Annotated in this window: 96 protein-coding genes, 5 tRNA genes and 1 pseudogene (2 of these 102 cut by a window edge); 47 read left to right on the forward strand and 55 right to left on the reverse strand. The window is 67.9% G+C overall.

Going from position 1 to position 115,343, the window contains the following annotated elements; genetic code table 11:
* Positions 1-495: the 3' portion of a hypothetical protein gene (locus LCL87_RS17035; RefSeq protein ID WP_225021710.1), read on the forward strand. It extends 117 nt beyond the left edge of the window; 495 of the gene's 612 nt are visible here — the last part of the coding sequence; the start codon falls outside the window, past its left edge; the stop codon is at positions 493-495.
* A gap of 153 nt (positions 496-648) precedes the next feature.
* Positions 649-1,095 (forward strand): Rv0361 family membrane protein, encoded by a 447-nt coding sequence (locus LCL87_RS17040; protein WP_225021712.1) that lies wholly within the window; start codon positions 649-651, stop codon positions 1,093-1,095.
* Positions 1,096-1,703: 608 nt separating this feature from the next.
* Here the strand turns inward: LCL87_RS17040 and LCL87_RS17045 are convergent.
* A complete protein-coding gene (locus tag LCL87_RS17045; RefSeq protein ID WP_225021714.1) occupies positions 1,704-2,240 on the reverse strand; it encodes a hypothetical protein in 537 nt (178 codons plus the stop codon).
* Between the two features lie 422 nt (positions 2,241-2,662).
* Here LCL87_RS17045 and LCL87_RS17050 point away from each other — a divergent pair, with 422 nt between their 5' ends.
* From LCL87_RS17050 to LCL87_RS17080, 7 genes are all read left to right on the forward strand, one after another.
* Positions 2,663-2,887 carry a hypothetical protein gene (locus LCL87_RS17050; protein WP_225021715.1) on the forward strand — a complete coding sequence of 75 codons (225 nt, stop codon included), beginning with the start codon at positions 2,663-2,665 and terminating at the stop codon, positions 2,885-2,887.
* Positions 2,888-3,952: 1,065 nt separating this feature from the next.
* Complete coding sequence (locus LCL87_RS17055; protein WP_225021718.1) at positions 3,953-4,156, forward strand: DNA-binding protein; 204 nt, start codon at positions 3,953-3,955, stop codon at positions 4,154-4,156.
* A gap of 19 nt (positions 4,157-4,175) precedes the next feature.
* Positions 4,176-4,685, forward strand: coding sequence for a hypothetical protein (locus tag LCL87_RS17060; protein WP_225021720.1), 510 nt, complete (start codon positions 4,176-4,178; stop codon positions 4,683-4,685).
* Positions 4,686-5,171: 486 nt separating this feature from the next.
* Positions 5,172-5,663, forward strand: coding sequence for a hypothetical protein (locus tag LCL87_RS17065; protein WP_225021722.1), 492 nt, complete (start codon positions 5,172-5,174; stop codon positions 5,661-5,663).
* Between the two features lies 1 nt (position 5,664).
* Positions 5,665-5,964, forward strand: a complete 300-nt coding sequence (locus LCL87_RS17070) for a hypothetical protein (protein WP_225021723.1) — start codon at positions 5,665-5,667, stop codon at positions 5,962-5,964.
* 10 nt (positions 5,965-5,974) lie between these two features.
* Complete coding sequence (locus tag LCL87_RS17075; protein ID WP_225021726.1) at positions 5,975-6,253, forward strand: hypothetical protein; 279 nt, start codon at positions 5,975-5,977, stop codon at positions 6,251-6,253.
* Between the two features lie 344 nt (positions 6,254-6,597).
* The gene (locus LCL87_RS17080) at positions 6,598-6,798 is read left to right on the forward strand and encodes a hypothetical protein (protein WP_225021729.1); all 201 of its coding nucleotides are present in this window, start codon (positions 6,598-6,600) and stop codon (positions 6,796-6,798) included.
* Here LCL87_RS17080 and LCL87_RS17085 read toward each other — a convergent pair.
* On the reverse strand, positions 6,784-7,470 hold the full coding sequence (locus LCL87_RS17085) for a recombinase family protein (RefSeq protein WP_225021730.1): 687 nt from the start codon (positions 7,468-7,470) through the stop codon (positions 6,784-6,786). The genes LCL87_RS17080 and LCL87_RS17085 overlap by 15 nt on opposite strands.
* Positions 7,471-7,689: 219 nt before the next feature.
* Here LCL87_RS17085 and LCL87_RS17090 point away from each other — a divergent pair, with 219 nt between their 5' ends.
* The 8 genes from LCL87_RS17090 (at position 7,690) to LCL87_RS17125 (ending at position 18,657) form a co-directional block, all read left to right on the forward strand.
* Positions 7,690-7,992, forward strand: coding sequence for a hypothetical protein (locus tag LCL87_RS17090; RefSeq protein WP_225021733.1), 303 nt, complete (start codon positions 7,690-7,692; stop codon positions 7,990-7,992).
* 34 nt (positions 7,993-8,026) lie between these two features.
* On the forward strand, positions 8,027-9,100 hold the full coding sequence (locus tag LCL87_RS17095) for a hypothetical protein (protein ID WP_225021735.1): 1,074 nt from the start codon (positions 8,027-8,029) through the stop codon (positions 9,098-9,100).
* 171 nt (positions 9,101-9,271) lie between these two features.
* On the forward strand, positions 9,272-15,262 hold the full coding sequence (locus LCL87_RS17100) for a hypothetical protein (protein WP_225021737.1): 5,991 nt from the start codon (positions 9,272-9,274) through the stop codon (positions 15,260-15,262).
* Positions 15,252-15,896: a hypothetical protein gene (locus tag LCL87_RS17105; RefSeq protein ID WP_225021739.1), complete on the forward strand. Its 645-nt coding sequence runs from the start codon at positions 15,252-15,254 to the stop codon at positions 15,894-15,896. Before LCL87_RS17100 ends, LCL87_RS17105 begins: the two co-directional genes overlap by 11 nt.
* A 370-nt stretch (positions 15,897-16,266) precedes the next feature.
* Positions 16,267-17,340, forward strand: coding sequence for a hypothetical protein (locus tag LCL87_RS17110; RefSeq protein WP_225021741.1), 1,074 nt, complete (start codon positions 16,267-16,269; stop codon positions 17,338-17,340).
* A 227-nt stretch (positions 17,341-17,567) separates the two neighbouring features.
* Positions 17,568-17,912 carry a hypothetical protein gene (locus LCL87_RS17115; protein WP_225021743.1) on the forward strand — a complete coding sequence of 115 codons (345 nt, stop codon included), beginning with the start codon at positions 17,568-17,570 and terminating at the stop codon, positions 17,910-17,912.
* Between the two features lie 180 nt (positions 17,913-18,092).
* Positions 18,093-18,455, forward strand: a complete 363-nt coding sequence (locus LCL87_RS17120) for a hypothetical protein (RefSeq protein ID WP_225021745.1) — start codon at positions 18,093-18,095, stop codon at positions 18,453-18,455.
* Positions 18,456-18,563: 108 nt separating this feature from the next.
* A tRNA-Ser gene (locus LCL87_RS17125) sits at positions 18,564-18,657 on the forward strand.
* Positions 18,658-18,863: 206 nt separating this feature from the next.
* On the opposite strand, the gene LCL87_RS17130 is transcribed toward LCL87_RS17125, so the two are convergent.
* Both LCL87_RS17130 and LCL87_RS17135 read right to left on the reverse strand, forming a co-directional pair.
* Entirely contained in the window at positions 18,864-19,826 is a 963-nt protein-coding gene (locus LCL87_RS17130; RefSeq protein WP_225021747.1) for an alpha/beta fold hydrolase, read from the reverse strand.
* Between the two features lie 137 nt (positions 19,827-19,963).
* Positions 19,964-21,391 carry a glycoside hydrolase family 183 protein gene (locus tag LCL87_RS17135; protein ID WP_225021749.1) on the reverse strand — a complete coding sequence of 476 codons (1,428 nt, stop codon included), beginning with the start codon at positions 21,389-21,391 and terminating at the stop codon, positions 19,964-19,966.
* A 360-nt stretch (positions 21,392-21,751) separates the two neighbouring features.
* Between LCL87_RS17135 and gdhA the strand changes: the two genes are divergently transcribed.
* Positions 21,752-23,095, forward strand: a complete 1,344-nt coding sequence (gene gdhA / locus LCL87_RS17140) for an NADP-specific glutamate dehydrogenase (protein ID WP_225022019.1) — start codon at positions 21,752-21,754, stop codon at positions 23,093-23,095.
* A 67-nt stretch (positions 23,096-23,162) separates the two neighbouring features.
* Here gdhA and LCL87_RS17145 read toward each other — a convergent pair whose 3' ends face one another.
* The 3 genes from LCL87_RS17145 to LCL87_RS17155 are packed head-to-tail and all read right to left on the reverse strand — an operon-like array spanning position 23,163 to position 25,694.
* Positions 23,163-23,375, reverse strand: coding sequence for a hypothetical protein (locus LCL87_RS17145; RefSeq protein ID WP_225022028.1), 213 nt, complete (start codon positions 23,373-23,375; stop codon positions 23,163-23,165).
* Positions 23,376-23,389: 14 nt separating this feature from the next.
* Positions 23,390-24,574: an acyl-CoA desaturase gene (locus LCL87_RS17150; RefSeq protein WP_225021751.1), complete on the reverse strand. Its 1,185-nt coding sequence runs from the start codon at positions 24,572-24,574 to the stop codon at positions 23,390-23,392.
* A 34-nt stretch (positions 24,575-24,608) separates the two neighbouring features.
* Positions 24,609-25,694: a ferredoxin reductase gene (locus LCL87_RS17155; RefSeq protein ID WP_225021754.1), complete on the reverse strand. Its 1,086-nt coding sequence runs from the start codon at positions 25,692-25,694 to the stop codon at positions 24,609-24,611.
* 150 nt (positions 25,695-25,844) lie between these two features.
* Between LCL87_RS17155 and LCL87_RS17160 the strand changes: the two genes are divergently transcribed.
* Positions 25,845-26,474: a TetR family transcriptional regulator gene (locus LCL87_RS17160; RefSeq protein ID WP_225021755.1), complete on the forward strand. Its 630-nt coding sequence runs from the start codon at positions 25,845-25,847 to the stop codon at positions 26,472-26,474.
* 21 nt (positions 26,475-26,495) lie between these two features.
* A complete protein-coding gene (locus LCL87_RS17165; protein ID WP_225021757.1) occupies positions 26,496-27,341 on the forward strand; it encodes an alpha/beta fold hydrolase in 846 nt (281 codons plus the stop codon).
* 7 nt (positions 27,342-27,348) lie between these two features.
* Here LCL87_RS17165 and LCL87_RS17170 read toward each other — a convergent pair whose 3' ends face one another.
* Positions 27,349-27,918 (reverse strand): TetR/AcrR family transcriptional regulator, encoded by a 570-nt coding sequence (locus LCL87_RS17170; RefSeq protein ID WP_225021759.1) that lies wholly within the window; start codon positions 27,916-27,918, stop codon positions 27,349-27,351.
* A 91-nt stretch (positions 27,919-28,009) separates the two neighbouring features.
* Here LCL87_RS17170 and LCL87_RS17175 point away from each other — a divergent pair, with 91 nt between their 5' ends.
* Entirely contained in the window at positions 28,010-28,837 is an 828-nt protein-coding gene (locus LCL87_RS17175; protein ID WP_225021761.1) for a thioesterase family protein, read from the forward strand.
* Positions 28,838-28,898: 61 nt separating this feature from the next.
* Here the strand turns inward: LCL87_RS17175 and LCL87_RS17180 are convergent, their stop codons facing one another.
* A complete protein-coding gene (locus LCL87_RS17180) occupies positions 28,899-30,245 on the reverse strand; it encodes an MFS transporter (protein WP_225021763.1) in 1,347 nt (448 codons plus the stop codon).
* A 578-nt stretch (positions 30,246-30,823) separates the two neighbouring features.
* Here LCL87_RS17180 and LCL87_RS17185 point away from each other — a divergent pair.
* From LCL87_RS17185 to LCL87_RS17215, 7 genes are all read left to right on the forward strand, one after another.
* Complete coding sequence (locus LCL87_RS17185; RefSeq protein WP_225021765.1) at positions 30,824-32,509, forward strand: sodium:solute symporter family protein; 1,686 nt, start codon at positions 30,824-30,826, stop codon at positions 32,507-32,509.
* A gap of 39 nt (positions 32,510-32,548) precedes the next feature.
* The gene (locus LCL87_RS17190) at positions 32,549-32,680 is read left to right on the forward strand and encodes a putative transporter small subunit (protein ID WP_225021767.1); all 132 of its coding nucleotides are present in this window, start codon (positions 32,549-32,551) and stop codon (positions 32,678-32,680) included.
* A gap of 99 nt (positions 32,681-32,779) precedes the next feature.
* Complete coding sequence (locus LCL87_RS17195; protein ID WP_225021769.1) at positions 32,780-33,337, forward strand: PadR family transcriptional regulator; 558 nt, start codon at positions 32,780-32,782, stop codon at positions 33,335-33,337.
* 19 nt (positions 33,338-33,356) lie between these two features.
* A complete protein-coding gene (locus LCL87_RS17200; protein ID WP_225021771.1) occupies positions 33,357-35,387 on the forward strand; it encodes an NADPH-dependent 2,4-dienoyl-CoA reductase in 2,031 nt (676 codons plus the stop codon).
* A 45-nt stretch (positions 35,388-35,432) separates the two neighbouring features.
* Complete coding sequence (gene cmrA / locus LCL87_RS17205; RefSeq protein ID WP_225021772.1) at positions 35,433-36,236, forward strand: mycolate reductase; 804 nt, start codon at positions 35,433-35,435, stop codon at positions 36,234-36,236.
* Positions 36,237-36,375: 139 nt separating this feature from the next.
* A complete protein-coding gene (gene lysA, locus LCL87_RS17210; protein WP_225021774.1) occupies positions 36,376-37,719 on the forward strand; it encodes a diaminopimelate decarboxylase in 1,344 nt (447 codons plus the stop codon).
* Positions 37,720-37,816: 97 nt separating this feature from the next.
* Positions 37,817-38,935 (forward strand): NDMA-dependent alcohol dehydrogenase, encoded by a 1,119-nt coding sequence (locus LCL87_RS17215; protein WP_225021776.1) that lies wholly within the window; start codon positions 37,817-37,819, stop codon positions 38,933-38,935.
* 22 nt (positions 38,936-38,957) lie between these two features.
* Here the strand turns inward: LCL87_RS17215 and LCL87_RS17220 are convergent, their stop codons facing one another.
* Entirely contained in the window at positions 38,958-40,577 is a 1,620-nt protein-coding gene (locus LCL87_RS17220) for a helicase HerA-like domain-containing protein (RefSeq protein WP_225021778.1), read from the reverse strand.
* A gap of 83 nt (positions 40,578-40,660) precedes the next feature.
* Between LCL87_RS17220 and orn the strand changes: the two genes are divergently transcribed.
* The 4 genes from orn to LCL87_RS25950 all read left to right on the forward strand — a co-directional run bounded on the left by orn (position 40,661) and on the right by LCL87_RS25950 (position 42,117).
* A complete protein-coding gene (gene orn, locus LCL87_RS17225) occupies positions 40,661-41,260 on the forward strand; it encodes an oligoribonuclease (RefSeq protein WP_225021780.1) in 600 nt (199 codons plus the stop codon).
* 83 nt (positions 41,261-41,343) lie between these two features.
* Positions 41,344-41,416, forward strand: a tRNA-His gene (locus LCL87_RS17230).
* A gap of 390 nt (positions 41,417-41,806) precedes the next feature.
* Positions 41,807-41,935: a hypothetical protein gene (locus tag LCL87_RS25945; protein WP_510850792.1), complete on the forward strand. Its 129-nt coding sequence runs from the start codon at positions 41,807-41,809 to the stop codon at positions 41,933-41,935.
* 50 nt (positions 41,936-41,985) lie between these two features.
* Positions 41,986-42,117, forward strand: a complete 132-nt coding sequence (locus tag LCL87_RS25950; RefSeq protein ID WP_510850793.1) for a hypothetical protein — start codon at positions 41,986-41,988, stop codon at positions 42,115-42,117.
* A 114-nt stretch (positions 42,118-42,231) separates the two neighbouring features.
* On the opposite strand, the gene LCL87_RS17235 is transcribed toward LCL87_RS25950, so the two are convergent.
* Both LCL87_RS17235 and LCL87_RS17240 read right to left on the reverse strand, forming a co-directional pair.
* On the reverse strand, positions 42,232-42,459 hold the full coding sequence (locus LCL87_RS17235) for a hypothetical protein (RefSeq protein ID WP_225021782.1): 228 nt from the start codon (positions 42,457-42,459) through the stop codon (positions 42,232-42,234).
* 52 nt (positions 42,460-42,511) lie between these two features.
* Positions 42,512-43,756, reverse strand: a complete 1,245-nt coding sequence (locus LCL87_RS17240) for a L,D-transpeptidase (RefSeq protein ID WP_510850794.1) — start codon at positions 43,754-43,756, stop codon at positions 42,512-42,514.
* A 273-nt stretch (positions 43,757-44,029) separates the two neighbouring features.
* Here LCL87_RS17240 and LCL87_RS17245 point away from each other — a divergent pair.
* Positions 44,030-44,102: transfer RNA gene (locus LCL87_RS17245), tRNA-Lys, on the forward strand.
* A gap of 40 nt (positions 44,103-44,142) precedes the next feature.
* Positions 44,143-44,215, forward strand: a tRNA-Lys gene (locus LCL87_RS17250).
* Between the two features lie 172 nt (positions 44,216-44,387).
* Here LCL87_RS17250 and LCL87_RS17255 read toward each other — a convergent pair.
* On the reverse strand, positions 44,388-44,609 hold the full coding sequence (locus LCL87_RS17255; protein ID WP_225021784.1) for a DUF3618 domain-containing protein: 222 nt from the start codon (positions 44,607-44,609) through the stop codon (positions 44,388-44,390).
* A 143-nt stretch (positions 44,610-44,752) separates the two neighbouring features.
* Here LCL87_RS17255 and bcp point away from each other — a divergent pair, with 143 nt between their 5' ends.
* A complete protein-coding gene (gene bcp, locus LCL87_RS17260) occupies positions 44,753-45,223 on the forward strand; it encodes a thioredoxin-dependent thiol peroxidase (protein ID WP_225021786.1) in 471 nt (156 codons plus the stop codon).
* A 12-nt stretch (positions 45,224-45,235) separates the two neighbouring features.
* On the opposite strand, the gene LCL87_RS17265 is transcribed toward bcp, so the two are convergent.
* The 3 genes from LCL87_RS17265 to LCL87_RS17275 form a co-directional block, all read right to left on the reverse strand.
* Positions 45,236-46,606, reverse strand: a complete 1,371-nt coding sequence (locus LCL87_RS17265; RefSeq protein WP_225021788.1) for a dipeptidase — start codon at positions 46,604-46,606, stop codon at positions 45,236-45,238.
* A 77-nt stretch (positions 46,607-46,683) separates the two neighbouring features.
* The gene (locus LCL87_RS17270; RefSeq protein ID WP_225021789.1) at positions 46,684-48,390 is read right to left on the reverse strand and encodes a DEAD/DEAH box helicase family protein; all 1,707 of its coding nucleotides are present in this window, start codon (positions 48,388-48,390) and stop codon (positions 46,684-46,686) included.
* Between the two features lies 1 nt (position 48,391).
* On the reverse strand, positions 48,392-49,153 hold the full coding sequence (locus LCL87_RS17275; RefSeq protein WP_225021791.1) for a TetR/AcrR family transcriptional regulator: 762 nt from the start codon (positions 49,151-49,153) through the stop codon (positions 48,392-48,394).
* Positions 49,154-49,264: 111 nt separating this feature from the next.
* On the opposite strand from LCL87_RS17275, the gene LCL87_RS17280 reads away from it, so the two are divergent.
* The 3 genes from LCL87_RS17280 (at position 49,265) to LCL87_RS17290 (ending at position 51,767) form a co-directional block, all read left to right on the forward strand.
* Positions 49,265-50,218 carry an ATP-binding cassette domain-containing protein gene (locus tag LCL87_RS17280; protein WP_225021794.1) on the forward strand — a complete coding sequence of 318 codons (954 nt, stop codon included), beginning with the start codon at positions 49,265-49,267 and terminating at the stop codon, positions 50,216-50,218.
* Positions 50,215-51,000 (forward strand): ABC transporter permease, encoded by a 786-nt coding sequence (locus LCL87_RS17285; protein WP_510850795.1) that lies wholly within the window; start codon positions 50,215-50,217, stop codon positions 50,998-51,000. The genes LCL87_RS17280 and LCL87_RS17285 overlap by 4 nt, the downstream gene beginning before the upstream one ends.
* Before the next feature lie 107 nt (positions 51,001-51,107).
* Entirely contained in the window at positions 51,108-51,767 is a 660-nt protein-coding gene (locus LCL87_RS17290; protein WP_510850799.1) for a TetR/AcrR family transcriptional regulator, read from the forward strand.
* A gap of 149 nt (positions 51,768-51,916) precedes the next feature.
* Here LCL87_RS17290 and acpS read toward each other — a convergent pair whose 3' ends face one another.
* Together acpS and LCL87_RS17300 are read right to left on the reverse strand one after the other, a co-directional pair.
* The gene (gene acpS / locus LCL87_RS17295) at positions 51,917-52,330 is read right to left on the reverse strand and encodes a holo-ACP synthase AcpS (protein ID WP_225021798.1); all 414 of its coding nucleotides are present in this window, start codon (positions 52,328-52,330) and stop codon (positions 51,917-51,919) included.
* Positions 52,330-61,638 carry a type I polyketide synthase gene (locus LCL87_RS17300; protein ID WP_225021800.1) on the reverse strand — a complete coding sequence of 3,103 codons (9,309 nt, stop codon included), beginning with the start codon at positions 61,636-61,638 and terminating at the stop codon, positions 52,330-52,332. The genes acpS and LCL87_RS17300 overlap by 1 nt, the downstream gene beginning before the upstream one ends.
* 435 nt (positions 61,639-62,073) lie before the next feature.
* Here LCL87_RS17300 and LCL87_RS17305 point away from each other — a divergent pair, with 435 nt between their 5' ends.
* Both LCL87_RS17305 and LCL87_RS17310 read left to right on the forward strand, forming a co-directional pair.
* The gene (locus LCL87_RS17305) at positions 62,074-62,736 is read left to right on the forward strand and encodes a DUF8548 family protein (RefSeq protein ID WP_225021802.1); all 663 of its coding nucleotides are present in this window, start codon (positions 62,074-62,076) and stop codon (positions 62,734-62,736) included.
* Between the two features lie 77 nt (positions 62,737-62,813).
* Positions 62,814-62,898, forward strand: a tRNA-Leu gene (locus LCL87_RS17310).
* 569 nt (positions 62,899-63,467) lie between these two features.
* On the opposite strand, the gene LCL87_RS17315 is transcribed toward LCL87_RS17310, so the two are convergent.
* Positions 63,468-63,752, reverse strand: a complete 285-nt coding sequence (locus LCL87_RS17315) for a hypothetical protein (protein WP_225021804.1) — start codon at positions 63,750-63,752, stop codon at positions 63,468-63,470.
* 73 nt (positions 63,753-63,825) lie between these two features.
* The gene (locus LCL87_RS17320; protein WP_225021806.1) at positions 63,826-64,434 is read right to left on the reverse strand and encodes a TetR family transcriptional regulator; all 609 of its coding nucleotides are present in this window, start codon (positions 64,432-64,434) and stop codon (positions 63,826-63,828) included.
* Between the two features lie 73 nt (positions 64,435-64,507).
* On the opposite strand from LCL87_RS17320, the gene LCL87_RS17325 reads away from it, so the two are divergent.
* Together LCL87_RS17325 and LCL87_RS17330 are read left to right on the forward strand one after the other, a co-directional pair.
* Positions 64,508-65,443, forward strand: a complete 936-nt coding sequence (locus tag LCL87_RS17325) for an aldo/keto reductase (RefSeq protein ID WP_225021808.1) — start codon at positions 64,508-64,510, stop codon at positions 65,441-65,443.
* A gap of 208 nt (positions 65,444-65,651) precedes the next feature.
* Entirely contained in the window at positions 65,652-67,055 is a 1,404-nt protein-coding gene (locus tag LCL87_RS17330) for a YncE family protein (RefSeq protein ID WP_225021810.1), read from the forward strand.
* A gap of 70 nt (positions 67,056-67,125) precedes the next feature.
* Here the strand turns inward: LCL87_RS17330 and LCL87_RS17335 are convergent, their stop codons facing one another.
* Complete coding sequence (locus LCL87_RS17335; RefSeq protein WP_225021812.1) at positions 67,126-67,635, reverse strand: hypothetical protein; 510 nt, start codon at positions 67,633-67,635, stop codon at positions 67,126-67,128.
* Between the two features lie 27 nt (positions 67,636-67,662).
* On the opposite strand from LCL87_RS17335, the gene LCL87_RS17340 reads away from it, so the two are divergent.
* Positions 67,663-68,370, forward strand: coding sequence for a hypothetical protein (locus LCL87_RS17340; protein WP_225021813.1), 708 nt, complete (start codon positions 67,663-67,665; stop codon positions 68,368-68,370).
* Between the two features lie 22 nt (positions 68,371-68,392).
* Here LCL87_RS17340 and yidC read toward each other — a convergent pair whose 3' ends face one another.
* From yidC to LCL87_RS17355, 3 genes are all read right to left on the reverse strand, one after another.
* Positions 68,393-69,343: a membrane protein insertase YidC gene (gene yidC, locus LCL87_RS17345; protein WP_225021815.1), complete on the reverse strand. Its 951-nt coding sequence runs from the start codon at positions 69,341-69,343 to the stop codon at positions 68,393-68,395.
* A gap of 125 nt (positions 69,344-69,468) precedes the next feature.
* The gene (locus LCL87_RS17350) at positions 69,469-69,789 is read right to left on the reverse strand and encodes a DUF6412 domain-containing protein (protein WP_225021817.1); all 321 of its coding nucleotides are present in this window, start codon (positions 69,787-69,789) and stop codon (positions 69,469-69,471) included.
* Positions 69,790-69,872: 83 nt separating this feature from the next.
* The gene (locus LCL87_RS17355) at positions 69,873-70,370 is read right to left on the reverse strand and encodes an HPP family protein (protein ID WP_225021819.1); all 498 of its coding nucleotides are present in this window, start codon (positions 70,368-70,370) and stop codon (positions 69,873-69,875) included.
* Between the two features lie 112 nt (positions 70,371-70,482).
* Here LCL87_RS17355 and LCL87_RS17360 point away from each other — a divergent pair, with 112 nt between their 5' ends.
* Both LCL87_RS17360 and LCL87_RS17365 read left to right on the forward strand, forming a co-directional pair.
* Positions 70,483-71,151, forward strand: a complete 669-nt coding sequence (locus tag LCL87_RS17360) for a TetR/AcrR family transcriptional regulator (protein WP_225021821.1) — start codon at positions 70,483-70,485, stop codon at positions 71,149-71,151.
* A 64-nt stretch (positions 71,152-71,215) separates the two neighbouring features.
* Positions 71,216-72,208, forward strand: coding sequence for an ester cyclase (locus LCL87_RS17365; protein WP_225021823.1), 993 nt, complete (start codon positions 71,216-71,218; stop codon positions 72,206-72,208).
* A 1-nt stretch (position 72,209) separates the two neighbouring features.
* Here LCL87_RS17365 and LCL87_RS17370 read toward each other — a convergent pair whose 3' ends face one another.
* From LCL87_RS17370 to LCL87_RS17425, 12 genes are all read right to left on the reverse strand, one after another.
* On the reverse strand, positions 72,210-73,436 hold the full coding sequence (locus LCL87_RS17370) for a winged helix DNA-binding domain-containing protein (RefSeq protein ID WP_225021825.1): 1,227 nt from the start codon (positions 73,434-73,436) through the stop codon (positions 72,210-72,212).
* 69 nt (positions 73,437-73,505) lie between these two features.
* Positions 73,506-75,362, reverse strand: a complete 1,857-nt coding sequence (locus LCL87_RS17375) for a hypothetical protein (RefSeq protein WP_225021827.1) — start codon at positions 75,360-75,362, stop codon at positions 73,506-73,508.
* A 313-nt stretch (positions 75,363-75,675) separates the two neighbouring features.
* Positions 75,676-76,770 carry an amidohydrolase family protein gene (locus tag LCL87_RS17380; RefSeq protein WP_225021829.1) on the reverse strand — a complete coding sequence of 365 codons (1,095 nt, stop codon included), beginning with the start codon at positions 76,768-76,770 and terminating at the stop codon, positions 75,676-75,678.
* A gap of 6 nt (positions 76,771-76,776) precedes the next feature.
* Positions 76,777-78,357 carry a signal recognition particle protein gene (gene ffh, locus LCL87_RS17385; protein WP_225021831.1) on the reverse strand — a complete coding sequence of 527 codons (1,581 nt, stop codon included), beginning with the start codon at positions 78,355-78,357 and terminating at the stop codon, positions 76,777-76,779.
* A gap of 133 nt (positions 78,358-78,490) precedes the next feature.
* Positions 78,491-81,028, reverse strand: a complete 2,538-nt coding sequence (locus LCL87_RS17390; RefSeq protein ID WP_225021833.1) for a [protein-PII] uridylyltransferase — start codon at positions 81,026-81,028, stop codon at positions 78,491-78,493.
* The gene (locus LCL87_RS17395) at positions 81,018-81,356 is read right to left on the reverse strand and encodes a P-II family nitrogen regulator (RefSeq protein WP_005512103.1); all 339 of its coding nucleotides are present in this window, start codon (positions 81,354-81,356) and stop codon (positions 81,018-81,020) included. The genes LCL87_RS17390 and LCL87_RS17395 overlap by 11 nt, the downstream gene beginning before the upstream one ends.
* Positions 81,357-81,360: 4 nt before the next feature.
* Complete coding sequence (locus LCL87_RS17400; RefSeq protein WP_237692384.1) at positions 81,361-82,686, reverse strand: ammonium transporter; 1,326 nt, start codon at positions 82,684-82,686, stop codon at positions 81,361-81,363.
* Between the two features lie 284 nt (positions 82,687-82,970).
* A complete protein-coding gene (gene ftsY / locus LCL87_RS17405; RefSeq protein WP_225021837.1) occupies positions 82,971-84,488 on the reverse strand; it encodes a signal recognition particle-docking protein FtsY in 1,518 nt (505 codons plus the stop codon).
* A 79-nt stretch (positions 84,489-84,567) separates the two neighbouring features.
* Complete coding sequence (locus LCL87_RS17410) at positions 84,568-85,101, reverse strand: glutathione peroxidase (protein ID WP_225021839.1); 534 nt, start codon at positions 85,099-85,101, stop codon at positions 84,568-84,570.
* Positions 85,102-85,164: 63 nt separating this feature from the next.
* Positions 85,165-88,767: a chromosome segregation protein SMC gene (gene smc, locus LCL87_RS17415; RefSeq protein WP_225021841.1), complete on the reverse strand. Its 3,603-nt coding sequence runs from the start codon at positions 88,765-88,767 to the stop codon at positions 85,165-85,167.
* 22 nt (positions 88,768-88,789) lie between these two features.
* Complete coding sequence (locus tag LCL87_RS17420; protein ID WP_225021843.1) at positions 88,790-89,071, reverse strand: acylphosphatase; 282 nt, start codon at positions 89,069-89,071, stop codon at positions 88,790-88,792.
* 8 nt (positions 89,072-89,079) lie between these two features.
* Positions 89,080-89,886, reverse strand: a complete 807-nt coding sequence (locus tag LCL87_RS17425; RefSeq protein WP_225021851.1) for an NHL repeat-containing protein — start codon at positions 89,884-89,886, stop codon at positions 89,080-89,082.
* 239 nt (positions 89,887-90,125) lie between these two features.
* Here LCL87_RS17425 and LCL87_RS17430 point away from each other — a divergent pair.
* Positions 90,126-91,458 (forward strand): annotated as a pseudogene (locus LCL87_RS17430) (HNH endonuclease signature motif containing protein).
* Positions 91,459-91,511: 53 nt separating this feature from the next.
* Here LCL87_RS17430 and LCL87_RS17435 read toward each other — a convergent pair.
* The 9 genes from LCL87_RS17435 to LCL87_RS17475 form a co-directional block, all read right to left on the reverse strand.
* Positions 91,512-91,946, reverse strand: a complete 435-nt coding sequence (locus LCL87_RS17435; protein WP_225021853.1) for an OsmC family protein — start codon at positions 91,944-91,946, stop codon at positions 91,512-91,514.
* On the reverse strand, positions 91,939-93,381 hold the full coding sequence (locus tag LCL87_RS17440; protein WP_225021855.1) for an alanine/glycine:cation symporter family protein: 1,443 nt from the start codon (positions 93,379-93,381) through the stop codon (positions 91,939-91,941). The genes LCL87_RS17435 and LCL87_RS17440 overlap by 8 nt, the downstream gene beginning before the upstream one ends.
* A 58-nt stretch (positions 93,382-93,439) precedes the next feature.
* A complete protein-coding gene (locus tag LCL87_RS17445) occupies positions 93,440-94,120 on the reverse strand; it encodes a response regulator (RefSeq protein WP_225021857.1) in 681 nt (226 codons plus the stop codon).
* Positions 94,117-96,690, reverse strand: a complete 2,574-nt coding sequence (locus tag LCL87_RS17450; RefSeq protein WP_225021859.1) for a sensor histidine kinase — start codon at positions 96,688-96,690, stop codon at positions 94,117-94,119. Before LCL87_RS17450 ends, LCL87_RS17445 begins: the two co-directional genes overlap by 4 nt.
* On the reverse strand, positions 96,668-97,318 hold the full coding sequence (locus LCL87_RS17455; protein WP_225021861.1) for a potassium-transporting ATPase subunit C: 651 nt from the start codon (positions 97,316-97,318) through the stop codon (positions 96,668-96,670). The genes LCL87_RS17450 and LCL87_RS17455 overlap by 23 nt, the downstream gene beginning before the upstream one ends.
* A gap of 7 nt (positions 97,319-97,325) precedes the next feature.
* Positions 97,326-99,452, reverse strand: coding sequence for a potassium-transporting ATPase subunit KdpB (kdpB, locus tag LCL87_RS17460; protein WP_225021863.1), 2,127 nt, complete (start codon positions 99,450-99,452; stop codon positions 97,326-97,328).
* A complete protein-coding gene (gene kdpA, locus LCL87_RS17465; protein WP_225021865.1) occupies positions 99,449-101,149 on the reverse strand; it encodes a potassium-transporting ATPase subunit KdpA in 1,701 nt (566 codons plus the stop codon). Before kdpA ends, kdpB begins: the two co-directional genes overlap by 4 nt.
* Before the next feature lie 19 nt (positions 101,150-101,168).
* Entirely contained in the window at positions 101,169-101,267 is a 99-nt protein-coding gene (kdpF, locus tag LCL87_RS25955; RefSeq protein WP_145272899.1) for a K(+)-transporting ATPase subunit F, read from the reverse strand.
* A 248-nt stretch (positions 101,268-101,515) separates the two neighbouring features.
* Positions 101,516-102,163: a pyridoxamine 5'-phosphate oxidase family protein gene (locus LCL87_RS17475; RefSeq protein WP_225021867.1), complete on the reverse strand. Its 648-nt coding sequence runs from the start codon at positions 102,161-102,163 to the stop codon at positions 101,516-101,518.
* 79 nt (positions 102,164-102,242) lie between these two features.
* Between LCL87_RS17475 and pdxR the strand changes: the two genes are divergently transcribed.
* Positions 102,243-103,715, forward strand: a complete 1,473-nt coding sequence (gene pdxR / locus LCL87_RS17480) for a MocR-like pyridoxine biosynthesis transcription factor PdxR (protein ID WP_225021868.1) — start codon at positions 102,243-102,245, stop codon at positions 103,713-103,715.
* On the opposite strand, the gene mutM is transcribed toward pdxR, so the two are convergent.
* The 10 genes from mutM to fakA form a co-directional block, all read right to left on the reverse strand.
* Entirely contained in the window at positions 103,651-104,517 is an 867-nt protein-coding gene (gene mutM / locus LCL87_RS17485) for a bifunctional DNA-formamidopyrimidine glycosylase/DNA-(apurinic or apyrimidinic site) lyase (RefSeq protein ID WP_225021870.1), read from the reverse strand. The genes pdxR and mutM overlap by 65 nt on opposite strands.
* Positions 104,518-104,540: 23 nt before the next feature.
* Positions 104,541-105,308 carry a ribonuclease III gene (gene rnc / locus LCL87_RS17490; RefSeq protein ID WP_225021872.1) on the reverse strand — a complete coding sequence of 256 codons (768 nt, stop codon included), beginning with the start codon at positions 105,306-105,308 and terminating at the stop codon, positions 104,541-104,543.
* Positions 105,309-105,324: 16 nt separating this feature from the next.
* Complete coding sequence (gene rpmF, locus LCL87_RS17495; RefSeq protein WP_005512081.1) at positions 105,325-105,507, reverse strand: 50S ribosomal protein L32; 183 nt, start codon at positions 105,505-105,507, stop codon at positions 105,325-105,327.
* Between the two features lie 2 nt (positions 105,508-105,509).
* Positions 105,510-106,076: a YceD family protein gene (locus tag LCL87_RS17500; RefSeq protein ID WP_225021874.1), complete on the reverse strand. Its 567-nt coding sequence runs from the start codon at positions 106,074-106,076 to the stop codon at positions 105,510-105,512.
* A 156-nt stretch (positions 106,077-106,232) separates the two neighbouring features.
* Positions 106,233-106,988 carry a DivIVA domain-containing protein gene (locus LCL87_RS17505; RefSeq protein ID WP_225021876.1) on the reverse strand — a complete coding sequence of 252 codons (756 nt, stop codon included), beginning with the start codon at positions 106,986-106,988 and terminating at the stop codon, positions 106,233-106,235.
* A gap of 139 nt (positions 106,989-107,127) precedes the next feature.
* On the reverse strand, positions 107,128-107,622 hold the full coding sequence (gene coaD / locus LCL87_RS17510) for a pantetheine-phosphate adenylyltransferase (protein ID WP_225021878.1): 495 nt from the start codon (positions 107,620-107,622) through the stop codon (positions 107,128-107,130).
* Positions 107,619-108,185, reverse strand: a complete 567-nt coding sequence (gene rsmD, locus LCL87_RS17515; RefSeq protein ID WP_225021879.1) for a 16S rRNA (guanine(966)-N(2))-methyltransferase RsmD — start codon at positions 108,183-108,185, stop codon at positions 107,619-107,621. The genes coaD and rsmD overlap by 4 nt, the downstream gene beginning before the upstream one ends.
* Before the next feature lie 27 nt (positions 108,186-108,212).
* Complete coding sequence (locus tag LCL87_RS17520; RefSeq protein ID WP_225021882.1) at positions 108,213-111,620, reverse strand: pyruvate carboxylase; 3,408 nt, start codon at positions 111,618-111,620, stop codon at positions 108,213-108,215.
* 197 nt (positions 111,621-111,817) lie between these two features.
* On the reverse strand, positions 111,818-114,073 hold the full coding sequence (recG, locus tag LCL87_RS17525) for an ATP-dependent DNA helicase RecG (protein WP_225021884.1): 2,256 nt from the start codon (positions 114,071-114,073) through the stop codon (positions 111,818-111,820).
* A 40-nt stretch (positions 114,074-114,113) separates the two neighbouring features.
* On the reverse strand, positions 114,114-115,343 hold the 3' portion of the coding sequence (gene fakA, locus LCL87_RS17530) for a fatty acid kinase ATP-binding subunit FakA (protein WP_225021886.1). It continues 420 nt past the right edge of the window; only the last 1,230 of its 1,650 coding nucleotides appear in the window; its start codon lies off the right edge, out of view — the gene reads right to left on this strand; the stop codon is at positions 114,114-114,116.

Below are 115,343 nucleotides of genomic sequence, written 5' to 3' on the forward strand. Positions count from 1 at the left end.
GCTCTCGGCGTCGAGTCGCCTGAGTCTGCGGAGGCTCGGGCCCTGTGCGCGGATGCTCGTCTCGATTCGAACCTCTCCGTCGAGGAGTTCGTCGAGGCGACTAAGCAGCCTTGGATTGTTGACGGTGTTCCGCTGTCGGCCACCGACGATCCGCTGGTCCCGTCCCGTGCGGACACCGCTCGCGAGTTTGCAGAATTCATCGAGGCCACGCCAGATGGTGGCCAGGGCAGGTTCGCTCGCGCAGCTTGTCTGGCGTACCGGGACAAGGGCTACATTCCCCGGAACCACGACGGCACCTACGTAGAGATGCCGCTGTCCGCGGTCCTTGACTTAGGCTATGCCGCCTGCAAGATGGGAAAGACGCTCCTTGAGCAACAGGGTGGCCTCACATTGCCAGCGGAGATGGTGCCGCCGTCGGCCACACCCGGTTCCGGCACTGCGGCGGGGAACATCATTTCTGAGGCGACGTCGAAGCATCTATGCCCGCAGGTCTAATAGTTCGCCCTGAAACACCGAAAGGCCCCGACCATCCGTGGATGATCGGGGTATTCGTACCGCGAAACCTCACTCCTGCAGATTGTTCGGATGCTCCAGGGGGGACTTCCACTCGCCGACTGTCACTGCTACATCCAGGGAGACTGGGAACCGATGACCACCTTCTACCGATCCGCTTCTGTCGTTCTCGGCGCAACACTGGCAACTGCCGCCCTCAGTTCGTGTAGCGGCAACGCCACGGCCGGCGACCCGACGCCTTCCCCCGAGGACGCGATCGTCGCAGTTGTCGAGCAGATGAATCATGCCTACGCGAAAGGTGACGTAGAGGCCTACTACGGGTACTACTGCGCGGCGGAGACCAACAACATCAGGAGAAGCTTCTCGCCGGAAGAATTCAAGGCTCAGGTGAGTGGTGAACGATCCGCCAACAATGGCAAGGTCACGCAGATGAGCGTCGACGACATCAAGGTTGACGGGGACTCCGCAACAGCGACCGGGGTCATCGAGAACATGGAAGTCTCAGGTGACGTAAACGACGCCAGACGAGGGCCCGTCAAATTCGTCCGTGAAGGCGGCGAGTGGAAGTACTGCACCAACTAGCGTGTTTGGTTCCGGGCCGCCCTCACCGCGGCCCGGAACCTACTCGTCTACGACCCGAACGACAGTGAGCCGAGGCTGCCAGTAGCTGCCGGTTCTGAACCCGTCTCGCCAATTGTGAGCGGATACAACTCCAGGGACGTATAGGTCACAGGAGGAATTGAGTAGGGAGGATCCGCAGCCAAGCCGCAGAGCACCCCGGCGACATACCTTCCTGGCGCAATCGCAGGCATGACAGCTTCGGCGGTCCGTCCCGGGGTCACCGACACGTACCGGGGCTGTTGGGGAATACCTACGGACATGCTCGAGGAAGGCGAGTCGGGCATGTACGTCCCCCAGTCCACCGGGTTGGCCTCGAGGTCCAAGTCAGGGCTGCTGAGAAGTCGTTGCGCGCTCGCTTCGGTATGCACCCAAGGCCCGAAGCAGACGGTACGGGTGCCCGCCGTTTCTGGGACCGAGATCGTTGCGCGGATGGTATTGCCGTCAACCACAATGTCGACATTCGCTGGTATCGCGGCGTGAGCCGCTCCGGGCAGAACGAGTGCCGCGACAGCAGTCAGGGCGCCAGTAGCAAGCCCGACACGGAAGGATCGTTTCGCCATGCTGAACTCCTACGAGCCGAACGATAGCGAGCCTAGGCTGCCAGTCCCGCCAGGTTCTGACGTGTCGGGGTTGCCGATGGTGAATGGGATCTGCGTCAGTACGTAGTCGTTCCCGCCGGCCTGATAGCAGGCGATGCCGGCTACGTATCGGCCGTCGGCGATGTACGGGAGCTTCGCGACTACGGTCTGACCGCTGTACGCGTTCACGTAATTCGTCGACCCGTCGGGATTGATATATGGGGATCCGCCGGCGCCTGTCGGTGACACCGGCGACCCCACGAACCAGTTCAACGGCTTGTTCGCAACATCAAGTGTGGGGCTATTCAAGATTGCGGTCGCGTCTGCTTCGGTGTGGATCCACGGCCCAGCGCAGATTTCGGAAACGCCCGTGATCGGCACAGTGAGCGTGAATGACACCGTGTTGACGCCAATCTGGGTCTGAATGATCGGCGCCGACACAGCGAACGCTGTCCCCGGCATTGCGAGTGCTGCGGTAGCCCCGAGCGCGGCCGCAGCGAGGCTGCGGCGGATGATGCGTGTGTTCATGTCCCCCCTCGTTCGATTGATTCCAGAACGAGGGAGACTAACAGCGCAAGCGTCACCTAACGGGCGAAATCGGCAGAACTCCCGCTTTGGCGATACCGGGCCGGTCTTCGTGCCAAGATGCCGAAGCTGACATCTGCCTAATCACTGAAAGCTGCCCGCCAATGATCGGACGCCCTCCGTTTCCTCCTACTGGCACGCCCGGCCCGGCTGGTCCGCCCTCAACCCCTCCGCTAGGTACGTACGGGACGCCCGGTGCGCCGAAACGCTACAAGCCGAAACTGCGGCACAACCGTCCCTTCCGCTGGTCAGTGGCAGTCCTTGCGGCAGCTGCCCTGGCCGTCGGCACTTTTGCTGGCGTTTCAGCGTTCCTGAACCAACGTGACGACGCCTCATACGAGGCCGGCAGGGCCATTGGGGCAGAGGTGGCGAAGACCGCCGCGGCACTTGGCGGGGCAGGCATCCCAAGCAGCGGATCCGACAGTTCGATCGCCAAGAACTGCGACTATCTGGCGACCAACGCCAAAGGTAGCGCTGTCACCTACTGGTGGGGTGGCGAGATTTCGCGCGACAAGCTGGATCAGCACGACTACGCGGAAGGATGCCGTGACGCGATGTGGGACGCATTCCATCAGCCGCCCGCGTCATAGGACGACTACCGCGCCAGGTGCCATACCGCCTCGCAGTTCGCGTACGTCGCGGCCCTCGGATTGATTGCCCCGCAGTTGATGTGCCATTCACGCCCGTCCGACAAGGTGACGCCGATCCACCACTGGTCAGCTGGAGCGGCCGTGGGATCTCGCTCACAGTCGCCCCGGGGCCACCGGCAACCCGATAAGTTCGGTTCTCGTGGCGCCAGGGCCACCCCCCGACGCGGCCCTGGCGCCACGCCCGCGGGCTCGGGTGGGGCAACAGCGACGACCACTCGAGCACCGTCGGGAATCCCACCAAACCAGACACCAGAGCAGCCGCTACCTGCTACAAACCAGACCATGAAAACGGTTCGGGGCTTCGTCTTCTCGCTCGTGGTGCCGCTGGGCGGGCTAGCGCTACTCGCCTACGGCGGGACGCAAGGATTCTGGGGTGCACCAGAAGCCTTCGCCGATTGGTTCACGGGTGTCGTAGCGTCCGAGGCAACCACAACGCCGGCAACCTCGATCCAGGTAGCCGAATGAAGGTGCTGCGCTCCCCATGGGCGCTCGGATTTCTAGCGCTCTCAGCCTCACCCGGACTCATCGCCTTCTTCGCAGGAGCCTCGGTCGGGCTGTCGCTACTCTCAGCCTTCGCCGGAATCATCATCATGTTCTGCATCGCGGGAATACTCAGCCCCGACTAGCACGTCGCCGCCCCTAATCCGCTTGCTCACGTCCAGACAATGAACGAGTGCGAACACTTCAGATCACTTGCAAGACAACGCTCCACGCCGCGCAAGTCTTCAGCCGGCTCAGCTGCCACCGGTGCACGCTCAGAGGCAGTATCGACGAGAGAGGTCCCGCCGAGTCCCTCCTGGTCGTGCGCCACGAGGAGGGGTGCAAATGGGTCTAGATACCCGTGGAGTAATGCCGTTGCGTGTAGATACCCAACCTCTGTAGCGTTGGCTGCATCGCCGACGTGTCCCTAAAACCGTCCGGCGCACCTCTCCGCACTGCTCGCGTTAGCAGCATCGCCCCTTCTCCGCCGGGCGTACATCTATGCCTCCAGCCGAAGGAATCACCGTGCGTAAACGCTTTGAGTCTCCAGACAACACCGCAGCCCGTTATGGCGTCACGCGCAAGACCATTGAGAGGAGCGTTCGCGCCCTCCACATCACCGAGTACAGGCCGGGACCGCGCTGCGTCCGATACGACGTCGATGAGATCGACGCCGCATTCAGCGGCCACCTCGTCGAACGCGGCAAGAACGAACCCCAGCCCGCCTGACTAGCCCTCAAGGACGCTCATGAACTTTGCCGACTGGAACCCGCAGATGACGCCGGAGGTGCGCCGCGCCAACGGGATTGCCGCGGAACAACACGCAGCCAACCTAGAGGCGTACAACAAGCGTGTCGATGCGGAGCGGGAGCAGAACGCAAGATGTGCCAGCAAGGATGCCGCCTTCGAGGAGCACCTGGCCGAGTACCGGCGCCGGAAAGCAGACCCGTGGGCGGATCAACCCGACGACGCCCTCACCCCGACCGCAGCCATCGACAAGGCGCGGGCACAAGTGCGTGCAGACCGAGAATCCGGAGCCAACGCCGCAGCAGACGAGCGTCAGCGCCAGTTTGCCGCCGACATCGACGCGCGGAACCAGCAGCATCAAACCAATGCCCGCGCCATGCAGGAATGGTCCCGCCAAGCGCTGGCCGAGCGAATGCCGGCACTCGAAGAGATGGCCGCTGAAAATGCGAGGCGAGCCGAATCGACCGCCACGATCGACGAAATGCGCCGGCAGCGCAAAAATCGCCTGTAACGCGAAGGACAACAGAATATGACTGCACCGTACGGATATCTCACTCGTGACGGTGTCATTCCCGTCCCCACGCTGACCGAAGCGCTGGACGCGGCGAGCGAGCATCGCACAGCCGCCTACCAGCGCGGCCTCCAATGGATCCGAGTCTCAAGCGGAGCCCTTCACGAGCTACACCAGCCGCTTACAATCGAGATCCCGAATGGCTGACATCACTGCCCAACCGGGTGACAGACCGAATAGCATTCGGTCTCAATACATCTGGGCCATGAACGAGACGAAGCGGGTGCTACGGGCAGGGCGCGGATCGACGAAAAGCTCCGCGCGTTCGCCGAGCATCAAGAAGCCGCCCGGATCGCCGCCGAAAACCCGGATAGATATACGGAAATCTTGACCGAAGTTCAGCGTGAAAACGCTAACAACGGCCTCTGACTTTCCGCACCAGCCCGCTACCACTCCAAACTGTCCTGCAAACGTAAGAGGTGCCCCATGTATTCACCTGATGCACGCGAAGCGCAGAGCCTCGCGATGAAGAAATGGCGAGAAGATCAGGTTGCTCAGCGTGAGGCTGAACTCATTCGAATTCATGCGGAACGTGAAGAATCAGAACGGGTCGCTGCCGAGAACCGTGAAGTGATGATGGCAGTACGCGCAGAAGTTGTCCGCAAGCGCACGGAAGGCGCCTTCGAGGGCGTTGTCGGTGAAGCCCGCCGCAGGATTCAGACAGAGAACGAGCTGGTCCGTGAAACGGGGCGCAGTTCCGTCCAGTCGGCCGCATTCAAGGCCCAGTCGGAACATGCGCAGCGAATGAACGAGGAACACGCTGAGCGCCAGAAACAGTTTCAGCAATGGCAGGCTGAGCAAGCAGAAGAGCGCTCTGAAGAACTCCGCGAGATCGCCGAGAAGAACGCTGCGAAACAAGCGAGTAATGACGAGTTCGAGGCTGCCCGCGCCCGGGTCCGCGCCAAGCGAGGCTGGTGACATGAGCACCGCCATCATCACGCCCGAGCTTGAGGCGCACAGGGCAGCGCACGCCGCGTTCTACGCCGCTCGCCGCGACCTTATCCACGCCGCCGAACACGCCCTCCAGCGCCGGCCGCCTGATGACTTCAAACGCTGCCTCGAAGCTCACGACCGCTTCACCGCCGCCGGCTACCAGGCCCGAGCGGCCGCCAAGGCTGCAGGCCAGCCACTCCAGCCGCTCGTCGATGACGACATCACCGACGAGCTACCCTTCCTGCGCCATATCCTCGACACCGCCGCCAGCCGAGCTGGACGCTGAGGAACACGACATGGCATACGAGTTCATCAACCGGTACTGCGCCGAGAACGACTTCGAAGCAGCCCTGCAGAACTTCAACCATGCCGAGTGGCGCCTCCAGGACACGCGACCCATCTGGCAGTCGAATGGCGTCACAGCGGCCGAACTCCTCGGCTACCTGCGCGTCTACCAGGCGTGCCGAGGCCGCGTCCTAGACATCGGACAACACCTCGACAGATCATTCGGGCGACCGACACCACCCGAGTGCCCGGACTGGTGCCCAGACCTCGACACTCTCGCGGCCACGTAGGCCGGTGCAACACCCAATCCATCACCGGCACCTCTGCTAACCACTGTCGTGCAACCGCCTTATTACTTGTGGCGCGCGTGTCGGGTGTCGCGGACTTCGACGAACACTTTCCCGGGGAACCCCTTCGCCGTTTTGATGGTGGGGTTTTCGGTCTGTCTTCCCACCCCATATGAGCGGGAAGGGCGGAGAGGCCCGGCTGCGATCTGTTGTCACCGTGACGCAACGGGGCTGAGGTTGTACACCGGGGGTGGAGAGGTACTTCATCGACCATGGCATGGCAGGACTCTTGTCTTCGGTGTGCAGTCCGACGTAGCCGTAGGCTCGAGCGGGTGGAGGTTGGCGAAGTGGAGTTCGAGACCGTGCTCGCGGCGTTGCGGACTCAGTTGCCTGCGGGGGCCGCCGAGCGGGTCGCGTTCGCTGGTGATGTCGCCGATTGGCTTGAGCGCCTGCGTACCGGAATCACGGAAAGCGGTATGGCAGCGTCGCCGGAAATGCTCGCGCGGATCGAAGGTGCGATAGTTGCCCTCCGGTTACTGGGAAGCTAGGTCGGCTGCTAGCTGGCCTTCCAAAATCGCCCGAACAGTACTCGGATACCACTTGACGCCACCGCGCGCAGTTGGGATGCCGGCCTCGTTCATCCGCTTGGCGATGCGCCCAAGTGAGATGCCTTCCTTGTGGGCGTCCACGATTTGCTGCACCAGGGCGGGTGGCACCGCACTCGGCCGCCCTAAGCGGATTCCCTGGGCCTTCTTCATCGCCAATGCGTCTTTGGTGCGCTGACTGATAAGACGCCGCTCTAGCTGTGAGAACACGACCATCATGCCAGCGGCAGCTTCGCCTGCCGGGGTGGTGGTGTCGATCGCAAGGTCGGCGGAGAAGATGCGCCATCCCTCACGGCCAGCGCGTTCGAGCATCGCGGACGCATCGGCAACAGATCGCGAGAGCCGATCAAGCTTCGCGACTACGAGCGCGGCCGCACGACCCTCTTCGATCGCGGCGATCGCCTCGCCAAGCGCCGGACGGTTAGCGATTGATTTGCCAGAGATGCCGGCGTCAGAGAAGAACTCGATAATGGTCCATCCACGCCGCTCCGCTTCGGCCTCGATTGTGGCGCGCTGCGCGTCCAAGCCTGCTCCACTGAGGGCCTGCTCCTCGGTCGAGACACGAAGGTAGGCGACAACCTGGTTCGGGTCTGCGGTGCGCTTGTGCCGTGCCATACGCAGACCATACATAAAACGGTCGTATTCTGTACGACTTTTCGGGTACCCACTCGGTGAGTACCCCGCCGTCTCCCCTGGGGCCACCTCTCCCCGGGGGTCTGGGTGTGGCGGCTCGCTGTTGAGCTACGGCGACCGGCCCTCTCGCCGATGTTCCGGCTGAGCCGCCACGCCCCCACTCACTGCAAATCGGGTCACCCTGTGAAAGGCGGTACGGCTGTGGAGTACTCAGCTGCCGGCAACAACCTTGAGGAGTACCTGCAGACGAGTTCGGATCTGCGGGACCACATCCAGGAAGTGTGTGAGCAGGGCGCGGATTATTGGGCTCGGGAGTCCCGCTGGCGCACCGGCTTCAACGCCACCCATATCGAGGCGTCGACCGACAACGAAGGCGCTGACGGAAACATCCGCGGTGTCATCTACGCGTCCGGACATTACGCCCGCTACCGCGAACACGGCACCCAATACAACGAAGCCGAACACCTGCTCCAGGACGTCATCGACTGGATCGAACACACCTGACCTCACACCCTCCGTCCTTCTGCAGGAGAGCACTTTGACGACACTTCGCGAGTTCCTGAACAGCGTCGAGCTGATCGGGGTCGATGACAACAACGACCAGCCGGGTCAGCTCTACTCGTTCAACGTCAACCCGCGTGATGGGCGGCTGGAGATGCGGAAGGGCGAGAAGGGGGACAAGGGCGACAAGGGCGACAAGGGCGAGCCTGCGTATCCGTTCGAGTGGCAGGGCGACATGACGAACCAGTTGGCGATCGAGAATCAGCTGGTCGGCCCCGACGAGAATGGGTGGACGTTTCGGAACTCCGAGACCAACGCCATGCATTACTGGACGGGCACTAGCTGGATCGTGTTCGCGAGCGCGTTTGGTGCGCCGGGGCCGCGGGGCCTGGCGAACCAGCTGACTGTCGGAACGGTCACAACGTTGCCCACAGGTTCGAATGCGACGCTGTCCATCACGGGCACGGCACCGCATCAGGTGTTGAACATCGGTATCCCTCGCGGCATCCAGGGCGCGGTTGGTGAGGCCGGTGGCCCGGGGCCACTACGGACGGCCCCGGACTACGACAACAGTTCCCCTCCTCAGCAGGGCGATTTGCTGGCGTGGCAGTCGAGCAGTTCGAAGTTCAAGCCTGTCCGGAACCCTGGTGTTCGGGGCCCCTACTCGATCGACTTCGCGAGCTTCCCGGCGGAATCATTGAACAACTCGGTGGACGGCAAGGTCGTTGCGACGCTGCCGATTCCCGCGCAGGCGACGTCTTGGCGGCCGATGGTGTTCGGTTCAATCGAGACGCAGACACATTCGGCGGACTTCAAGACCCGCGTTGATGCGGAGGTCCGGATCGGGTCTGCGGCGGGGCAGATCGTGGGACTCGGCACCGGCTTCCCGAACGGCGTCGACTCCGACAACAGGCAAACGGCGATCGTCGCGTCGAACCGCATCCAGCCGTATTTCGACGTCGAGATGGATGCGACGTCCACTGTTGGTGTGGTCCCGGCGGGACAGGCCACCTCGCTTGTCGTGGTTCTCAGTCGCCCCTTCGGATCGGGGCACTACAGCCACTGGTCTCGCAACGCACACCTCGTGTGCCACTGCATCCCCGTCTACTAACGCTGCTCATCCGGCTCCGCGGATTCTCGGCCGAGCGGTGCCTCCGGCTACTTCGTGGCCCCTCTGAAGTCACCCCGCGCGTGACACAGGCCGCGCCTTCGCATCACTGACTGACGCCTCTAACGACTGCCAGTCCCGCACTTGATCGACAACTGAATCGAGAACCCCGCCATGGTTGATGGGCCTTACAACGCTGGTTCAGCGAACATCCAGGTCAATCCGAGTCTTGCGCCGAACTGGAAGTCGCGGCTGAAGACTCAGGTCGAGGGCCGCCGGGTTGAGGGCACTGTCTTCATGAACCCGGAACTGGTGAAGGGTTTCGCGTCGAAGGCGGTCGCGGACGCGAAGACGGCGCTGGCGGGCAAGAACGTGTCGGTCAAGGTCGGCGCGAACCTGACCGGGTTCATCGGCGAGCTGAACACCAAACTGCGACCACTCGACAACAAGTCGCACGTGAAGGTCAAAGCGACCCCGAACATGACCGGGTTCGTGAAGGACCTGAACGAGAACCTGCGCCCGCTGGACAACAAGTCCCACATCAAGGTTCAGGTTGAGGCGAACCTGGCGGGACTCGGTCAGCGGGTTCGAGCAGACCTCAAGATGGTGAACCTGCCGAAGATCAAGCTACGGGTGGAACCGGACTTCACGGGGTTCGCGACCAAGTTGAACGCGGTGCAGGGGATCGCCAAGGGTAAGGCGCTGAAGTTGCCGGCCCACCTCGACTTCACGATCGCGAAAGCCCAGCTTGCGGCGTTCAAGGCGTCCGCGGGAAACATCACGCTAAACGTCGATCTCGATACGACGGGTGCGACATCACAGTTGTCGTCGTTGATGGCGCAGGCTGTCGCGCTTCGCGCGTTGCTGCACGGCATCCCTGTCGGGACGAGCGGGGGGCTGGGCGGCGGTGGCGGCGCGGGTGGCATGGGTGGCATGGGTGGCGCATTGTCGATGGCGACGATGCTCAAGGCTTCGTTGGCGGCGGTGGGTGCCGTCAATTTGGTGCCGCTGGTCGGCCAGATCGCGCAGGTCGGTAACGCTCTTGCGCTGCTGCCCGCTGCGGCCACTGCGGCAGGAGCGGCACTCGCCGCGATCATGATCGGCAGCACCGGGGTGTTGAAGGCGTTCAAGGCCGGATCTGCTCTGACCGAGAATGATGCAAAGGAAGCTGAGCAGGCGGCGAAAGCGCAAGCGTCGGCGCAGAAGCAGCTGCAGTCTGCTGTGGAGTCGGCCTCTGACACGCAGGTGCAGGGTGCCCGTCAAGTGGCGTCGGCTGAGCGTGGGGTGGAGTCGGCACAGAAGTCGGCGGTGAACGCGCAGAAGGACCTGACTAGTGCACGGAAGGACGCGGTCGATCAGATCGACGACCTGAACCGGGCTCTGAAGGGCAGTGTCCTGGATGAGCGCGAAGCCGAGTTGGCGGTGCGGCGCGCGAAGGAACGCATTGCTGAGGTCGGCAAGTCAGGGAACAGCCGACTGGACCGCGACGAGGCCCGTGTCGGCTATCAGCGGGCGATTCAGAACCTCGAGGATGTCCGGCACCGAAACCAGGAACTCGCAGCCGAAGCGCAGGAAGCGAACCGTAAGGGTGTCGAGGGCGCCGACATCGTCGTCGCGGCGAAGGAACGTGTCGCGGAAGCGGACCAGGGCGCGGTCGACGCGCAGCGGGATCTGACGGAAGCACAGGCTGACGCCGCGAAGGCCAACGCTCGGGCCGCACAGCAGGTCGCGGACGCACAAGCCTCGGTGAATGAAGCCCTCTCGGCCGGCGGCGATTCAGCCGACAAGTACGCGAAAGCGCTCGAAAACCTCACCCCCGGGGCACGTGGATTTGTCGAGCAGGTTCGTGGTCTCGGCGACCGCTGGAAGGCCCTCCGCGAAGCCACCCAGGAAAGCTTGTTCGACGGGATGGGTGATTCGATTGTCGCGCTCGCCGATACCCAGCTTCCGACCCTGAAAGAGGGTTTGTCGGGGATCGCGTCGGTACTGAACGGCGGTCTCAAGTCGGCGCTCGGAGTGTTCTCCGGTGACGCGGCACAGAAGGACTTCGCCCACTTCCTCACCAACTCGAAGACCGCGACCGATTCTCTCGCGCAGGCGATGAAGCCCCTCTCCCAGGTGTTCATCGACCTGACCACAGTCGGATCGGACTTCCTGCCGCAGATTGCGAAAGGGCTTGGAGACGCAACACAGCGGTTCTCCGAGTTCGTGTCTAAGAGCCGCGACAACGGCGATCTGGCGGCGTTCTTCCAGCGCGGCATCGACACCCTGAAGACCCTCGGCTCGATCGTCGGCAACGTGTTCGGGTCGATCAGCGCGATCTTCAAGGGCTCTCGCGATGAGGGCGAGGGGATGCTGAAGAGCCTCGACGACGCCACCGGCAAGATGAAGGACTACCTGAAATCCACTGACGGACAGACGAAGATCAAGGACTTCTTCCGCTCGTTCCGCGACATGCTCGACAAGATCACGCCGATCCTGAGTGGTCTCGGCGGCTTCATCATCAATAGCGTCGTGCCGGCTTTCCAGACATGGGGTTCGCTGGTCACCCCGATCATCGGCGGCATCGTCGCGCTGATGGAGAAGTTCCCTGGCTTGACGCGGGACATCGTTCTTGGGTTCATGGTGTTCAAGACGATCACGACCGTGATCACGGGCGTCCAGACCGCACTCGGTGGACTGTCGTTCGCTCTCGGCCCGATGGGTGTTCTCGCGCTCGGTATCGCTGCCGCGGTCGGTGTCCTTGCCACACTCGCAGGTTCGCAGCGTGATGCGAAGCGTGCTGCCGAGGAACATGAGCAGGCGATCAAGAACCTGCGGAACACGCTCGATGCCGATACCGGCAAGGTGACCCAGTCGACAGTCGACACCATCCGGGAAAAGGCTGAGACCGACGGGCGACTTGAGACGGCAGACGGGTTCGGACTAACCCCCCAGCGGTACCTGGACGCCATCATCGAGCCAGACCCTGCTGCGTACAACGATGTCCGCCAGCGGCTCAACAACGACATCATCGGCAACCTGCGGACGCAGAAAGGGCCGATGGCCGCGTTCGAGCGAGACGGTATATCGCTCGAGATGGTCGCCGATGCTCTTGCCGGCGACAAGGCTGCACTCGCGAAGTACCGGGAGTATGAGTCCCGGCCGGGCAACCAATACGCGTTGCGTGACCTGAAGCACTGGATGACCAACGAAGGTGACTTCGCTGGCGATTCAGCGCTCGACCTTTTGACAAGCGTTAACGCTGAGCGGCAGCACCTGGGGCTGAGTCAGGAAGGCTGGCAGCGCACGAACGAGTCGACGGGTGGCGCTGTCGCTGTGACTCCGGAGATCGCAGACTACTTCCGAAACCTATCCGTCGACGACAGTGGTCCGCTTGGCATCGAGATTGAGCCGACAATGCCGAACCGGAACACCGCGGTGGTCAAGGGGCAGCTGACACCCGCGCAGAAGGATGCGCTCGACCGCAACGGCTTCAAGCCGACCCGGAACCTCCAAGACAACAGCTGGTCCATCAACCTCAACTCGGACGAGGCGTTCTTCGCGCTAGGCCCCATGATCGACCGTGCTGCAGGGGCTCCACCCGCTCCTGCGACTCGTCCCGCACCGGCCCCGAGTGCCCCACCGCCGGCGCCTGCGCCTTCTGCCGGTCCTGCGCTGCGTCCGTCGATTCCGATCTCGGATGCGGATTTCGATGCGATGCCGCGGACGATGCAGAACCTGTACGCGGAACAGACACCCGGTCCCACCCGCGGCGACCTCCAAGGCCTGCTGGACCCGACGGGGCGTGCGACCAACGCGGCAACCACATCGGATCCGCAGGGGCGGGCGTTCCCCACGATCGGCCTGCCGAGCACGCCTGCGGCACTGGATCCGCTTCTCGGGCAGGAACCTGCACCTGCGGCGGAATCATCCGGACCGGACTACTCGCAGGCGATCGCGTCGTGGAACTCGTACGCCGGCGCGGTCAAAGCCGGTTTCGACGACAAGGTCCGTCCCTCGCTCGATGGAATCCTCAGTGGAACAGAGCAAATCCGGAAGGCGTTCACCGAAGGCCTCCAAGGTGTCGCTGCCGCGAGCTGGTCGGAGTTCGTCACGAAGGTGACGGGCGATCAGGGCGCGTTGGCGATTCAGGTGTCGTTCGGGATCTTGACGGAGTCGCTCTACGATCTGGCGAACCATTTCACGATCGCGTTGGTGCAGAACGCCGCCCAGCGTGAAGTGGATCTGGCGAACTCGACCAGCAACATGGTGTCGACGATCGGGCAGATCCACTTCTTCGGCCTCGGTCTCGCCCTCGACAATCTCGCGCTGAAGTTCTCCGACACGGTGACCGGGATCGGGGAATCGTGGGACGGGCTGAAGGGTTCGGTCGCGAATCCGATCAACTGGATCATCGAGAAGGTCCTGAACACGGGCCTGCGGGACGCCTGGAACAGTGTCCGCACCGTCGTGCCTGATCTACCTGAGTGGACCGTGACGGTCCCGAAGATCGAGGGGTTCTCGACCGGCGGCATCATGTCCGGCTACGCGCCCGGCGTCGACGATCGCGTGATTGCTGTCGGTCCGGGTGAAGCTGTGATGCGGCCCGAGTTCGCGGCGGCGATGGGACACGACTACATCAACTCGATGAACGCGGCCGCCCGCACGGGCGGTGTCGCCGGGGTACGCAAGCTCTCCGACCAGATCGCCGGCTACTACTCCAACGGCGGCATCGTCGACTCGATGCGGGACGTTGTCGCGGAACGGTTCCCGATGATGTCGCTGACCTCGGGGCTGCGGTTCACGGACAGCGGGTATCACTCCAAGGGCATGGCCGCCGACTTCTCCAATGTTGGTGCTGGCGCGAACTCGTCGCCCGAACTGCAGGAGATGGCTGGCTGGTGGGCTGCGAACTGGGCTGACAAGACACTTCAGTTGATCCATAACCCGTTCGGCCACAACATTATGGACGGCAAGTTCGTCGGTGATGGCTTCGCGGCCTACGGCGCGGGCACGATGGGCGAGCACGGCGACCACCTGCATTTGGCGATCAAGGAAGCCCTAGACGGTCGGCCCGCGAATCTTCCTCCGCTGGCGGGTGGGATGTCATTCGGTGCCGCTGCGGCTCGGCTGCTTCAGGACAAGTTCGATAAGCCGCTGGCCGATTTGCGCGGGCAGATGCCGGACTTCGGCGCTTCTCTGTTCGGGCAGGTGCCGGGCAAGTTGTTCGACGCGTTCACTGGTGCCGCAGGGAACCAGATCCGGAAGCTTGCGGGCAGGTTCGGATCGCTGGATGCGGGCGCGACGCCGTGGGATATCTCCGCTGGTGTGGAGCAGTGGCACGACAACATCGTTGCCGCGCTGATCCGTGAGGGCTGGGAGCCTTCCGAGCGCAACATCATGCTCACCAAACGGCAGATGCAAACCGAATCCGGCGGTGACCCGAACATCGTGCAGAAGGTCATCGATGTGAACTCAGGCGGCAACGAGGCCGTCGGCCCCATGCAGGTCACGCCCGGCACGTTCGCGTCCTACCGCAACCCGACTCTGCCGAACGATCGCACCAATGTGGACGCGAGCCTGTCCGCTGCGCTCCGCTGGTACCGCTACAAGTGGGGCGACGACCTCGGAACCCAGTGGGGCAAAGGGCAGGGCTACGACCAGGGCGGCATTGCGGACGGTCTCGGGTTCATGCCGAAATGGACGCTCGAACCTGAGCGGGTTCTGTCGCCTCAGCAGACGAAGGCATTCGAAACGCTGGTCGACGTCCTCAAAGACCCGAAGTTCATCGAGGCTCTGACCAGCAGCTATCGGAACATCAACCCGTGGCGGCCCGAAGATGAAGAACTCGACCTCACCACCATGTCCGCCCCCGACTGGCTCCCGCAGATTGATCCCGTCCTCGAAGCACGGGAAGCCGAAATGCGGTGGTTCGAAACCTCGAACCCCCAGGCCACGTTCATGAATCGCGCATATGACCTCGCCAGCCAGCAATCAGGGGAAGTCGAGACGTGGCTGCGCGACAACCAGCGCGGCATAGTCGAGTCAGCGATCGCTGGGGCCGCCCCCAGCTTCATCATCAACGGCGGTATCCACACCACCGACTGGGACCAGGCGCAACGAAAGATGTGGCGCGGGATCGAACACCACACGCGCCGATACTCCCGCAAGGGTGGCCGATGAAGACCACGATCGAGAGGGCTGCAGTATGAAGCCAGAAGTATCACCGGACACTTGCCGCCTCGCTGGCAGCTACATCGAGGCATGTGTGCTCGGCGACGTTAAGCAGGTCATGGCGCTCTACCAGCAGGCGCAACCTGTGTGGGACGAGTTCGTCGTCGCCGGGCTTTGGCTCACAACGGGACTCGCAGCAGCGCAGGGAAAGCCTGTCCCGCACCTGTACGACTTGATCGCTGACGACAACCGCGAAAGCAAGATGGAACACCTCATCTGGAAAGTCGTCGGCACAGAGTTCGGTGCAGCCCTCAAAGTTGGTCGGATGGCGCGCGGCGACCTCGCCAACGAGGCCCTACGCAGCTGCCCCGACTGGGACCCCTCCACGGAAACCAACCTCGACGACGCCCGAACCGCGGTCGCCGTCCTAATGCATCACACCGCCGGCGACCCGCGTGCGGTCGCGCAACTCGTCGCCGACGCCGAAAACGCCGGACACGCATTCAACCTGGTTCACGCCCTTGCCGAACTCTGCGTCAGGCTAAATCCCGACCTAGCCACCGACGAAGGTCGGGCAGAGCTGCAACAGATCGCACTAGGCCTGGCCTGCCCTGACTCGGACGAGGCAGACCCAGCCGACTGACACGATCCATCAACAGTGGGACCCCACAATCACTGTGGGGTCCCACTTTCGGCGTATCCGCAGCGATCACTTGCCTAGGTTCCGAACAGCCTGGTCATCGTCGTCGGGCGTCCGCAAAATATCGAACGGGGCAATAAGTTATCGCGAGGCCCTCCGCTAACGGACACCGTGTCGGCATCCGATCGGAATTTGAGAAGTCCTTCGGGGACCTCTCAAACCTCGACCCTCGCGCCCGGCAGATCGCTCTGTTCCCGCGTCGGGCAGTGCTCCGCATCGGGATGCTGCTGCGTGACTCGGCGGGTGTCCGGCGAGTGTCCGGCGGGTCCGCGGGCTACCGCAAACGTCTCGACCAGCGTGTATGTTCCGCATCATGAGTCAAGCTGCGGCGGAGTGGTTGCCCGACTACGCGCTACCCCTCCTTTACAAAGTTGCTCGCGCCGATGCGCTGTCCGCCGACCTCATGGACGTACTGACCGACTACGGGAAGTCCGGTGACCCGCTCGACCTCGAGTCGAGAGTCAGGAACGGGCGCGAGTATCTACACCTCACGAGCGTGAAGCAACCGCCCCCGTTGGTGGGGCTCTTGTTCGGCGATGCAATCAATCAGCTGCGTTCAACGCTCGATCATGCGGTCCTGATGCTCGTGGAGGCGGCCGGCGGCCGCGAACTCGAAAGCGAAGCGTTGCGTCAGACAGCCTTTCCCATCTGCCGCGATGAGTCCAAGTACAACAAATGGTGTCGTGCGCGGAAGGCGCTTGTTCCCGAACTTGGTCCAGGAACTCCACTCTCCGAGCGGCTGCGCGCCCTGCAGCCGTTCCATCCAGGCGAGATGGATACCGACGCACCCGTGCCGCAACCCGACCAGTCAATGCCGTTGTTCAAGACACCAGTTGATGAGACCGGAGCCCCGCTAGTTGACCACCACCCTCTCATCGGTCTGGCTGAATGGTCCAACTACGACAAGCATCGGCGACTCAACGTTGCAGTGGTCAGAAGTGTCTTTGCCGGCATTGCGGTCGACCCGATGTCTCCCGTCCAGGATCCAAGCTACGAGTGGCATGCAGACGGGCAGCGGTTCGAGGTAGGCAAGGACATTCTGTCGGTGCCGCAAGGGCAACTGGTGGCCTTCGACCTGTACCCCTATCCAGCGATCCAACGCCCACACACCGATCTATGGCGCCCAATCCCCGCGGAGCTTCACCTGTATCAGCGATACGTGTGTGAGATGGTCCTCCCGTACCTCTTTACCGGGGTCCGAAACGCGGGCCCCATGCCGTCGCAGGCTCCTCTGAATGCTCAGCTAGGGCGGGACGCCCTTGAGGGGCTTCAGGCGGGAACATACAACCGCGACAGCCAGGAACGGGCCGCCAGGTTTATGGAGATGCTCGACGCAGCTAACCAGCGCGGCAACGAAGTAATGCGGCAGCTTCTCGGGGACGAGTGAATGAGGCGGTCGACCGAGTAGATGGCGGCGGTGTCGGGACGCTGCGTACACGGCGGTCCAGATCGGGGCACCCCAGGCTGTAGGTGCGAACCCGTGGGGTGGATCGTATGACTTGGAGCCTTCGATGACCGCTACGCTCCCGTGAACTACATAAACGGCGGCGGGTCGGCGTGAGGGCTCGGCAGTGGCGGCTGCGGTTGGGGATTCTTGTAGCGATTGGAGGGCCTATGTCGAGGGTCGAGATGATCCTGCTTGATGCCCCGGGCGCGCTTGAGGATGTCGCCAGCGAGCTTGGCCGGCTACGTGGCGTGAGCCCGATCGCCGATGCACCCGTCAACTTCGTGTTCGATGGCGTGTCTGTCGAGGTAGGTGTCAACCGCGACCCGGAAGACGCGAACAGCAACCACATCCTGACGCTGTGGTCGGTCGGCGACGGCAAGATCGAGAGACAGATGAGGGCCGCTGAGGACTTGTACAACCAACTCGTCGCTGCAACGTCGTGGGGACTCGAGCTGTGGTTCTCAGACGACTCAGACGAACAGGACCCGCACAGTCGCCCGCGGCTTCGGTAAGGGCCCCCACGAAGGCCGGCTTTGTGCCCAATACTGTCGCTATGCTGCGGTGAACTGCATAGACGGCGGAGGGGTGGGATTGTGATGGTTCGACGGTTGGTTGCTGTGGTGGGGGCGGGTGTCGCGGTGCTCGCGGTCGCGGGTTGCGGATCGGACAGTGACGCATCAACACCAACCACCGTGACTGAAACCGTCACCGTACAAGCCACCAAAACCAGAGGCGCCGATGCTGCACCTGCATCGACAGGCGATCAGCCTGCGACCCAATACGTGGCTGACGGCATCTACCCGGTCGGGGGCGACACGGTCGATCTGACCTATTCGCGGATCCCTGCGGGCTGGTACAGGATCCAAACCCATCCTGATCACAACCGAGGCTCCTGGGCGAGGTGCCGCACCCTAGCCTGTGGTCCGAACGACATCATCGCGTCCGGGACGATCGACGGCCGCACCGCTTTCAGCGCCGTGAAGATCGCGAAGACTGACATTGCCTTCAAGATGACCGGCCTCCTCGTGGATCCCGGCGTCTCACCTATCGGGTAGGCGTCACGGACACTCCGCTCCCCTGCTCATCCCTTATTCATCGCAAATGAGGAAGAACTAACGAGATCGAGAGAGATTCGTCGAGATGTCTCGAGACCGAAACCGATTGCGCCCGTAGATCCTCCGAGGCATCCAGGGAGACTCCAAGAACTGTCGTCTCCTAATCTCTAGGTCGCAGGTTCGATTCCTGCCGGGGGCACCACAAAACCACAGTTCAAAGGCTCGAGGTCGCGGGACTCCTGCCCCATGTGGGGCATCCGACTTCCACTCCTGCCCCACGTGGGGCGATCCCCGTCCATTCATCGCTCAGGAACCTGTCGGCGATGGACGCTGCCGGTTCAACTCCCGCTGGGGGCAGCACAACTGCCATTCCCGCGATCTACCCACGCGCGATCGAGTCGGCCTGACTTACCCGATCGGCGAACCGGTAAACGGCGCGATGACCACACACGGCACCTGACGCGGGTGCTGTGGATCGAGTGCGTTGAGGACGTAGCCTGCCGCGACAGGCGATGCCCCAAGCGCCGCATGCTCCGAGTAGTCCTGCGGACACTGGTCCTGGACGACGATGTTGGTCGCGTTCGGACCGGCGACGAGACCGCTGGTGTACGGCACGACGAGTTCGTCGTACCTGGTGGCAATGTTCGTGTACTCGACGCCGGGAGCATAGGGCGTGTCGCCCTCGTTCATCCTCTCGACGAAGTCGGTACCCGGTGCCATGTCCAGACAGGACGCACACAGCTGGCCGAACGTCTGCTCCTGCAACGACTTAAGCCCGAACTGCTTCACGAGGCCCGTAATCTCACCGGCGCCGAAAGAGCCGGCCCCACCCCAGAGCGGAGCCAGTGACACATATTTGTCCACCTTCGCCGCGCCACCGAGGAACTTCACGTAGTAGTTCGGCATCAGCGTGCCCTGCGAGTGGCCGACGATGTCGACCTTGCTCGCGCCGGTGGCCGCGAGCACCTCGTCCACGAAGACCGCCAACTCCTCGGCGCTCTGGTCGAGCGGCATGAGCGCGCCAAAGGCACTCATCGGCCATGTCGCGCCCGGTCGGGTCCCGTAGGTGGGCGCAAACACGCAGTAGCCCTCGTTCTTCAACAGTGGAACGTAAGTGGCCCAGTTGGTTTGCCGATTCGCACCCGTACCGTGGACGAGGATCACCGGATTCGGATGGGCCTCGGTCGGCTTGCAGGTCCAGTCGTTCGAACCCGGAATCGAGCCGCCCGGATTCGCCGTCTCGAGCCCGATCCCGTCGTAGAAGTTGTGCGGCACGGGCAGCGGATCGGCGCCGGCGCCCGACGCTGCCACCACAGGCATGGCGACGGCACACACTGCAAACGCAACGACCGCAGCAAAAACGGCACGCATGAAGATCCCCCTCGGCTGTTCCACCAGAACCCCCGACTGACCGAAACCTAGCACCCACGAAAGGTTTCGGCCGCGAATCGCGAACGGCCCGCCCCTGGGTTACCGGGGACGGGCCGCTCGCTACGAACTCCGCTCGATCACTCGACTTCGTCGGGCGCGACGAAGCCTTCGGGCGTCTGGAAGCCCTCGAGCCTCTGCTCGCCGGTGACCGCCGGGTCCGGCCGGTCGAACGTGTCGGTGGACGCCACACGCATGCCGCTCAGGTCGGTCTTCATATAGATCACGTTGTACCGATCCCACGTGGTCAGCACGAAGTAGAGGTTCTTGTCGTTGCTGTTCTTGTTGGACCACGGATGCATGAATCCGCCGTACAGCGACGGGAGTGTGGTCCCACTTATCAACGTCTGCGTGCCGCTCCAGTTGATCAGGTCCGACGACTGCCGAATCTTCAGCCCGCCCAGGTCTGTGTACATCGCGACGTACTTGTTCAGGTACGGATTCCACTGCACCGACAGTTCGCTGACGTTGCCGCGGATCACCGGAACCGCATCGGCGAGGTTCTGACTCCAGCCCGAGCCGGTCCGGTACTCGTACGCGTTCGGATTGCGGATGTCCGCCTTGAGCACTCGGGCGAGGCGCGCCTCCCCGGATCGCCCGGAGGGCGTACCGAACTCGTAGACGTAGCCGTCCCCGCGGTCCGGAACGAAGGCACTCATCTGCCAGTCGAAGTTGTGGTCCGAGAGCACGGGGTTCTCGAGGGGCAGAGGCGGTACGGGAAGAGCGAGGGTGTTGATACGAACGGTGGCCGGGTCCGTGGTCCAGTTCTCACCGTAGTCGTTCGAGTAGGCGAGCCCGGAGTAGTTCGTGGTCCACTCACCTGGCACGTCCCACGACCGGACGGACATCCACCGCACGTACTGGACACCGTCGACGGCAACGCCGCCGGTCGGGATGACGGTGAACTCGGGCAGCCCTCCCGGCCCATTCGAGATCAGGCCTTTGATCACCTGTCGCGAAAAGTTCTCGACCGGCTCCGGAGCCATCGGCGAGGTGGCGATCCGCATACCGTCAGCCAGGTTGGCGTCGGTGCTCCGGAACAGCACATTGCTGCGCCACTGATCGCCGTCGATGCCGCAGTCGCCCACGGTGTCGCCGAAGGCCATCATCACCTGGCCGGCGCCGCCGTCCCACATGATCCCGAGGTCGGTGCCGGCGACGCTGAAGCGGTCGATCGTGTCGTTCGGGCTACCCGGACCCGTGACCATCTCGATCGCCTTGGTGGGGCCGGACAGCACCGGCAGGGCACCGTTGGGCGCACCGGTGATCCACGGGAGCGAGTTGGCGAGCGACCCCGTCGCGCTGCCGAGACTGCCGGCGCCGAGGCTGCCCATGAGGCTGCCCGTCAATCCGGAACTACCCAGACTGCCCGCGCTGCCCAGACTGCCGCCGCCCTGACCACACGGACCACCGATCGCCGCGGCCGGCGTTGCCATCGCGACCGACAAGCCTGCCGTCACCGCAGCCGCCGACAGCGCGGCCGCCCACCTTCGATTCGCTTCTCTCACAGACCGATTCCCTTCCAGCAGGTACAGACAGAGGGAGACAACCCGAAAGCGGCCCGACCGCTGATTCCCCCGAATACGTTCGTCGATCCACGATCAAACCACGGAAAAGCCCCGATCACGGCGTTTCCTGTGTGGCTGCTGGGAAAACAGGGACTACGCCGACGTCCGGAACGGCAGCGCCGGACACCCGCGCCGAGGCGCCACCGAGCAACCCGCCTAGCAATCTTCGCAACCGCGTAACACAATGTTCACACGTGGCTAATCTCACTTTCCGCAGGTAACCGTCGAAGTGGAGGCCCCTCGCGGACTATCGTGTAACGGAAAGATTAATAACTTCTCACGGAATCTAGTAGGTGAATGTTGTCTGTACGCGACCGCGTTGAGGAGATCTACAAGCAGGTACTGGCGCGCAACGCCGGCGAGCCGGAGTTCCACCAGGCGGTCGCCGAGGTCTTCGAGTCGCTCACCGTGGTGCTGGATCGGCACCCCAACTACGCAGACAGCGCTCTGATCGAGCGTCTGTGCGAGCCCGAGCGCCAGATCATCTTCCGTGTTCCGTGGCAGGACGACAACGGCAACATCCACGTCAACCGTGGTTTCCGCGTGCAGTACAACAGCGTGCTCGGCCCCTACAAGGGCGGTCTGCGCTTCCACCCGAGCGTGAACCTGGGCATCGTCAAGTTCCTCGGTTTCGAGCAGATCTTCAAGAACTCCCTCACCGGCCTGCCCATCGGCGGCGGCAAGGGTGGCTCCGACTTCGACCCCAAGGGCAAGTCCGAGGCCGAGATCATGCGTTTCTGCCAGTCGTTCATGACCGAGCTGCAGCGCCACATCGGTGAGTACACCGACGTGCCCGCCGGTGACATCGGCGTCGGCGGCCGCGAGATCGGCTACCTGTTCGGCCAGTACAAGCGCCTCAACAACTCGTACGAGTCGGGCGTTCTCACCGGCAAGGGCCTCACCTGGGGCGGCTCGATGGTCCGCAAGGAGGCCACCGGCTACGGTGCCGCGTACTTCGTCGCCGAGATGATGGCCGCCAAGGGCGACTCCGTCGAGGGCAAGAAGGCCGTCGTCTCCGGTTCGGGCAACGTCGCCATCTACGCCATGGAGAAGCTCCACCAGCTCGGCGGCACGGCCATCGCCTGCTCCGACTCGTCGGGCTACATCGTCGACAACAACGGCATCGACCTCGACCTGCTCAAGGAGATCAAGGAGGTCCGTCGGGGCCGCATCTCCGAGTACGTCGACGAGCGTCCCGACGCCCAGTACTTCCCGGGTGGCAACATCTGGAACGTGCCGTGTGACATCGCGCTGCCGTGTGCCACGCAGAACGAGCTCGACGACGTCTCCGCGAAGTCCCTGGTGAACAACGGCGTCAAGGCCGTCGCCGAGGGCGCCAACATGCCCACCACCCCGGGCGGCATCACGGTGTTCCGCGAGGCCGGCATCGCCTTCGCGCCGGGCAAGGCCGCCAACGCCGGTGGCGTCGCGACCTCCGCGCTGGAGATGCAGCAGAACGCGTCGCGTGATTCCTGGAGCTTCTCCTACACGGACGAGCGCCTGTCGAAGATCATGAGCGGCATCCACGAGCGCTGCTCCACCACCGCCGAGGAGTACGGCAAGCCGGGCGACTACGTCCTGGGCGCCAACATCGCCGGCTTCGTCAAGGTCGCCGACGCGATGTTCGCCATGGGCGTCATCTGATCGACTGACATACGAGATCGGGCCCGGCACCTTTCACAGGTGCCGGGCCCGATCTCTTTGTTCCGGTTCAGCTCTCGCCGATGTCCGACCGTTCGCCGTCCTCGCGAGCTTTCCTCGAAGCCTCGCGCATCTCGATCCCGTCGGTGATCCAGTCACCCACTTCCCGCGTGACGTCCCGGACGGCCCCCGCGATGATCACCGCGATCGCCCCGACGTGTGTGGCCGCGGACTCGGTGAGTTCCTGCACCGTGTCCTTGCCTCGCTCGAACTTCCCCACCATGTTCGACGTGCCTCTCATGCAGCGGTCTTCCGACGCTCGACGATAACACCGCGCACCGGGGCCGGGCCGGCGAGCGACGGCGGCAGCGCCAACCGGAAGATCTTGGCCCACACGGTGCCGATCTGCCGGAAGAAGCCGCCCGTGTTGTACGGCAGGCCGTAGCGTTCGCACAGTTCCCGCACCCGCGGCGCCATCTCCGGGTACCGGTGCGCCGGGATGTCCGGGAACAGGTGGTGCTCGATCTGGTGCGAGAGGTTGCCGGACATGATGTGGAACAGCGGGCTTCCGGTGATGTTGGCGCTGCCGAGCATCTGCCGCAGGTACCACTGGCCGCGGGTCTCGTCGGCCGTCTCCTCCTCGGTGAAACTCTGCACGCCCGACGGGAAGTGGCCGCAGAAGATGATCGAGTACGCCCACACGTTGCGGACCACATTGGCGGTGGCGTTGCCGAGCAGCGTCGAGACGAACAGCGGGCCGGTGAGCGTCGGGAACAGTACGTAGTCCTTGAGCACCTGCCGTCCGGCCTTGCGCCACCACCCCTGCACCAACGGCTTGACGTCCACCCAACGGCGCTTGCCCTGGATCACGTTCTCTGCCTCGAGATCGTGCAGCATCACACCCCACTCGAACAGGAACATGAGCACGGTCGCATATACCGGATTGCCCAGGTAGTAGGGGTTCCAGCGCTGCGCCTCGTCCATCCGTAGGACGCCGTAGCCGATGTCCCGGTCGCGTCCGACGATGTTCGTGTACGTGTGGTGCAGGTAGTTGTGCGAGTGCTTCCATTGGTCCGCGGGGCACACGGTGTCCCACTCGAACACCCGCGAGTTCAGGCCCGGTTCACGCATCCAGTCGTACTGGCCGTGCATGACGTTGTGCCCGATCTCCATGTTGTCGAGGATCTTCGAGATCGACAGCGCCCCGACACCGGCCAGCCAGAACGGCGGCAGGAATCCCAGATACATCAGGCCTCGACCGGCCACCTCGAAGCCGCGCTGCGCCTTGATGATCCGGTAGATGTACTCGCGGTCTGCGGCGCCGAGGTCGGCAACGACCTCGTCACGCAGCGCGTCGAGTTCCCGCCCGAGTTCCTCGACGTCGTCGTAGCCGATGACCGTGACCTCCGGTTCGGGGTCGCGGGCACCGAATCTCAGGAACCCGGGCATCGACAGGAACCCGGGAAGACTGATTCCGAACATGGGTTTCTCCTCTGAGAGTGGTGGACCGGCGCGGTCAGACGTCGATCTCGACGTCGCCCACGGGTGCCGAGATGCACAGTTGGATCGGCTGGTCCGGGTCGTCGTGGGTGTCGCCGGTGCGGAGGTTGCGAGTGCGCCCGGACCGTTTGACCGCCGTACAGGAGAAGCAGATCCCCATCCGGCAGCCGAACTCCGGTTGCAGGCCCGCGGCCTCCGCTTGCTCGAGCAGACTGTCGCCGGTGTTCGCTGCGGTGACACCGCTGCGCGCGAACGAGACGGCGCCCTCCGCGGGCCCCACTGGCGCCGGCGGATCGATCCGGAACCGTTCGGTGTGCATCTGTGCACCGAAACCGTCGGCATCGAGCAGGTCTCGGACCGAGGCCGAAAGCGCGTCGGGCCCACACACGAACACCTCCGATTCGGGCCCGAACCACGGCGCGACGGCGTCCAGGTGCTCGCGCCGGAACCGCCCCTCGACCGAGGTCTCGACGACACGGACAGCGATATTGCCCCGGGCCTCCCCGATCGCCCGCAGCTCACCGAGCACCGGGACGTCCCCCTGCGTGCGGGCGTAGTGCAGGAACGCGACCAGGCCGGCGAATCCCTCGTCGACGAGGGTCCGCAGCATCGACAGCACGGGCGTGATGCCGCTACCTCCGCTCACGAGGACCACCTGCGCCGGTCGCGGCGCCGGCAGCATGAATTCCCCTGCCGCCGTAGAGAGATCGACCACCGCGCCGACAGCCGCCTCCCGGACGAGATGCTGCGAGACCAACCCTCCGGGGTGCGCCCGCACGATCAACCGGATCACATCGCGCGGCCCGCACTCGGCCCCGGTCGGCGAGTAGCACCGGGTGTGCCGGACCCCGTCGATCACGACGCCGACCTGCACGAACTGCCCGGCCCGGAATCCACGCCACTGACGCGTCGGACGCAGATCGAGCACCACCGAATCCGACGTCGGACGCTCGACCCGCACGACGCGGGCCCGCATCTCACGGGCCGTCGCCATCGGGTCGAGGAGTTCGAGGTAGCGGTCCACCGCATGCGGCGTCGCCAGCGCCTCGAACAGCGAGAGGAACGGCCGCGCCGGCGACCGACCGAGGGAACTCGTCGTCATGATCATCTCCTCACGAGAGATTTTCAGTGCACACTCGTACACTGATTAGTGTGAACGCGATTACCCCCTACCTGTCAATCCCGGAGGAACGTGACGGCGATCACTGCACTGCTCGGACGGGCCCGGAACCCAGTGCCTAGACTCGACGCCGTGACCGAACCGGTGGAGACGCGCGCGCAGCGCAAGGAGCGCACGCGTCAGGCGCTCTTGGACCGGGCGCTCGAACTCCACGCCGACCGCAGTTTCGCGAGTGTGAGCCTGCGCGAGGTCGCGCGCGCCGCGGGCATCGTGCCCACCGCCTTCTACCGACACTTCGCCTCGATGGACGAACTCGGCGTCGCGCTGGCCGAGGACAGCATGCGCGTGCTGCGCCGGATGCTGCGCGACGCCCGGCGCACCCCGAGCACGAGGAACGCCCCCGACTCCCTCGACATCCTTGTACGCCAGGTGCGCGCCCACGAGGCCGAATTCCGGTTCGTCGCCCGCGAGCGGTACGGCGGGGTCCCGGAGGTCCGGCGCGCGATCGCCACCGAACTGCGGCTGTTCGTCAGCGAACTCACCATCGACCTCGGACGCATGCCGGCGCTGCGCGACTGGGACGTCGAAGACCTCGAGATGGCCGCGGACCTGATCGTGCAGGCCATGCTCGCCGCCGTCGTCGACCTGCTCGAGGTCGATCACCCGGGTTCGGCCGCCGAACGGGCGGTGATCGACCGTACCCAGAAGCAACTGCGCCTGATCACGATCGGTATCGGCGGCTGGAAACCCACGCACCCGTAGCGATTCCGCTACCGTGACGCCATGACCGACGATTCGCGGACCGATCGAGTTCGCTTGGGCGAACTGACCTTCGACGTGACCGTCGCGGGCCCCGACGACGGAACTCCGATCGTCCTGCTACACGGCTTCCCGGAGAGTTCGGCATCGTGGCGCCCGGTCACTCCGCGCCTGGTGGCGTCGGGGCTGCGGGTGATCGCGCCGAACCAGCGCGGCTACTCCCCCGACGCCCGCCCGGAGCGGGTCGAGGACTACCGCTTCGACCGCCTCGTCGGCGACGTCGTCGGCCTGCTCGACGCCTACGACCTCGAGTCGGCACACCTGGTGGGCCACGACTGGGGTGCCGCAGTCGCGTGGCAGGTCGCCGGACGCCATCCGGACCGGATCCGCAGCCTCACCGCCGTCTCCGTGCCGCACCCGGCCGCGTTCGGGTGGGCGCTCCGCGAAGACGCCGATCAGCAGCGCCGGTCCGAGTACATCGGACTGCTGCGCCAGGAAGGTAAAGCGGAAAGTGTTCTGCTCGAGGACGACTCGCGACGACTGCGAGCGATGTTCGGCGACGGCAACGACCCCGAACTGGTCGAGGAGCATGTGCGCCTGCTGTCGCAGCCCGGCGCCCTCACCGCCGCGATGAACTGGTACCGGGCGATGACCCGCGAGTTCGGTGACCTGCCGCCCGTCCGCGTGCCGACCACGTACGTGTGGAGCACCGCCGATCCCGCGCTCGGCCCGGCCGGGGCCAAGCGGTGCGCCGAATTCGTCGATGCGCCCTACCGTTTCGTCGTCCTCGACGGCGCGAGCCACTGGATCCCGGAGGAGCAGCCGGACACGCTGGCCGACGCGATCCTCGCGCGCGTCGCGCAGGCCTGACCCGTCCTCACGCGCGCAGCAGTACCTCGAGTTCGTCGACGACCGCGTCGAGCGGCGCCGAAGTGCCCTGCGCCTGCGCCATCACGAGTGCACCCTCGAGTGCGCTGACCACCAACACGGACAGCGACGCCGACCGGTTCTGCGCTACCCCGTCGTCGACGAGACTGGTGGCAATAAGGTCGCACCACTCGGTGAAGGTGATCCCGGCGACTTCGCGGGCGCCGCGCTCGGTACCCAGCGCGGCGGCGACGATGGGGCATCCGGCCTGGTAGTCGGTGGCCTCGAGTCCGCGGCGCCACAGGTCGACGAGCGCCCGCAGCGCCGAGACGGTGTCACCCGTTTCGAGCACCCGGGCGATGCCCCGACCGAGATAGGCGGCGGCGGAACGGGTGGCCTCCTCGACGAGTTGTGACTTGCCGGCCGGGAAGTGGTGGTAGATCGAACCGCGGGGTGCGCCGCTGTGCGCGAGGACGTCGGCGAACGACGTCGCCGCCACCCCTTGCTCGCGGATCAGCGCGACAGCGCTGTCGATCATCGCGGCCCGCGGGCCGCCCCCGGGATCCTGCCGCCTCGCCATGTCCTCGCCCTTTCCGCCGTCGCACGGTTGCCGCCCGCTTCTATGTATGTTGTCATACTTAAAACCGGATCGTCACCCGTCAGGAGTTGTCGTGACCCAGATCGTCGCACCTACGCACCCGTTCGACGCAGCCGTCGAACTCTCGCCCGAGTTGGGTGCGCCCGGCACCTTCCTGGGCCACACCTCCTCCGCCTACGCGAACATGGTGGGTCCCTTCGGTGGGATCACCGCCGCGACCCTGCTGCGCGCGATCCTGCAGCATCCCGAACGCCTCGGCGACCCCCTGTCGCTCACGGTCAACTTCGCGGGTCCGATCGCCGACGGCGCGTTCGAGATCGTGGCGCGCCCCACCCGGACCAACCGGTCCACTCAGCACTGGAACGTCGAACTCGCCCAGGACGGCGTCGTCACGACGACGGCCACCGCGGTGTTCGGCATCCGCAGAGAGACCTGGGCGTCCACAGAGATCGAGGCGCCGACGGCTCCGCCGCTCGACGACGTCGATGCCCAGGGATTCCCCGACTTCATCGCGTGGGCACGCAACTACGAGATGCGGTTCGTCACCGGCGAAATCCCCGCCCCCGAGGCGGGCGGACAGCCGGACTCGACGACCACGATGTGGGTCCGCGACACCCCGCCGCGACCGCTGGACTTTCCCGCGCTGACCTCGCTGTGCGACGTCTTCTATCCGCGGGCGTTCCTGCGCCTGGGCCGGTACCTGCCGGCGGGCACCGTCTCGCTCACGGTGTACTTCCACGCCGACGCGACGCTGCTCGCGGCCCAGGCCGACGACGCCGTCCTCGCCACCGCCCGCGCCCAGCACTTCGGCAAGGGCTACTTCGACCAGTCCGGCGAGATCTGGGGCCGCGACGGCGCCCTGCTCGCCACCACCCAGCAGCTGGTGTACTTCAAGGACTGACCCCACGGTGGCCGAATGTCACACGCGTTCGGTTGGACTGGACGCGTGTGACATTCGGCCGTCAAGCGGGTAGCTGCGCGGCGGCGTCCCGCTCCGGCGCTCGCACCGCGAGCAGCGCCGCGAGGCCGACACCGAGCACGACGAGCAGTCCGACGATGCCTGCCCTGTCGGCGCCGAACCACCACGCGAAGAATCCGAACAGCGTCGGTGCGAGGAACGACACTGCACGCCCGGTCGTGGCGTACAGTCCGAACAGCTGTCCCTCCCGCCCGGGCGGCGTGATGCGAGCGAGGAACGTGCGCGCCGACGACTGCGCCGGCCCGACGAACAGGCACAGCAGCAGGCCGAAGATCCAGAAGAGCAGCGTCCCCGAGATGCCGATCAGCACCACACCGACCACGAGCATCGAGATCAGCGACGCGACGATGACGGCCTTCGGCCCGACCCGGTCGTCTAGGCGCCCGGCCACGATCGCGCCGAGCGCGGCTACGACGTTGGCGGCGACACCGAACAGCAGCACGCTGTCCGACGCCATCCCGTAGACGTTCACCGCGAGTACGGCACCGAACGTGAAGACCCCGGCCAGTCCGTCGCGGAACAGCGCGCTCGCGATCAGGAACCACACCGTGCGCCGGTCCGCTGCCCACAGTTCTCTCAGGTCCCGCCAGAGCACGCGGTACGACTCGACGAAGCCGGCCTTCGCGGCGCCGGGATCCACACCGGTACGCGGCAGTTCGGGGACCGAGAAGAGCACGGGCAGCGCGAACACCGCGAACCACACCGCTGCCAGCAGCGCGACCAACCGGATGTTCAGGCCGCCGTCGGTGCTCAGACCCAGCAGTCCGCGACTGTCACCGTCGCCCGCGATGAATCCGAAGTAGCACACCAGCAACAGGACGATGCCACCGAAATAGCCCATGGCCCAGCCGAACCCGGAGACCCGCCCGATGTTCTCCGGCGTCGACACCTGCCGCATCATCGCGTTGTACGGCACACCGGCGAGTTCGAAGATCACCGAGCCGACTCCGAGCAGCACCAGGCCGAGCCACAGATAGTGGTAGTCGTCGACGACGAAGAACATCGCGGCCATCGTCGCGACGGTGAGGAATGTGAGCACCGCGAGCGAGCGCTTGCGACGACCCGCCGCGTCGAACCGCTGCCCGCTGACCGGCGCCAGCACCGCGATGAAGAAGCCCGCGATTCCGAGAGACCAGCCGAGCCACGTGCTCGCCGAGACCGATCCGGGCAGGTCGTCGCCGACCGCGTCGGTGAGGTACACGGAGAAGACGAACGTGACGATGACGGCATTGAATGCCGCGCTGCCCCAATCCCACAGTCCCCACGCCGCGACCTGACGACGGGTCGCCGCCTGCCCGATGCCCGCCTCACCGACCACTTCCGCACTCATGGCGGTGAGCCTACGTAGTCGGACGAAATCCGCAGGGTGACGTACGTGCCCGTGTCGTCGGCGACCACGGCACCGGTCCCGGGTACCGCAAGAATGCTCCGACGAAACTAAATCCACCCTTCTATCAAATTTCCCGGAATCATTCAAATTCACGACAAGAAATCGGGCTTGCCATTTTGTGCGTGTTACACTTCACGGCGACTGATGGGAATGCGGCGACGATTCCGCGCACAATCCGCGCGGACTCCCGATCCGGAACACGTCGACCCTGGCGCACGACCTGCGAATACCCGCATTTCGTGCGCATCCACACGCCCTTCGGCGCAGGCAACTCCTGCGTCCGACGGGCGTCGTGCGCCGTCTCGGCCCCGTCGGTCGACGAGCCGCGTCGAGGGACATGAACCGCTCGGACCGAACAGCTTTCGCGCTCCCCGAGTTGCGGACACCGCTTCACGGCGGGATCGGTACCGCACTGCGCGCACCGCCACCGGGCGGCACACGGCACCCTTCGGCAGCGCCTGCTCGCATCGAGATTTCGCGACCCATTTTTACGCGAATTAATGTCAAGGAGGTAACGAATGGACGTTCCAGAACTCGTCCAATTCAGTGCCGTGGCAATTGCCCTACTGCTGCTGTTCTTCTACGGCGGAACATTTCTCATTTCTCTCCGCATCGGCAGGAAGAACGAGAACGCCGACAACTTCATGACCGCCGGCAACCAGGTCGGTTTCGGCATCTCCGCCGCCAGCATGACGGCCACCTGGATCTGGGCGTCGTCGATGTACGCGTCGGCCACCTCCGGATACACCTACGGGATCTCCGGCCCGATCCACTACGGGCTGTGGGGCGCGCTGATGATCCTGTTCATCTACCCCTTCGGCCGGCGGATCAGGAAGCTGGCACCGCGTGCGCACACACTCGCCGAGATCATGTACGCCCGACACGGACGATCCAGCCAGCTCATGTTGGCAGGCTCCAACATCGTCGGCAGCCTCATCAGCCTGATGTCGAACTTCATCGCGGGCGGTGTGCTGATCTCGCTGCTGTCGCCGCTCAACTTCATCCAGGGTGTGCTCGTCATCGCGGGCGGTGTGCTGCTGTACACGCTGTGGTCCGGATTCCGCGCGTCCGTCCTGACCGACGTCATCCAGTTGCTGGGCATGCTCGGCGCCGTCGTCGTGCTCATCCCGATCGTGTTCTTCGCCGCCGGGTTCCCGGCGGCCTTCGAGACGGGTGCCGCGAATCTGACTCCCGCCCAGGGCAATTTCTTCTCGAGCGAAGCCTTCTTCAACCAGGGCGCGCCCTACATCGCGGCCGTACTGGCGTATGCGATCGGCAACCAGACGATCGCCCAGCGGCTGTTCGCGGTCCGCGAGGACCTCATCAAGCCGACGTTCGTCACGGCCGCCGTCGGCTACGGCTCGACGGTGATCGGGATCGGCATGTTCGGCGTGCTCGCGCTCTATCTCGGCATCGAACCGTTGGACGGCGACGTCAACAACCTCATCCCGCAGATGGCGGGAACCTACCTGCCCGCGATTCTCGTCGCCCTGTTCTTCCTGCTGATCCTCGGCGCTCTGTCGTCCACCGCCGACTCGGACCTGGCGGCACTGTCCTCCATCGTGATGACCGACGGCTACGGCCACACCGTCGCCGGCCGGGCCGAGGCCGATCCGCGTCGGATGCTGCTGATCGGCCGCGCGACCATGGTGATCGCGACCGCGCTGGCGGTCGCATTCGCCAGCATGCGGCTGAACATCCTGGACCTGCTCGTGTTCGTCGGCGCACTCTGGGGCGCGCTCGTCTTCCCGGTCATCGCGAGCTTCTACTGGAACAAGGTGTCCAACAAGGCGTTCACGGTGGCCACGATCGCCGCCGTCGCCGCCTTCCTGCCGGTGCGGTTCGGCTGGCTCCCCACCGACGGTGCGTCCGGCTTCCTCATCGACGTCGCATCGGTCGTCGGCGTCGGTGTCGTCGCCGGGTTGATGGCCTTCGGCTTCTTCGGACTCCGGATCGCCAAGATCGTCGGCATCGTCGCCGCCGTGGTCACCGCGCCGTTCGGCATCGGCTTCCTGCACGACTACGCGACGCTCAGCGGTTCGCTCGTCGCCTACGCCGTGAGTACGGTCGTCTGCTTCACCATGTCCGTGCGGAATCCCGATTTCTTCGACTTCGCGACGATCGAGCAACGCGTCGGCGACTTCGACCGACAGGCCGACGACGACGACCGCCCCACGCGGGACGAGGCACCGGCACGGAACTGACCACCACGTCCCCGCCCCACCGACCCGAGGAGATCTTCCGTGAATGCTGCAGTCCTGACCGTGTACGTCCTGATCTGGCCGGTCCTGGTGGCCGCGACACTCTTCGTGATCACCCGCGGCGCGATCCGCGAGTGGGTCGCGGCCCGCCGGTCCGGCACGGAGCTCGTCTGACGGTTCCCGAACAGAACGGGTGTCACGGGGGATTCCGGGACACCCGTTCAGTTTATACGCCTGGTTGCATATTCACCTCGTTGCATAAACAATGGGGACGTGGCACTCGAACACGCGATCCTCGTGTCCCTCAGCGAGCAGTCCGGCTCGGGGTACGAACTCGCGCGCCGGTTCGACAAGTCGATCGGCTTCTTCTGGAGTGCCACCCACCAGCAGATCTACCGCGTACTCAAGCGGATGGACGACGCCGGATGGGTCACGGGTGAAGCGATCGCACAGGACGGCCGCCCGGACAAGAAGGTGTACCGGGTCTCGCCTGCCGGACGGGCCGAACTGGCCCGCTGGATCGCCGAGCCCACCGAACCCGGGCACCTGCGCAACGAACTCGCCGTGAAGATCCGCGGCGCCTCGTACGGGGACACGGCCTCGCTGCTCGCCGAGGTGCGCCGGCACCGCGACGAGCACGCCGCGCGCCTGGACCTGTACCGCCGCATCGCCGACCACGATTTCCCCGAGTCCCGTCGCCGCACCGGACGCGTCCTGCACCAGTACCTCGTCCTGCGCGGCGGCATCCGCGTCGAGCAGGGGTTCGTCGACTGGTGCGACGAGGTGCTGGACGCGCTGACAGACGAGAACGCGACTCCGGAGACCTCCTGACCCGACCGAAAGGCCCGGCATGACTTCACAGTTCCCGCACCTGCTCGAACCGTTGGACCTCGGATTCACGACGCTGAAGAACCGCGTGATCATGGGGTCGATGCACACCGGCCTCGAGGACCGCGCGAAGAACACCGCGCGGCTGGCCGAGTTCTACGCCGAACGCGCCCGCGGCGGCGTGGGCCTCATCGTCACCGGCGGCTACGCCCCCAACCGCACGGGGTGGCTGCTGCCGTTCGGCGCCAAGCTCACCAACCGGTTCGAGGCCCGCCGACATCGCACCATCACCCGGGCCGTGCACGACGCCGGGGGCAAGATCGCGCTGCAGATCCTGCACGCGGGCCGCTACAGCTACCAGCCGTTCAGCGTCAGCGCGTCGTCGATCAAGGCGCCCATCAACCCGTTCCGGCCGCGCCGGCTGACGAGCCGGGGCGTGCGGTGGCAGATCCGAAACTTCGTGCGCTGCGCCCGCCTGGCCCGCTCGGCGGGCTACGACGGCGTCGAGATCATGGGCGGCGAGGGCTACTTCGTCAACCAGTTCCTGTGCGAGCGGACCAACAAGCGCACCGACGAGTGGGGCGGCACCCCGCAGAAGCGCCGCCGGATGGCCGTGGAGATCGTGCAGCGGACCCGCGCCGCGGTGGGACCGAACTTCGTGATCCTGTTCCGGCTGTCGATGGCCGATCTGGTCGAGGGCGGGCAGAGCTGGGACGAGATCGTCGCGCTCGCACAGGAAGTCGAGGCCGCCGGCGCGACGATCATCAACACCGACATCGGCTGGCACGAGTCGCGGGTGCCCACCATCGTGACGTCGGTGCCGCGGGCGGCGTTCGTCGACGTCACCGAGAAGCTCGCCAAGCACGTCTCGATTCCGGTGGTCGCGTCGAACCGGATCAACATGCCCGAGGTGGCCGAGGAGATCCTCACCCGCGGCGAGGTGCAACTGATCTCGATGGCGCGGCCGATGCTCGCCGACCCGGATTGGGTCCGCAAGGCCGCGGCCGGTGCGGCCGACGAGATCAACACGTGCATCGCCTGCAACCAGGCCTGCCTGGACCACGCGTTCGCCAACAAGCACGTGTCGTGCCTGTTGAACCCGCGCGCGGGCCGGGAGACCGAACTTACGCTGCTGCCGACGCGGCGCAAGAAGAACCTTGCCGTCGTCGGCGCCGGCCCAGCCGGCCTGTCCGCGGCGCTGAACCTCGCCCAGCGCGGGCACGCCGTCACGCTGTTCGAGGCGCGCGCCGCGATCGGCGGCCAGTTCGGGATCGCGCGGATGATCCCCGGCAAGGAGGAGTTCGCCGAGACCATCCGGTACTACCGGCGTCAGCTCGATCTCGCCGGCGTCGACGTGCGCCTCGGCACTCGCGTCGACGCGGTGGACCTGATCGACGCCGGCTACGACGAGGTGGTGATCGCCACCGGCGTCACCCCGCGGATGCCCGACATCCCCGGCATCGATCATCCGAAGGTGCTCTCGTACGCCGAGGCGGTCCGCGACGGCAAGCCGGTCGGCAGGTCGGTCGCGGTGATCGGCGCGGGTGGGATCGGCGTCGACGTCAGCGAGTTCCTCACCCACGAGCAGTCCCCCACCCTCGACCTCGCGGAGTGGAAGCGCGAGTGGGGCGTGACCGACCCCGAGTCCGCGCCGGGTGCGCTCACCACCCCGCAGCCGTCGCCCTCACCGCGCGAGGTGTTCCTGCTGCAACGCAAGCCGGGACGGATCGGCGCCGGACTCGCGAAGACCACCGGTTGGGTGCACCGCGCCGCCCTGAAAGCCAAGGGCGTGCAGGAACTTTCCGGTGTCAACTACGAGCGCATCGACGATGCGGGCCTGCACATCACGTTCGGCGAGAAGCGCGAGCGCCCGCGCACGCTGAGCGTGGACACCGTGGTGATCTGCGCGGGCCAGGAGTCGGTGCGCGACCTGGTGGACGAGTTGACCGTCGCCGGCGTCACCACGCACGTGATCGGCGGCGCCGACGTCGCCGCCGAGCTCGACGCCAAACGGGCGATCGAGCAGGGCACGCGCCTCGCGGCGAGGATCTGAGCGCGTGACCACCACTTTTCCGACGACCCGCTACGCTGCACTGTCGTGAGCCTGCCGAATCCCACCCCTGACGCCCGCGCGGTCGTGACCGGCGCCTCCTCCGGCATCGGCGAGGCCCTCGCCGCCGAACTGGCCGCGCGCGGACACTCGCTGATCCTGGTCGCCCGCCGCGGCGACGTGATGGAGAAGCTCGCCGCCCAGTTGCGCGAGAAGTACGGCGTGGAGGTCGAGGTCCGCGCCGTGGACCTCTCCGACCGCGACGGCCGCGCCCCGCTGGTCACCGAACTGGCCGAGCGGGAGATCTCGATCCTGTGCAACAACGCGGGCATCGCGACGTTCGGTCCCGTCGTCGACCTCGACCCGGGCTACGAGCGCGACCAGGTCGAGCTCAACGCCGTCGCCGTGCACGACCTGACGCTGGCCGTCCTGCCCGGCATGGTGGCCCGCAAGTCGGGTGCGATCCTCATGGTGGGCTCGGCCGCCGGCAACATGCCGATCCCGAACAACGCCACCTACGCCGCGACCAAGGCGTTCGTGAACACGTTCTCCGAGTCGCTGCGCGGCGAGCTCAAGGGCAGCGGCGTCAACGTCACGCTGCTCGCCCCGGGTCCCGTCCGCACCGAGACCCCGGACCCGGCCGAGGCGTCGATCGTCGACAAGCTGGTCCCGGACTTCCTGTGGATCTCGAGCGAGTACGTCGCGAAGGTCTCCTTGGACGCGCTCGCCGAGAACAAGATGCGCATCGTGCCCGGCATCCTGAGCAAGGGCATGTCGGTGGCCGGGCAGTACAGCCCGCGCGCCGTCATGGCCCCAATCGTCGGCACGTTCTACAAGAAGCTGGGCGGCTGACCGCGGCGTCAACCGCGCGTCAGGGCTTGCTCGGGACCCGTCAAGCCCGCGTCAAGAACCGACCACCGAGCAGGGCATCGGCGTAGTCCTGAGGGTGAACCCGCTCCGACCGGATCGCGGGCACCCCCAGGAGACGCCGGTGACCCTGCTCGACATATTTCCGTCCCTCCGCGCGGCGATGGCCCCGCGGCTGGATCCGGCGGTGTGGCCGGTCACGACCGGCCACGACGACCACGGCCGCATCCGCGTGGGCGGCGTCGCCCTCGACGACGTCGCCGACCAGTACGGCACACCGACGTACGTGCTCGACGAGGACGACGTCCGACACCGCTGCCGGGCCTACCGTGCGGCGTTCCCCGAGGCCGAGCTCGCCTACGCGGCGAAGGCGCTGATGATCCGCGCCGTCGCGGACTGGGTGACGAACGAGGGTCTGTCGCTCGATGTCTGCTCGTCCGGTGAACTCGCGATCGCCCTGTCCAGCGGCGTCGACCCCGCGCGAATCATCCTGCACGGCAACGCGAAGACCGCCGCGGAACTACGAGCGGCGGTGCACGCGGGCGTCGGCCGGATCGTCGTCGACTCGCACACCGAGATCCGGCTGCTCGCCTCCCTCGCGCGGGGCCGGCAGAGGGTGCTCGTGCGCGCGACGCCGGGCATCGACATCCACGGCCACCCGGCGGTCACGACCGGCGTCGACGACCAGAAGTTCGGGTTCCCCATCGCCGGCGGCCACCTCGATGCCGCGGTCCGCCTCGTGCTCGAGCAACCCTCCCTCGAACTGGCCGGACTGCACTGCCATCTCGGTTCCCAGATCACCGACAGCGGACTCTTCGCGGCGGCGATCGACCGGCTGATCGGGCAGATGGACCAGGTCCGGCGCGACCACGGCATCATCCTCACCAACCTGAACCTGGGCGGCGGTCACGCCGTCCCGTACCGTCCCGGCGATCCCCAGATGGACCTGACGGACCTCGCCCGTGCCGTCGACGACGCGCTCGACGAGGCCTGCGCCCGCAACCGGTTCCCGCGCCCGGACATCACCCTCGAGCCCGGACGCGCGATCGTCGCGCGCGCCGGCGTCACGCTGTACCGGGTGGTGTCGATCAAGACCGTTTCGGGCGGACGGACATTCGTCGCCGTCGACGGCGGCATGAGCGACAACCCGCGGGTCGCGCTGTACGGCGCGCGCTACGACGTCGCGGTCGCGAACCGGCACCCGGCCGGCGCCCACACTCCGATGACCGTGGTGGGACGGCACTGTGAGGCCGGGGACGTCCTGGCTCACGACGTTCTCCTCCCGTGCGATCTCCACCCGGGCGACGTGCTGGCCGTACCGTGCACCGGCGCGTATCACCACGGCCTCGCGTCGACCTACAACGGTGTCGGGCGACCGCCGGTGGTGGCGGTCCGCGGGGGCACCGCGCGCGAACTGATCCGCCGGGAGACGGCCGCGGATCTGCTGTCGCGCGACGTCGGACTGTAACCGGGTTCCAGTGAGTGAGACCGGTCACACGGAAACAGACCATCCGGGCAGATAGTGATGCGCACCACAACATCGCGATCCAGCCAGGAGGAACCCTGTGAAGACCCGCGCCGCTGTCATCACCGAAGCGCCCGGCACCTACAAGGTGGTCGAACTCGAACTCGAGGGCCCCCGCCAGAACGAGCTCACCGTCAAGATGGTCGCGTCGGGCCTGTGCCACTCCGACGATCACATCGCCAAGGGTGACCACGGCGTGGGCCGCTACCCGATCTGTGGCGGCCACGAGGGCGCCGGCATCGTCGTCGAAGTCGGACCGCACACCGTCGGCTGGGAGGTGGGCGACCACGTCATCTTCTCGTTCCTCGCCGGTTGCGGCCGCTGCCGCTGGTGCGCCAAGGGCCTGCAGAACCTCTGCGACCGCGGCGCTGCCATCATGACCGGCGGCCGACCCGACGACCCGAACAGCTACCGGCTGACGCTCGACGGCGCACCTGTCGCGCAGACCTGCGGGCTCGGCACGTTCAGCGAATACACCACGGTCAGCATCGATTCCGCCGTCAAGGTCGACAAGGATCTCCCCCTCGAGACCCTGTGCCTGCTGGGCTGCGGCGTCGGTACCGGTTGGGGCGCGGCCGTGAACTCGGCCGAGGTCTACCCCGGGCACACGGTCATCGTGATGGGCATCGGCGGCATCGGCATCAACGCCGTCCAGGGCGCGGCGCACGCGGGTGCGTCGTACATCATCGCGGTCGATCCGGTCGAGTTCAAGCGCAATGCGGCACTCGAGTTCGGCGCCACCCACGCCGTCGCCACGATGGAGGAGGCCACCGAGATCGCGCACTCGTTCACCAACGGGCAGGGCGCCGACGCGGCCATCGTCACGGTCGGTGTCACCACGGGTGAGCATGTCGCGCAGGCCTTCTCGTCGATCCGCAAGGCCGGCACGTGCGTCGTCACCGGTCTCGGCAAGATGGAGGACGTCGGGCTACCGATCAGCCTGCTCGAGCTGACGCTCTACCAGAAGCGCATCCAGGGCTCGCTGTTCGGCGCCTCCGCCCCGAGCGCGGACATCCCGTGGATGGTCGAGCTGTACAAGGCCGGCAAGCTCGAACTCGACAAGCTCGTCACCACCACCTACAAGCTCGACGACATCGCCCAGGGCTTCATCGACATGCACGAGGGCAAGAACATTCGCGGCGTCGTGCTCTTCGACTGATCCTGTTCGGTACCGGGCGCAGTCACCTCCGACGTCTGCGCCCGGTCCCGAAGATGCTCCGCGAGATCTCCCGCCCCGCCGCCGACGCCGCGGACCGCAGGAAGCTCTTGACGGCCGGATTGCCGAGAACCTGCTCCGCCATGCTCGGACCTTCCGGAGCAGGGGCCGGCGCCGGCGGCAGGTCGGGTAGATCCGGCAGCGGTGGCACGTCCAACGTCGGGTCGACGTTCGGCGCACCGGCCACCTTGGCCGTCAACAGCTCGTACGCCGACTCACGATCGACCGTCCCGCCGTACTTCGGCTGCAGTGCGCTCGCGGCAGCGGCAGTACGGATCCCGTCGTCGCCGATCGTGTCCATGAGCGACCGCGGCGGCCGGATCCGGGTCCACGCGACGGGCGTCGGCGCGCCCCTCTCCGACAGCACCGTCACGATCGCCTCGCCCGTCCCCAGGGACGTCAGCGCCTTCTCGAGGTCGTAGTGCTCGGTGGTCGGATACGTGCGCACCGTCGTCCTGAGTGCCTTCTGGTCGTCCGGGGTGAAGGCCCGCAGCGCGTGCTGCACCCGGGCGCCGAGTTGGGAGAGCACGGCGTTGGGCACGTCCGTCGGCAGTTGCGTGCAGAAGAACACGCCGACGCCCTTCGACCGGATCAGCTTGACGGTCTGCTCCACCTGCGCCAGGAACGCCTTGGACGCGTCCGCGAAGAGCAGGTGGGCTTCGTCGAAGACGAACACGAGCTTGGGCTTGTCCAGGTCACCCGCCTCGGGCAGCGTCTGGAACAGGTCGGCAAGCACCCACATCAGGAACGTCGAGAACATCACCGGGCGCGCGGCCTGCGCGCCGAGTTCGAACAGGGTGACGACGCCGCGGCCGTCGTCGGCGACACGGAGCAGATCCTCCGTCTCGAACTCGGGCTCACCGAAGAACGTGTCACCCCCGTCCGCCTCGAGGTTCACCAGAGCTCGCAGGATCACGCCGGCGGTCGCGGCCGATACTCCCCCGATCCCCTTCAGATCGGCCTTGCCCTCGTCCGACGTCAGGTGCGCGATCACCGCCCGCAGGTCCTTGAGGTCCAACAGCGCGAGCCCGCGGGTGTCGGCCCAGTGGAAGATCAGCCCGAGTGTCGACTCCTGGGTCGCGTTCAGTCCGAGCACCTTGCCGAGCAGGATCGGGCCGAAGCTGGTGATCGTCGCGCGCACCGGGACGCCGATGCCCTCGGTTCCGAGTGAGACGAACTGCACCGGGTAGCCCGTCGGCGCCCAGCCCGGGTCGCCGGTCTCCCGAGCACGAGCCACGATCTTGTCGTTCGCCGCACCGGGTACGGACAGCCCCGACAGATCACCCTTCACGTCGGCCATCACGACGGGAACACCCGCGGCCGAGAGCTGTTCGGCAATGCCCTGGAGTGTCTTCGTCTTACCGGTACCGGTGGCCCCCGCAATGAGCCCGTGCCGGTTGACGGTGGCGAGCGGAATGCGCACGCGTGCGGACGGATCCACGACGTCGTCGACGACGACCGTCCCCAGCTCCAGGGCCGCGCCGCCGGACGAGTACCCGGCCGCGATCTCGGCGGCGGCCTCGGCGGTTCTCGTCTTCTCCGCGGGCGCCTGCGCGTCACCGTCGGCACTCGGATCAACCGTCATGGACGTCCTCCTCGAGCAGAAAGCGTGCGGGAAGTTCTCCACCGTGGACAATATCCCGACGGCGCCTGACTACTGTGTTTCTCGTGCAAGACAAATTGGTATGGATCGATTGTGAAATGACGGGGCTGCGGCTCGGTTCGGACAAGCTCATCGAGATCGCGGCCCTGGTGACCGACAGCGACCTCAACATCCTGGGCGAAGGCGTGGACATCGTGATCCACGCCGACGACGCGGCGCTGGCGGACATGCCCGACGTCGTGACCCAGATGCACGCGAAGTCGGGCCTCACCGAAGAGGTGCGCGCCTCCACAGTGACGCTCGCCGAGGCCGAGCAGCTGGTGCTGGCGTACATCCGCCAACACGTCCCCGTCGCGGGAACGGTGCCGCTCGCCGGCAATTCGATCGCGACCGACCGCGGCTTCATCGCCCGCGACATGCCCGAACTCGACTCCCACCTGCACTACCGCATGATCGACGTCAGCTCGATCAAGGAACTGTGCCGACGCTGGTACCCCCGGATCTACTTCGGCCAGCCCGAGAAGGGCCTGTCGCACCGGGCGCTCGCGGACATCAAGGAGTCGATCCGAGAGCTGCAGTACTACCGACGCACGGCCTTCGTCGCCGATCCGGGTCCCTCGACCACCGAGATCGCGGCCGTCGTAGACGAGCTAGGGCCCGCCTGACCAGGCGATTGGCCCTTTCCTCAACCGACAGGCTAGTATTCATCTCGCTGAAGCAACCGGCCCCGCCGGAAGCGACAGTGATGGTGACTGTAGTTCAGTTGGTAGAGCACCAGGTTGTGATCCTGGCTGTCGCGGGTTCGAGTCCCGTCAGTCACCCCGAAGAAAAGCCCCGGCATCCGCCGGGGCTTTTCTCGTTTCCGGACCTGATCCGCCTCTCGCCGGCCCGCCGCGCACCCTTCAGCGCCACCCACCCCTCCCCAGTTCTCACCTCTCGCGTTTTGCGCACTTGTCGCGGCCGGAAGGGCCCCAAACTTGACGACAAGTGCGCAAAACGCGAGGTAGAACAAGAAAAGTGACCTAATTCACCTTTCGTTACCGGGCGGTAGGAACAAACCCTCCTGACCAGGAAAAACACACAAGTCCCACTCAGTGAGACCTCTTCTTAACCGTTTGTTCACCCGTTCTCTACTGTGACGCACGACATCTTCTACGGACGACATGTCGTATGTCACTACTTCATCCCGACACCTCACAACAGGAGACGAAATGTCCTCTCTCGACGCCGCTGGCAACCCCGACATCACCGCCATCAACGGCTTCGTCAAGCTCGCCGGCGGCCTCCTCGGTGGCCTGGGTGCCATCCTGACCGTCGTCACGATGCTCGGCATCGCCTGATTCAGGCAACCAAGCACTAACCGACTGAATCGGAAGAAAAGGGGATAGACATGGGCTCTATCGATGCGGCCGGAATGGGCCAGCTCGGAGCACTCTCTCAGTGGGCCGGCGTCGCAGCTGGTCTCCTGGGCGGTCTCGCGTCCGCCATCGGCCTCGCGTTCGCGCTGATGCCGAAGGGCTGACAGCCACAGGCTTAACGGCAGCGGCCGGCACCCTCGAGGTGCCGGCCGCTTCTGTATGTGGTGGCAGACAAGCACGAAGCCCCCCGCCGCGGCGGGGGGCTTCGTGTCATATCGCTAGTCGAACAGCGTGGGCGACTCGCCGTCGCCGTCAGCCGACTCGGGTGCCACGGCCGCGGAACCAGGCTCCGCCTTGCGCACCACGGTCAGCGAGGTCGTCCGTCGCGACAGCCGGTGGCCGTCGGCGTGTTCGAGGAGTGCCATGCCGTGCCGGACCTCGAGAACAGTCCACGGGCCCGCATTGCCCGCTGCCTGAACCAGGTCCCCGACTCCCACCGATTCCACGTTCAGCTCCCGTTCCTTCGGACGATTCGGTCACATCCAGAGTAATCGGGACTCATGCGTTCCCGGCGCGCCAGGTCTCCCACGGGACGTTCCAGTCGCCCAGGCCGTCGGTGCCGGACAGTGTCCCGCCCACGGTGTTCTCGACGATGACGATGTCGCCGCGCTTGGTGTTGTCGTAGATCCACTTCGCGTTCGACGGGCTCAGGTTCAGGCAACCGTGGCTCGTGTTGGTGTTGCCCTGTTCGCTCAGGGACCAGGGCGCCGAGTGGAAGAAGATGCCGCTGTAGGACATTCGCGTGGCCCAGTCGACGGGCGTGCGGTAACCATCCGCGGAGTTCACCGGCACGCCGTACGTGGACGAATCCATCACGAGATGGTCGAACCGGTCGCCGATGATGTAGACGCCGTTGTCAGTGGGGGTGCTGTTCTTGCCCATCGACGTCGGCATCGTCTTGACGTCCTTGCCGGCCACGTTCACCGTCACCTGCTTGGTGTCGTCGTCGGCGGTGATGACGACCGCGTCGCCGATCGTGAACGCGGAGTGGACATCCTCCTGGCCGAACATGCCCTTGCCGAGGTCGCGGCCGTAAACCTTGACGTCGACGGTCACCTTGGTCCCCGGCGCCCAGTAGTTCTGCGGGCGCCAGCGGACCTCGCGGTTGTTGAGCCAGTAGAACGCGCCCTCGACGGGCGGCACCGTGACGATCTCGATGGCCGCCTCGGCCGCCTTGCGATCGGGGATGTTCTCGTCGAACTGGACCGCGACGGGCTGGCCGATCCCGACGACGCTGCCGGCGCCCGGCATCACGTACGGCTTGGTGAGGTTGCCCGGCGCACTTGTCGTGAAGGTGAGGGTGGTCGACGACGAGCCGCCGAGCCCGTACGCGTCGGCCTGCAGCGTGTACTTGCGGTTGTAGCCGAGCGGTTCGGTGTTGGTCCAGGACAGTCCGTCCGGGGCGACCACACCAGCGACGGCGCGGCCATCGGGATTGCGCAGTTCGACGTCGACCAGTCGACCGTCGGCCACCCGCACGACGACCGGATCACCGGGCGAGAATCCCACGGCCCCGTCGGTGACGGTCGTGGTGACCACAGGCTTGATCAACGACAGGAGCGGATTCGAGTCGATGGGCGCGTCGGACGACGTCGATGCACCGGCCGGCCCTGTCGAGATGGTGCATCCGGTGACGAGCATCACCACCCCGAGCGCCGCAGCCAGCGCCGCGACGACCACCGGAACCTTCGAACGTCCAACTAGCCCGCCGCGCCGACTCTCGACCCCGCGACCGATCTTCATGAAAACCCCACTTCACAACCACAACAGCCACGACACACCCGCCTGGCGTGCCCCGCCCACGCACCGGAACCGCTATCCGTCCGACGCCCGCGCCACTGCATGATGCCAGTCCCACGAGGCGCTCTCCGGCGACGTGCCGGAGGGTCGAGTAACGGTCGAATACCAATCGCTACCTGCGCCGCAGCAGTTACAGTGGCACGGATTTGCTTTCGCTGGAAGCGGTCCGCTAATGTTCTCATCGCACCGAGCGAGGGACACCTCGCGACGAGCAATGCGCCTATAGCTCAGTTGGTAGAGCAAGTGACTCTTAATCACTGGGTCCGGGGTTCGAGTCCCTGTGGGCGCACGCTAGTTCACTAGCAGCCGGTTATCCGGCAAATGGGCATGCGCCTATAGCTCAGTTGGTAGAGCAAGTGACTCTTAATCACTGGGTCCGGGGTTCGAGTCCCTGTGGGCGCACCGAGAAGGCCCCCCGCACATCGTGCGGGGGGCCTTCGCCGTTTCCGGAGCACGTCGTGCGAGCACCGCACCGCACCGCACCACACCGAGCAACGACGAACGGGACATCAGGTCACACGATCCGTTGGAAGGTGTGTCCTGATGTCCCGTTCGGGGTCGGTGGCCGCTCGGGTCAGCGGAAGATCTTGCGCAGCACCAGGAGCCCGACGACGGCACCGGCACCGATGAGCGCGGCCTTGACGGCGGGCTCGTTCAGCTTCGCGAGCACGTTGTGCTTGGTCGTCTCGACCAGCCGCTTCGGGTTGGCACGGACGGACAGCACGTCGAGTGTCTGCGCGAGCTGATTGCGGGCGTTCTCGATGTCCCGCTCGATGGCCTCGGTGTCCCTGGGCACGTGTCCTCCAACTGGTTCGAATGATGCGGCTGTCCGCTGCTGTGCCGGTGACGCTACCGGCACAGCTCGACACAACCGTAGAACAGACGGGCGTCCGCGGCGCAGACCGCACCCGTCGTATCGCTTCGGTAGCCTCACTCGCTGTGACCGACAACAGGCTTGCCCCCGGAGACATCGCTCCCGAGTTCACCCTGCCCGACGCCGACGGCAACGAGGTATCGCTCGCCGACTACCGCGGCCGCAAGGTGATCGTGTACTTCTACCCGGCCGCGAGCACGCCGGGCTGCACCAAGCAGGCGTGCGACTTCCGCGACAGCCTCGCCGAGCTCAACGGCGCCGGCCTCGACGTCGTCGGCATCTCCCCCGACAAGCCCGCCAAGCTGGCGAAGTTCCGGGACAACGAGGGCCTGACGTTCCCGTTGCTCTCGGACCCGGAGAAGACGACGCTCACCGCGTGGGGCGCGTTCGGCGAGAAGAAGATGTACGGCAAGGTCGTCCAGGGCGTCATCCGCTCGACGTTCCTCGTCGACGAGGACGGCAAGATCGAGGTCGCGCAGTACAACGTGCGCGCCACGGGCCACGTCGCGAAGCTGCGCCGCGACCTGTCCGTCTGATCGCCCGGCCGATCACTTTCCCCGTCCGCCGAGGCCCAGCAGGAACAGGGCCTCGGCGACGGCGAGGTTCTCGATCTCGGAGGGATCGACGCTCTCGTTCGGCGCATGGATGAGCGCCTGCGGCTCCTCCACCCCCATGAGGACGATCTCTGCGTCGGGGAACTGCTCGGCGAGCACGTTGCACAGCGGGATCGTCCCGCCCTGCCCCGCCACCGCGAGCGGATGGCCGTACGCGGTCTCGAGCGCTGCCTGCAGGGCCGCGTAACCCGGTCCCGACGTCTGCGCCCGGAACGGCGCTCCCACAGCCTCGCGCTCCACACGCACGTGCGCGCCCCACGGCGCGGCACCCTCGAGATGGGCGACGAGCGCGTCCTGCGCCCGGTGGGGATCCATTCCGGGCGGCACACGCAGATTCAGACGAGCCGACGCGCGCGGCTGGATCGCCGCGGCCGAGCCGACCACCGGCGGCGCGTCGATGCCGAGGATGGTGAGCGCGGGCCGCGCCCACACGGCGTCGGCGACCGAGCCCGACCCGGTGAGCCGCACGCCGTCGAGCACGCCGGCGTCCTTGCGGAACTGCTGCTCCGGATACTGCGCGCCGTCCCAGTCCTGCGCGGTGTCGAGTCCGTCCACGACGGTGTTGCCACCGTGGTCGCGGAGCGTCGACAGCATCTGCACGAGGGCCGCGAGCGCGTCGGGCGCCGATCCGCCGTACATGCCCGAGTGCAGTTCTCCCTCCAGGGTCTCCACGTGCACCACGACGTTCGCGATCCCGCGCAGGCTGGTGGTGACCGTCGGCTGGCCGACCGCGACATTGCCGGTGTCGGCGATCACGACGACGTCGGCCTCGAACAGTTCGGGCCGGTCCCGCACCAGTTCCTCGAGGCCGCCCGTGCCCATCTCCTCCGAGCCTTCCGAGACGATGCGGATCCCGACCGGGAACGTGTCCCCCACCGACGCCAGCGCGCGCAGCGCCAGCAGGTGCATCACGACGTTGCCCTTGCAGTCGGCGGCTCCGCGTCCGTACCAGCGGCCGTCCCGCTCGGTGAGTTCGAACGGCGGTGAGTGCCACAGCGCCTCGTCGCCGGCGGGCTGGATGTCGTAGTGGCTGTAGAGCAGGACCGTCGGGGCGCCGTCCGGGCCCGGCTGGTGCCCGACGACGGCCTTCGACCCGTCCGACGTCTCCACCAGGCCGACGTGGCCGATGCCGACCGCACGGAAGGCGTCGGCGACCCACTTCGCCGCCCCGGTGCACTGTTCCGGTGGCGCCTGGCGGGGATCGGCGATGGAACGGAAGCCGACGAGCGTCGCGAGTTCGTCGCGGGCCGTCGGCATGAGCTTCCCGACTCGGGACCGGATCTCGTCCGACTTCTCCACCACCACGGCACCTCCAGCGTTCTCGACGTGACGTCCCGAGCCTACGAGCCCGGGCGTGTGTACGTGAGGATCCGAGCGTTCCGCTAGCCGATGGCGTCGGACGGCAGCCACGCGGCACCGAACAGCTCGGCGATCGCCGTGAGCGTGCTCAGGTCGCCGTCGACGGACGCGGCGGCCACCAACAGCCGCTGCACCATCGTCGCGGCGGCCTGCTCCTCGACGGTGCCCTCGCTGTACAGCAGGAACCAGGGGCACACCTGGTAGTCGCGGTGCGCCCGGCCGACGGTCTGGCGGGCTGCGATCCCGGAATACCGCGGCTGATGGAACAGCCCGATCCGCGGCGTCGACGTCGCACTCGTCCCGTCGGCGAGCTGTTCGTTCGCGTGCAGGCTGATCGCCGTGGTGGTCGTGAACACGCAGACCGCCGCCTCCCCGCGCTGGAACCGCAGCCGCTGCTCCTCGGCGTCAGGGCGACCCCCGAAGATCCGGGCGACCGGGACGCCGCGGGCCTCGAGGGCGTCCGCGATCGGGTCGGCCGCGGTCGAGACCATTTCCGCAGCGACCAGCACCTGATAGCCCCGTGCAACGTACGCCGCGGCGAGATCGACGGTGTGCGGTACACGAATCATGCCCGCCTTCTGCCGGAACCGGAGCAGCGCCGCCAGGCCACGCGCGGTATCGGATCCGGTGCGGGCCAGTCCCATCTCGCGCCGGAACTCGCCCCACTCCAGGTCGTACTGCTCCTGCTCGGCGAGCGTCAGCTCGACGCCGAGGCCGTCGATCGGGGCCGGTCCCCACGGGGAGTCGCGGTGGAGCATCAGCGGTGGGTCGTGCTCGGTGAGCCAGCCCCGCACGGTCGCGACGGCTTCGGCCTGCAACGACACCCGCTCCACCGCCTCCGGCGACCACTGCCAGGTGCCGAACTTGCGGGCCAGTGGGAGTCCGGCACGGGCGAGCCTCGCCCCGAGATCGTCCCACTCGGACGGGTCCTCGCCATGGATCTGCGCGAACAGCGACGACATGTAGCGCCACTCACCGGGGTGATGTCCCGGGGTCGCCGTGACGGCGATGAGGAACGGAGCCTTGGCCGGTGCCGCGAGCATCTTCGTGATGCGGCGCATGTAGTCGGTGCGCTGCGAATCGTGCCGGAAGTTCTGCGCCTCGTCCGCGATGACGACGTCGAAGGAGAACTTCGGTCGGCCGTTGGCGGCGATCAGCTTCTTCAGCTGATCGGGCGAGCAGATCATCCATCGGTGTCCGCCGTCTCCGACCGCGGCGATCGTCGAACGCCACGACGGGATCGTGATGGCGGTCGGCCGATCGACGATCACCAGCACATTCGTGCCGCCGCGTCGATCGAGGACCTCCTTCGCGCCCATGACCGCAGAGATCGTCTTGCCCATCCCGACGTCGTCGAACAGCGCCATCCCGCGCATCCCATGCCGGGCGGCGGCCGCGATCGCACGACCCGCCTCGAGCTGCTCGGGCCGCGGTGTCTTGGGAGCGGAGGTCGCCGACGGGCCCCGTGTCCCGTTGAAGTCGTCCTCGATCCACTGCTGATAGCTGTACGGCTTGGCGGCGAACGGTGCCAGCACCGCCGGAAGCTCGCGGCCGACGTGGACGTGGCAGCGCAGCTTCTTGTTCCACGACGCGCCGGGAGCACTGACGCGGTGCGGGACGTCGAGCATCCACACCCGCTCGCCGGGTGCGGGCGCCGGGACCGCCGGGACGGGAGCGGTCTTGCGCGCGGTCTTCTTCGCCGGACGCCGGCGTGCGGTGCGGTCGGCCACGTCAGGATTCCGAGCCCGAATCCTCGGCCGCGCTCCGGGAGTCGTACCGCGCGACGAGACGCTCGATACCGTCGAGGAGCAGGCCGAGCCCGAACCCGAAGTCCGAGTCCTCCCACTCGACGCCGTCGTCGGCGAACGCGCCGGCGTCGAGGGCTGCCGCGAGCGCAGGGAACCGCGCCGGGTCGAGCACCCGCGAGAGGATGCTCGCGTAGTCGTCCGGCTCGGCGTCCGGGGCGAGGTCGAGTGCGAACCGCGCCCGGCCGATGACGTGGACCGAGACGTTCAGCGCCACCTGCACCTTGAGCGCCTCCGGCAGTCCGGTCGGCGCGAGGCAGCGGAGAGCCGCGTCCAGCCAGGCCATGTTGTTCGGCCCCAGGGGCGCACCGTTTATCGGCAGGCGCAGCCACCACCGGTGTCGCATCAGGGCGTCGTACTCGGCTCTCGCCCACACCTCGAGGCCCTCCCGCCAGGGCAGGTCGGACGGGATCTCCGGTGGTGTGCCGATGACCCGGTCGGCGATCAATTCGAGCAGCTCGTCCTTGCTCTCGACGTAGCGGTACAGCGACATCGTGGTGAATCCCAGTTGCTTCGCGACCCGGGCCATCGACAGTGCGGCGACGCCTTCCTCGTCGGCGAGTTCGATGGCGGCGTCGAGGATTTCGTCGACGCTCAGCCCGCGCTTGGGTCCGCGCCTGCCGGCCTCGTTCAGCCCCCAGGCCAGCTCCACGAATCGAGGCAGGGCCGCGCCGTCGGTGGCGTCCATCCGCGTCATTGTTCCTGCCTGTCATTCCGGTCGGACTCTTGCGCTCATCCTAAAACTGCGTATGGTCTAAACAGTTGTGTATCACATACGCAGTTTTGGGGAGGAGAGATCATGACCCGACATCAGCCCGGCCACGCCATCTCGGTCACGGGCCTGCGCAAGTCCTTCGCCGGACGGACCGTGCTCGACGGCGTGGACCTGCGGGTACCCGCGGGCACCGTGTTCGCCCTGCTCGGAGCCAACGGGGCCGGCAAGACCACCACGGTTCGCGTGCTGTCCACGCTGCTGCCGTTCGACGCGGGAGAGGTCGAGGTCGCGGGCCACGCGCTGCCGTCGGCGGCCCGTGCGGTCCGCGCCGACATCAGCGTCACCGGCCAGTACGCCTCGGTCGACAAGCTCCTGACCGGACGCGAGAACCTGGTGCTGATGGGCGAACTCCACCACCTGGGCCGTCGCGAATCCCGGGACCGCGCCGGCGAACTGCTGCACCGGTTCGACCTCGTCGACGCCGCCGACCGCCGCGCCGACACGTATTCGGGAGGCATGCGCCGCCGCCTCGACCTCGCGATGAGCCTCGTTGCCCGGCCGCAGGTGCTGTTCCTCGACGAACCGACCACCGGACTCGACCCGCGCAGCCGCCGGGACATGTGGGACATGATCCGGGAACTGGTGCGCGAGGGCACCACCATCCTGCTCACCACCCAGTATCTCGACGAGGCCGACGCCCTCGCCGACCGCATCGCCGTCCTCGACGGCGGCCGGATCGTGGCGGAGGGGTCGGTGGACGAACTCAAGCGCCTCGTCCCCGGCGGTCATGTCGAGCTCCGGCTCCACGACGGCGCGCAGGCTGCCGCGGCCGCCGCCGCGCTGCCCGAAGCGGTCTTCGACCCCGAGACGTCGTCGCTCACGATCCCCACCGACGGCAGCATCGAATCCCTCGGAAGCATCCTCGGCCGCCTCGACGACCGGACACTGTCCGTCGAGCGATTCGCCCTGCACACCCCCGATCTCGACGACGTGTTCTTCGCCCTGACCGGCACCGAGCGGAAGGAAGAGGTCCGATGACGACACTCACACCCCGGCGCGACGAGCCGACCGTGCTTGCGGATTCGTGGGCGATGTTGCGGCGCAATCTCACCCACATCACCCGCAGTCCGGACACGATGATCACCGCGCTCGCGCTGCCGATCATGCTGATGCTGCTGTTCGTGTACGTCTTCGGCGGCGCGATCGACACCGGCAGCGCGTACATCGACTACGTGGTGCCCGGAATCATCCTGCTGTGCGCCGCATTCGGCTCGGCCACGACGGCAGTGAGCGTGTCGGCGGACATGACGGACGGCATCGTCGACCGCTTCCGGACGCTGCCCATCGCACGTTCGGCGGTGCTCAACGGCCACGTGCTCGCGAGCGTCGTCCGCAATCTGATCACCACGGCCCTGGTCGTGGCCGTCGCACTGCTGATGGGATTTCGGCCGACTGCGGACCCTCTGCGCTGGCTCGGCGTCGTCGGCGTGCTCGCGTTGTTCGTGTTCGCGCTGTCGTACCTGTCCACCGCGCTCGGCCTGCTTGCGAAGAATCCGGAGGCCGCCAACGGATTCACCTTCGTGATCCTGTTCCTCCCATACGTCAGCAGCGCGTTCGTGCCGGCCGAGACGATGCCGACGTGGCTGCGGTGGTTCGCGGAGAATCAGCCGGTCACGCCGGTCATCGAGACGGTGCGCGGGCTGCTCATGGAGACGCCGATCGGCAACAGCGCGTGGCTCGCCGTCGCGTGGTGCGTCGCCATCGCCGCGGTGGGGTACGGCGCCGCGACGACGCTGTACCGCAGGCGCACCGCGCGGTAGGCGGTACCGGGGGAAACACCAGAAGCGGGAACCTCGTCGAATCCGAACGAAAAGACAGATAACCTGTGCTCGTGGAGTCCACTACCAGCCGCCGTCCCCCTCGCCGGGTGGACCCCGCGCTGGAGGTCCAGAGCGACCCCCAGGAACTGATGCCGCGGAAGCGTCCCACGCAGGAACGCAGCCGTCGCAAGTTCGACGCGTTGCTCAACGCGTCCCGCGAGTTGCTCGTCGACGTCGGGTTCGAGTCGTTCACGTGCGAGGAGGTCGCGGCGCGCGCCGACGTCCCGATCGGCACCCTGTACCAGTTCTTCGCGAACAAGTACGTGATCGTGTGCGAGCTCAACCGGCAGGACCTGGTGGGTGTGCAGCACGAACTCGAGACGTTCAACGGCGAGGTGCCGTCCCTGGACTGGCTGCGGTTCCTGAACAGTTTCGTCGACCACATGGCCGGGTTGTGGACGTCGGATCCGTCGCGGCGAGAGGTGTGGCTGGCGATGCAGTCGACGCCGTCCACCCGCGCCACCGGCGTCATCCACGAGAAGGCGCTCGCCGAACAGATCTCGCTCATGCTCGCACCGCTCACCCCGCACACCCCGCGTGAGCGCCGCACGATGATGGCCGAGGTGCTCGTCCACGTCGTGTACTCGATGCTGAACTTCTCCGTGCAGGACGGGCAGAGCCACGCCGACGCGGTCGCCGAACTCAAGCGGCTGATGGTGGCCTATCTCCTTGTCGCCGAGAAGGAATCGCGCTCCTCCGACAGCTGACGCGGGCCGCCCGTGTGTGGCCGAATGTCACACACGTTCAGTTGGACTGACCCGATGTGACATTCGGCCGCACGCACGCACGCGGAACGACGAACGAGGCCGGCCGACGGATTGTGTCCGTCGACCGGCCTCGTGTTTTCCGTGCTCGATCAGCCGATGGGCTGGATCGGGTCAGGTTCTTCGATGACGACCATCGCGCCCGCCACGTCCCCGTCATGGGTCAGCGACAGGTGGATCTTCGCGCTCGGCAGGAACTCCGCGGCCTCACCGTGCAGCTTGATGGTGGGCCGGCCCCAGGCGTCGTTGACGACCTCCACCAGCGCGTAGGCGTTGTCGCCGACGGCCGGCGGCCGGGCGAACCGCGAGGCCGCCCAGGCCTTGATGACGGCTTCCTTCGCGGCCCAGCGGACCGCGTAGTGCCGGGCCGGGTCGGTACTGCGGGACTCGCAGTACCGACGCTCGGCCGGGCGGAAGCTCGACAGCATCGCGGTACCCGGACGCTTCATCTGCTCTTCGAACTCCGAGATCGTGACGACGTCGAAGCCGATTCCGAGGACTGCCATCACTGGCACCCGGGCTTTCCGGCGCGGTACACGTCGTCGGCACCCAGACGCGCATCCTCGGTGAGGAGCATGTCCGCCTCGAGCTGACGAGCAGCCTTGGCGGACACCGAATCTCCGCCGAAGCGCCGGTCTGCGGGACGCTCGTACAGGGCCTGGCCGCCGCACATCGCCGACGCCAGACGACGCTGCCCGTCGATCGTGCGCTGCTGCGCCTGCGCCAGGTACGCCTCACGCCGATCCGCGGGGATCGACTCGACGAATGCCTGCGAGTGCACCACCGCGATCAGGCCCGACACGTGACCGAAGCCGAGGCTGGTCAGCAGGCCGGCCTTGAGCGCGAACTGGTCGCCGAAGCGTAGCGGGGTCCGCGGCCACACCAGGTGCGAGAACTCCGCCATCTTGTCGTCGACGCAGTCCAGGCTGCGGTTCGGCGGGACGACGCCCTGGCTGAGGACCTGGCACAGGCCGATCAGCTGGAACGCCGCCGCGCCGCCCTTGGCGTGGCCGGTGAGCGTCTTCTGCGAGATGACGAACAGCGGGGCGCCGTCGCTGCGGCCCAGGGCCGCGGCCAGACGCTCGTGCAGTTCGGCCTCGTTCGGATCGTTCGCCGCCGTCGAGGTGTCGTGCTTGGAGACCACCGAGATGTCGTCGGCGGTGATTCCCAGCGCGTTGAGCGACAGCGCGAGCTGCGAATCCTGTCCCCCACGACCGGCGCCGAGGGCACCGATGCCGGGAGCCGGGATCGAGGTGTGGACACCGTCGGCGAACGAGCCGGCCCACGCGACCACGCCGAGAACCGGCAGGCCCATCTCGAGGGCCACGTCACCGCGCGCCAGCAGGATCGTGCCGCCACCGGCCGACTCGACGAAGCCGCCGCGACGGCGGTCGTTGGCCCGCGAGAAGCGGTTGTCGGCGATGCCCTTGGCGGACATCTCGTCCGACTTGGCGGTCGCGGACATGTCGCCGAAGCCGACGATGCCCTCGATGCCCAGGTCGTCGAAGCCGCCGGCCACGACCAGCTTGGCCTTGCCGAGCTTGATCTTGTCGACGCCCTCCTCGACGGAGACCGCGGCCGTGGCGCACGCCGCGACCGGGTGCACCATCGCGCCGTAGCCACCGACGTACGACTGGACGACGTGCGCCGCAATGACGTTCGGCAGGGCTTCCTGCAGGATGTCGTTCGCACGGGACTCGCCGAGCAGCGTGTCGATGTACAGCGAACGCATCGACGTCATGCCGCCCATGCCGGTGCCCTGGGTGTTGGCGACGAACGCCGGGTGCACCCAACGGAGCAGCTCGGACGGGGTGAAGCCGCCGGTGAGGAACGCGTCGACGGTGGAGACGATGTTCCACAGGCCGACCCGGTCCACGGATCCGGCCATGTCGGCGGGGATGCCCCACTTGGTGACGTCGAATCCGGTCGGGATCTGGCCGCCGACCGTGCGGGTCAGCTTCACCTTGCGCGGCACGCGGATCTCGGTGCCGGCCTTGCGAGTGACCGTCCAGTCGCCGCTCTCCGGGTCCACCGCAGCGGTGGTGTTCTCCGGGTCGGAGTCGACGAACGCGCGGGCCTCGGCCTCGGAGCCGACGACGAAGGACAGGTCCTTGTCGATGAACACCGACGTCAGCAGCGGGGCCGTGTTGTCGACCATCGCGCCCTCGTCGCCGTAGGTGCGGATGCCGCAGCGCTCGACGACGGTGTCGTGGTAGCGCTCGGCGATCTCTTCCTCGGGCACCAGGTCGCCGCTCGCGACGTCGTACCAGCCCGGCTTGGGATCGTTCTCCCACGCCACCAGTCCGGTGTTCCACGCCAGCTCGAGCACGCCGGCCGCCGACAGCTGCTCGTCGACCTCCATCTCGAAGCGGGTCCGCGAGGAGCCGTACGGGCCGAGCTCGCCGGCACCGACGATGACGACCAGGTCGGTGGGATCGACGTCCAGCTCGGGCCACGACGGCGCGTCCAGCGCGTCGACGATGCGCGGCGGGGCGGGCAGGGCGGCAATGGAATTCGCGTCGGCAGCGGCCTCGTCCTTGGCCTTGCCCGCAGCCTCGGCCGCCTCGGCGGCCTCCTTCGCGAGCGCCGGGAGGTCGAGGTCGACCTCGGCGAGGCCGCCGGTGAGATCGATCAGGCGCGGCGCCTGCGCGGCGGCACGCTTGACCTCGGCCGTGCACGAGCCGAGCAGCTCGGTGGCCATCTCGTCGGTGGACCAGGTGCGGACGCCCTTGGCCTCGACGGCCTCGACCATCGGGTCGTTGCCGCCCATCAGGCCGGTGCCGCGCACCCAACCGATCAGCGCGTGCACCAGCGTGACCCGCTCGGCCCACGTGCGCTCGGCCGACCAGCGGCCGACGACCGCGTCGAGCGCGGCCTTCGACTCGCCGTAGGCGCCGTCACCGCCGAACAGGCCACGGTTCGGGGAACCGGGCAGCACGACGTGCAGGTGGGTGTCGACGTCGCGGTCGTAGCCGATCTGCGACAGGCCACCGATCAGACGCTCCACCGACCACAGCAGCACCCGCATCTCCATCTCGGCGCGGGCACCCGCGTCGGACAGCTCGCCGGCCACTCGCGGTGCGGCGAACGGGAACAGCATCGTCGGCGTCATCGCCTCCTTGACGAGCTTCTTTGCGCCACCGGCTGTTTCGGTCTGCACGTTGCCGACCCACTCGACCAGCGCATCGACGTCGGTGTACGACGCCATGTTCGCGGGCACCACCCACAGGGCGGCACCGGCGCGGGCGTTCGCGCTGTAGAGCTTGCGGTAGAAGCCGAGACGGTCGCTGTCGAGGCGTGAGGTGGTCACGACGACCGTGGCACCGCCGCCGAGCAGCTTGCCGGCGACCGACGCGGCGATCGAGCCCTTGCTGGCGCCCGTGACGACCGCGATCTCACCGGTGTACTGGCCGGTCTCCTCGGCCGGGGCGACCGCGACCTGCGCGATGCGGCCGTAGACCTCGGCCAGCGTCGTGCGGCCTTCCTCGGCGGCGCGCTGCTGCCACCACTGCGCGTGGGCTGCCACGGCGGCACCGGCACCGTCGAAACGCTCGACGGTCAGGTCGATCTCACCGGTCCAGCCACGTGCGAGGTCCTCGCGGGCGGTGGCCCAGCGGTCGTCGATCAGGACGGCCTTCTTGGCGTCGAACGCGGGAGCGACCAGACGCGGCCAGTCGGAGCCGAGCTCGGCCGACACCAGGTCGACGAGCGCGGTGTCGTCCGCGGAGACCGCGGCGGCGGCCGACTCGCTGAAGCCGAGCTGCTCGAGCACCAGACGCGCGGCCGAGGCCAGCACACCGTTGCGGCCGGTGATGGCCTCGGTGAACTCACCCAGGGCGGCAGCGTCGACGGTTCCGCCCGCTCCGCCACCGGTGGCCGGCATGGAGACGGCGACACCGCGGCGCGACGCGACGGACTGGACAGCGGCGTCGACGAGCGCGTCGACGGCGGCACCGTCGGCGATCGCACCCTCGTGCAGGCCACCCATCGCGCCACCACGGACGCTGGAGCCGTCACGCGTGCCGAGCGCGACCTCGGCGGTCACGTGGTTGGCCCAGCCGTCGCCGAGCTCCCAGACCTTCTTGACGCGGTCCGCGATCGCACCGGGGCGGCGGCCCGACGGGCCGAACACCTTGCGCAGGTGATCGTTGATCGAGTCGGACAGCACCGGGCCGAACGGCTTGTAGGTGCGGGCCAGGCGATCGACCGTGACCGCGAGCGAACCCATGTCGGCGTCCGCGGCACCGTCGATCGCGCCGAGCGACAGCTCGGAACCGAGGTCGACGAGCAGCTGGTTGCGGCGCGAGGAGACGCCGTCGCACAGTGCCTCGATCGTGTCGGCGGGACCGATCTGGTCCGGGCGCAGCTTCGTCCACAGCGCGATGAGCACCTTGGTGGCGTCAGCGGCCTTGAACGCGATGTCGTCCGGACGCGGGCCACCGGCCGGCGCGGCCGGGGCCGCGACGGGTGCAGCGGCGGCCGGAGCCGCGGCAGCAGAGGCCTCGGGCGCTTCCGGTTCATCATCCTCGACCGGCGCCGGATCGACGTCGGTGCTGTAGACGATCGATGCCTCGCGCTCGATGTTGAGCACCTCGACCTTGGTGTTCGAGTGCTCGTCCAGCTTGAGGGTCTGCGACGCGAGGTTCGCGACGGTCGGGGTGGCACCCAGACCGATCTCGACGAAACGCTCGACCCCGAGGCCACCTTCGGCCTCGTCCGTGAACAGCAGGTCCTGCGTCTCGATCCAGCGGACCGGGCTCGCGAACTGCCAGGCCAGCAGCTCGACGAGGATCACGCGGGTCAGCGCGACCGGGCGGGAGGCCCAGTTGTCGAAGTCCGCGAGGACGGCCTGCAGCTGCTCCGACGGCACCAGATCGGCGATCTCCTGGACGAAGTCGCGGCGCAGGTTGAACAGGCGCGGCACCAGGTTCGGGATGTAGCGACCGATCAGCAGCGACGGATCGATGTCCTGCGGCAGCAGCTCGTCGAGCTTGGCGCGGAAGTCGTCCACACCGCCACGCAGCACGGTCGAGTGGAACGGCACGTCGATGCCCGGCACCACGATGAACGCGCGCTTGCCACCGAAAGCCTCACGGCGGATGTCGATCTCACGCTCGAGCGCGGCGAGACCCTTGACGGTGCCGGCGATCGCGTACTGCGAACCCTTGAGGTTCAGGTTCACGATCTGCAGGAATTCACCGGTCGCGTCGGCGACGCCACCCACGAAGGCCTGCAGCTCGTCGTCGGCGACACCGATCTGCGACGGGCGGATCGCGGCCATGCGGTAGTCGCTGCGGCCGGCGCCGTCACGGGGCACCAGCTCGTGCATCGCCGAACCGCGCTGGAAGACGACCTCGAGCAGCGCCTCGAGCGGCAGCACGCCGGCGACCGCGGTGAGGGCGTTGTACTCGCCGACCGAGTGACCGGCCAGGTAGGAACCCTCGACGAAGGCACCGGACTCACGGAGTTCGGCGACCTGCGCGACACCGAGGGTCGCCATCGCGACCTGGGTGAACTGGGTCAGGTGCAGCACACCGTCCGGGTGCCGGTGCTCCACGCCGCGGGCGCGGACCAGCGTCGGGTTGTCGCGGACGACAGCGAGGATCGAGAAGCCGAGGGCCTCACGGGTGTGCTTGTCGGCGCGCTCCCAGACCTCGCGGGCGGCCTTGCTGCGCGAGCGGGCGTCGAGGCCCATGCCCGGACGCTGGATGCCCTGGCCGGGGAAGGCGTACACGGTCTTCGGCGCGGCGGTGCGGCCGGTCGCGACCATCACCAGATCGCCGTCGACGCGGCAGCCGACCTCGACGATCTCGTCACCGCGATCGGTGGCGACACGGTCGACGCGGACGTCGATCTCGGCACCGGGGCGAACCATGCCGAGGAAGCGCGCGGTCCACGCGGTCAGGCGACGGGTCGGCACCTTCGATGCCGGATCGACCGCGATGACGGCCTGCTGCGCGGCGGCCGACAGCCACATGCCGTGGACGATCGGGCTGCCCAGACCCGCGAGCAGCGCTGCGGCGTCGGAGGTGTGGATCGGGTTGTGGTCACCCGAGACGCGGGCGAACGCGGCCATGTTGCGCGGCGCGACCATCTTCAGGTCGCGGCGACGACGACGCGGGGTCTCCGCGACGTCGGCGGACAGCGATCCGCCGGCGCGGGCCGGATCGGCCAGCTCGCCCTTGCCGGTGCGGCCGCGGATCGCGAAGCGCTCGGTCAGGGTGGCGACGGCGGGAGCGTCGAGGCCCTCGCCGAGCATCGCGCCGACCTCGACACGCACCTCGACGACGCGTCCCATGTCGGTGTCGATGACGTCGCCCGCCTCGGCACGGACCACGAGAATGCTGGTCTCCGAGGGCAGTTCGCCGACCAGGTTCACCGCGTGGTCGAGGTGGACCAGGTCGAGCATGCCCTCGATGACGTGCACGCCGGACTCGGTGGTGGCAGCGCCGAGCGCCGCGAAGACGGCGGGCCAGCAGGCTCCGACGACGACGTCGGGCACGGCCTTGCCGCTGGTGCTCACGGTCTCGGGCAGGCCGACACCGGTGACACCGGCGTGGTCGGCGATCAGGTCCGGGGTCCACGCCAGGTTGATGTGCGCGACGCCACCCTTGACGGCCGGAAGCTCCTGCCCGGCAGCGACACCGAGCAGTGCCGACATCGACGCCTCGGCGTCGGCCTCGGTGATGACCGGGGCACCGCCGTCACGGACGGTGGCGGGCACGGTGATCCGGATCTCGACGGCCTTGCCCTGCGCGAGCGGCACGGTCAGGTCGACGTGCTCGGCGTCCGCGACGACGAGGCGCGCGCCGGTCTTGTCGTGGCTCGCGACGGTGTCCGACTCGATCGACCACTCGGCGACCTCGCCGAGTCGGCGGACCGGGTTCTGCGTCAGGCGCGCGGCCCACAGCACGTCGGGAGCGGTGAGGACGGCGTCGAGCAGACCGGTGCCGAAGCCACCGTGGCGGCGACCGGCGATCGGGGTCGGGGTCGCGCCGGCGGCAACCAGTTCGTCGGCCGTGGCCTTCTCGAAGCGGTCGAGCAGTTCACCGACGGGCTCGTCGACGCGGGTGATGCCGGCGACCGCGACGGTGCCGGGGATGATGCACACCTGGTCGGCGGTGTAGCGCGCGTCGTGCGCCTGCCACAGCGAATCCGAACGCCACCAGCGGCGGACGTCGCCGTCGACGACGGGCACGAAGTTGACCGGCTTGCCGGGGGTCTTGCACAGCGTGACGAAGAACGGGACGTCGGCCGGGTGCAGAACGGTGGTGGCGTAGTCGGGGTATGCGGCCTCGAGCGCACACAGCGCCGCGAAGGGCTGGTCGAGCGTCGCGGCATCCGCGAACAGTGTCTGGATCGGACCGCGGTCGTTGCGGTGCAGACGGGCCTCGGCACGCTGCAGCATCTCGCCGAAGCGATCCCGCCACGACACGTCCAGCCACACCGACTGGGTGGCGTCGGCGATCGCGTCCTGCACGTCGCCGCCGCAGTCGAACGCCTGCGCGGAGTCGACGCCCACGGCCAGCTCCAGGTAGCGGCGCAGCCACTGCTGGTAGGTCATGGTGGCGACGTCGCCGAAGTACGGCTTGGCGGTGACGTCCAGCGCGGCGATGATCTCGTCGCGACGCTCGGCGACGGCGTCGGCGTCACCGGCGACCTCGTCGAGCAGACGGCCGGTGCGCGAGGCCGCATTGTCGATCTCGTGGATGTCGGCACCGAGCTGGCTGCGGCCGGAAGCCATGCCGCCCTGCGCGGTTCCCGCACCGACCCAGTCGGGGGTGCCGGGGGTGTCGACGAGCATCTGCTTGACGTCGGCCGAGGTGGTGGCTTCGAGCGTCGCCATTGCGGCGGTGCCGACGAGGATGCCGTCGAGCGGCATCGCCGGGAAGCCGTACTCGGTGGCCCAGCGGCCGGTCAGGTAGTCGGCGGCCCGCTCGGGGGTGCCGATGCCGCCGCCGACGCACAGCACCAGGTTGTCGCGGGTGCGCAGCTCGGCGTAGGTCGCGAGCAGCAGGTCGTCGAGGTCCTCCCACGAGTGGTGGCCACCGGCGCGGCCGCCCTCGATGTGGACGATGACCGGGAAGTCCGGCACCTCGTTCGCGATACGGATCACGGAGCGGATCTGCGCGACGGTGCCCGGCTTGAACGCGACGTAGCTGAAACCGGCCTCGGTCAGCTCGTCGATGATCGTGACGGCTTCCTCGAGCTCGGGGATGCCGGCGGTGACGACGACGCCGTCGAACGGGGCACCCGCGGCGCGGGCGCGCGGCACGAGGCGCTTGCCGCCCACATGCAGCTTCCACAGGTACGGGTCCAGGAACATCGAGTTGAACTGGACGGCGCGGCCCGGCTCGAGCAGACCCTTCAGCCCCTCGACGTTGTCGGCGAAGATCTGCTCGGTGACCTGACCGCCACCGGCGAGCTCGGCCCAGTGGCCCGCGTTCGCGGCGGCCGCGACGATCGCCGGATCGACGGTCGTGGGGGTCATGCCGGCGAGCAGGATCGGCGAGCGTCCGGTGAGCTTCGTGAACGCGGTCTCGACGGCGACGCGGCCGTCGGGCAGGGCAACGGCCTTGGGCGCGAACTCGGTCCAGGCGCGAGCGACCTCGGGGGTCGCACCCGGGGTGAGCAGGTTGCGGTGGCCGCCGCGGGTGGACGCGGCGAGGATGCCCACGCCGTGGCCGCGCAGGCCGGTCGAGGTCATGCGGGTGAGCAGGTCGCCGGGGCCCAGATCCAGGATCCAGCGAGCGCCGGACTCGACGGCGCCTTCGACGGCGTCGACCCAGTCCACCGGGTCGACGAGGACGGCCTGCGCGAGCGCGCGCACCTGGTCGGCGTCGAGGCCGCAGCGGGTGGCCCAGCCACCGATGACCTCGACGGCCTCGGTCAGCGCGGGATGGTGGAAGCCGATCTCGACCGGGAGCGACTCGAAGACGGGCGAGAACACCGCGCCGCCACGGGTCTTGGCGTCCCGCTCACGGGCCTCGTCGGCCGCGATCTGCTCGCAACGCTGCTGCACGCGCGCCAGCTGCGCGGGCGGACCGGACAGCACGACGCGACGACGGCCGTTGCGGATCGCCAGGACGGCGGCACGCTCGGGCTCCTGGCCCTCGGCCAGCTCGGCGACGATCGCGGCCAGGCGCTCGGGGTCGATGTTGGAGACGGCCAGCATCGGCGAACGGTCGGCGCCGGCGATGATCCCGCGGCGACGGCCGACGAGACCGGCAGCCGCGCCGATGAGCTGGGCGGTCGCGAGCAGGGCGCCGTCTGCGGCACCGCCGCCGGCGACGGCAGCGGCGGCGATCAGACCCTGCGAGTGGCCAATCGTGGAGACCGGGGCGTTCACCGCCGGGTCCAGGCCCTGCTGCTGCAGTGCGCGCAGCGCGGCGAGCTGGGTGAGGAAGACGCCGGGCAGCGACACGGCGGCCGACGTGAGAGCGGCGGCCGACGGAACGGACGCGCCCGCAGTGTCTTCATCATCGGCGAGCTCCTGCTCGAGGATCCACGCGATCGGGTCGAACCCGACCGGGCGCACGACGAGGAGATCTTGGGCAACCGGCTCGAGCATCGCGGCGGCCTCGTTCACCAGCTCGGTGAGCGTCGGCTCGAGGGCACTGTCGCGGGCGAGTTCGGCGAGCGCACTCAGCCACGGGGCGCCCTGGCCGCCGAACGCGAGCGCATACGACTCGCCGGCGCGCAGGCGGTCCACCAGCGGGCCCTGCGCGGCGGACCGAACGGGCGTCCGATCGGCACCGAACTGGCTCTGCTCCTTCGAGGTTCGTCCGTTTCCTGCAGTGTCGTCAATCGTCACTGAAGTTAAGTCCTCTCCTGGTTCCCTGACGGGAGGTAGGTCGTGGTCGGCCGCCCTCGGCAGAGCTGACGCGCGATATCGCGAGATACCCACGGCACCCCTCGAATCCACTTCGAAATCCAGCGAATCCGGGCGTGTAAAGGTTGGCACAGAATCATGAGGAAAGCCTCACGTTTGCCGGTGGCACCTTTTCTACCAGCGAGTATCGAGTGACATTGCGCACAGGAACGTCAATAAGTGACTCGCGAGTAGACCTCGTTACCGCGGGTCAGGGGGTATGCGAGGACGTCCACAAACCTGAGGAAAACCTCACGTTGATTGTTATCAATTCGTGACCTGCTTGACGGCGAGGCCCGTTCGTGCGGTGCGGCCCGCGGCACTGTCGGACGTCGCCGCTACCGTCCGACGCGTCAATCGAAATCCAGGGGGGAATTCATGACCGCACAGCAGGTTCGCGCGCTCGTCGAACACATCGATGCCGCACTGCCCCACGACCGCTCGCACTGGCCGTCCGGCTGGCCACACGAGGCCGAAGCAGCACTGCTCGACGCAATCTTCTCGGCCCGCGCCACGTACGGCGCACCGACGTCCGGCGTCCGTCGGGTCGTTGCCAATTGGCGGGCGCACCGCGAGAGTGAGCTCGACGACCTCACCGCGCTGGCCGCCTTCACCGACGCCCCGGACCACCTCGCCGAGATCCTCGACAACCGCCAGCGGGTGCCGGGGAACTACACCACCAAGGCCGAGGCCGCCGCACTCGCGGCGGCGGCGCTCGTCGACGCGGGCGTCGCCGGCAGCGCACGGATCGGGGACGGCCGCCGCGCGTGGGAGGCCCTCACCTCCGTGCCGGGACTCGGCGGCAACACATGGGAGACATTCGTCCTGCAACTCGGCCTCGTCGGCCCCGCAGCGCTCGACGCGATGCGCGGGTTCGTCGCGGAAGCACTCGCCCCCGGCGACTCGCCTGTAACCGAGGCCGAAGCACTCGAACTGCTCGCCGCCACGGCCGAAACCGAGGACACTCCGCCGGCCGCCCTCCTCAACGCCGTGTGGCGGTACGGACGCGGCCGGGCGACGCCGAAACCGTTGTCCGCGTAGCGGAATCACCTCGCACACACCGGTGGCCGATCCTGCGGTTCGGGACCGGCCACCGGTGGCGTAGGCTGACATCGCTCGCGCGAGTGGCGGAATTGGCAGACGCGCTGGATTTAGGTTCCAGTGTCTCAGGACGTGGGGGTTCAAGTCCCCCCTCGCGCACCAAGATCGTTTCCACGGGGAACCAGGACCGATTAGCGGCCGCAGGCCGCCACTTCGGAACGGACGCCTCGAGCCGGTCTAGAGACCTATCGAACGCAGGTACTGCGCGGTGTCGTTCAGCCAGCCGAGGAACGCACCCACCGCGGGGCCGATGACCGGGCCGAACCAGAGCGTCGGGTCGTCCAACATCACCTGATCTCACGTTGCATGAGGATGTCCGTTCAGTCACACGAAATCTCGGTCCGGTCATGCGTGTCAGTCGACCACCTCGTTGCGGCCGTCCTGTTGGACGATCAGTCTGCGAGCCTGACGATCGAGAAGCAAGAGGCACCCCGCCATCGATAGCATCAGCGGCCAAGCCAGTGTCCAATTGGCAGGCGCGTCCGAGAAGACAGTGTAGAACGAGACGCCCAGGAGAATGCCCGAGAGAACGCCGAGAACCCAACGAAGAGCTCGACGTGACCTTCTGGGCTCCATGACTTTTCCGCTCCCAGTCATGCCTGAGAGTCAACCATTACTTCGCCGGCCGCCGTCGTGATACCGGGAACGAGAGTGTCGGGCAGCCTCAGGCTCTAGCCGATGTAGCCGGTCTCCGGGTCGATCATGCCGAGGAAGTTCCTGATCGACTCCCGATGTTCGCCGATTGTCAATCGATATGGCTCCGCGGATGAACGGCCCAGCACCCGCGCCGGCCCACCCCCGAAGCCGTACCCGTCATTCGGCCCGGATTCCCAGGTGTAATCCTCGCCTCCGCCGGAGCGCATCTCGACGGTGAAGACCTCTCCGTCGACGTCGAGAGTGAAGGGACCATCTTGCGGACGCGGCCGATAGTCGTCCCACCACTGATCGGTGTCCATGACCCGAGGCTCTCACACGGCTCCCCGAACCGGCGTCCGGTGGGTCGTCAACGCTCTGGAGAACTCCGAGACATCATGCCGCGTGCTCTGCGGCGAGCGTCGCGAAGGACCGGCGCAGCAGTTCGACCGCGTCCGCGCCCTCGGATTCCGCCCAGGCCGTCAGTGCGATGTCGAAACACGCGAGCGCGGCCTGCACCAGCGTCTGTGCCCGCAGCTCCGTGTGGTCGCCGGCCAGACGCGCCTCCACAACGGGGACAAGCATGCTCGCCCAGGCCAGGTGCTTTTCGAGGTTTCGGGCACGGAGCGACGCGGTGCTGGTGAGCACGCGCATGGTCCGCTTGCTGCGTTGCTCGTCCTCACCGCTGCGCGGGCGAGACACCAGGGATTCGAAGGAGATCCGCAACGAGACCAGAACCGGTTCGTCGGCCGGCCGGGAGGCGAGCGCGTCGCGGACGAACTCGCCCCAGCGGGTCAGGTCGCCGATGACCGCATCCTCCTTGGCCGGGAAGTAGCGGTGGAAGCTTCGCGCGGATATCCCCACCTCGGCCGCGATCTGCTCGACGGTGACCGAGTCGAATCCGTGTTCGGCGAACAGATCGACCGCTACCTCGGAAATGCGTGTGCGCACGGCCTCGCGGGTGATGTCGCGCAAACCCGGGGTCGGTGTCGAGGAACTGTCCACGTCGGCAGCGTACATGGACAAAGTTGTCAGTCTCTGACAGATTAGGCTGCAACTGACAAACAGGAGGGGATCCGTGGAAGAACGCACGCTCGGCAAACAAGGTTTAGCCGTCTCCGCCCTCGGCTACGGCGCGATGGGCACAGCAATCGGCTACGGCCCGACCGACGACACCGAATCAATCGCAGCAATCCGCAAGGCGCACGAGCTCGGCGTGACGATGTTCGACACCGCCGAGATGTACGGCTGGGGCGAGGGCGAGAAGCTGCTCGGCCGCGCATTGGCACCGGTGCGAGACGACGTCGTCATCGCCACGAAGTTCGGCTTCACCCGCTCGTTCGGATTCGACTCGCGGCCCGAGCACATCCGCAAGGTCGTCGACGCCAGCCTGCGCAATCTCGGCGTCGACACGATCGACGTCCTGTACCAGCACCGTCCCGACCCGAACGTGCCGATCGAGGACGTCGTCGGGACGATGACGGAATTCGTCGCGGCAGGCAAGGTCAAGTATCTGGGGCTGTCCGAAGCCGACGAGACCACCATCCGCGCCGCACATGCGGTGCATCCGATCTCGGTGCTGCAGACCGAATACTCGATCTTCGCGCGCGAGGTCGAGGCCCTCTTCCCCGTCTTGGAGGAACTCGGCATCGGTTTCGTCGCCTACTCCCCGCTGGCCCGCGGATTCCTCAGCGGCGCGGTCGCCTCCCGAGAGAACTACGACGCCAACGACTTCCGTCAGCGCCTCCCGTGGTGGGCCCCGGAGAACTTCGCCGCCAACCTCACGATCGTCGACGAACTCACCGAGATCGCCCACCACAAGGATGTCACCGTGGCCCAACTGTCGTTGGCATGGCTCCTGGCTCGTCGGGACGATATCGTTCCGATCCCGGGCTCTCGCAACCCATCCCGAGTGGAGCAGAACATCGCTGCCGCAGAACTGATGCTGGACGACGACGATCTGTCTGCCATCGACCGTGTCGCCGGCGCAGGCGGCATCGGCAACCGAATCTGATTCGGCGGCCGGCGTCGGCGCCGGAGGCCGACGCCGGCCTCCGTCCTGGCATCTGCACCGGCCCTCATGCGGTGTGATGCGCGCGGGATTTCGCTGAATCCTGCCCGTTACTGGACGAATGTCCCCTATTTTGTGGCGCGGCGGCTGTCTTCCTGCGGTTGCTGCGTGTCCGGGAGGGCACGGTCGGCCGCTGGGAGGATCCACTCCGATGACGAGAATCGACAAGCCACCGCGATCCAGGCGGGGTGTCCGGTTGGTCGCGGGCGTCGGCGCCGCCGCGGTCGCCGCTGCCACAATCCTTGCCGGGGGCGGCACGGCCACCGCTGACAGCGTCGCCGCGACGATCAGTCACGGCGACATCTGGTCGCCGCATGCGCTGGCGATCGGACCGGACGGCACGCGTGCCTACGTCGCGAACTCCGGCGAGGGCCAGGTATCGGTGATCGACACCGCCACGAATGCCGTCATCGGCGCGCCCTTCCGGGTCGGCAACGACTTTGCCGGCATGAAGCCGACCGCGGTGGCGATCACCCCGAACGGCGCCCGCGCCTACGTCACCGTCCAGACCGACGCAGGCGGCCTGGTGTCCGTGGTCGATCTCGCTACGGGTGACGTCGTCGAGAACATCCAGGTCGGCGCGCAGCCGTACAAGGTGGCCTTCAGCCGGGACGGATCCCGCGCCTACGTCACCAACTGGGGTGATTTCCTGGGCGACGGATCCATGTGGGTCATCGACACCACCGCGACTCCCCCCGCTACCCTCGGCCATCCGATCCGCGTCGGACCGTCTCCGACCTCGGTCGCGATCAACGCGGACGGCACCCGCGCCTACGTCACGAACCGGGCGACCGAAGCATTCGCCGACGGCGCGGTCAGCGTGATCGACCTCGCCGGGAAGACGCGCGTCGACCAGCCCATCGAGGTGGTCGGGATGCCGGGCGCGATCGTGATCTCACCGGACGGCACCCGTGCCTATGTCACCACCACCATGAGGAACGGCGACGGCAGGGTGACGGTGATCGACACCGCCACAAACGCCGTCGTCGGCGTGCCCATCGTGGTCGGACCGTATCCGGGCGGCGTGGCGATCACCCCGAACGGCACCCGCGTCTACGTCACCAATGCGGGCTTCGGCACGCTGCTCGATCCCGGCTCCGTGTCGGTGATCGACACCACCGCGAACCCTCCCGTCGTCACCGAGGTCGCGGTCGGCAGGAGTCCGCGGGAGATCGCGATCACCCCGGACGGTGCCCACGCCTACGTCACCAACCAGTCCGGACACAGCGTGTCGGTGATCGCGATCGACCGAGCGCCCACCCTCACCGGAGCACCGCCGGTGGGCGCGGCCGGCCAGTCCTACGCCCATGCCTTCACGGTCGCCGGGGAACCCGCCCCCACCGTCTCCGTCACCACCGGCAGCCTGCCCACCGGCCTGAACGTGTCCCCGGGCGGAATCCTGTCCGGAACCCCCACCACCGGTGGACGATTCGAGTTCACCGTGACCGCTACCAACAAGTTCGGTAAAGCCGATCTGCCGGTCGTCCTCGACATCACCGGCTCCCCGGATGCTCCGGACACTCCGGCAGGATCGCTCGGCTCACTCGGATCCTGACCTTCTCCGCGGAAGCCCTCACACCTGACGACACGCGCCGCCGCTCCGGATGCCGGAGCGGGAGCGCGTCCTACCCGCCGGACAGCTCGGACCACCGGTCGACGTGCTCGCACAGCTGCCCGATGGGACCGATCACCACGTCCACGTGCGGATCTACCCAGACCGGTTCCCCCGCGAGCAGTCGGGGCACCAGCAGCTGACGGCCCCGGCTGGGCCACTGGACGAAGTCGTAACCGGCAAGCTCGCCCTGCGCCGTATCCGCAACCCACACGGCCGCGTCACCGAACGTCGCATCCATCGTCAAGCCGTGGGCACACGTGAAGCCGCTGATGCCGCCCACACCCTCCCAGCCGATCGAGACGCGGTACTCGGAGTCGATCGCGAAATTCCATTCGAGTCGGTCGATCTTCACATCCGTACCGAATCTCAGGCAGCGAAGATCCCGCGCGACGGCAGCCAGTGCCCGAACCCATGGTTCGGGCGGGGCGAAACCCGGGCTCTCCACCGCCTCGGAGGCACTGTCGGCCAGCGAGATTCGCCAGAACAGGCTGTCGTGATTCCACGGGTCCGGGAGGGGCATGCCTTCATCCTTCCCTACCATGGGCGCATGGCACGGACACCGGACATCCCTTCCCCGCAGGTGGTGACCTACGACGGGCTGCCGACTTCCACCGGTGGTGCGCACTCGCTTCGAGTCAAGCACCCCGGCAAGGCATTCCAGCGCGTACGGAGCTTCGCCGAAGCCTGCACCGAGCCGGTGTCGTCGGAGACCTGGGTGTTCCGGGTCGCCGCCGGTGGACCACCCGCAGCGACGGAGCAACTGGTCACCCTCGCCACCGAGCGCTTCGGCGGTCCCCGCCACCGCGCGCGCACCCACACGGAATGGAACGTCGCCCCCGACGCCGTGCACGCCGCGCTCGACGTGATCGCGGCCGCCGGCCCCGACGCGGTCACGAGCCACGGGCATTCGCTGGCCGTGCTGACCTGCAGCATGCGCATCCGCCTTCTGGACCCGGACACCCGTGCCCCGTATCCCGGCATCACCCCCGACGCGTTCGGCCGCTTCGCCGTGGACGGGTACGGCCGACTGCTGGGGGCCTCCGGCGTGCGTGCGACCATCGGTACCGCGGCATCGTCACTGTCGCTGTGGCTGAATCTTCCCGCCGACGACCGTATGTCCCCCGCCGCCCGTCACGTGCAGGACCACCTCCCGTTCCGGCTGTCCGCGAAACACTGGCGGCTCTGGCGGCCCACCCGTAACGGCGACGGCTACCGCTCCACCAAGATTCCCTCACCCCTGCAACTCCCCGACTGAGCCGCACCACGGCTGTGGCCGGTCAGCGCCGGTTCACCTTCCTGCGGTTCGGTTTCCGGTTCCGACTCACGGTCGGCCGGGCACCGGGTTCGGGCGCGCGGACCCGCGACTGCTGCGCGAGTGCGCTCTGCTTGGCCGCCGCCTCCCGGTCGAGACGCGCGAACACCAGATGCTGCTGTGCATACGTCCACACGTTGTTGCTCACCCAGTACAGCAGGATCGCGATGATCAGGAACGGACCTCCGACGAGGACTCCCAGCGGGAAGACCCACAGCGTGAGCTTGTTCATGATTGCGGTCTGCGGGTTGGCCGACGCGTCCGCCGTCTGTCTGGCCACCGATGCGCGCGCGTTGAAGTGTGTGGCGAGCGAGGCGATCACCATCAGCGGAATCGCCACGGCGGCGATCGTCGCCACGGTCGGGACACCGCCGTGGGACGCGAACGACGCCAGCACGTCGTCCGGAGACGTGATCGCGACGGAGATCGGCGCTCCGAACAACCGTGCACTCAGGAACGACTGCACATCGGTCGCGCTGAAGACATAGTTCGCGGTGTTCGCGTTGTCCTGCGCCGTCATTCCGAGCTGACCGGGTCCGGATCCAGTGCGGTTGAACGATCGCAGGACGTGGTAGAGCCCGATGAACACCGGCGCCTGCACCAGCACCGGCAGGCATCCCATCAGCGGGTTGAAGCCGTGCTCCCGCTGCAGCTTCTGCATTTCCAGCGCCATCTGCTGGCGGTCGCCGGCGTACTTCTTCTGCAGTGCCTTGATCTGCGGCTGCAGCTCGCGCATCTGGAGGCCGGTGCGTATCTGCCGGATCGCAGGCCAGAGAAGCAGCAGACGCAGGCTGAAGACGAGGAACACCACGGCCAGGCCCCAGGCGAACCCGTTGTCCGGCCCGAGCACGGCGCCGAACACTTTGTGCCAGAACCACAGGATTGCGGACACGGGGTAGTAGATGAAATCGAGCATCGAGCACCTCTTCGCTGCACAATGCGACCGGAGCCGCACCGTGCGGACAGTGAACGCCGCTCAGGTCGGACGGACCGCGGCGCTAAGGGACAGGGGCGACGAACGCACCGCGCGGCGACGAAGCGCTACGCGGCGGTCGCAACCCGTCCGGGTGCTCGGGGACGACGGGGACGGCCGGGAGTGTTCGGCGCACTCTGCCTGCGGAAGGCGCCGCGCAGGTGCCGCTCCTCGTGCGGCGGCCCGGCGGCCGGTGCCGTCAGCCTGTGCAGCTGGGACAGCGCACCGTGACCGGTGACGGCGAAGATCAGCGCGATCGCAACCGCGGTGCCTGCGATGGCGGCAGGACCGTCGACGGAGGTCGTCGCGATCACCAGTGTCAGCACACCGAACCACGTGAGCTGAACAGTGTTCAGCCTCTCCGCGAGTGCTGACCTGATCGGTGCCATGACAGGCAGCGTACCGACAACGTGTCACCGAGTGTCGACGGCGCAGCCTGTGACAACCGAATCTGCCGTCGAGAGGTGTCTCGTCACCACCAGTAGACCGGGTAGGCGGAGCGCGTCACCTTCGCGCGGACCCAGCCGGCCGCGACGAGGACGACGGCCGCGAGCCCGGCGCAGACGACGAACGAGATCTGCCCGCCGACGGTGATCGCTCCGATCAGCGCCGTCGCCGCGGCCGGGGAATGCGAGGTTCGAGTCGCCAGCATCGCGCCGAGAGCCAGGCCGCCCGCGACAGCTCCGGCCCACAACGAATGGTCGACCGACCCGACGAGAACACCGACGATCGCCGAGATCACCTGACCGCCGATCACGTTGCGGGGTTGAGAGAGCGGAAGTGTCGGGGCACCCGCGACGAGGGCCATGCTCGCTGCCATCGGCGGGATGAGGAGCACGTGGCCGCCGAGGGTCCCGAGAAGCACCAGCGCACAAAGGGTGGCGGCGGACGTGACGATCGCGACGAGCAACGTTCCGAGCGGCGGGCGCGCGGGCGCTTTACTGGTGAGGATCGAGGTTCGGAGCGTCATCGTCGAGATCCCGGCCTTTCGAGCTTGCAGAGAACGTTCGTTCCCCCACCGAAGGAGTACGGTAGAGAACGACCGTTCTCCAAGTCAAAGTGCACGGAAGGGGCGCACGCCGATGCCCAGAGCCGACCAGTCCGGCGCCGACGCGTCCGAGACCGCCGGGAACACACTGCTCGGCGCTGCCGAGGCACTGTTCTACGAGCGCGGATTCCAGGCTGTCGGCATGGACGAGATCCGTGAAGCATCCGGCCTGCCTCTCAAACGGATCTACTCGCTGTACCCGGGCAAGGAAGCACTGGCCGTGGCGATGCTGGACCGCCGCGACCGCCGGTGGCGCGCAGAACTCGCCGCGCACGTCGACCGCCACACCAGCCCCCGCGATCGCGTGATCGCCGTCTTCGACTGGCTGTCGACGTGGCTCGCCGGTCCCGGGCATCGCGGATGCGCGTGGATCAACGCCTTCGGCGAACTCGGGGGCACGTCCGAAGCCGTCGCCGGTGCAGTGCGCGAACACAAGGAGAGGTTCCGCGAGTATCTGACCGCTCTCGTCAGCGATGCGGGGGCGTCCTCGACAACTGCCGACGCCGCCTACCTCCTCGCCGAGGGGTGCATGGTCACCGCGGGGATCACGGGCACGGCACAACCCGCCGTCCAGGCACAGCGGGTGCTGCAGCTTCTGCTCGACCGCGATGACGCGAACTACCCGGCACCGCCTCCCTCGACTGGTGTCGATGCTGCAACCATTCCCGCGACTCACGACCGCCCCGTGCGTTCGTCGGGCTAGCGTTCGGGAATGTCGCGGCCGCATCCCACCGCGACCCGGCTTCGCGGCAGGCAGGGGGACGCCGATGTCCACACGTGTTCTCTCGGACTCGACCTGCACCCACGTCGTCGATGTGGCCGCCGACAAGGTGGACGTCGCCGACTGGCTGTTCTCGCTACCCGAGGCGGAGTACCGCCGCTGCTGTCCCCCGGACCACATCACGATCGGCGTCGGCACGGCCGAGGACGGGCAACCACTGTCGATCGGGGTCGAGACGATCGGCGACGCCCTCCTGATCCACCACTTCGTCGGCGAGGTCGCCGACCCTCACCACTGCCGGATGGTGTCGATCTCGGACATCGTGGCCGCGGAGGGCCGGACGACGGTGGACGTGACATGGGAGTTGCGGGCCGAACCCACGGGCGACGGCCGGTGCACCGTCACCGACCGGATCCTCGTCACCCCCACCGGGGACTACTTCGCCTTCCTCGACGAACACGGGATCGTCTTCGAGGACGCGGCCGCCGCGTGCCACGCCGCGTACGGTGACCACGTTCGCCGCGAGACCCCGCTGCTCGCGGGTAGCATCGCCCGCCGGGCGTCGCACTCGAACGGGCGCCATGCCGCCGGTTCCCTTGCCGCCGTGAATCTTCCGTCCGCCCCGACGGCAGAGTCCGACGGCGATGCCGCGAAGGCAGTCGTCCGCCGGAACACCGAGGAGGTGCAGGGCGGCGGGGACTTCGCGTTGTTCGACGAACTGTTCGCCGACGACTACGTCGACCACACCCCGCAGCCCGGCACCACTCCCGACAAGGACGGCACCCGACTGCTCTATCAGTCGCTGCGCACGGGGTTCCCGGACTTCCACCCCGAGATCCATTGGCAGTCGGTCGACGGCGATCTGGTCACCACCTACAAGACCTACCGCGGTACCCACCGGGGCGCGTTCCGGGGCATCGAACCCACCGGTCGCGCAGTCTCTTTCGAGACCGTCGACGTCATGCGGGTGCAGGGCGGCCGGATCGTCGAGCACTGGGGTGTGGCGAACCTGCTGTCGCTGATGAAGCAACTCGGCTGATTCAGCTCGCAGAGTCCGCGAACTCGAGTTGCACCGCCGACGCCCCGCGCAACGCGGCCACCTGTTCGGCTTCCGTGCGCACTTGCTCGCGGACCGTAACGTCCAGCGGCTCGAAGGTTTCGAACGTCAACGTCAGCGTCCGGCCGCTCTTGCGGGGGCGCCACGTTCCGACGACTCTGCCGTCCGCGAGTACCGCACCCGGGTCGCCGACCGTCCTCCACACCTGGGCATGGTGTTGCCTGTCGACGATGGATTCCCGATCCCTCGCCTGCAGGTAGGGGTCGTGCGGCGGGAGCAGCCGCACCCCGGCCGCCGGCGGCGGTGACCGCAAGGCGTCCAGATCCTCGGCGAGGATCCACGCCGAGCGGCCGTCGACGTCGACGGGGCTGAGCTCGTCCGCGAGCGTCGACCACCACGGTTCGACATCGCCGGTGCGCACACCGATCCAGGCGGCGAAGTCCTTGCGAGTGGACGGGCCGTAGCAGTGCAGGTAGCGGCGCAGCAGGTCTGCGCGGGCAGCGCCGGGCTCGACCTGCGGCAGGGGCCGGCCCAGCCACTCGTCGAGCAGAACGAACGGCGCCTTGTTCCCGGTTCTCGTTGCGAGGCAGACGATTCCACGCAACGTCAGGATCCGGAGGCAGAAGTGCACGACGGCCTCCCCCAGTGGCTGGTGTGTGCCGTAGGGCCCGTCCGCCAGCCACTTCTCGCGTCGTTTGGGAGTGAGCCCGGGTGCGATGCGTTCGGCCAGTTCCTTGCCGAGCTCGTTGATCGCCAACTGCCTGCCCGACAGCACCGTCGCGATCTCGTCGGCGATGAGGTCGACCGTCTCGTCCAATCCCAGCCCGAGCGTGTCGAGCGCCCGCTCCACACCGCTGATCAGGTGCAGCCGCGCCTTCTCGGTCGCCGGCAGAACGCCCGCGGTGAAGACCGAAACGTGCGCGGTCGGGAAGTAGAACGGCGCACCGCGCATCGACCACGACTGCAGCAGAGTGCGCTCCTCGGCGACCAGACGGTCGACGAGATCCCGCGTCACGCCCTCGACGCGGGCGTGCAGCGCGAGCAGCGCCGACCCGGGCGGGCTGTTCTGAATACCGCACGCGCCCACCACGTCGAGCAGATCGTCGAGCGGCCTGCGGTGGTCGAGGTGATGCGCGTGGAGTCGAAACGCGACGACATCGTCGGTGCGTACCGTGGCGGCGGGATCACCGCCACTCGAGCGAGGTGTCACCTGTCGCCTCCCGTCGGTCGTTCCGATTGTGCCGGGCGGGTCGCCTCGATGAGCTAGCGGACCACCTACTCAGCGAGTGATGGCGGGCAGGGCCTCCACTTCATCCTCCCCCGCGCCGATCTCCGCCGGCCCAAGGCCGTGCTTCGTCATGAACGCCAGCAAGCGCTCCAACACCTCGTGCCCGGTTCGCAGCTGAGTCAATCTGACCGACTTCTCATCCGAGAATGGCTCGAGACGACGGATCTCGGCGTTGATCTGGTTGTCCATCTCGGTGATTCGCCACCACAGCATTTCATCGTGTGGAAGGTGCAGCTTCTTCAGCGCGTGCTCGGCGGCAACGCGGGCAACCAGAGTCCGAGGGTCGTCAGCGATCTGAGCGGTCGTTCCGACCGTCGCGGCAACGGTTGCCATCAACGTCCCAGTCGATGCAAGTCCGCCGACCGCCGCAAGCCCACCGACCATTCCGCCAGGGCCGAACGCCGCAAGCATGCTGGTGAACGCCGCAGCACCAGCCAAACCGGCGGGCGCGGCCACCATCAGCCCGATGGGCGCCGCGGCCACGAGAGCCAGGCCCGCCGCACCGATGAGCCATCGACTCTTGGCCGAATCTCCGAATCGGTTTCGGAGGCTACGCGACTCGAGAGCTTCTTTCCGAACCTCGATGATCGCACTCTTCACCGCGTCACCGAAGTGATTGGTCAGCCCGAGGTCCATCGCGATATGTGGGAGGGCGTCGAGTTGGGCATCACTGCAGTCGATTTCGTACGGAGCGGTGTTGTCCGAGGTGGCCAACACCGCCATGTGCCGTACCGATTCAACTTCGGACCACCGAAACGGCAGCGCGGGCATGCGTCCCTGCACGAGGGTCAACAGTTCGGTCGGCACCGGACGCCCGTCCTCGATCATCTGACGTGCACTGGCGACGTCCGCCTCGCGGAGGAGCTGCGCCACATCACCAAATCGCTGTTTGGCATCCTTGTCCGCAATCTGCATGGCGACCTGACGGTTGAACTGCATCACCAAAAGACGAAGTGCATCAGCATCATTGAGGTGCACGGCAATGACCGCTTCCCCGTCGAAGGTGCGCGCGGGCTTGGGCCAGACGACCTCACCGATCAATCCTGCGATCGCCTCATGCCGCAAGTATCGGACGCTGTCGTGGGCGCCGATCGCAACCACCTGCGCGGCACCGAGGTCGTCGAGTTGGACCACGAAATCCTGGGCTGCCGGAAACAGGGAGGTGAGCCCACGACCCATCGTCACCGGATCCCACGGCGACAGGAAGTTCGACCAGTCGTCGACTCTGGCGTAAGGGAACTTCTTCAGAAGGCGTGCGGCGTCCTTGTGCAGGGCTTCCGAGTACGCAGGGCTGCCGATCGTGATGAATCGCCGTACGTGAATCGTCTCCGGAAGATGATCGAGGAGATCGATGGCGATGACGCTGCCGAGGCTGTGCCCGATGAGCACGATGTCGCCACTGACGCCTTCGAGATCCCCGAGGATCATCCGCAGGACGGTGCCCCGAGTGCTCTCACTGGTGACGTAGTTGCGCACCGCCTTCAACTGGCCCGGTGCGACCTTCGCGACGGCTGCGCCACCCGCCTGAGCGACAGGGTCCGGAAACTTGCCGAACCCGTAGGTCTTCACGGTCGGATCCTTCTGGAGCAGGCGCTGGATCCGGGCCTGCCGCAGTTCGTACTGGCGCCGTGACGGGGCCTCGTCCTTCGGCTTGTATGTCAGGGGAGGCACCGATCCACGACTGCCGTTCTCCAGGAGCAGATCGTTGTAGCGCGGCGCGATGACATCGTGCCTGTCGACCGAACCGAACCCGCACCGAAAGAGCCCCTCGTTGAGCGCGCTCAACCAATCCATTTCCGGATCGCCGCCGCCGACCCCGTGGAGAAACACAACCTTCGGTGAGGACACTGAGATTCCTTCCGCCCCTCGCGATGCGTGGCCGATCCACGCGAGACGGATTCTGGCACAGGGGACGGACAGAACACGTCAGTTCCGACTACTCACACCGCATGGTTTCTGCCGGCGTCGCATCGCTTCTCCACGCGGAGTCGGTATGCGACAACTGCACACGCCCTGCGACGATGGGTCCTGGCCCGACGTCCCGAGCGTCGGCGCCCGCTCGACCGCCCGCGTCACACATCTTTTCCCGGCCTCACACACCCGTTACGCATGGAATGGGTGTGTGAACCCGACAAGTCGTGTGTGACGCCGAGGCGCGAACTCAGGCGAACGAACCCCGCGCCGTCACGACCTCGCCGCCGACCATCACGAGCGACGGCTGCGCCAGCACCTGTGGACCGGTGCGCGGATCCTGCTCGTACACAATGAGATCCGCGGGAGCTCCCGCCGCCAGTCCCCCGCCACCGAGCCAGGTCTGCGCGTTCCAGCACGCGGCACCGAGCGCCTCGGTGGGCGTCATACCGACCTTGCCGAGCGAGGCGACCTCGTCGGCGATGCGGCCGTGCCGGACATGTCCGCCCGCGTCGGTACCCGCGTAGATCGGGATGCCGGCGTCGCGGGCGGCGCCGATGGTGTCGTTCACCCGCGCGTACAGGTCCCGCATGTGCGCGGCGTACACCGGGAACCGTGTTGCGCCGTCGGCGATCTCCGGGAAATTGTCGATGTTGATCAGCGTCGGCACCAGCGCGGTGCCCCGCTCGGCCATCATCGCGATCGTGGAGTCGGTCAGGCCGGTGCCGTGCTCGATGCAGTCGATGCCGGCGTCGATCAGTCCGGGCAGCGCATCCTCGCCGAACACGTGCGCGGTGACGCGGGCGCCCTCGCGATGCGCGGCCTCGATCGCCTCGACCAGGATCTTGTCGCTCCACAGCGGTGCCAGATCGCCGACCTCGCGGTCGATCCAGTCCCCCACCAGCTTCACCCAGCCGTCGCCGGCGCGGGCCTGCCGCACCACCTCGTCGGGCAGTTGCGACTCGTCCTCGAGGTCGACGGGCAGGCCACGGATGTAGCGCTTGGGGGCGGCGATGTGCCGACCGGCGCGGATGATCCGCGGCAGTCCCGCGACGTCGTCGAGCGAGCGGGTGTCGACCGGTGATCCGGCGTCGCGCACCAGCAGCACGCCGGCGTCACGTTCCGTCCGGGCCTGCGCGAGCGCACCGTCGATGTCCTCGGCGCCGCCGCCGTAGCGAATCCCGATGTGGCAGTGGGCATCGACGAGGCCGGGGAGGATCCAGCCGTCGGTGCACAGCGTCTGTGCACCCGGCACCGGCTCGTCGGTGAACTTCCCGTCCCGGATCCACAGCTCGAACGGCTGCTCGTCGGGCAGGCCGGTGCCGCGCAGGTGGAAGGACGTCACGCAGACCTACTTCTTGGGGAGCTTGAGCTGCGACAGGTCGATGCCCTCGAGTCCCGGGGGCAGCTGGTCGAGACCCTTGGGCATGCTCGACAGGTCCGGGAAGCCGGCAGGCATGCCGCCCGGCATGCCCGGGAATCCGCCCGGCATCCCGGGGAAACCGCCCTTGATCTTCGGCTGCGTCGGGCCCTTGCCGCCCTTCTTGCCCTTCTTGCCCTTCTTGCCGCGGATCTGCTTGCGGGCGCCGGGCATGCCCATGCGTCCGGCCATCGCGGCCATCATCTTGCGGGCCTCGAAGAAGCGGTCGACGAGCTGGTTGACGTCGGAGACCTTGACACCCGAACCGTTCGCGATGCGCAGGCGGCGCGACGCGTTGATGATCTTCGGGTTGTCGCGCTCCGCCGGCGTCATGCCGCGGATGATCGCCTGGATGCGGTCGAGCTGCTTCTCGTCGACGTTGGCGAGCGCGTCCTTCATCTGACCGGCGCCCGGCAGCATGCCGAGCAGGTTGCCGATCGGACCCATCTTGCGGACGGCCATCATCTGCTCGAGGAAGTCCTCGAGGGTCAGCTCGCCCGAGCCGATCTTCGCGGCGGTGGCCTCGGCCTGCTGCGCGTCGAACACCTGCTCGGCCTGCTCGATCAGCGTGAGCACGTCGCCCATGCCGAGGATGCGGCTCGCCATGCGGTCCGGGTGGAAGACGTCGAAGTCCTCGAGCTTCTCGCCGGTCGACGCGAACAGGATCGGCTCGCCGGTGACCTCACGGACGCTCAGCGCCGCACCACCGCGGGCGTCGCCGTCGAGCTTGGTGAGCACGACACCGGTGAACCCGACACCCGACTTGAACGCCTCCGCGGTGTGGACCGCGTCCTGGCCGATCATGGCGTCGAGCACGAAGATCGTCTCGTCGGGCTGGACGGCATCGCGGATGCCCGCGGCCTGCGCCATCAGCTCCTCGTCGATGCCGAGGCGGCCGGCGGTGTCGACGATCACGACGTCGTACTGCTTGTTGCGGGCCTCTTCGACACCTGCACGCGCGACCTCGACGGGGTCGGCGGCCGAGATGCCGAGCGGGTTCTCGCCGCCGCCGATGGAGGTGCCGGGGTGCGGCGCGAACACCGCCGCGCCCGCGCGCTCACCGACGACCTGCAGCTGGGTGACAGCACCCGGACGCTGGAGGTCACACGCGACGAGCAGCGGGGTGTGTCCCTGATCCTTGAGCCACTTGGCCAGCTTGCCGGCGAGGGTGGTCTTACCCGAACCCTGCAGACCGGCCAGCATGATCACGGTCGGCGGCGTCTTCGCGAACTGCAGGCGACGCGTCTCACCACCGAGGATGCCGACGAGTTCCTCGTTGACGATCTTGACGACCTGCTGCGCCGGGTTGAGCGCGGCCGAGACCTCGGCGCCCTTCGCACGCTCCTTGATCTTGGCGATGAAGGTGCGGACGACGGGGAGCGCGACATCGGCCTCGAGGAGCGCGAGACGAATCTCGCGGCACGTGGCGTCGATGTCGGCTCCGGAGAGTCGACCCTTGCCACGCAGATCCTTGAGGGCTCCGGTCAACCGGTCGGAAAGGGATTCGAACACCGAATGCGCTCCTGAGCTCTGTGCTGGTCCGGCCGCAGGCCGTGAATAATTCTCGGAACCAGGGTAACCGTTCGAGCGGCCACATCCGTGCGGCAACCCCGGCGGGGCGCGGCCGGCGGCCGGACGGCACAGCTCACTCCGCCGCAGTCTCCTCCTTCTTCGGCTCCGGCGCCGGCACGACCGACAGGATCGCGTTCTCGAGCTGCTCCCGCCCGGCCCGCGTGCCGCCGCCCTCCATGCTGATGCAGAACGCGTCGACCACGGACGATCCGAGCGTGCTCACCCGCGCCCAGCGCACGTCGGCCCCGTTGCGTTCCAGCACCCTGGCCAGGCGGCTGAGCATGCCGAGCCGGTCCTCCGCCCGCAGTTCGACGATCGCGTCGCCCTGGGCGTCCTCCCCGCCCACCACGTCGAACCAGATCACCCGCGGCGGAGCCAGCGCGTACTGCACCGGCACGGCGGCAGCCGTCCGGTCCTCGAGGACCTGGTTCTCGCGCGCCTCCCGTTCCTTGGTGTCGAGCTGCTCGAGGACGTCGATTTCGCCCGCCATCGCCCGGATGAGCTCCTGACGCAGCAGCCCGGCCTGCGGTGGAGCGCCGAATCTCGGGGCGACGACGAACGAGTTGATCGCCGCGTCCCCGTGGCTGCCGAGCGACGCCGACAGCACCCTCAGCGAGCTGAGCGCGAGTACCCCCGCCTCGTGCGAGAGCAGCCCGGGAGTGTCCGGCGCGACGATCGTCACGACATAGGTGTGTGCGGCCGTTCCCGGATCGAGCGCGACATGCACACCGCCCTGCGTCGCCACGTCGACGAGCGCCGGATCGATCGGGTCGGGCACCGGCAGCTGATCGCCCGCCATCGCGAGCCGGCAGCGGCGCACCAGTTCACCGATGAGCGACGACTTCCAGTCGCCCCACACGCCCGGGCCGGTGGCGAGTGAATCCGCCTCGGCGAGCGCGCTCAGCAGTTCCAACAGCACCGGATCGCCGTCGAGCTTGTCCACGACCATCTGCACCGTCGCCGGGTCGTCGAGGTCGCGTCGGGTGGCCGTCTGCGCCAGCAGCAGGTGGTGGCGCACCATCCCGGTCAACAGGGCGATGTCCGACGGCCACAGCCCGAGCCGCGCCCCGATCTGCGCGGCCAGTTCGGCACCGACGACGCTGTGGTCGCCGCCGCGGCCCTTGCCGATGTCGTGCAGCAGCGCACCCAGGACCAGTAGGTCGGGCCGCGAGACCCGCGTCGTGAGCGCGCCCGCCTGCGCGACGGTCTCGACGAGATGCCGGTCGACGGTCCAGGTATGCACGGCGTCACGCGGTGGCAGGTCGCGCACCGCTCCCCACTCGGGAAGCAGCCGGCCCCACAGCCCCGTGCGGTCGAGCGCCTCGATCGTGGGGATCGCCCGATGTCCGGAACCCAACAGCACCAGCAGGTCGCCGAGTGCACCCTTGGGCCACGGCTCGCGCAGTTCGGGCGCGCTGTCGGACAACCGGCCCAGCGTGGACGCCGAGATCGGCAGCCCGGTCGACGCCGACGCCGCCGCGACCCGCACCACCAGGCCGGGATCGCGCTTGGGCCGGGCGTCGCGCGCGAGCACCAGTTCACCCGACTGTTCGACGACGCCCTCGTCGATCGGGCGGCGCAACGGCACCCGACGCAGCTTCGACAGCCCCTTCCGTGGCAGCGAGTTGCCGGCCGTGCGCAGCCCCACGTCCACCGAGTAGCCGATCGTGCGGGCGCAGTCACTGAGCGTGCGTGCGAGGTCGAACCGGTCCCCGATGCGCAGGGCCGCGCCGATCTCGTCGGCGTCCTGGGCCCGCAGCTGATCGCGCGAGCGCCCGGCCACCCGGTGCAGTTCCGTGCGGACATCGAGCAGGCGCCGATGGGCCAGCGCGAGACCGCCACCGGGAGTGTCCGGTCCCAGCCCGGGCATCCCGTCGGTGAGCTGCGCGATGGACAGCGCGTTGAGGAGCTGGACGTCCCGCAGGCCGCCGCGCCCGTTCTTGATGTCGGGCTCGGCGCGGTGCGCGATCTGGCCGCTGCGGGCCCAGCGCGACTGAGCCTGCTCCACCAGTTCGTCGAAGCGCGAACGGATCCCGGTGCGCCACTGCCGACGCACGCCGCCGATGAGCAGGTGGCTCAGCTCGACGTCGCCCACGATGTGCCGGGCCTCGAGCATGCCGAGGGTGGCGGTGAGGTCCGTCGCCGCGACCTGGAGCGCCTGTGGCACCGTCCGCACACTGTGGTCGAGCTTGATGTGCGCGTCCCACAGCGGATACCACAACTGGTCGGCGACCTTCGCGACCAGCGCGGGGTCGACGTCGTCGTGCAGCAGGATCAGGTCCAGGTCCGAGTACGGCATCATCTCCCGGCGGCCCAGGCCCCCGACCGCCACGATCGCGAAGCCCGAATCGGGCCGGATGCCCAGCTCGTTTCCCTTTGTGGTGAGCCAGAACTCGTGCAGATCGACCAGGGCGTGTCGCAGCGACGGCGCGTCGAGGCGGTGGTTACGGGTACCACCGGCCAGCAACTGTTCGCGCGCCCGGGCGAGGTCCCGGGCGTCCTCGGGATGGTTGTCGTCGGGTCCGTGAGACCCGGACGGCCCCGACCCCGCCGCCGTGAGGGCGACAGGATCAGGGCCGTCGAATCCGGACCCCTGAGGGTCAGATCGCATCCCCGCCCCGTTCGCCGGTGCGGACCCGGACGACCGACTCGACCGGTGTGACCCAGACCTTTCCGTCACCGATCTTGCCGGTGCGGGCGGCCTCGACGATTACCTCGACGACCTTGTCGACGACCGAATCCTCGACGACGACCTCGACGCGAACCTTGGGTACGAAGTCGACCGAGTACTCGGCTCCGCGGTAGACCTCGGTGTGGCCCTTCTGCCGCCCGTACCCCTGGACCTCGCTGACCGTCATACCGAGAACACCGGCCTGCTCGAGCCCGGTCTTGACGTCCTCGAGCGTGAACGGCTTGACGATTGCGGTGATCAGCTTCATAGCCTCATGCCTCCCTGGCGGCAACAGTTGCGGGCGCGGGAACGCGCCCCGGGACCGGACTACCTGCAAGTGCGACGAAGTCGTAGGCGCTCTCGGCGTGTTCGGCCTCGTCCACGCCCCGAGCCTCGGCCTCGGCGCTGACTCGCAGTCCGATCGTGACCTTCACGATAAGCGCGATGACGGCCGTTGCGATGCAGGAGTACACGAGCACGGCGCCCGCGCCGACCGCCTGACGCCACAGCTGGTCGAGTCCGCCGCCGTAGAACAGGCCGTTCACACCGGCCGGTGCGGCCTCGGTGGCGACCAGGCCGACCAGCAGGGTTCCGATCAGACCGCCGACGAGGTGGACGCCCACCACGTCGAGCGAATCGTCGTAGCCGAAGCGGTACTTCAGGCCGACGGCCAGGGCGCACAGGGCGCCGGCGACGACACCGATGACGATCGCGCCGACGACGTCGACGGACGAGCAGGCCGGGGTGATGGCGACCAGACCGGCGACGATGCCCGACGCGCCACCGAGGGTGGTGGCGTGGCCGTCACGGATCTTCTCCACCAGCAGCCAGGCGAGCATCGCGGCGCAGGTCGCGACGATGGTGGTGACGAACGCGGCAGCGGCGATTCCGTTGGAGCCGACCGCCGAACCGGCGTTGAAGCCGAACCAGCCGAACCACAGCAGCGCGGCTCCGAGCATCACGAACGGCAGGTTGTGCGGACGGAACGGCGTCTTGGGCCAGCCGCGACGCTTGCCGAGCATGATCGCGAGGACCAGGCCCGCGACACCGGCGTTGATGTGGACCGCCGTGCCGCCGGCGAAGTCGATCGCGCCGAGCTTGTTGGCGATCCAGCCGCCCGTCTCCGCGGTGACCCCGTCGAACGAGAACACCCAGTGCGCGACCGGGAAGTAGACGACCGTCGCCCACAGGCCGGCGAACAGCAGCCAGGCACCGAACTTCATGCGGTCGGCGACCGCGCCCGAGATCAGGGCGACGGTGATGATCGCGAACATCGCCTGGAAGGCGACGAACACGAGCGCCGGGATGGTGCCGACCAGCGGGATCGACGCGGCGGCGCCGGCCTCCGCGTCGCCGAGGTAGTCACCACCGAACAGCCCCTTGAGCCCGAAGAACTCGGTCGGATCCCCGATGAGTCCACCCTTGTCGTCGCCGAAGGCGATGGAATAGCCGAACAGCACCCACAGCACGCCGACGACGCCCATCGCGCCGACGCTCATCATGATCATGTTCAGCACGCTCTTCGCACGGACCATGCCGCCGTAGAAGAACGCGACGCCCGGTGTCATCAGGAGCACCAGCGCGGCGCTCATGAGCATCCACGCGGTGTCCCCGGTGTCCGGGGCTCCGAGAGTGGGAAAGTCCACGGTGAGCCTCCTCGTCAGTCTTGTCGTTCTGATCAGCAAGACTGCTCACCTGGTGTTTCAACCGTGGTTGTACTGCGTTTCGGATAGGTGAACGGATCGACCGGTTGTGTTGCAGTCGGGTTTCGCGGTTGCGTACGACCGCAATCCGAACTCCGCGAACCGCCACGAAGGCCACAAAACGCCGCTGCCCGGCCCCTGAGATCAGGGCCGGGCAGCGGCGCGTGGAGCGAGATTTCTCAGCCGAGCAACGCGTCGACGAACGCCTCGGGCTCGAACGGGGCGAGATCGTCGGCGCCCTCACCGAGGCCGACGAGCTTCACCGGGACGCCCAGCTCGTGCTGGACCTGGAAGACGATTCCGCCCTTCGCCGTGCCGTCGAGCTTGGTGAGCACGACACCGGTGATATCGACGACCTCCGCGAACACGCGGGCCTGCATCAGACCGTTCTGTCCGACGGTGGCGTCGAGGACCAGCAGCACGTCGTCGACGGCGGCCTTCTTCTCGACGACGCGCTTGACCTTGCCGAGCTCGTCCATGAGGCCGGTCTTGGTGTGCAGACGGCCGGCGGTGTCGATGACGACGACGTCGACACCGTCCTCGATGCCCTTGGCGACCGAGTCGAACGCGATCGCGGCCGGATCGCCGCCCTCGGGTCCGCGCACCACCTCGGCGCCCACCCGCTCGGCCCACGTCTGCAGCTGGTCGGCGGCGGCGGCGCGGAACGTGTCGGCGGCGCCGAGCAGGACGCGCCGGCCGTCGGCGACGAGGACGCGGGCAAGCTTGCCGGTCGTGGTGGTCTTGCCGGTGCCGTTGACGCCGACGACCAGCAGCACGGCGGGATGATCGCCGTGCGGCAGAGCGCGGATCGAGCGGTCCATCTCGGGACGCAGCTCGTCGATGAGGACCTCACGCAGGAGCGCTCGCGCGTCGGCCTCGGTGCGCACACCCCGCGACGCCATCTCCTCACGCAGCCGCTCGACGACCTTCATCGTGGTGGCGGTGCCGAGGTCGGCGATCAGCAGCGTGTCCTCGACCTCCTCCCACGAATCCTCGTCGAGATCGCCGCCACCGAGCAGACCGAGCAGGCTCTTGCCGACGGCGTTCTGCGACCGCGACAGCCGTCCGCGGAGGCGATCCAGCCGGCCCTCGGTGGGTGCGATCTCCTCGATCGCGGGAGCGGGAGCGGCCTCGGGCTCGACCACGGGCGCCGGCTCTTCGACGACAGGCTCGGGCTCGACCACGGGCTGCGGCTCGACAACCGGCTCGGGCTCGACCACGGGCTCGGCTGCAGGCGCCGGCTCTTCGACCACGGGCTCCGGCGCAGGTTCGACGACCGGCTCCGGCGGAGCGATGGGCTCGGGAGCAACAGGAGGCTCGGGCTCGACAACCGGCTCGGGCTCGACGACCGGCTCGGGGGCAACGGTGGGCTTCGCCTCGGGTGCGGGCGCGGCGGGCGGGACGGGCGGCGCGACCGGAGGCACCGGCGGAGCGACCGGAGGCTTGGGCGCGGGAGGTTTGGGCGCGGCCGGCGGCACCTTGGGCGGTGCGGTGGCCGACGGCCCCTGGCTGAAGTTGAAGCCGCCACCGGCTTGATATCCGCCCGAACGGTCCTTCGGCTGCTCCGTCAGCTCGGGCTTCTCGGGCGCCGCGGTGAGGCTGATGCGGCGGCGCCGAGCCATGGTCAGGCCGACGACGAGCGCCACGACGAGGACGGCCAGTACGGCCGCTATTGCTATCCAGGCTCCGGTAGTCACACCGCCATCCTGTCAGGCTGCGGCAAGACGCCGCGTGGCACCCGAGAACCGCGCGTCCTCGGGTGCCACGTCGAAGCCGTCAGAGCAGTTCGGCGATCTCCTCGGCGATCTGCTCGGGGCTGACGGTCGGCTCGAAGCGGCGAACCACCTCGCCGTCCCGGTCGACGAGGAATTTGGTGAAGTTCCACTTCACCTCGTCGGTGCCGATCGCCTCGGGGCGCGTCTTGCTGACGTGCTCGAAGAGGAAGCCGTGGTCGGGGCCGAAGTCGCCGGGGGCCTGCGCACGCAGGTACTGGTACAGCGGGTGCGCGCCCTCGCCGTTGACCTCGAGCTTGGCGTACACCGGGAAGGTCACGTTGTAGTTGACGCTGCAGAACTGCTGGATCTCGGCGTCGTCGCCCGGCTCCTGCTCACCGAACTGGTTGCACGGGAAGCCGACGATCTGCAGACCCTTGTCCTGGTTGGCGCGGTGCAGCGCCTCGAGGCCCTCGTACTGCGGCGTGAGTCCGCACTTGCTCGCCACGTTGACGATCAGCAGCAGCTTGCCCTTGTGGGCGCTCAGATCCTCGGTGGCCCCATCGGCAGTCTGGACGGGGAAGTTGTGGGCGTTCATCGGTTCTCCCATGTAGTTCGGGTGGGGTCGTGCGGGGTGCACGCACGTGTGACGGTGCCGGGTTCAGCCGGCGACCAGGTCCTGACCGCGCAGACGCTGCGAGATGACGGTGGTGATGCCGTCGCCGCGCATGCTGACGCCGTAGAGCGCGTCGGCGACCTCCATCGTCGGCTTCTGATGGGTGATCACGATCAGCTGCGACTTCTCCCGCAACTGCTCGAACAACCCGATCAGGCGACGCAGGTTGGTGTCGTCGAGCGCGGCCTCGACCTCGTCCATGACGTAGAACGGCGACGGCCGGGCCCGGAAGATCGCGACGAGCATTGCGACCGCGGTAAGCGACTTCTCACCGCCGGACAGCAGCGACAGCCGCTTGACCTTCTTGCCGGGCGGGCGGGCCTCCACCTCGATGCCGGTGGTGAGCATGTCCGACGGGTCGGTGAGCACCAGTCGGCCCTCACCGCCGGGGAACAGCTTCGCGAACACCTCGACGAACTCGCGCTCGACGTCGGCGTAGGCCTCGGTGAACATCTGCAGGATGCGGGCGTCGACGTCGGCGACCACCCCGAGCAGGTCCTTGCGCGCGTTCTTGACGTCCTCGAGCTGCGTGGACAGGAAGGTGTAGCGCTCCTCCAGCGCCGCGAACTCTTCGAGCGCGAGCGGGTTGACCTTGCCGAGCGTCGCCAGGTCCTTCTCGGCGCGCTTCGCCCGACGCTCCTGGGTGGCGCGGTCGTACGGCACGGGCGCGGGCCGGGTGACCTGCTCACCGCGCTCGCGGGCCTCCTCGTACTCGGCGATCTCCAGCTCCGACGGCGGCAGCGCGACGTCGGGGCCGTACTCGGCGATCAGGTCGTCGAGGTTGACCGCGTACTGCTCGAGAATGGTCTCCTCGAGCTGTTCGATCCTCAGGGCGGCCTGTGCCCGCGCCACCTCGTCCCGGTGGACGGCGTCGGTCAGCGCCGCCATCTGGGCGGTGAGCTGCCGGACCCGTTCCTTGACGGCCTCGACCTGTTCGGTGTGCGCGCCGCGCAGGCGGGTCAGCTCGTCGCGGTGCGCCACGGCCTCCGCCACGACCCGCGCGAGGCGATCGGCCACCTTCTGTCCGGACTCGGCCACGGCGGCCGCCACCTCGGCGGCCGTTCGACGGGCCAGCCGCGCGCGTTCGGCCCGCGCGCGGGCCTCGCGTTCGGCCTGGGCCGCTCGCCGCAGCGAATCCGCCTTGCCGCGAACGGATTCGGCGCGCTCCTCGGCGGTGCGGACCGCGAGCCGGGCCTCGACCTCCACGGCGCGGACCTCGGTGAGCGCGGCCGCCGCGGCCTCCCGCTCGAAATCGGTCGGCGCGGTGCTGCCCGAGTCTGCGGCGGCGCCGGACTGTTCGTCCTCGGCGTGCCGCAGGCGCTCCTCGAGTTCGGCGAGCGACGCGCGCGTCTCCTCCCGGCCGCTCTCCGCCTTCGCCCGCTGCGTGAGCAACCGCTCCGATTCGGCATGGGCTGCTCGGACCACCTGGCCCAGACGACCCAACTGTTCGTAGACCGCGGACATGTTCGCGTCGGACTCGTGCAGGGCGGCCAGTGCCTGCTCCGCAACCTCGGAGCGGTCGGCCTGCTCGGCGACCGCGCCGGCCAGGGCCGCGGCCAGTTCCTCGGAGCGTCGCTCGGCGGCCTCGAGTGCCGTCGTCGACGCGTCGATCGCAGCCTGGACCTCGAGGGTGCTCGGCCGGCGGTCGGATCCGCCGGTGATCCAGCCTGCCCCGACCAGGTCGCCGTCACGGGTCACGGCCCGCACCGACGGCCGGTCGCGCACGAGTTCGGTTGCGGCGTCGAGCGAATCGACGACGGCGACGCGGTCGAGCAGGGCGTCGACCGCCGCGCGCACGGATTCGGGGCAGTGCACGGAGTCTGCGATCCACTTCGCCGATGCGGGAAGGTCGGGGCGCTGCGCATGGTCGGAGCGCTCGGCGGTGAAGAGGATCGCGGCCCGGCCACCGTCGGCGGCCCGCAATGCGAGCACCGCGGCCGACGCCGCCGCGGCGGATTCGGCGGCGATCGCGTCGGCCGCCGCGCCCATCACCGCGGCGACCGCGGCCTCGTAGCCGGCGTCGACGCGGAGCAGTTCGGCGACGGGGCCGGTGAGCCCGCGATCGGTGTGGTGCTCGAGCAGCCAGGCGCCGCCGTCCTTGCGTTCGAGACCCATCGACAGCGCGTCGATGCGGGCCTTCAGCGACGCCACCTCCTGGCCGGCGTCACGCTCGGCGGCCTGCAGTTCGGTGACCCGCGCGGTGATCAGGTCGAGGGCCTCGACCGCGCGCTCGTGGTGGCCGTCGAGCCCGAGTTCGCCGGCGTCGAGGTCGTCGACGGTCGCCTCCACGGTGTCGAACTCGCGCTGGGCGACGTCTCCGCGTTCGCGCGCCTCGGCGATCGCGACGTCGAGCCGGGACACCTCGGCGTCCACGGATTCGGCGCGCGTCCGCAGCGTGTCCACCTGCCCGGACAGCCGGGCCAGGCCTTCGCGGCGGTCCGCGATGGCCCGCACCGCGGCGAAGTGGGCACGCTCGGCGTCCGCGGCCGCCTCCTCGCGCTCGGCGAGCTGTTCGCGCGCCGCGTCGAGCGTCGCCCGCGCGATCTCGACGGCGGCGACCAGTTCGGTTTCCTCCGCCGCGATCCGCTCGGCGCGGGCCTCCATCTCGTCGGGATCCTGACCTCGACCGGTCTCCGGCTCGCTGTCGAGATGCCGCGCGCGTTCCTGCGCGATCCGGATGGTCGCGCTCACCCGTTCGGCCAGCGCCGACAGCTGGAACCACGTCTGGCTCGCCGCCTCTGCCTGCGGCGTCAGGCGGGCCAGCGCCTGCTCGTGGCCGCCGAGTTCGGCGGTCGCCGCCCCGAGCGCCGCCTGCACCGTCTCCTGCTGCTCGCGGGCGAGCTTCTCGTCGTGCGTCTGGTTCGCGAGTTCGGCGCGGCGGGTGACGAGGTCGTCCGCAGCCAGGCGCAGCCGCGCATCCCGCAGGTCGGCCTGCACGGACTGCGCACGTCGAGCGACCTCCGCCTGGCGACCGAGCGGCTTGAGCTGACGCCGCAGCTCGGCGGTCAGGTCGGTGAGGCGCGCGAGGTTCGCCTGCATCGAGTCGAGCTTGCGGACCGCCTTTTCCTTGCGCTTGCGGTGCTTGAGGACGCCCGCGGCCTCCTCGATGAAAGCGCGCCGGTCCTCCGGACGAGATTCGAGGATCGCGGACAGACGCCCCTGCCCGACGATGACGTGCATCTCACGGCCGATGCCGGAGTCGCTGAGCAGTTCCTGCACGTCCATCAGACGGCACGAGTTGCCGTTGATCTCGTACTCGCCCGCGCCGTCGCGGAACATGCGCCGCGTGATCGACACCTCGGAGTACTCGATCGGCAAGGCGCCGTCGGAGTTGTCGATCGTGAGGGTCACCTCGGCACGGCCGAGCGGAGCCCGCCCAGCGGTGCCGGCGAAGATGACGTCCTGCATCTTGCCGCCGCGCAGCGCCTTGGCGCCCTGCTCCCCCATCACCCAGGTAAGGGCGTCGACGACGTTCGACTTGCCCGACCCGTTGGGACCCACGACGCACGTGATGCCCGGCTCGAACTTCAGAGTCGTCGCGGACGCGAAGGACTTGAAGCCCTTCAACGTCAGACTCTTCAGGTGCATGACGGCGAACTCTACCGGCGGATCAGCGCTCGACGAACCCGGAAAGACCTCCGCGTGCCGCGTCGAAGTGCTCGACAACGAGCGTCACGTTCCCGGGTGTCTGCCCCGACCGCAGTAGCGCGAGCAGCCGCTCGAGATCCGGCCGCGTGCCCTCGGCGATCACCAGCACCCGACCGTCGGAGTGGTTGGTGGCATGCCCGACCAGCCCGAGCTCGAGCGCACGTGCCCGCGTCCACCATCGGAAACCGACGCCCTGGACGTAGCCGTGAACCCAGGCGGTGAGGCGTTCGGTGTCGGCAGTCATGGCTGCCATTATCCGACGGGCGGGGTGAGCTTCCGGACGGCGCCGTCGAAGCCCACCGCGTACAGGGCACGGCTGTCCCATCCCGGTCCCGCCCCGAACTTCACCGCCGACGTGAGCATCAGCCCCGACGCGATCTCACAGCTCGTGCCCGCGGCGGGGTCCACCCGCAGCACCTTGCCTGCAACGTTGTACGCCAGGTAGACCGCGCCGTCGGGGCCGACGGTGAGGTCGTCGGCGACGTTCAGCGGCCCGATGCCGGGCAGCGGGATCGTCCGCACGGGACCGCGCAGATCCGATGCGGAGAGGATTTTCAGTTCACTGACCGGGTCGAACGAGGTGGTCAGGTACACGCGATCGCCGTCGGTCGCGACGCCGTCGAGGGTGCCCAGGTCGGAGCGCACCCGTTCGGGCGAGCCGGGTCGATCGGCCGGGATCCGGGTGAGGCCCGGCGTTCCCAGATTGTGGGTGGTCAGCAGGTCGCCGTTGCCGAGGCGGGCGAGCCCGTTGGGCATCACGAGGCCTCCGGCGACGGTTCGACGCTCGCGGCTCGCGAGGTTGACCACGTCGACGGTGCCGTCGGCGATGTTCAAAAGCCCGGAAATCGCACTGTTGCCGGTGGTGAAGTACGCGTCGTCGCCCGCGACGGCGAGCCCACCCGGACCGTTCACTCCGTCGACGAGGGTTCCCCGTGCACCCGACGCGTCGAGCGTGCGGACAGCGCCGGGCGCCGTCATCGACGAATCCGACAGCAGCATCGCACCGCGACCGTCGAACGCGAGGTTCTCGAGCATTCCGTAGCCCGACGCGATCGTCACGGCATCCCATCGCGGGCAAACTATCCCGTCACTCGACAGTTGCGCCGACGCGGGTGAGGCCGTCACGAGCGCAGTTACCGCCGCCGCTGCGAGCGTCAGAACTCCGAGCCGTCCACTTCGCTGAATCCGCACGATCTCCCCCATGTCTACGTTCATTCCGAGCGGCGATTGTTGCAGACGTCGGAACCGCGGGCACGCAATTCATTGACTCGAACATCAGTTCGAACTACGATCGAGTCATGAATCCGGGGGGACTCAACAATTCGTGCATCGTGGTCACGGCGCCGCGGCCTGAGGACATGGGCACGCTGCCCGAAATCTCGCTGCTGCAGACCGTGCTCGACATCTGCCACGCAATGGAGCAACTCGACGCCCTGCGGGCGGCTGCCGTTGCCGAAATCGACGAGCGCGCAGTCTCGTTCGACACCCTCGGGTTCCGCAGCGTCAAGCAGTGGCTGGCCGCCAACACGCTGCTGGAAGTGTCGACCGCAACACGGATCCTGACCTTGGGGCGCATGCTCGGCCGGCAACCCGAGATCGCCGACGCCTTCAACGCCGGCACTATCTCCGCCGAGCACGCCGCCCTTATCGGGAAGTTCTGCGAGGCCCCGCCGCGCGGCATGCCGAACGAAGCGTTGGATTCCTGCCGGAAGGTGTTGCTGGACAGCGCCACCGGACCCACCGCCACCACTGAGACGGTCCGCACGTGCATCTCCCGGCTCGAGCGGATCTTCGAATCCGACGAACTCCCGCCGAGCGAGGACACCGAACGCAACGAGTTCCACGCCTCGAAGACCTTGAACGGGCGAGTTGCAGTCAAGGGTGATCTCGATGCCGTCACCGGCGAGATGCTCCTGACCGCCCTGTCGACGTTGGCCAAGCCGCGCAACCCGATGGACGACCCCGCCGGCGCCCGCACTCCGGCGCGTCAGCGGGCCGACGCCTTCACCGAGATCCTGCGCCGCTACCTCGACTCCGGAGACGCCCCCATCGAAGGCGGCGAACGGCCCCACCTGTCCCTGCACGTGAACGCCACCGATCTCGCCCGCACCGACACTGATCACAAGTGGACGGATGCGCACGGCGATCCGGATCTGTTCGGCGACAAAGACATCGCCCGCATGCCCCACATGGGACCACTCTCGGTCGCGACCGCCCGCAGATTGGCCTGCGACTGCCACCTCACGCCGATCGTCATGAGCGACGGCGTCCCGATCGATCTGGGCCGCACCAGCAGAACAGTGTCGAAGAAGCAACGGCGGGCACTCATCGCCCGCGATCACGGCTGCGCCTTCCCCGGCTGCGGCGCAGTGCCCGCCCACTGCGAAGGCCACCACGTCACACATTGGGCTGACGGCGGACCAACCGACCTCGACAACCTCGTCCTACTCTGCCGCTACCACCACGGACTGCTGCACCACTCCCACTGGCAAGTGAGAATCGGCGCCGACCGCCACCCTCCCCCAAGCACTTCGTGCAGGGGGTACCCCCAGGTTCACCCCACCGTCGACCGTGGATCCCTACAAGAAACCCATCCCCGCCCACAATCGCGCCGGACCCCGGGCGGCGTAGGTACCGTCGAGGCCTGCCGTCACCCAGGACGGCAGGCGTCGACCAGGCGTGCTCTAGTCCCGCTTGATCGACAGCGTCACCTTGGTGCCGGCCTTGAGCGTGCGACCCACGGTGCACACCTTGTCGACCGAACGCTCGACGAGCGCGACCAGGCGCTCCTGGGCCTCTGCATCGAGTTCGCTGAGATCGAGTTCGAGGACCTCGTCGAGCTGCGGGTACACCTCGCTCTCGCGATCGGCCGCGCCCGAGACGCGGATCGTGGCGTCGTAGTCGTCACCGAGGCGACGCGAGAGCGGGAAGTCCGAGCTCATCCCCGAGCAGGCGGCCAGGGCGATCTTGAGCAGTTCACCGGGGGTGAAGACGCCCTCCACCGACTCCGATCCGATCAGGACCTCGGCGCCGCGCGAGCTGCGTCCGGTGTAGAGACGGGTACCGGTGCGCTCGACCCAGAGTTCGGTGGTCGCGGGTGCGGGAGTCTGTTCAGCCATGAGTGGAGATCCTGCCATCCTCCGGAGCCTTGTCCCACACCTGGATGCCCGTGATCTCCGGGATCTCGTCGCGGTGGAACGTCGGGTCCTTGCCCTCCGCCCGCTGGCGGCGGTAATGGGTGAATAGCAGGAAGGCGACACCCGAGAGCGGGAGCAGGGCCGCCAAGTTCACGGTGGCCATGACACCCATCACCAGGTCGGCGAGCGCCCAGATCAGCGGCAGCGATCCGACGGCTCCCGCGAAGACACACACCACGACGAGCGCCCGGAATCCCTGCAGCACTCGACGGTTGCCCGTCAGGAACTCGATGTTGGATTCGCCGTAGTAGTAGTTGCCGATCACCGAGGTGAAGGCGAGGAAGAAGATCGCGAAGGTCAGGAAGTGCACGGTCCAGCCGCCGAGCTGCGCACTGAGCGCGTTCTGAGTGAGCGATGCGCCGGCCTTCGTCCCGTACTCCGGATTCGACAACAGGATGATGAAGGCCGTGGCGCTGCAGACCAACAGCGTGTCGAAGTAGACACCGAGGCTCTGCACCAGCCCCTGCTTGACCGGATGCGAGACAGCGGCCGTCGCACCGGCGTTCGGTGCCGAACCCATACCGGCCTCGTTCGAGAACAGGCCGCGCCGGATGCCCTGCATGAACGCCGCCGCGAAGCCGCCGCTCACCACTTCGCGGATGCCGAACGCGTTCTCCACGATGAGCCGGATCATGCCGGGAACCTCGGTGATGTTGAGCGCCACCACGATCAGCGCGAGCACTAGGTAGGCGCCCGCAACCACCGGAACGACGACCTGCGACACGGCCGAGATCCGACGCACGCCACCGAAGATCACGGCCGCGGTCAGGCCGGCGACGACGAGTCCGACGACGACGCTCAGTCCGCGGGACTCCTCGCCGACCGAGGTGGACACCGCGTCGACGATCGAGTTCGTCTGCACCGCATTGAAAACGAAGCCGTAGGTGACGGTGATGATGACGGCGAAGATCACGCCCATCCAGCGGCGCCGGAGTCCGTGCAGCATGTAGTAGGCCGGACCGCCGCGGAAGCCGCCGTCCTTGTCACGGATCTTGTAGACCTGTGCCAGCGTCGACTCGACGAACGCGGTGGCCGCGCCGATGAGCGCCATCACCCACATCCAGAACACCGCGCCGGGACCGCCGACGCTGATCGCGATCGCGACGCCGGCGATGTTGCCGGTGCCCACCCGCGACGCCGCCGAGATGGAGAAGGCGCGGAACGCCGAGATCCCCTTCTGTCCGTCCGGCAACCTCTCGGCGGGTTCGGTGACCGACCGGAGCATGTCCGGCAGCAGTCGGATCTGGACGAACCGGGACCGCACCGTGAAGTACAGGCCCAGTCCGACCAGGAGCGCGATCACTGCGTACCAGTACGCGTCGTTGATGTCGGTGACCAATTCCACAAGCGAGTCCACATCAGCGACTATGCGGGACGCTCGTCCAGTCCGCCAGTCCCGAACCGACCGTTAGTTGCTACACCTGGAATCGATATCCCATGCCGGTCTCGGTCAGCAGGTGGCGAGGCTTCGACGGATCGACCTCGAGCTTGCGACGCAACTGAGCCAGGTAAACCCGCAGGTAGTGCGTCTCGGTGGCGTACGCCGGTCCCCACACCTCGCGGAGCAGTTCCTTCTGCCCGACGAGCTTGCCCTTGTTCCGGACGAGCATCTCGAGCATGCCCCACTCGGTGGGTGTCAAGTGCACTTCGGCCCCATCTCGAGTGACCTTCTTCGAGGCCAGGTCGACCGTGAACGAATCGGTCACGACGACGGGTTCTCCGGTTTCGGCGGCCGCGGCGCCGCGACGGACCGCGGCTCGCAGTCGCGCCAGGAACTCGTCCATCCCGAACGGTTTGGTGACGTAGTCGTCGGCGCCCGCGTCGAGCGCCTCCACCTTGTCCGACGAGTCGGTCCGCGCCGACAGCACGATCACCGGCGCCGTGCACCACCCGCGCAGCCCGGCCAGCACCTCGATGCCGTCGATGTCGGGCAGGCCGAGATCGAGGACGATCACCTCGGGGTGTCGCTCGGCCGCCGCACGTAGCGCCGCCGCCCCGGTCGACGCGGTCGTCACCTCGTAGCCCCGGACACTGAGATTGATCCGCAGCGCCCGCAGGATCTGCGGCTCGTCGTCCACCACCAGCACCCGCGTCATCGGGCCCCTTTCGCTTCCTCGGCACCCGCGGGTGCCGCATCCAGTTCGACGATCATCGTCAGCCCTCCACCGGGGGTGTCGGTGACCCCGACCGTGCCGCCCATCGCCTCGACGAATCCCTTGACCACCGACAACCCGAGCCCCACCCCCACGGTGTTGTCGCGGTCGCCGAGCCGCTGGAAGGCGTCGAAGACCTGCTCGTGTGTGCCTCGGGCCAGTCCCGGTCCGGTGTCGGCGACGGTGATCGTCATCAGGTCCCCCGCCCTTGCCGCACCGATCCGGACCGGTTCGTCGGGCGCGTAGCGCAGCGCGTTGTCGACCAGGTTCGCGATCACGCGCTCGAGCAGACCGGCGTCCGCCATCACCGCGGCGTCGCCCACCTCGACCTTGACCTGGTCGCGGACCCGACGCGCGGAGCCGGGACCACCGAACCCCGCCCCGACCAGCGCCCGGTGCACCACCTCCTCGAGATAGACCCGGCGCAGCGTCGGCTTCACGACGCCCGCGGCGAGCCGCGAGGAGTCGAGCAGGTTCCCGACCAGGGCGGTCAGCTGATCGGTGGACTCCTCCACGGTCGCGAGCAGTTCCGCGGTGTCCTCGGGCGAGAACTCGACGTCGTCGCTGCGCAGACTCGACACCGCGGCCTTGACGGCCGCGAGCGGGGTGCGCAGGTCGTGGCTGACCGCCGACAGCAGCGACCGGCGCAGCCGGTCGGCCTCCGCGAGGGCCTGCGCCTTGCTTGCCTCCTCCGCGAGCTGCCGCTGCCGGATCAGGCCCACGGCCTGGTTCGCGACGGCGTAGAGGACCTTGCGGTCACGGGCGCCCAGTTCCTCACCCGCGAGCAGCAGCGCGTACTCGCCGTCGCTCACCTCGCAGACCGTGCCGGCCTCGTCGATCGTGCTCGGCGCCGACGGTCCCGCGGCGCTGACGACACCCTCCCCGCGCCGGACGACGCTGACCCCGGTCTGCGAGTACGTTTCGCGCACCTTCTCGAGGAGCGCCGGCAGGTCCGCGCCGCGCAGCACCGATCCGGCGAACAGCGCGAGCAGTTCCGCCTCCTGCGACGCCCGCCTCGCCTCCCGGCTGCGTTTGGCCGCCGCGTCGACGAGGATCGCCACCGCGACCGCGACCACCAGCAGCACGATCGTGGTGATGAAGTTGTCGGGCTGGGCGATGGTGAAGCTGTAGAGCGGGGCGGTGAAGAAGTAGTTGAGGAGCAGCCCCGAGATCAGCGCCGACACGATCGCGGGGCCGACGCCGCCGAGCAGTGCCACCACGAGCACGACGACGAAGAAAAGCGCGTTCTGCCCGCCCACCCCGGCGAAGCGGTCGATCAGCCCCATCAGGACGGCGGCGATCGAGGGAACGACGACGGCGGCGAGCCACGAGACCGCGCGTCGTTCGCCGCGGCCGAGGAACGAGATCCGGTGCCGGGTCGCGGCCTCGTCGTGCGTGACCATGTGGACGTCGATCTTCTCGGACTGCTGGACTATCGCCGCCCCGATCCCCTCGTCGAGGATGCGGGCCCACCGCGACCGCCGCGACGTCCCGATGACCAACTGGGTGGCGTTGACCTCGCGGGCGAACTCGAGCAGCGTCGTCGGCACGTCGTCGCCGACGACGCTGTGCAGGCTCGCACCGATGCTCGTGGCGAGCTTGCGCACCTTCCCCATCTCGGCGGCGGCCACCCCTTCGATGCCGTCGCCCCGGACCACGTGCACGACCATCAGTTCCGCGCTCGCCTTGCCGGCGATGCGGCTCGCGCGGCGCACGAGGGTCTCGGACTCGGGTCCCCCGGTGACGGCGACGACGACCCGTTCGCGCGCCTCCCACGTGTCGGTGATCTTGTTCTCGGCCCGGTACTTCGCGAGCGCGGCGTCCACCTGGTCCGCGACCCACAGCAACGCGAGTTCGCGCAGCGCCGTGAGATTTCCGCGCCGGAAGTAGTTGCCGAGCGCCGCGTCGACCTTCTCTGCCGAGTACACATTGCCGTGAGAGAGCCTGCGCCGCAGCGCCTCCGGGGTGATGTCGACGAGCTCCACCTGCGAGGCGGCCCGCACGACCGCGTCCGGCACGGTCTCCTGCTGCGTCACCCCGGTGATCTGCTGCACCACGTCGTTGAGACTCTCGAGATGCTGGACATTGAGCGTGGAGAGCACGTCGATGCCGGCTTCGAGCAGTTCGTAGACGTCCTGCCAGCGTTTCTCGTTGCGGCTGCCCGGGGTGTTGGTGTGCGCGAGTTCGTCGACCAGCACCACCGCGGGCCGCCGGGCGAGCACCGCCTCCACATCCAGTTCCGGCATCGCCGTGCCGCGGTACTCGACGAGCTTCGGCGGGATCAACTCGAGACCCGCAGCCTGCTCGGCGGTGCGGGCGCGGCCGTGGGTTTCCACCACGGCCGCGACCACGTCACCGCCACGTTCGAGACGCCGATGCGCCTCCCCGAGCATCGCGTACGTCTTGCCGACGCCCGGCGCCGCACCGAGATAGATCCGCAACTCGCCGCGGCGCCGTGCGCGGTACTGCTCGGGACTGCTCACAACGCCATCATTCACCCGCGGAGGCCGCATTGCATCCAGGTGCGGTCAGTCCGAGCGCGACGTTGAGTTCGAGCACGTTCACCCGCTCGGCGCCGAGGAATCCGAGCTGACGGCCGTCGGTGTGCTGCGCGACGAGGTCCTGGACGCGGTCCTCGGTGAGCCCGGTGACCTTTGCGACCCGAGGAACCTGCAGGTTCGCGTAGGCGGGCGAGATGTGCGGGTCGATGCCGGACCCGGATCCGGTCACCGCGTCCACCGGGACGTCCTGTGGGGCCACGCCCTCCCGCTCGGCGACCGCGGCACGACGTGCCTCGATGAAGCCGGCGAGCACCTCACTGCTGGGGCCTTGATTGCTCGGCAGAGCGGCGGCGGGATCGCCGGTCGCGAACGGGTCCTCGTCGGCGACGGAACCGACAACCCGATTGTGGAAGAACGGATCCGGCTCGCCGTCCGCGACCTGCGGATCCACCCCGACCCAGCGGCTGCCCACGACGCACCCCGCGGCGTCGGTGACCGGGGAGCCCTCCGCGGACCCCGAACTGATGCGCCCGACACCCCACACCGCGGCCGGATACAGAACCCCGAGGATCGCCGTGAGCGCGAGCAGCACCAGCAGCCCGGCCCACACCTGCTTGAGGAAACCGATAGCGAATCTCATTGCAATTTCACCCGATTCCAGGAATGAGGCGGACGACGAGGTCGATCAGCCAGATGCCGATGAAGGGGGTGACGACACCGCCCACACCGTAGATCAACAGGTTCCGGCCCAGCAGCTTCGACGCCGCCGCCGGACGGTAGCGAACACCCCTGAGCGCCAACGGGATCAGACCGATGATGACGAGCGCGTTGAAGATGACCGCGGACAGGATCGCCGACTGCGGAGTCGCCAGGTGCATGATGTTCAGTACCGCGAGCTGCGGGTAGATCGCGCTGAACAGTGCCGGCAGGATCGCGAAGTACTTCGCGAGGTCGTTGGCGAGTGAGAACGTCGTGAGCGCACCGCGGGTGATCAGCAACTGCTTGCCGATCTCGACGACCTCGATCAGCTTGGTGGGATCCGAGTCGAGATCCACCATGTTGCCGGCCTCCTTCGCGGCCGACGTGCCGGTGTTCATCGCGACGCCGACGTCGGCCTGAGCCAGGGCGGGGGCGTCGTTGGTGCCGTCGCCGGTCATCGCGACGAGGCGCCCGCCCTCCTGCTCCTGCCGGATCCGCTCGAGCTTGTCCTCGGGCGTGGCCTCGGCGATGAAGTCGTCGACGCCGGCCTCCTCGGCGATGGCCCGCGCGGTGAGCGGGTTGTCGCCGGTCACCATCACGGTGCGGATTCCCATGGCGCGCAGCTCGGCGAAGCGCTCGGCGATACCCGGCTTGACGACGTCGGTGAGCGCGATCACGCCGAGGACCGTCGCGGTGCCGCGTTCGGCGATCGCCACCACGAGCGGGGTGCCACCCGCGAGCGCGACCTTCTCGACGGAGTCCGACACGGCCGGATCGACCGCCGCACCGTAGCCGGCCACCCACGCCAGCACGGCGTCACCGGCGCCCTTGCGGATCTGCTGCGGCCCTGCCGCCGTCGCGATGTCGAGTCCACTCATGCGCGTCTGCGCCGTGAACGGGACGAACTCGGCGGCGCGCTCGTGGTCGGTGGCGTCGGCCCGGAGCCCGAACCTCTCGGCGCACAACTCGACGATGCTGCGCCCCTCGGGGGTGCCGTCGGCAAGGCTGGACAGCCGTGCCGCGGCGGCCAGTTCGTCCTCCGAACGGCCCGGGGCCGGGTAGAGCGCGGTGGCGCGGCGGTTGCCGAACGTGATGGTGCCGGTCTTGTCCATCAGCAGCGTGTCGATGTCGCCGGCGGCCTCGACCGCCCGGCCCGACATGGCCAGCACGTTGCGCTGCACCAGGCGGTCCATGCCGGCGATGCCGATCGCGGACAGCAACGCACCGATCGTGGTGGGGATCAGGCAGACCAGCAGCGCGATGAGTTTGATCGGGTCCTGCTCCTGGCCGGCGTACTGGCCCATCGGCCCGATCGCGACCACAGCGAGCAGGAAGATGATCGTGAGCGACGCGAGCAGGATGTTCAGCGCGATCTCGTTGGGCGTCTTCTTGCGCGATGCGCCCTCGACGAGCGCGATCATCCGGTCCACGAACGACTGCCCCGGCGCACACGTGATCTGCACGACGATCCGGTCCGACAGCACCGTGGTGCCACCGGTGACCGCACACCGATCACCACCGGACTCGCGCACGACCGGCGCGGATTCGCCGGTGATGGCCGACTCGTCGACGGTCGCGATGCCCTCGACGACGTCGCCGTCACCGGGGATGACCTCGCCCGCCTCGACCACCACCGTGTCGCCGATCACGAGCGAGGTGGCCGAGACCTCCTCGACCGCGCCGGACGGCGTGATCCGTCGGGCGACCGTGTCCTGCTTCACCTTCCGCAGGCTCGCCGCCTGCGCCTTGCCGCGCCCCTCGGCCACGGACTCGGCCAGGTTCGCGAAGATCACCGTGAACCAGAGCCACGCGGCGATCGCCCACGAGAACACCGTCGGCTGCGCGATCGCCATCACCGTGGTCACGACGGACCCGACGAGGACGACGAACATCACCGGGTTGCGGGCTTGGTGTCGCGGGTCGAGTTTGCGCACCGCGCCGGGCAGCGACGTGATCAGCTGCCGGGGGCTGAAGATTCCGGCCTTGACCGGAGAGTGACCGTGCGAGGAATCCTCGTCGGGCACGTCGGTTCGGACGTCGGTCACAGGGACCGTCGTGTGGGTTTGAAGACTCATTGCAGGGCCTCCGAGATGGGCCCGAGAGCGAGGGCCGGGAAGAAGGTGAGAGCCGCGACCAGCACGACGGTGCCGGTGAGCAGTCCCGTGAACATGGGGCCGGACGTGGGCAGGGTGCCCGCGCCGGCGGGTGTCTTGCGCTGCGCCGACAGCGATCCCGCGAGCGCGAGGACGAACAGGATCGGCAGGAAGCGTCCCAGCAGCATGCAGACGCCGAGCGCGGACTGGAACCAGTCGCTCGTGACCGTGAGTCCGCCGAACGCGCTGCCGTTGTTGTTCGACGCCGACGCGAACGCGTAGAGCACCTCGGTGAAGCCGTGGATCGAGCCGGGGGTTCCGGGATCGCCACTGTTGCCGAGGTATCCGACGGTGGAACCGAGGATGACGGTGATGCCGGTGCCGACGAGCACCAGGGCGGGCATCACGAGCACCGACAGCGCCGCGAGCGTGATCTCCCGCTGCCCCAGCTTCTTTCCGAGGTATTCGGGGGTGCGCCCGACCAGCAGGCCGCCCACGAAGACGGCGATCAGGGCGAGCACGAGGATGCCGTACATACCGGTGCCGACGCCGCCGGGTGCGATCTCGCCGAGCAGCATGTTCAGCAGCACCGCACCGCCTCCGAGCGGAGACATGCTGTCGTGCGCGGAGTTCACCGCGCCGGTGCTCGTCCCGGTCGTGGCCACCGCGAACAGTGCCGAACCGGGGATTCCGAAGCGAACTTCCTTGCCCTCCATCATCGATCCGGCGGCGTTGGCTGCGACGCCGCGCGCCCCGGACTCGGCTGCGAGGGTCACCGCGAGCAGTCCGAAGAACAGCGTCGACATGACGGCGAGGAGCGTCAGGCCCTGCCGGCGATCGCCGACCATCGTGCCGAACGTGCGGGTGAGACTCACCGGGATCAGCAGGATCGCGAGGATCTCGACGATGTTGGTGATCGGGGTGGGGTTCTCGAACGGGTGCGCCGAGTTGGCGGCCAGGATGCCACCGCCGTTGGTGCCGAGTTCCTTGATCGCCTCCTGCGACGCCACCGGGGCGAGCGCGTTGGTGACGGCGTTCCCGTCGAGTCCGGTGGACGAGAATCCGGTCCGGAACGACTGGATCACCCCCTGGCTCAGCAGGATCAGGGCGATCACGAACGCGAAGGGCAGCAGGATGCGCAGGCAGCCACGGGTGAGATCGACCCAGAAGTTGCCGATCTCACCGCCGCGCGAGACCCGGACGAATCCGCGGATCAGCGCGGCGGCCACGGCCATGCCGACCGCGGCGGACACGAAGTTCTGGACCGCCAGGCCGGCGGCCTGCGTCAGGTGGCTCATCGTCGTCTCCGGGACATACGACTGCCAGTTGGTGTTGGCGACGAACGACGCCGCGGTGTTGAACGCGACGGCGGGACTCACGCCCTCCAGGCCGCCGCTGAGCGGCAGCACTCCCTGGATCCGCTGCAGGAAGTACAGCAGCAGCACGCTCGCGGCCGAGAAGCCGAGCAGGCTGCCGGCGTAGCCGTACCAGGTCTGTTCGGTGCGGGGATTGATCCGGCACAGCCGGTACAGGAGGGATTCGATGCGCAGATCGCCGGACCGGAGATCTGTGTCGGTGGTGTAGACCTTCGCCATGTAGTCACCGACGGGGACGTACAGAATCGCTAGCACGGCAACGACCAGTGCTATCTGCAGTCCCGCTGCGAGAGCGGGATTCATGTATCAGACCTCTCGAGGACTAGAACCGCTCGGGGTTCAGGAGCGCGATGAGCAGGTAGATCACCAGTGCGGCGGCGATCACGACGACGGCGACACTGACCGTCCCGGCGACCGTCACCTGACACTCCTCGTCTGCAGACCACGCAGCACCAGCGCACAGACGGCGAACACTCCGATGATCAACCCGACGTAGGCCAAATCAGCCATGACGTTCCTCTTCCGACTTCCTCGTAGGGCGCGCCTGACGACGGCGCGACGTGGAGCGCCGCAACTCGGGCGCCTACTGGAGGGTGCACCCGTTTCGAACCCGCGAACGTCGCCCTGACGCTCTGCTGACGCCGGAATCTGAACGCATTGACGCGATCTTTACGCGCCGTCCAGCAACGCGTTCACCGACGCGGGCACCGGCACACCCTCGTCCACCCACGGGGCGCGGATCGGTTCGCCCGCAACCGTTCGCAGCGGCACCACACCCGCCCACACCCGCGGATCGGCGTCGCCCTCGCTCGGCGGCGCGGCGCGCACCTTGACCGTCCAGTGGCCGGGGTCGATCGGCAGGGCGATCGTGAGGGTCGCCGCCAGTTCCTTGCGGGTCGACGCGCGCACCTCGGCGCTGCGGCCCGGGATGAGCGAATCCGACAGTTCGACGAGCGCGGACTCGGCCTCGGCCCGCTCGAGCGGTGCGAGGTTGCCGTACACGACCGCGGATCGATAGTTCGCGGAGGAGTTGAAGAGGTTGTCTGCCACGACGATTCCGTCGAGAAGCGTCACGCACAGCGATGCGGGCGCGCCGGCCGCGACGTGCCGCAACGCACCGGCCCCCGTCGATCCGTGCAGCAGGATCCGGTCGCCGACGCGGGCGTAGAGCATCGGCACGGCCCACGGTCGGCCGTCGACGACGGTCGCGAGCGTGCCGAAGGCACAGGCGTCGAGCACCGAGTCCAGGTCGGCGCGGGAATCGCGGGAGCGTTCGGAGAGTCGTCCGATGCGGCACAGGGCTGTCGTGTTGGTCATACCGACCACCCTGGCCAATTAGTGGCCGCTACAACAGGTCCAGATTCGACGCTTTGACCAGACCAGTATTCTGCTCGGTGTGGCCCGGATCTCACGCACGTCGACCCTGCACCTCACGCTGCCCGACACCGACGAGCCGCTCCGGCAGCGGATCGCCGGGGCGATGGTCACAGCGCTGCGCGCCGGCGCACTCGGACCCGGGGACCTCCTGCCCGCCAGCAGAGTCCTCGCCGCCGAACTGGGCGTGTCACGTTCCGCCGTCGTCGACGCGTACGACGAACTCGCCGCCGCCGGCTTCGTCGACTCCCGGGCCGGATCGGGTACCCGGGTCGCGGCCGGCGCCGATGTCGCCGCCCACGCCGGCGTGACGCCGCACGTCACCCCGACAGCGGAGGCGACGGTGTCGTCCCGCCCCGCTCACCGCGCCGCCACACTGGATCTCTCCCCCGGCTACCCGGACACCGACCTGATCTCCCCGCGGGACTGGCGCTCGGCATGGCGCGCGGCGACCGCCGGACCCGTACCGAACACCCCGCCCGGCCCGGGAGGACATCGGCGACTGCGCGAGGCGCTCGCGGTGCACCTGCGCCGCACCCGCGGGATCGTGGCGGACGCCGACGAGATCGTCGTGGTACCCGGAGCACTCGCAGCCCTGCGAACCCTCGTCAACGCCGCGAACCTGCCCGGGAAACAGATCGCGTTCGAGGATCCCGGCTACGCGAAGGCCCGAGCGGCGCTCGCGGCCACCGGCGCCCGAATCCGTCCCGTCCCGGTCGACCTCGACGGCATCGATCCCACAGCCCTGCGCCCTGCCGACGCCGCGGTGTACTGCACACCGGCGCACCAGTATCCGATGGGCTCGCGGCTGTCGGCGGCCCGCCGGGCGGCACTCGTCGCCGACGCCACCGCGACGGGTCGACTGATCGTCGAGGACGACTACGACGGCGAATTCCGGTACGGCGTCGCAACGCTGCCCGCACTGCGCGCAATCGAGGGCGGACGCGCGCAGGTGGCGTACGTCGGCACGGCGTCGAAGATTCTCTCGCCGTCGCTGCGACTCGCGTGGCTCGTCCCCCCGGCAGCCCTGCTGCCCCGCGTGCACGACGCCCTCGCGGTGAGCGGCGAGACCGCCTGCGCCGTCACGGCGGACGCGTTCGCGAGATTCATCGAATCGGGCGCTCTCACCAGGCATCTCGCCCGGACGTCGCGGACGTACGCGGCCCGCAGGCAAGCGTTCGTCGATGCGCTGCGGGCGCACCTACCCGACGTGGAGCCCATGGGTGTGGAGGCCGGACTGCATGTGGCGCTGCACCTTCCGGACGATGTCGACGACACCGCGGTCGCCGACGAGATCGGTCGGCGCGGCGTCGTCGTCCGCGGCCTGGGCGCGTACCGAGCGGGCCCGGACGGACCGCGGGGGCTGCTGTGCGGTTACGCGCGGCTTCCCGAATCCCGCGCGGACGAGGCGGCTCGAGTGATCGCCGACGTCATCCGCGAACGAGTCGCGGACGTGGCTGACACCGGGGACAGCTGTAGGACGAGCGGTTCATGAACTTCTCGCGGCGGATCGGTGCCCCGCAGCGCCCGCACGGCAGGTCCTCCTGCCCGTAGGCGTGGAGGGACCGGTCGAAATAGCCGGACTGGCCGTTGACGTTGACGTACAACGCATCGAACGACGTGCCGCCCTGGTCGAGTGCCTCGATCATGACGTCTCGGGCCGCGTCGAGCAGGAGTCGCAACCGCGGGCCGCTGAGTCTGTCGGTGGGACGGTTGCCGTGAATCTCGGCCCGCCACAACGCTTCGTCGGCGTAGATGTTGCCCACCCCGGACACCACGGTCTGGTCGAGGAGGGCGCGCTTGATCTCGGTGTGCTTGGCGCGCAACGTCTTCACGACGACATCGGGGTCGAAACGTGGATCGAGCGGATCACGGGCGATGTGCGCGACCGAGTCCGGCACGACGGTGCCGTCGACGGTCACGAGGTCGGCCAGCGCCCACCCCCCGAAGGTCCGCTGGTCGACGAAGCGCAGGTCGATGCCGGACTCGAGGCGCGCCCGGATCCGGAGGTGCTTCTCGTCGGGCACCGTCGGATCCTGCACGAGCATCTGCCCGCTCATCCCCAGATGGACGACGATCGCGACGGAACTCGGTTCGAGGACGAGCCACAGGTACTTGCCGCGGCGCTCGGCCGACACCACCGTCTGGCCTTCGAGACGCCCGGCGAGGTCGAGGGAGCCCGGCAGATGCCGGCGCACCGCACGCGGATGCAGGACCTCGACGTCGGCGATGGTGTGTCCGACGACGTGGGCCTCGAGGCCCCGTCGGACGACCTCGACCTCGGGAAGTTCCGGCACGCTGCGTCCTCGACCTGTACCGGCTAGGACTCGACGACGGTTTCGTCGGGTAGGACGGACTGCCCGGCCTCCGACAGCGCGCTCCACGCGGTGCTGGCGGCCTTCTGCTCGGCTTCCTTCTTCGAACGGCCCACGCCGACACCGAAGGCGTCGCCGCCGACGACGACCGTCGCGGTGAACTCCTTGTCGTGGTCGGGACCGGTCGCAGTGATCTCGTACGACGGGACACCGATACCGCGCTCGGCCGTCAACTCCTGGAGGCTGGTCTTCCAGTCCAGGCCGGCGCCGAGCTTCGGGGCGCGCGCGAGCAGATCGGAGAACAGGTCGAGCACAACCCGTCGGGCAGTGTCGATTCCGTGTTCGAGGTGGATCGCCCCGAGCAGCGACTCCATGCCGTCGGCGAGGATGCTCGGCTTGTCACGGCCGCCCGTCATCTCCTCACCCTTACCGAGGAGCAGGTGCGCGCCGAGGCCACCGGGCCCCAGGTCACGCGCGACTTCGGCGAGGGCGTGCATGTTGACGATGCTGGCGCGGATCTTGGCGAGCTCACCCTCGGACTTCTCGGGATGGGCCGTGTAGAGCCGCTCGGTGATCGTCAGTCCCAGGACCGAATCACCGAGGAACTCGAGACGCTCGTTGGTCGGCAACCCGCCGTGCTCGTACGCGTACGAGCGATGGGTCAACGCGAGCGTCAGCAGATCCTCCGTCAGAGGAACGCCAAGGGCGACGAGGAGAGATCCGTGATCTTCCTCGCCGCCGGCGTGTGCTGTATTGCTTTTTTTGCTGGTCACAGCGCGACTTAGCAGACTAGACCGCTGCGGTAACCTGACGGCCCTTGTAGGTGCCGCAGGACGGGCACGCAACGTGGGGCAGCGTCTTCTCGCCGCACGCACGGTTCGGGCAGGTGATGAGGGTGGGCGCAGTGGTCTTCCACTGGCTCCGTCGCGACCTCGTGTTGGACCGCGACATTCTGCGCTTGGGAACAGCCACGTCTACTTCTCCTCGTTGATCTTGCTGGCATCAGCAGTTGCATTGCTGGCGTCGGATCCTGCACCGAATTTGGCTGCGAGCCCAGCCCAGCGAGGATCCATTATTTCATGACCGTGCCCGGATTCCGCAATCGCCAGGCGAATGCCGCATTCGGGACACAATCCCTCACAATCGTCGCTGCACAACGGCTGGAGCGGAAGCGCCAGTCCGACTGCATCGACGATCACCGGTTCGAGGTCGATCTCGTCGTCCACGACCCGGTAGATTTCGTCCTCCTCGGTGGTCTCCTCGGTGGCACTGTCCGGATATGCGAACAGTTCCGTGAGGTAGATGTTCACCGAGTCGGTGAACGGCTCGAGGCACCGCGAGCACTCGCCCACCGTGTCCGCGCTGACGGAACCGGTGACGAGGACACCCTCGGAGACCGACTCGAGCCGCAGATCGAAAGTCACGTCCGTACCTTGTTCGATCGCGACCAGGTCGAGACCGATCCTCGAGCGTGCCGGGACAACCCGCGACACCGTACGCATCGAACCGGGACGACGACCCAACGAGATCGTATCCAGCACGAAACCCTCGTCCCTCGTGGGACGCGAGGCCTTGCGATGATGGGATGACACCGGAATCTCTTTCAGGAAGAACAGGGTAGGGCAACCACTCCACGGTACGCGATGAACCGCGGGTAGGCGAAATCGGCGGTCGATCGGCCGCCGGACCGGCGAGTTCTACCGCCGGCGTTCGCCGTAGCCGGCGTCGTAGTCCGGCACGCCGGTGCCGGTCCGCAACTGCTGGCGACCACGCCCGACGGACCGGATGGTGCCGTTCAGGAAGTCCTCGAATTCCGCGAGTTTGGTGTCGACGTACAGATCACACTCCGAGCGCAGGCGATCCGACTCGGCGTGGGCCGCGTCGATCACGCGCGCGGACTCCGCGTTGGCGGCCTGGACCACCTCGGCCTGCGACACCAGTCGCTCCTGCTCGGCGATACCGTCCGCAACGGAGCGCTCGTACGACGCCTTGCCGGTCTCGATCATGCGATCGGACTCGGCCCGCGCGCGACCGGTCAGCGAGTCGTACTCGCGCTGACCCTCGGCGACCGTCGCGTCCGCTTCGTCGCGCGCGTCGTGGACCAACTGCTCGGCATGCGAGCGTGCCTCGGCGACCATACGGTCCGCCTGAGCCTTGGCGTCCGAGAGGATCCGGTCCGCGTTCTCCCGTGCGTCGGTGACCGTCTCGTGAGCCTGCGTGTTCGCGGCCGTCACCATCTGCTCGGAGCTCTGCCGGGCGTCGCCGACCAACTTGTCCTTGTGGTCGAGGACGTCCTGGGCGTCGTCCAGCTCACCGGGAATCGCGTCCCGGACGTCGTCGAGCAGCTCGAGGACGTCGCCCCGCGGCACGACGCACCCCGCGGTCATCGGAACTCCACGCGCCTCCTCGACGATCGCGACAAGCTCGTCGAGTGCCTCGAATACCCGGTACACGCACAACCCCAATCGTCGGATGTCATCGCTGGTGCTGAGAAACAGTCTGCCCCAGTCGACGCACACCGGCCGCCGCGCGGCCGGTGTGTCGGCCGAAGGAGTTCGTCAGGCCTTCTCCGAGGCCTTCGTCAGCCCTTCGTCAGCCCTTGTCGGAGGCCCGCTCGGCGAGCCGAGCCACGAGCCGCGCGTGCACCTTCTCCGGGACCATGTCCGCCACGTCCCCGCCGAACGTCGCGACCTCCTTGACCAGCGAGCTGGAGAGGAAGCTGTAGGTGGGGTTGGTGGGAATGAAGAGCGTGTCGACGCCGGAGAGCTTCTGGTTCATCTGCGCCATCTGCAACTCGTAGTCGAAGTCGTTGGCGCCGCGCAGGCCCTTGACGATCGCCGAGATCCCTTGGGACTTGGCGTAATCCACCAGCAGCCCGTGCCACGACGCGACCCGCACGTTGGGCAGGTCGCTGGTGGCGTCCTCGAGCATCTCGATGCGTTCCTCGACAGTGAAGAGACCGCGCTTGCTCTTGTTGATCATCACAGTGACGATCACTTCGTCGAACAGTGCCGCGGCACGTCCGATCACGTCGAGGTGACCGTTCGTCACGGGGTCGAAGGATCCGGGGCAGACGGCGCCAGTCATGGCTCCAGACCGTAGCAGGTGGCGACCTCGATTCTGGTCTCGCCGTAGCGCTTGACCCGCTCCGGTCGCATGCCGTCGGGCCACGCGGTCTCGGGTGAGCGCGACGACCGTTCGACGACGACCACCGAGCCCTCCCCCACCCAGCCGTGCGCGACGAGATCGGACAGTGCGGAGGTCACCGCATCCTCGGTCACCGCGTACGGCGGATCGGCGAACACGATGTCGAATTCGCGCTCGGCGGTACCGCCCACGACCGCCGCGACCGGCGCCGTGCGCACCACCGCGCCCGGCAGGCCGACCGTCGTCACGTTCTGCTTGATGACGGCGGCGGCCTTCGCATCCGACTCGACCAGCAGCACGTGGTCGGCGCCCCGCGAGAGCGCCTCGAGCCCGAGGGCGCCGGAACCTGCGTACAGGTCGAGCACGGCGGCGCCCTCGAGGTCGATGCGGCTGTCGAGCGAGCTGAACAGGGCCTCGCGGACTCGTTCGGACGTCGGACGGGTCCCGCTCGCGGGTACCTTCAAACGCCTGCCTCCGGCACGGCCGGCGACGATTCTTGTCACGCTGCAGTCCTGTTCACTCGCCCACGGTCACTCGTTGCCGGTGATCTCCCGCGTCGAGACGACGGCAAGGAGATCGCCACCCTCCACCTGCTGGACGCCGGCGATGGCAACTCGCGAGACGATACCGCTGCGCGGCGCTGTGATCGCCGCCTCCATCTTCATCGCCTCGATCGTGGCGACGGTGTCACCGGCCGATACCTGCTGTCCTTCGGTCACGACCAGGGTGACGGCACCCGCGAACGGCGCGGCGACGTGGCCGGGGTTGTTCTTGTCGGCCTTCTCCGCCGCCGGAACCTCGCTGGCGATGGAACGGTCGCGGACCGAGACCGGACGCAGCTGACCGTTGAGGATGCACATGACGGTGCGGTAGCCGCGCTCGTCGGGCTCGGAGATCGCCTCGAGGCCGATGAGCAGTTCGACGCCCTTGCCGAGCTTGACGCGGTGTTCCTCGCTGCGGCGTAGGCCGTAGAAGAACTGGTTGGCCGACAGCTGCGACGTGTCGCCGTACTTGTCGCGGTGCTCCTCGAACTCCTTTGCAGGGCCGGGGAACATCAACCGGTTGAGGGTGGCCTGCCGCTCCTTCGACGAACCGGACAGTCCCTTCTCGTCCTCGGGCGTGAGCTGCACCTCGGGCTTCGCGGCGCCGCGCCCCTCGAGCGCCTTGCTGCGGAACGGCTCCGGCCAGCCGCCGGGCGGGGTGCCGAGCTCGCCGCGCAGGAATCCGATCACGGAATCCGGGATGTCGAAGCGCGCCGGGTCGGACGCGAACTCGTCGGCGGGAACGTCGGATCCGACGAGGTGCAGCGCGAGGTCGCCGACGACCTTGGACGACGGCGTCACCTTGACCAGACGGCCGAGCATCCGGTCGGCCGCGGCGTACTTGGCCTCGACCTCCTCGAAGCGGTCACCGAGGCCGAGCGCGATGGCCTGCTGGCGCAGGTTCGACAGCTGACCGCCGGGGATCTCGTGGGTGTAGACACGTCCGGTCGGGGCGGGGATGCCGGACTCGAACGGCGCGTACACCTTTCGCAGCGCCTCCCAGTACGGCTCGAGGTCGCACACGGCCTGCAGGTCGATGCCGGTGTCGAACTCGCTGTGCGCCGCAGCGGCGACGATCGCCGACAGGGCCGGCTGGCTGGTGGTGCCGGACAGCGGGGCCGCGGCGCCGTCGACGGCGTCGGCTCCGGCGTGCCACGCGGCGAGGTACGTCGCGAGCTGGCCGCCGGGGGTGTCGTGGGTGTGCACGTGCACCGGCAGGTCGAAGTTCGAGCGCAGCGCCGTCACGAGCTTGGTGGCGGCGGGGGCCCGCAGCAGACCGGCCATGTCCTTGATGGCGAGGATGTGCGCACCGGACTCGACGATCTCCTCCGCGAGGCGCAGGTAGTAGTCGAGGGTGTAGAGCTTCTCGTTCGGGTTCGCCAGGTCGCCGGTGTACGACATCGCGACCTCGGCGACCGTGGTGCCGGTCTCGCGGACCGCCTCGATCGCGGGGCGCATCTGGTCGATGTTGTTGAGTGCGTCGAAGATCCGGAAGATGTCGATGCCCGTGTCGGCCGCCTCCTGCACGAACGCGCGGGTGACCTTCTCCGGGTACGGCGTGTAGCCGACCGTGTTGCGTCCGCGCAGCAGCATCTGCAGGTTGATGTTGGGCACGGCCTCACGCAGCGCCGCCAGCCGGTACCAGGGATCCTCGTGCAGGAAGCGCAGCGCCACGTCGTAGGTCGCGCCGCCCCACGCCTCGATCGAGAGCAGTTCGGGCGTCATCCGCGCGACGTGGCCGGCGACGTCGAGCAGACCGGACGTGCGAACGCGGGTCGCGAGCAGCGACTGGTGCGCATCGCGGAACGTGGTGTCGGTGACGGCGAGCGCCTTCTGCTCGCGCAGCGCCTTGGCAAAGCCCTCCGGGCCGAGCGCGAGGAGCTTCTGACGCGATCCGTCCGGCGGGGCGACACCGAGGTCGACCTTGGGGAGCTTGTCGTGCGGGTACACCGCGGTGGGCCGTTCGCCGTGCGGCTTGTTGACCGTGACGTCCGCGAGGTAGCTGAGGATCTTGGTGCCGCGGTCCGCGGAACTGCGCAGCGTCAGCAGGTGCGGCCGTTCCTCGATGAACGACGTCGTCACGCGTCCGGCGCGGAAGTCGGGGTCGTCCAGGACCGCCTGCAGGAACGGGATGTTCGTGGATACGCCGCGGATGCGGAACTCCGTGACGGCGCGGCGAGCGCGGGCAACCGCCGCCTCGAGGTCGCGGCCACGGCAGGTGAGCTTGACGAGCATCGAGTCGAAGTGGGCGCCGACCTCGGCGCCCAGGTTCGCGCCACCGTCCAGGCGCACGCCCGCGCCGCCCGGGGTGCGGTACGCGGTGATCCGTCCGGTGTCCGGGCGGAAGCCGTTGGCGGGGTCCTCGGTGGTGATGCGGCACTGCAGAGCGGCGCCGCGGATCGTGATCGCGTCCTGCGACAGGTTCAGGTCCGAGAGGGTCTCGCCCGAGGCGATCCGCAGCTGCGCCTGCACCAGGTCGACGTCGGTGATCTCCTCGGTGACCGTGTGTTCCACCTGGATTCGCGGATTCATCTCGATGAACACGTGGTTGCCGCGGGTGTCGAGAAGGAACTCGACGGTGCCCGCGCACCGGTAACCGATCTGCTTCGCGAACGCGACCGCGTCGGCACAGATCCGGTCCCGCAGTTCCGGATCCAGGTTCGGGGCCGGTGCGAGCTCGATCACCTTCTGGTGGCGGCGCTGCAGCGAGCAGTCGCGCTCGAACAGGTGGATGACGTTGCCCTCGCCGTCGGCGAGGATCTGGACCTCGATGTGGCGCGGGTCGACGACGGCCTGCTCGAGGAACACCGTCGGATCACCGAACGCCGACTCGGCCTCACGCGATGCCGCCTCGATCGCCTCCCGCAACTGAGCGCGCTCGGCGACTCGCCGCATGCCGCGGCCGCCACCGCCCGCAACAGCCTTGACGAAGATCGGGAAGTCCATGCCCTCGGATGCCGTCAGCAGCGCCTCGACGTCCGAGGACGGCTCCGACGACTTCAGCACCGGCAGGCCCGCCGCCTTCGCGGCCGCGATCGCGCGTGCCTTGTTGCCGGTCAGTTCGAGCACCTCGGCCGACGGGCCCACGAACGTGATGCCCTTCGCCTCGCATGCGGCGGCCAGGTCCGGATTCTCGGACAGGAAGCCGTAGCCCGGGTAGATCGCGTCCGCGCCGGCGCGCTCGGCGGCCGCGATGATCTCCTCGACCGACAGGTACGCGCGGACCGGGTGGCCTACCTCACCGATCTGGTAGGCCTCGTCCGCCTTGAGGCGATGCACCGAGTTGCGGTCTTCGTACGGGAACACCGCGATGGTCCCGGCACCCAGTTCGTAGGCAGCACGGAACGCGCGGATGGCGATTTCGCCGCGGTTGGCGACGAGGACTTTGGAGAACATGGGAAGGAAAGTACCTTGCCGCGCGTCGCGCCGTGAGCGCAACGTCCCACGATGCGGAACGCTTCGCAAGCTTCACAAACAGCCACTCTGACGTGCGAAATTGGCAAGTTTGCAAACCGGAGAAGAAGTGCCCTGCACAGACCGTACGGCGCGGCCCGATTCGGCGCCCCGAGGCCGATCCTGCAGGCTCGGGCCTCCTACGACTTTTCCAGGAATTCGATCTTCTCGGCGTCGAGCGCGGCGGCCACCATCGCCGCGAGGCCGGGGTGCCGGGACAGATCCGGGTCGTCGTCGAGGACCCCGCGCGCGAACTGCTGCGCGGACGCGATCACGTCCTCGTGTTCGAGCAACGACAGCAGTCGCAGCGTCGTCGCGCTGCCCGACTGGGCCGAGCCGAGGACGTCACCTTCGCGACGCTGACGCAGATCGAGCTGAGCCAGTTCGAAACCGTCGTTGGTGCCGGCGACCGCCGTCAGCCGCTCGAACGCCGTCGATCCGGGCATCATGTCGGTGATCAGGATGCACAGCCCCTGATGGCTGCCGCGACCCACCCGGCCGCGCAGCTGATGGAGCTGACTCACACCGAATCGATCCGCGTCGACCAGCACCATCACGGTGGCGTTGGGGACGTTCACACCCACCTCCACCACCGTGGTGCAGATGAGCACGTCGATCCCACCGGCCGTGAAGTCGCGCATCACCGCGTCCTTCTCGTCGGACGGCAGTCGCCCGTGGAGCAGGCCGAGTCGCAGATCGTGCATCGGACCGGACCGCAGCTCGTCGAACAGGTCGACCGCGGATTTCGTCTCCGGCGGCTCCTTACCGGCCTTGATCAGTTCGGCGTCGCTGTCGCCGTCGCCGATCCGCGAGCACACGACGTACGCCTGCCGTCCGGCCGCGACCTCCTCCCGGATCCGTTCCCACGCGCGCGCGACCCACTGCGGGGTCTGCCGGGCGGCGACGACCTTGCTCACGATCGGCGCGCGCCCCTGCGGCAACTGGCGCAGCGTCGACGTCTCGAGATCGCCGAGCACCGTCATCGCGATCGTCCGCGGAATCGGCGTCGCGGTCATGACCAACAGGTGCGGGCTCAGTCCTTCCCTGGCCCGATTCCGCAGTTCGTCGCGCTGCTCGACACCGAACCGGTGCTGCTCGTCGACCACGACGAAACCGAGGTTGAAGAACTCCACATTGTCCTGGATGAGCGCGTGCGTGCCGATGACGATGCCGGAATCGCCGGTCACGATATCGAGCAAGGCCGCCCGCCGAGCCTTCGTCGACATCGATCCCGTCAGCAGCGTCACCTTGGTCGCCAGATCCTCGGCCCCGAGCTCACCGGCCGTGCCGAGCGGACCCAGCATCTCCCGCAGCGACCGGGCATGCTGCGACGCAAGTACTTCCGTGGGCGCGAGGAGCGCGCACTGGTAGCCGGCATCGATCGCCTGCAACATCGCCCGCAGCGCCACGATGGTCTTGCCCGAGCCCACCTCGCCCTGCAGCAGCCGGTTCATCGGGTGCGGCCGGGCGAGATCGTTCGAGATCTCCTCGGCCACCTCCTTCTGCCCGTCGGTGAGCTCGAACGGCAGCATCCGGTCGAACGCGGCGGCGATGCCGTCCGGCTTCGGCGGGCACTGCGGCGCCACCCGCGCCGCGATGTCCCGTCGGCGCCGCGCGAGTACCAGCTGCAACGCGGCCGCCTCGTCGAAGCGCAGACGCTCCTGCGCCCGGCCGATGTCGTCGCGGGTGTCGGGCAGATGCACCAGGCGCAGCGCCTCGTCGAGCCCGATCAGGTCGTGTTCGTCGCGAACCTCGGGCGGCAGCGGATCCTCGACGACGTCGAGCTGGTCGAGGACCTGACGCACGCACCGGAGGATCGTCCAGCTCTCCACTTCCCGTGTCGCCGGATACAGCGGGATCAGCTCGCGGTCGAAGATCGACATGTCGACGCCGGAACCGGAATCCTGTGTGGCGCGAGCCATTCCGGCGAGCGAACCCGCCCCCTGCACATGCGCCATGGAGACGACGGGATCCTCGCCCTCGGCCGGCTCCGGCAGAATCAGGTAGCTCGGATGCGTGAGACTCCACTTGTTGCGGAAATACTTCACCGTGCCGGAGAACATGGCACGGACGCCGACCCGCACCGCGTGCTTGACCTTGTGCGGGCTGAAGAACGTGACGTCGACGCTCTGCGACTCGGCCGCGAGCACGACCTTGAGCATCTGGCCGCGCCGGCTCTTCATGTTCACGACGTCGGCCTTGACGACGCGCGCGATGATCGTGACGTGCGAGCCCTCCTCGGGCTCCTTCTCGGTCAGCTCCCGGCCCTGCGCGGCATATCGGTGCGGGTAGTGGCGCAGCAGGTCCTCGACCGTGCGGATGTCGAAGGCGTCGACGAGCGCATCGGCCGTCTTCGTCCCCAACAGGTGATCGAGTCGATCCGTCAGCGTCGCCATGTCGGGTATCCCGTCGCCGTACTCACTATCGACTCGCCTTCTACTCGACGCCGAACTGCAACAGGTCACGGCTCTGTCCACCCCGGTAGACCATCACCTCGACACCCGGATGGCGGGACGTGATGTAGGCGGCCACCCGCTCCCCCAGCCTCTCGGTGGCCTGCGCGCCGAGGAGCACCGTCACGAGTTCGCCGCCGGCGCCCAGCACGAGGTCCACCAGCCGGCAGCCGGCGGCCACGACGTCTTGTTCGATGACGACGACCTCGTGTCCGACCAGGCCGAGCCCGTCGCCCGGCTCGCACGTTCCGACGTAGGTGAGGGCGCGTTCGTCCGCGATCCGCAGCGAACCCCAGCGGGTCGCGGCCGCGGCCTCCGACATCGCGAAGGCGTCGTCGACGGCCAGCCTCTCGACGTCGTGCACGGCGAGGGCCGCGAGCGCCTGCACCATCGAGGAGCTGGGCAGGAAGACGACGTCGCGGTCGTCGGCGCGGGCCCGCGCACCGACCGCGATCAGGTCCTGGGCCGGCAGTGCGCCGTTCGGCAGCACCACGACCTCGCGGTGGTCGGTGCCGCGGATGGCGGTGAGCAACTGGTCCGGGGTGACCGCGCCGTCGGACCGCAGCACGTGCGCGCCCTCCTGCTCGAACAGATCCGCGGCTCCGGGCCCCTCGACCACCGACAGGACAGCGCGGGGCGCGCCGGCCTCCGGGATCTCGGCGCGCGCGGCGTCCAGCACGAAGCAGGTGATCCGCACGTCGTGCAGCCGCCCGGCATCCAGTCCCGCCTCGACCGCCGCACCCGCGTCACTGCAGTGCACGTGGACGGACCACGTGGGCATCTCGTCCGAACCGTCACCGACGATCACGACGGAGTCCCCCAACGAACACAGCCGACCGCGGAGGTCCGCGATGCGCGCCTCGTCGGATTCGGCGACGAGGTACATCACCTCGTAGTCCTGACCGGCGACCTCGTGGACGACGTGCGCGGGACCGCACGTGTGATCCGACCCGGTCGCCGCGGCCTCGCCTGCCGGGGCCAGGAAGACCTCCCGCTCGGGCGGGACGCCGGAGACCACCTCGACCAGGGCATCGAGAATGACGACCAGCCCCCGGCCTCCGGCGTCGACGACACCGGCCGCCCCGAGAACCGCGAGCTGGGACGGCGTCCGCAGCAGCGCTTCGGCCGCCGCGTCCGCGGCCGACGTCGCGAGACGGGACAGCGGGGCGAGCGCGTCCTCCGCGGCCACCGCGTCGGCTGCCGCCGCGAGCAC

Source organism: Prescottella equi, assembly GCF_020171745.1.
In the GTDB taxonomy this organism is placed as follows: Bacteria; Actinomycetota; Actinomycetes; order Mycobacteriales; family Mycobacteriaceae; genus Prescottella; species Prescottella equi_A.

Bases quoted from the DNA above. Each gene is read 5' to 3' on its own strand.
- LCL87_RS17040 (WP_225021712.1), top strand. From the start codon at position 649: ATGACCACCTTCTACCGATCCGCTTCTGTCGTTCTCGGCGCAACACTG.
- LCL87_RS17045 (WP_225021714.1), bottom strand. From the start codon at position 2,240: ATGAACACACGCATCATCCGCCGCAGCCTCGCTGCGGCCGCGCTCGGG.
- LCL87_RS17060 (WP_225021720.1), top strand. From the start codon at position 4,176: ATGAACTTTGCCGACTGGAACCCGCAGATGACGCCGGAGGTGCGCCGC.
- LCL87_RS17065 (WP_225021722.1), top strand. From the start codon at position 5,172: ATGTATTCACCTGATGCACGCGAAGCGCAGAGCCTCGCGATGAAGAAA.
- LCL87_RS17070 (WP_225021723.1), top strand. From the start codon at position 5,665: ATGAGCACCGCCATCATCACGCCCGAGCTTGAGGCGCACAGGGCAGCG.
- LCL87_RS17075 (WP_225021726.1), top strand. From the start codon at position 5,975: ATGGCATACGAGTTCATCAACCGGTACTGCGCCGAGAACGACTTCGAA.
- LCL87_RS17085 (WP_225021730.1), bottom strand. From the start codon at position 7,470: ATGGCACGGCACAAGCGCACCGCAGACCCGAACCAGGTTGTCGCCTAC.
- LCL87_RS17100 (WP_225021737.1), top strand. From the start codon at position 9,272: ATGGTTGATGGGCCTTACAACGCTGGTTCAGCGAACATCCAGGTCAAT.
- LCL87_RS17110 (WP_225021741.1), top strand. From the start codon at position 16,267: ATGAGTCAAGCTGCGGCGGAGTGGTTGCCCGACTACGCGCTACCCCTC.
- LCL87_RS17115 (WP_225021743.1), top strand. From the start codon at position 17,568: ATGTCGAGGGTCGAGATGATCCTGCTTGATGCCCCGGGCGCGCTTGAG.
- LCL87_RS17130 (WP_225021747.1), bottom strand. From the start codon at position 19,826: ATGCGTGCCGTTTTTGCTGCGGTCGTTGCGTTTGCAGTGTGTGCCGTC.
- LCL87_RS17145 (WP_225022028.1), bottom strand. From the start codon at position 23,375: ATGGTGGGGAAGTTCGAGCGAGGCAAGGACACGGTGCAGGAACTCACC.
- LCL87_RS17150 (WP_225021751.1), bottom strand. From the start codon at position 24,574: ATGTTCGGAATCAGTCTTCCCGGGTTCCTGTCGATGCCCGGGTTCCTG.
- LCL87_RS17155 (WP_225021754.1), bottom strand. From the start codon at position 25,694: ATGACGACGAGTTCCCTCGGTCGGTCGCCGGCGCGGCCGTTCCTCTCG.
- LCL87_RS17165 (WP_225021757.1), top strand. From the start codon at position 26,496: ATGACCGACGATTCGCGGACCGATCGAGTTCGCTTGGGCGAACTGACC.
- LCL87_RS17170 (WP_225021759.1), bottom strand. From the start codon at position 27,918: ATGGCGAGGCGGCAGGATCCCGGGGGCGGCCCGCGGGCCGCGATGATC.
- LCL87_RS17180 (WP_225021763.1), bottom strand. From the start codon at position 30,245: ATGAGTGCGGAAGTGGTCGGTGAGGCGGGCATCGGGCAGGCGGCGACC.
- LCL87_RS17185 (WP_225021765.1), top strand. From the start codon at position 30,824: ATGGACGTTCCAGAACTCGTCCAATTCAGTGCCGTGGCAATTGCCCTA.
- LCL87_RS17200 (WP_225021771.1), top strand. From the start codon at position 33,357: ATGACTTCACAGTTCCCGCACCTGCTCGAACCGTTGGACCTCGGATTC.
- LCL87_RS17220 (WP_225021778.1), bottom strand. From the start codon at position 40,577: ATGACGGTTGATCCGAGTGCCGACGGTGACGCGCAGGCGCCCGCGGAG.
- LCL87_RS25945 (WP_510850792.1), top strand. From the start codon at position 41,807: ATGTCCTCTCTCGACGCCGCTGGCAACCCCGACATCACCGCCATCAAC.
- LCL87_RS25950 (WP_510850793.1), top strand. From the start codon at position 41,986: ATGGGCTCTATCGATGCGGCCGGAATGGGCCAGCTCGGAGCACTCTCT.
- LCL87_RS17240 (WP_510850794.1), bottom strand. From the start codon at position 43,756: ATGAAGATCGGTCGCGGGGTCGAGAGTCGGCGCGGCGGGCTAGTTGGA.
- LCL87_RS17275 (WP_225021791.1), bottom strand. From the start codon at position 49,153: ATGGACGCCACCGACGGCGCGGCCCTGCCTCGATTCGTGGAGCTGGCC.
- LCL87_RS17280 (WP_225021794.1), top strand. From the start codon at position 49,265: ATGACCCGACATCAGCCCGGCCACGCCATCTCGGTCACGGGCCTGCGC.
- LCL87_RS17285 (WP_510850795.1), top strand. From the start codon at position 50,215: ATGACGACACTCACACCCCGGCGCGACGAGCCGACCGTGCTTGCGGAT.
- acpS (WP_225021798.1), bottom strand. From the start codon at position 52,330: ATGGCAGTCCTCGGAATCGGCTTCGACGTCGTCACGATCTCGGAGTTC.
- LCL87_RS17305 (WP_225021802.1), top strand. From the start codon at position 62,074: ATGACCGCACAGCAGGTTCGCGCGCTCGTCGAACACATCGATGCCGCA.
- LCL87_RS17315 (WP_225021804.1), bottom strand. From the start codon at position 63,752: ATGGACACCGATCAGTGGTGGGACGACTATCGGCCGCGTCCGCAAGAT.
- LCL87_RS17330 (WP_225021810.1), top strand. From the start codon at position 65,652: ATGACGAGAATCGACAAGCCACCGCGATCCAGGCGGGGTGTCCGGTTG.
- LCL87_RS17335 (WP_225021812.1), bottom strand. From the start codon at position 67,635: ATGCCCCTCCCGGACCCGTGGAATCACGACAGCCTGTTCTGGCGAATC.
- LCL87_RS17340 (WP_225021813.1), top strand. From the start codon at position 67,663: ATGGCACGGACACCGGACATCCCTTCCCCGCAGGTGGTGACCTACGAC.
- yidC (WP_225021815.1), bottom strand. From the start codon at position 69,343: ATGCTCGATTTCATCTACTACCCCGTGTCCGCAATCCTGTGGTTCTGG.
- LCL87_RS17350 (WP_225021817.1), bottom strand. From the start codon at position 69,789: ATGGCACCGATCAGGTCAGCACTCGCGGAGAGGCTGAACACTGTTCAG.
- LCL87_RS17355 (WP_225021819.1), bottom strand. From the start codon at position 70,370: ATGACGCTCCGAACCTCGATCCTCACCAGTAAAGCGCCCGCGCGCCCG.
- LCL87_RS17360 (WP_225021821.1), top strand. From the start codon at position 70,483: ATGCCCAGAGCCGACCAGTCCGGCGCCGACGCGTCCGAGACCGCCGGG.
- LCL87_RS17365 (WP_225021823.1), top strand. From the start codon at position 71,216: ATGTCCACACGTGTTCTCTCGGACTCGACCTGCACCCACGTCGTCGAT.
- LCL87_RS17390 (WP_225021833.1), bottom strand. From the start codon at position 81,028: ATGCGATCTGACCCTCAGGGGTCCGGATTCGACGGCCCTGATCCTGTC.
- LCL87_RS17395 (WP_005512103.1), bottom strand. From the start codon at position 81,356: ATGAAGCTGATCACCGCAATCGTCAAGCCGTTCACGCTCGAGGACGTC.
- LCL87_RS17400 (WP_237692384.1), bottom strand. From the start codon at position 82,686: ATGCTCATGAGCGCCGCGCTGGTGCTCCTGATGACACCGGGCGTCGCG.
- LCL87_RS17410 (WP_225021839.1), bottom strand. From the start codon at position 85,101: ATGAACGCCCACAACTTCCCCGTCCAGACTGCCGATGGGGCCACCGAG.
- smc (WP_225021841.1), bottom strand. From the start codon at position 88,767: ATGCACCTGAAGAGTCTGACGTTGAAGGGCTTCAAGTCCTTCGCGTCC.
- LCL87_RS17420 (WP_225021843.1), bottom strand. From the start codon at position 89,071: ATGACTGCCGACACCGAACGCCTCACCGCCTGGGTTCACGGCTACGTC.
- LCL87_RS17435 (WP_225021853.1), bottom strand. From the start codon at position 91,946: ATGGCTGAACAGACTCCCGCACCCGCGACCACCGAACTCTGGGTCGAG.
- LCL87_RS17445 (WP_225021857.1), bottom strand. From the start codon at position 94,120: ATGACGCGGGTGCTGGTGGTGGACGACGAGCCGCAGATCCTGCGGGCG.
- LCL87_RS17450 (WP_225021859.1), bottom strand. From the start codon at position 96,690: ATGCGGCCTCCGCGGGTGAATGATGGCGTTGTGAGCAGTCCCGAGCAG.
- LCL87_RS17455 (WP_225021861.1), bottom strand. From the start codon at position 97,318: ATGAGATTCGCTATCGGTTTCCTCAAGCAGGTGTGGGCCGGGCTGCTG.
- kdpB (WP_225021863.1), bottom strand. From the start codon at position 99,452: ATGAGTCTTCAAACCCACACGACGGTCCCTGTGACCGACGTCCGAACC.
- kdpA (WP_225021865.1), bottom strand. From the start codon at position 101,149: ATGAATCCCGCTCTCGCAGCGGGACTGCAGATAGCACTGGTCGTTGCC.
- LCL87_RS17475 (WP_225021867.1), bottom strand. From the start codon at position 102,163: ATGACCAACACGACAGCCCTGTGCCGCATCGGACGACTCTCCGAACGC.
- coaD (WP_225021878.1), bottom strand. From the start codon at position 107,622: ATGACTGGCGCCGTCTGCCCCGGATCCTTCGACCCCGTGACGAACGGT.
- LCL87_RS17520 (WP_225021882.1), bottom strand. From the start codon at position 111,620: ATGTTCTCCAAAGTCCTCGTCGCCAACCGCGGCGAAATCGCCATCCGC.
- recG (WP_225021884.1), bottom strand. From the start codon at position 114,073: ATGGCGACGCTGACGGATCGACTCGATCACCTGTTGGGGACGAAGACG.